Source organism: Paracoccus haematequi (assembly GCF_900631945.1).
Lineage (GTDB): Bacteria > Pseudomonadota > Alphaproteobacteria > Rhodobacterales > Rhodobacteraceae > Paracoccus > Paracoccus haematequi_A.
Genome location: NZ_UZWE01000019.1, coordinates 1 through 111,414, shown reverse-complemented (window position 1 = coordinate 111,414; position 111,414 = coordinate 1). Strand labels below are relative to the sequence as shown.

The window sequence follows — 111,414 nt, the reverse complement described above, 5'->3', positions numbered from 1 at the left end:
TGGCCAGCAGCAGCCGACGCCGCATCCCGCCCGACAGGTTGCGGGCATAGGCATTGGCCTGATCGGTCAGCCCCACCAGCTCCAGCAGTTCATCCGTCCAGCGTTCGCGCTTGGGCACGCCATAGAGGCCCGCCTGAACCTCGAGGCTGGCGCGGGGGGTGAAGAACGGATCCATGTTCAGTTCCTGCGGCATCACCCCGATGGCCGCGCGCGACTGGCGCGGGTTCACGTCCTGGTCGAAGCCCCAGATCGTCACCTTGCCCGCCGTCTTGTTGACCAGCCCGGCCAGGATGTTGATCAGCGTCGATTTCCCCGCCCCGTTCGGTCCCAGCAGCCCGAAGATGCTGCCCGCCGGAATGGCAAGGTCGATGCCCTTCAGCGCGTCCTTGGCGGGGGCGGTTCCCTGGGCGGCATAGGTCTTGCGCAGCCCGGCGATCTCGATGGCGTTCGGCATGATGGCATCCCTGGCAGGCTTGCGAAGGCAGGCGGCGCTGCGGTATCAGGGGTTAGACCAGATGACGCCCGCCGCCACAAGAAGGCCAGCCATGACGCAATACGTGATCCCGGAAAACTCGCTGTCCACCGAACAGACCAGCCTGGCCGAGTTGAAGCTGCCGGCGCCGGAAACCCAGATCGTCACCAGCTGGAAGATCGCCTGCGACGGAGACGATGCGGCGGGCTTGGGCCATCCGCGCGTCTGGCTGGCGATCTCGCCGATCACGGGCTTCGTCGATTGCGGCTATTGCGACAAGCGCTTCGTGATCGACCGCGACCACGCCCACGACGACCACTAGGCGCGCTTTCTCTTTCACCTTTGTCTAAATATCCTCTGCGGAGAAGGGGCCAGCAGGCCCAGCGGGGGGCGAAGCGCCCCCGGTCCTGACCGCCCCCTTTGCGCCCCCCGCCGCTTTCTGCCAGAACGGTCCCCGAGACTCGGAAAGGACCGCTTCATGGACAGCATCAGTGCGACATTCGGCAAGGGCCACCACCTGCACCTGATCGACGGATCGGCCTTCATCTTCCGGGCCTATCACGCCCTGCCGCCCTTGACGCGCAAATCCGACGGCTTGCCGGTCGGCGCGGTCGCGGGGTTCTGCAACATGCTGTGGAAATACGTCACCGACGAACGCGGCAGCGACGCGCCGACCCATGCGGCGGTGATCTTCGACCATTCGGCCAAGACCTTCCGCAACCAGATCTACAGCGCCTACAAGGCCAACCGCCCCGAACCGCCCGAGGATCTGCGCCCGCAATTCCCGCTGACCCGCGACGCGACCCGCGCCTTCAACATCGCCTGCATCGAGACCGAGGGATACGAGGCCGACGACATCATCGCCGCGCTGTCCTGCAAGGCGCGCGACGCGGGCGGGCGCGTGACCATCGTCAGCAGCGACAAGGATCTGATGCAGCTTGTCGGCGATGGCGTGCAGATGCTGGATCCGATCAAGGGCAAGCCCATCGACCGCGACGAGGTGTTCGAGAAATTCGGCGTCTGGCCCGATCGCGTGGTGGACGTGCAGGCGCTTGCGGGCGATGCGGTGGACAATGTGCCCGGCGCGCCCGGCATCGGCATCAAGACCGCCGCGCAGCTGATCACCGAATACGGCGACCTGGAAACCCTGCTGGCGCGGGCAGGCGAGATCAAGCAGCCCAAGCGCCGCCAGACCCTGATCGACCATGCCGACCAGATCCGCATTTCCAAGCGCCTGGTCGAACTGGATTGCAACACGCCGCTGGACTTCACCCTGGAAAGCCTGGAAGTGCGCGCCCCCGACGCCCCGGCCCTGCTGACCTTCCTGTCGGAAATGGAGTTCCGCACCCTTACCGCCCGCGTGGCCGAACGCCTGGGGGCCGAGGCGCCTGCCGTGGTGTCCGCCCCGCCGCGCGACGCGCCCGCCGCGCCGGATCTGCCGCCCATCGACCGCGCCGCCTACGAGACCGTGACCGACCGTGCCGCCCTGGACCGCTGGGTGCAGTCGATCCGCGACACCGGCCATGTCGCCATCGACACCGAAACCACCGGCCTGGACGAGATGCAGGCCGATCTGGCGGGCATCTGCTTGGCCGTGGCGCCGGGTGTGGCCTGCTATATCCCCGTGGGCCATGTCGCGGGCGGCGATGCAGGGGGGGGCGACGACCTGTTCGGCCAGTCCGCCCTGGTTGCGGGGCAACTGCCGCTGGCTCAGGTGCTGGCGGCGCTGAAGCCCGTCCTTGAAGACGACGCGATCCTGAAGATCGGCCAGAACCTGAAATACGATTGGAAGATCCTGGCCCGCCACGGCATCCGCATGGCGCCCCTGGCCGATACGATGCTGATGTCCTACGCGCTGAATGCGGGCACGCACAACCACGGCATGGACGAACTGGCCGAACGGTATCTGGCCCATAAATGCATTCCCATCAAGGATCTGATCGGCACCGGCAAGGCGCAGATCAATTTCGCCCAGGTGCCCATCGACAAGGCAGCCCCCTACGCGGCCGAGGATGCCGATGTGACGCTGCGCCTTTACCGGCATTTCGCGCCGCTTCTGCCGGTCGAGCGCGTCACCACCGTCTACGAGACGACCGAACGCCCCATCGTCCCCGTCCTGGCAGAGATGGAGATGGCGGGCATCCGCATCGACAGCGACGTGCTGCGCCGCATGTCGGGCAGCTTCGCGCAGTCCATGGCGGGTCTGGAGGATGAGATCTTCGCCCTTGCAGGCCAGCGGTTCAACGTCGGCAGCCCCAAGCAGTTGGGCGAAATCCTGTTCGACAAGATGGGCCTTGCGGGCGGCAAGACCGGCAAGACCGGCGCCTTTTCCACAAGCGCCGACGTGCTGGAGGATCTGGCGGCCGAAGGCCATGACCTGCCGTCGCGGATCCTCGACTGGCGGCAGATCGCCAAGCTGAAATCGACCTATACCGACGCCCTGCCGACCTTCGTGAACCCGGAAACGGGGCGCGTCCATACCAGCTATTCCATCGCGGGCGCGCAGACCGGGCGGCTGGCATCCACCGATCCGAACCTGCAAAACATCCCGGTGCGGACCGAGGAAGGCCGCCGCATCCGCGAAGCCTTCATCGCCGCCGAAGGGCACCGGCTGGTCAGCCTGGATTACAGCCAGATCGAGCTGCGCATCCTGGCCCATGTCGCCGACATCCCGGCGCTGAAACAGGCCTTCCGCGACGGCATCGACATCCACGCCATGACCGCCAGCCAGATGTTCGGCGTTCCGGTGGAAGGGATGGATCCGATGATCCGCCGCCGCGCCAAGGCGATCAATTTCGGGGTGATCTACGGCATCTCCAGCTTTGGCCTGTCGCGCAACCTCCGCATCCCGCGGGCCGAGGCGCAGGACTTCATCGACACCTATTTCCAGCGATTTCCGGAAATCCGCGCCTATATGGACCGCACCGTCGCGGATGCCAAATCCGACGGCAGCGTCCGCACGCTGTTCGGGCGGCGCATCAACACGCCCGGCATCAACGCCAGCGGCCCGGCTGCGGGCGGCGCCCGGCGCGCGGCGATCAACGCACCGATCCAGGGGGCGGCGGCCGACATCATCCGCCGCGCCATGGTCCGAATGCCTGCCGCCATCGCCGGCCTGCCCGCGCGGATGCTGTTGCAGGTCCATGACGAACTGGTCTTCGAGGTGCGCGAGGATGCCGTGGACGACCTGATCGCCGCCGCCCGCACGGTGATGGAGGGCGCCGCCGAACCCGCCGTGCGGCTGTCGGTGCCGCTGGTCGTCGACGCGGGCGTGGGCGCCAACTGGGCCGAGGCGCATTGATGGCACATTCTCATGCTCATGGGCACGGCCATCATCACCATCATGGCGGCGACGCGGCGATCGGCTGGGCGGTCGTCGTCAACCTGGCGCTGACCGCCGCGCAGATCGTGGGCGGCTATGCGGCCGATTCGACCGCGCTGATCGCCGACGGCATCCACAACCTGTCCGACGCCCTGGCCCTGGTGCTGGCCTTCGGGGCGCGGCGGCTGTCGCGACGGGCGGCGACGCCCGACTGGTCCTTTGGCTGGGGGCGGGCCGAAATCGTCGCGGCCTTCGTCAACTATCTGGCGCTGATCGCGGTGTCGCTGTGGCTGGCCATCGAGGCCCTGGGCCGCCTGGCCGATCCGCCGCAGGTCGCGGGCGGGCTGGTGATGGGGCTGGCGGGTTTTGCGCTGATCGTCGATCTGGCGACGGCGGCGCTTGTGTACCGCGCCTCGAAGGACAGCGCCAATATCCGCGCGGCCTTCCTGCACAATGTCGCGGATGCGGCGGTCTCGGTTGCGGTGATCCTGGGCGGGGCGCTGATCTGGGCCTTCGGCTGGAACCTGGCCGACCCGATCCTGACGCTGGCGATCTCGGTGGTGATCCTGTGGCATATCGGGACCGAGATCGGCCCGGTCTTTCGGATGCTGATGCTGGCCGCGCCGCCGGGCAGTGATCCGGGCGCGGTGTTGTCGGCCCTGCGCGGGATGCCGGGCGTGGCCGACGCCCATCACCTGCACCTTTGGCAGATCGACGAAAAGCGCAGCGCGGCCTCGGTGCATCTGGTCGTGGGCGGGGGCGATCACTTTGCCATCACCCGCGCGGCCAAAGAGATGCTGGCCCATGACCACGGCATCGCCCACGCCACGATCGAGATCGAGCCGCCCGAAGCCTGCGCCGACCACGCGGGGCATGACCACCCCTAGGCGCGCCCCCCGGTGGTCACACCGCCGATGAATGGCTGGTCGGGGCCGCCATATAGGCGTCCAGCGCATTGGCGACCATGCGCGCCAGCGGGCGCCCCTCGGGCGTGATGCGCAGGCCCCAGGGGCCGATTTTCACCATGCCGCCGAATTGCGCGATCACCGGGTCGAAGATCTGCTGCAACTGTGCGGGCGTCAGGCCGAACCGCGTCGTCATCTCGGCCGAGTCGACCCGGAAATCGCACATCACCTGTTCGATCATGCGGCCGCGCCAATGGTCCTCGGGGGTGAAGGCATGGCCCTTGGTGTAAGGCAGCCGCCCCTCTCGGACATGGCCGGTATAGGCGCCGGTCGCGGGCGCGTTCTGGGCGTAACCCTGCGGAAAGCGGGAAATCGAGGATGCGCCCAGACCCAGCAGAACCTCGGCCCGGTCGTCGGTATAGCCCTGGAAGTTGCGGCGCAACTGGCCCGCCTTCTGCGCCAGGGCCAGCCCGTCGCCGGGGCGCGCGAAATGGTCGATGCCGATTTCGGCATAGCCATCCGCCACGAACAGGTCGCGCGCGGTGTTGAACAGCGACAGCCGATCCTCGTTGCCGGGCAAGGCGTCCTCGGGGATCATCACCTGGCGCTTGGACATCCAGGGCACATGGGCATAGCCGTACAGCGCCACACGGTCGGGCGACAGGGCCAGCAGCTTCTGCACCGTTTCGGAAATGCGGTGCCGGTCCTGGTGCGGCAGGCCGTACAGGATGTCGGCATTCAGGCTGGCGATGCCATGGCCGCGGATCAGGTCCACCGCCTCGCCGGTCAGTTCGAACGACTGCTGGCGGCCGATCGCGTCCTGGATCTTGGGGTCGAAATCCTGCACCCCGATCGAGGCGCGGTTCATCCCCGCCGCCGCCAGCGCCGCCATCCGGGGCGCGTCGATTTCCGACGGGTCGATCTCGACCGAGAATTCGGCCCCCTCGGCCATCGGCACCACGGCGAAGATCGCGTCGGCCACGCGCCGCATCTGGTCGGGCGGCAGCAGGGTGGGGGTGCCCCCGCCCCAATGCAGCCGCGACAGCCGCACGCCGCGCGGCAGGTGGCGGCGCAAAAGGCTCAGTTCCGCCAGAACCGTGTCCACATAGGCGATGACCGGATCCAGCGTCTTGGTGCCCTGTGTGCGGCAGGCGCAGAACCAGCAGAGCCTGCGGCAAAACGGCACATGCAGATACAGCGAAATCGCCGCGCCCTCGGGGATGGAATCCAGCCAGCCCGCGACCATATTGGCGTTTACGCCGTTTTTGAATTGCGTTGCGGGGGGATAGCTCGTGTAGCGCGGAACGCGCGAATCGAACAAGCCCAGCCGCTTCAGTTGCGAAACATTGCTCATATGGGTAGAATTAGATGATAACGCGCGAGATTGCCTTGATCCAGATCAACCAAAAATCCGCCAGTCACGATGGCGGCGAACGCTGTGGCGACTGCCCGATCCGCTATCGCGCCGTCTGCGCCCATTGCGAAACGGACGAGCTGGCGCTGCTGGAAGACATGAAATTCTATCGCAGCTTCGACCCCGGTCAGCCGATCGTCTGGGAGGGTGATCGGATGGAATTCGTCGGATCGGTCGTGACCGGGGTGGCGGCGCTGACCCAGACGCTGGAGGACGGGCGCACGCAGATGGTGGGCCTGCTGCTGCCCAGCGATTTCCTGGGCCGCCCGAAGCGGGAAATCGCCGCCTATAACGCGGTGGCGGCGACCAAGGTCGTGCTGTGCTGCTTCCGCCGCAAGCCGTTCGAGGACATGATGCGCACCACGCCCCATGTCGCGCACCGGCTGCTGGAGATGACGCTGGACGAACTGGACGCGGCGCGCGAATGGATGCTGCTGCTGGGTCGCAAGACGGCGCGGGAAAAGATCGCGTCCTTCATCGCCATCATCGCCCGGCGCGAGGCTGCCTTGCAGAAGCGCGATCCCGGCGGACGGATGCGGATCGAGTTGCCCCTGACCCGAGAGGCGATGGCCGATTACCTGGGCCTGACGCTGGAAACCGTCAGCCGCCAGATCAGCGCGCTGAAGCGCGACGGGGTGATCGAACTGGTGGGCAAGCGCGCCATCAACCTGCCCGACTTCGCCCGCCTGGTCGAGGAATCGGGCGACGATTCCGATGGCGGCTATCTGAGCTAGGACCAGTCCGCCGGGATGCGCGGGATCGCCGCGACCAGGGCCTGCGTCCGGGCGTGGCCGGGGGCGTCGATGACGCGCCGTGTCGGACCTTCCTCGACGATGCGGCCTGCCTCCATCACCAGGATCCGGTCGGTGATGCCGCGCACCACGGACAGGTCGTGGCTGATGAACAGATAGGACAGCCCGTGCGTCTGTTGCAGTTGGGCCAGAAGGTCCAGAACCTGCGCGCGGACGCGGACATCCAGGGCGCTGACCGCCTCGTCCAGGACGATCAGGGCGGGGCGGACGATCAGGGCGCGGGCGATGGCAAGGCGCTGCCGCTGGCCGCCGGAGAATTCGTGGATGAACTTGCGGGCGTCCTGGGGATCCAGCCCCACCTCGGCCAGGGCGGCAGCCACGCGGTCGCGCCAGTCGGGCGGGCGGCCGGTCAGGTGGAACGGCTCGGCCAGCAGGCGCTCCACTCGCCAGCGGGGATCGAAGCTGCCGAAGGGATCCTGGAACACCGCCTGCATCCGTGCCCGCAGGTCACGCGGCATCCGCTGTCCGGCGGCGATGTCCCGGCCCTCCAGCGTGATGCGTCCTTGCTGCAACCGCTCCAACCCCAGGATCGCGCGGGCCAGCGTCGATTTCCCGCATCCCGATTCGCCCACCAGCCCGACGCTTTCGCCGCGCCCGATGGTCAGGCCGATGCGATCCAGGGCGCGCAGGCTGCCGTCCCCCAGGCGATAGTCGCGCACCGCCCCCGTCACCTGCACCAGCGGAACGGCGGCGGGGCGGGGGCTGCGTTCCGGCGCATGGCGGGATGCCGCGAAAAGCTGCCGGGTATAGGGGTGGCTGCGGCGGCGGAACACTGTTCGGGTCGGCCCGCTTTCGACGACCCGGCCCGCCTGCATCACCGCCACCCGGTCGGCCATGCCCGCCACCACGGCCAGATCGTGGGTGATCAGCAGCAGGGCCATGCCCTCGTCCCGGACCAGATCGGTCAGCAGCGACAGGATCCGCGCCTGCGTTGTCACATCCAGGGCGGTCGTCGGTTCGTCCGCGATCAGCAGGCCGGGGCGCAGCGCGATGGCCAGGGCGATGGCGACCCGCTGGCGCTGCCCGCCCGACAACTCGTGCGGATAGAGCGTCAGCGGAAAGCGCGCGGCGGGCAGGCCCACGCGGTCCAATCGCTCTTGCGCCTGCCGCAGCGCCGTGGGGCGGTCGAGGGCCTGGTGGATGCGCAGCACCTCGGCCACCTGGTCGCCGATGGTCATCAGCGGGTTCAGGGCGGTCATCGGTTCCTGGAAGATCATGCCGATGCGGCGGCCCCGGATCCGGCACAGGTCGCGTTCCGGCAGGGTCAGCAGGTTCTGGCCGTCCAGAACCACCCGGCCCGAGGCCCGCGCCCGGCCGGGCAGCAGACCCATGACGGCAAGCGCGGTCATCGACTTGCCGCTGCCGGATTCGCCGACCAGCCCCGTCACCGTTCCCGGCGCAAGATCGAACGAGACACCGGCCACGACCGGACGCCCGCCGATGGAGACCGACAGGTCTTCGGCCGCGATCACCGCAGCACCCGCAGGCGCGGGTCCAAGGCGTCGCGCAAGCCGTCGCCCAGCAGGTTCAGCCCCAGCACCGTCAGCACGATGCAGAGGCCCGGGATGATCGCCACATGCGGGGCCAGGGCGATCATGGTCTGCGCCTCGGCCAGCATCCGGCCCCAGCTTGGCGTCGGCGGCTGCGCGCCGAGGCCGACATAGGACAGCCCGGCCTCGGCCAGGATGCCCAGGCTGAACTGGATCGTCGCCTGCACGATCAGCAGGCTGGCGATGTTGGGCAGGACATGGTGCAGGCTGATCAGCGCGGCACCCTTTCCCGCCACCCGCGCCGCGCGGATATAATCCAGCACCCAGATCGGCAGGGCGGCCCCGCGCGTGACGCGGGCAAAGACCGGGATGTTGAAGATGCCGATGGCGACGATGGCATTCAGCGCCGACGGCCCGGCGACGACCGTGATCAGGATCGCGATCACCAGCGACGGAAAGGCGAAGATCAGGTCGTTGCCGCGCATCACGATCTCATCGACCCAGCCGCCGCGCCGCGCCGCCGCCAGCAGGCCCAGCGGCACGCCCAGCCCCATGCCGATCGCCACCGCGACCAGGGCCACCGCCATCGAGGTTCGCGCCCCCAGCATGACCATCGACAGGATGTCCCGCCCGAAATGATCGGTGCCGAACCAATGCGCCCCCGATGGCGGCTGCAACTTGTCCGCAATCGCCATCTGCGTCACCTCATGGGGCGTCCAGACCACCGACAGGGCGGCCAGGGCCAGCGCCAGCCCGGCCAGCGCACCGCCCAGGACCACCCCCACCCTCATCCGCGGCGCAGCCTGGGATCCACGGCGGCATAGGCCAGGTCGACCAGAAAGGTCACGGCGATCACGGCGGCGACCAGCACCAGCACCGCCGATTGCACCACGATCAGGTCGCGCTGCGTGATCGCCTGGAAGATCATCCGGCCCAGGCCCGGCAGAAAGAAGACATTCTCGATGATGATCGCGCCCGCCAGCAGGAACGAAAACTGCATCCCCAGAATTGTCAGCACCGGGATCAGCGCGTTGCGCAACCCGTGGCGGCGCAGCGCCTGCCCCTCTGTCAGGCCCTTGGCGCGGGCGGTGCGGATATAGTCCTGGCCCATCGTCTCGATCAGGGCAGAGCGCAGAACGCGCGCCAGGATCGCGGCCTGGGGCAGGGCCAGCGCCACGGCGGGCAGGATCAGCGACTTCAGCGCCGCGCCGGGGTCCGACCAGCCGGGAAAGCCTCCGGCAGGCAGCCAGCGCAGCCTGACGGCGAAGACCAGGACCAGAAGCATCGCCAGCCAGAAATTCGGCAGCGCGATCCCCACATGCGTGGCCCCCATCGCCAGCCCGCCGCCCGCGCGCGCCCGGCGCGCCGCCGCGTAAAGCCCGACCGGCAGCGCGATCGCCACCGCAAGGCACAGCGCCAGCACCGCCAGCGGCAGCGACACCTGCAAACGGTCCAGGATCATCCCGCCGATGGGCGTCTTGTAGGTGAAGCTGGTGCCGAAATCGCCGTGCAGCATCGCCCCCAGCCAGCCCGCGTAGCGCAGCGGCAGGGGCTGATCCAACCCCATCTGCTGGCGTAGCGCGGCCAGCGTTTCCGGCTGCGCCCCGGTGCCCAGCATGAAGCTGGCCGGATCGCCCGGCACCAGTTCCACGACCGAAAAGATCAGGGCCGAGGCCACAAGCAGGCTCAGCCCCATCACGGTCGTTTGGCGCAAGACGTATCGCAGCATGGCGGCATTGCTAGCGCGGCCTGCCGGATCGGTAAAGGCGCGTCAGTCCTGGCCGCCCGAATACCAGTTGGCGATCACGACCAGGCTGCCCGCGCCTGACGCCTCGACCAGGCGGGCGAATTCCCGCACGTCGCTGCCCCGGTGGTGATAGGGAAAAACCGTCACCGGCCGGAAATCCGCCACCGCCTCGGCCGCCTGCTGGACGGTCATCGTATAGGGCAGGTTCATCGGCAGGAAGGCGACCTCGATTTCCTCCAGGGCGCGCATCTCGGGCGTGTCCTCGGTGTCGCCGGCGATATAGAACCGCTTGCCGCCGATGGTCAGGACATAGCCGTTGTCGCGGCCCTGCGGATGATACTGCTGGCGATCGGGCGTGGTGTTATAGGCGGGCACGGCCTCGATGGTCAGGCCGATGGCCTGGGCGGCATCGCCATTCGCCATGGCGGTGGCGCGGGACTGCATCTGGGCGGGCAGCATCGCATGGACCGCCGGATTGGCGATGATCGCCACGGCGGGCAGGCCTTGCAGCGTCGGCAGGTCGAAATGGTCGCCATGTTCGTGGGTGATCAGGATCAGCGAAGGTTGCGGCAGTCCGCGATACGGCTCGGCCCCTCCGACCGGATCGACATAGATCACCCCGCCCGGCGTCTCGATCACCATCGAGGCGTGATCGACCGGGTGAAAGACGACCTGCCCGCCCTCGACCGGATACGAGAACGAGGTCGGCACGGCGGTCTGGGCCAAGGCGATGCGGGGCATGACGGTGGCGCTGACGGCGGTGCTGACGGTGGCAAGGCCAAGCATCAGGCTGGCGCGGCGGCTGAGGATCATCGCGGATTCTCCATGATAGGATCGTGGGGACGACAGGGAACACCCTTGCGCCGGACGGGTTCCCCGGCATGGATGGCGGCGGACAGCATAGGAGACGGCGATGACACATCTGTGGGTGCGGGCCGAAAGCCGCCCGAACGAGGATCGGGTGGGCATCACCCCCGAAGGCGTGGCCGACCTGATCGCGCGCGGCTTCACCGTCACGGTCGAGGACAGCCCGCGCCGCGTCCTGCCGACGGATGCCTATGCCCGCGCGGGCGCCGCCATCGCCCCCGAGGGAAGCTGGCCCGCCGCGCCCGACGACGCCATCGTCTTCGGCCTGAAGGAACTGCCTGACGACGGGACGCCGTTGCGCCACCGTCACGTCATGTTCGGCCATGCCTTCAAGGGCCAGCCCGCCGGGCAGGCGCTGCTGCGCCGCTTTGCCGCGGGGGGTGGGAGGCTGTACGACCTGGAATACCTGACGGACGAGGAGGGCCGCCGCCTGGCCGCCTTCGGCTATTGGGCGGGCTATGCCGGGGCGGCGGTCAGCCTGAAGGCCTGGGCGGCCCAGCAGCGCGGCGGCATCTGCGGGCCCATCCGTGCCTATGCCGACAAGGATCTGCTGCTGGACGAATTGCGCGCCCAGCTGGACGCCACGGGCCGCGCCCGCCCGCGCGCTTTGGTGATCGGCGCCAAGGGCCGCGTGGGCACGGGTGCCGCCGACCTGCTGGTGGCGATGGGTGCGCCCGTCACCCGCTGGGACATGGCCGAGACCGCGCATGGCGGCCCCTTCCCCGAGGTGCTGGCCCATGACATCTTCGTCAACGCGATCCTGGCACAGCCGGGCGCGCCGGTCTTCGTACCCGCCACGGCCGCCGCGCCGGGGCGGGCGCTGACCGTGATCGGCGATGTGGCCTGCGACCCGGCCAGCGACTTTTCCCCGATCAAGGTCTATGACCGCACGACCACCTGGGCCCGGCCGGTGCTGCGCGTGGCGGACAGGCCTCCGCTGGATGTCATGGCCATCGACAACCTGCCGTCGATGCTGCCGCGCGAAAGCTCGCTGGATTATGCAGGGCAGTTGCTGCCGGTTTTGGCGCGGCTTGACAGGATCGAGGATGGCCCCTGGGTCCGGGCCGGGGCGCTGTTCCAGGCGCATCGGGACCGCCTGACACAGACGTGAAGGCGCAAGGCGGAACGGCGCCGGTCCAGGCGTGTTCGGCCAGCACCGATCCATCCAGCAAAGAGGCTCCGATGATTCCGTTCCGTCCCGCCATCCGTCTGACCGCAGCCGCCGCCGCGCTGATCGCCGGGACCGCATCCGCGCAGGATTTCAACGCAGCGCCGCCCAACGCCCCCGACCAGCAGCCCGCCTTCGAGAGCCAGACCCGCGCCCCGGTGCTGGCGGACGATGTGGCCCTGGACCAGACCGTGATCGCCGATGGGCTGGATCATCCCTGGGGCCTGGCCGAACTGCCGGATGGAAGCTGGCTGCTGACGGAACGCGCGGGCAATCTGCGGCTGGTGGGCGCTGACGGCGCGCTGTCGGACCCCATCGGCGGCCTGCCTGATATCGACACCCGCGATCAGGGCGGCTTGCTGGACGTGGCCGTGGCCGATGACTTCGCCCGGACCCGCCGTGTCTGGATCAGCTTCGCCCAGCCGCGCGAAGGCGGCAAGACCGCCACCGCCGTCGCCACCGGCACCCTGTCGGCCGACGGCGCCACGCTGGAGGATACCAAGGTCATCTGGCAGCAGCAGCCCGCCTGGGATTCGACCAAGCATTACGGCTCGGTCCTGGTTTTCGACGGGGATGGCGGGCTGTTCGTCACCACCGGCGAACGCTCGGTCATCGATGCCCGGCCGTTGTCGCAGAACGCCACCACCACGCTGGGCAAGATCGTCCGCATCGACCCTCGGACCGGCGCGCCGATGGGCGATCCGGGCGTCGAGGGCGCGCTGCCCGAGATCTGGTCCTGGGGCCACCGCAATGTCCAAGGCGCCGCGATCGGCCCCGATGGCGCCCTGTGGACCATCGAGCACGGTCCCAAGGGCGGGGACGAGCTGAACCGCCCGCAGGCGGGGCGCAACTATGGCTGGCCCGTCGCCACCTATGGCATCGAATATGCGGGCGGCCCCATTGGTGAAGGCAATACCCAGGTCGAGGGCACCGAACAGCCGCTCTATTACTGGGATCCGGTGATCGCGCCGGGTCAGATGACGTTTTATGACGGCGATCTGTTCCCCGATTGGCGAGGCGACCTGCTGATCGGCGGGTTGCAGGCGGGCGCGCTTGTGCGGCTGGAACTGGACGGCGACCGCGTGACCGGCGAGGCGCGCCACCTGCAAGGCATCGGCCGCGTCCGCGAGGTCGAGGTGGCCCGCGACGGCGCGATCATGCTGCTGACGGACGAGGACGACGGGAAGCTGATCCGGGTCGCGCCCGCGCAGTAAGTCAGACGGACGGGTTCAGATCGTCCTCGGCATCCTCGGGCGAGATGCCGAGGGCTTCCAGCCCCGCCTCCAGCAGGTCCGCCAGGCGCGGTTCGCCCATCAGGTAATCCTCGGTCGGGGTGGTGCGTTCGATCCGGGCGGTCTGGATGGCTTCTTCCAGTTCCTCCGGCTCGAAGCTTTCGCGTCCGATCCACATGACGGCCACCAGCGACGCCTGTTCATCTTCGTTCAGGGTGGCGATGAAGTCGCGCAACTCGCTCTGCACCCCGTGCTGCGGCCGGCTGCCGGAATGCGCCCAGGGATTGACGCCGCTGTCATATTCGCGCGCGCGGATGATGATATGGGCGATCTTGTCGGGGCTGATTTGCAGCATGGCATGGCTCCTTGACTGGCGATGACTGTCGCGCCCTTTGACGCGCGGGTCAATCGGCTGTGGTCATCCGCTGCGGCCGAACAGCCGCTCGATATCCGACAGCCGCAGCTTGACCCAGGTCGGGCGGCCGTGGTTGCATTGGCCGGATTTGGGCGTGCGCTCCATGTCCCGCAGCAGGGCGTTCATTTCCTCGGCCGTCATGCGGCGGCCCGACCGGACCGATCCATGGCAGGCCATGCTGGACAGGACCGCGTCGATCCGCCCGCGCAGGCGGTCAGACGCGCCCTGGTCGGCCAGATCGTCCAGGATGTCGCGGATCAGCGCGGCGGTATCCAGCCTGGCCAGCATGGCGGGCGTTTCCCGCACGGCGACAGCGCCGCCGCCGAAGGGTTCGATCACCAGGCCCAATGCGGCCAGATCCTCCGCGATGGCCAGGATCCGCGCGGCGTCCGCGGGCGGCAGATCGACGATCTCGGGGATCAGCAGGGCCTGCCGGGCGATGCCGCCGGCCGCCTGAGCCTTCAGCCGTTCATAGACCAGCCGCTCATGCGCCGCGTGCTGATCGACGATGACCAGACCATCCTCGGTCTGGGCGATGATATAGTTTTCATGGATCTGCGCCCGCGCGGCGCCCAGCGGGGCATCGATGGGCACGGTCGGCGGTTCCTCGGCGCGGGCCGAAGGCGCCTCGGCAAAGCCTGGCGCAAGGTCGGTCACGGGGGCCTGCAAGTCCAGGCTGGCGCGGATCGCCGGGGCCGAGGGGCGGTAATCCATCTGATAGGCGCGCGGCGCCGCAGGTTCGACGGCAAAGGCCGCCAGCGTGGCGTCGCCCACCGTCGACGACGCCCGATGGCCCGCCCCCGCCAGCCCGTGCCGCAGCGCGCTGACCACCAGGCCGCGCGCGGCCTGCGGGTCGCGGAACCGGACCTCGGCCTTGGCGGGATGGACGTTCACATCGACAAGCTGCGGGTCGCAGGACAGATACAGCACAGCCGCCGGATGCCGGCCCGAGGCCAGCACGTCCATGTAACCCGCCCGCAAGGCCCCGCTCAGCAGCTTGTCGCGCACCGGGCGGCCGTTGACATAGACATGCTGCGCCACCGCCGCGCCGCGCGAATAGGTGGGAAGGGCGGCGAATCCTGTCAGGGACAGCCCGTCGCGTTCGGCATCCAGGGCGATCGCGTTGTCGATGAAGTCGCGGCCCATGACGCGCGACAGCCGGGCATGGAAGGCGTCGAACAGATCGCCCTGTTCGACATCGGCCCGGAAGACTTCTTTCCCATCGGCGGTCAAGCTGAAGCCGACATGCGGCTCGGCCATGGCCAGGCGGCGGACGCATTCGGCCACCGCCATGGTCTCGGCCCGGTCGCCGCGCAGGAATTTCAGCCGCGCCGGCGTGGCGAAGAACAGATCGCGCAGTTCCACGACCGTGCCGGGGTTGGCGGCGGCCGGGCGCGGCGGCGTCACCTTGCCGCCGCTGACCGCGATCACGGCGCCGTCGCCGCCCCGCGCGCGCGAGGTGATGGCCAGCCGCCCCACGGCGCCCAGCGAGGGCAGCGCCTCGCCCCGGAAGCCGAAGCTGCGGATCGCCAGCAGGTCGCTGCCGTCGATCTTGCTGGTGGCATGGCGCGCCAAGGCCAGCGGTAGATCCTCGGGCAGCATCCCGCAACCGTCGTCGCAGACCCGGATCAGCCGCTTGCCGCCGTCCTCGATGGCGATGTCGATGCGCGTGGCCCCGGCATCCAGCGCGTTCTCCACCAGTTCCTTGACGGCCGAGGCCGGACGCTCCACCACCTCGCCCGCCGCGATGCGGTTGGCGGTGGCCTCGTCCAGCTGCCGGATGACGGGGCGGATATGGGGGGCATGGCTGTTCATGCCCCCAAATCTAGCAGGGGCGGGATAGGGTGGGAAGCGATTCCATGGGGAACTGGACAGGCAGGAGGCGCGCTTTTTCACCTTTGTCCAAATATCCCGCGGGGGTCCGGGGGCGCGAAGCCCCCGGTGCAACAGCCAAGGTCAGTTCACCGCCTCGGCCGGTTCGGCTTGGTCCGTCGCGGCGATCCCTTCGGGGCGCCCCACCAGCACGAAGCGCAGCCCGTCCGCGTCCAGCAGCCGCCCAGCCACGCGCTTCACGTCCTCGGCCGTCACCGCCTCGACCTTGGCGTTGCGGGTGTTCACATAGTCGATGGGAAAGCCGATCAGCTGCATCCCGGCCAGGATGGTTGCGATCTTGCCGTTGCCGTCGAAGCGCAGCGGATATTCGCCGGTCAGATAGGTCTTGGCGTCGTTCAGTTCCTTGTCGGTCACGCCTTCGGCCAGCCGGTCCCATTCCTGCCGGATCAGATCGACCGCCTGTCCGGTGGTGGCGTTCGACCCCGCCATGCCGCCCTGCCAGGTCTGGCCATAAAGGCCCGTCGCCAGCGCGGTTCCGACGCCATAGGTCAGGCCGCGCTTTTCGCGGATCTCTTCCATCAGACGGGAGCTGAAGCCGCCGCCGCCCAGAATGTGATTGGCGACATAGGCCGCGAAATAATCGGGATCGTCGATGGGCAGGCCCGGCCCGGCGAAGCTGACCACGGTCTGCGGGCTGTCCCAGTCGATCACCGTGACGCCGCCGGTCAACTGCAACTGCGCGGGTTCCGGCAGCGGCGCGGTGCCCTGTTCCGGCAGGCCCCCCAGCACCGTGTCCAGCAGCAGGCCCAATTCCTCGGGGCTGATGTCGCCCGCCGCGCCCACCACCACGCGGTCGCGGGCCAGCACGCGGTTCTTGGCCGCGACCAGATCCTGCCGGGTCAGCCCGGCCACCGACTCCGCCGTGCCGTTGATCGAAGTCGCATAAGGATGCTCACCCCAGGCCTGGCGGGCCATTTCCTTGGCGGCGATGGATTGCGGATCGGTCGCCTCGGACCGGATGATGGATTGCACCTGCGCGCGGACGCGTTCCACCGCGGCATCGTCGAAACGCGGCCGGGTCAGCGCCTCGGCCAGCAGGGCGGCGGCTTCGTCGCGGTTTTCCGTCAGCGCGCGCATCCCGACCGACAGCGCGTCGTCGCTGACATCAAAGGAAAACCGCGCGCCCAGACCCTCGACCGCCTGGGCGAAGGCCACGGCATCGCGGCTGCCCGCGCCTTCCTCCAGCGTGGCGGTCATCAGGTTGATGGCGCCGCGCTTGTCGGGCGCGTCCAGGCTGGCGCCGCCCTTGAAGTCGAGTTCGACGGCGACAAAGGGGATGCTGTCGTCCTGGACCAGCCAGGCCTTGATCCCACCGGGCGAGGTGACTTCCTGAATGTCGATGGCGTGGGCGGGAATCGCCAGGACGGCGACGAACAAGGCGATGGCGGCGCGGATCATTCTTGCACCTCGGGCTTGGGGGTGGCGGCGGTCGGGGCGGGGGCGTCCCCGGCCTCTGGCGGCGGCAGCAGCCAGCCGGTCACGGTGGCCTCGCTGCCCAGCACCTGCCGGGCGGCGTCCATCACGTCCTGGGCCGTGACGGCGGCCAGGATGTCGGGCCAGTCGTTCACGTCCTGGACCGTCAGCCCGGTCGCCAGCCCTTGGCCATAGTCATAGGCGCGGCCATGCGCGGAATCGAGCGCATAGACCCGCGCGGCCTCGATCTGGGTCTTCACCCGGTCCAGATCGGCCGGGTCCGGGCCTTTTTCCAGGAAGGCCGCCAGAACCCGGTCCAGTTCGGCCTCGGCCTTCTCGGGGGGCACGCCGTCGGCCGGAACCAGAGAGATGCCGAAGCTGGTCGGATCGACCGAAAACCCGTCATAACCCGCATTCACCCACAGCGCCTTGCCCTTCATCGCCAGTTCGCGCCCCAGGACCGAGGTCTGGGCCGACCCGCCCAGCAGTTCCGCCAGCACCGTCAGCGCGGCGGCGTCCTTCTGGTCGCCGGGATTGCGTTCGGGGGCCAGATAGCTGCGCGTCATCACCGGCTGCGGCACGCGGGGATCGGTCATCTCCATCCGCCGGGGCGAACGCTGGGTCGGTTCCTGCGGGCGGATGCGGGGTTCGGCCTCGCCCTTGGCGGGGATCGGGCCATAGTATTTTTCCGCAAGCTCCCGGGCCGTTTCGGGCGTCACGTCGCCCGCCAGGATCAGCACCGCCTCGTTCGGGGAATAATGGTCGTCATACCAGGCCAGCGCGTCGTCGCGGGTCAGCCCCTCCATCTCGGCGCGCCAGCCGATCACCGGGCGGCCATAGGGATGGTTATAGAACAGCGTCGCGTTGCGTTCCTCGGCGAACAGCGAACCGGGGTCGCTGTCCACCCGCTGCGCCCGTTCCTCCAGCACGACCTGGCGTTCGGCCTGCCAGTCGTCCTCGCCGATGCGCAGGTTGGCCATGCGGTCGGCCTCCATCTGCATCACCAGGGGCAGGCGGTCGGCGGCGATGCGCTGGAAATAGGCGGTGTAGTCATAGCTGGTGAAGGCGTTGTCCATGCCGCCATTGGCGGTGACGGTCTTGGAGAGTTCGCCCGGCTCCAGCGTGTCGGTGCCCTTGAACATCAGGTGTTCCAGGTAATGCGCGATCCCGGACTTGCCGGGCTGTTCGTCGGCGGACCCGATCCTGTACCAGACCATCTGCACCACAACCGGGGCGCGGTGATCCTCGATCACCACGGTTTCCAGGCCGTTGGGCAGGGTGAAATGGGTGATGCCGTTGGTTTCGGGGGCGGGCCTGTCCGCAAGGGCGGGCAGGGCGCTGACGGTCAGGGCCAGCAGGGCAGGCAGCGTCGGTCGCAGCATGGGGGCGGAACCTCCTTGGTCTCGCGCGGAAATCTGACCAAAGGCGGCCGGGCGCGCAACCGGCAACACGCTAATGTGTCGTGACAGAGACAGGCAGCGACAGGGGGCCATGCGCCTGTAGGCCGGTCTTCCAGACGGCGGTCCCGGCAGGTACGATCCGCTTGGCGCGGGCCAGAAGGCGCGCGAACAGGATCTCCATGTTCAGCCGCGCCAGGGTGTTGCCAAGGCAGACATGCGGCCCCGCCCCGAAGGCCAGGTGCAGGTTGGGCCTGCGCGCGACATCGAAACGGTCGGGGTCCGGGAAGGCGCCGGGATCGCGGTTGGCGCTGGCGTAAAGCAGCCCGACAGCCGTCCCCTTGGGCCAGTCCTGCCCGCAGATCGACAGATCCTCGGCCGCATAGCGGTGGAAGAAGATCAGCGGTGGGGCAAAGCGGAACATCTCCTGCACCGCCGTCGGCATCAGGCCGGGATCGTCGCGCAGCCGGGCCATCTGGTCGGGATGGACCAGCAGCGCGTGCAGGCCGCTGCCCATCGCGTCGATGGTCGATCCGTGTCCGGCATGGAGGATCTGCATGACGGTCGCGATCAGCTCGTCATGGGTCAGCAGGCCCGCATCCTCGGCCCCGATCATCGCGGTCATCAGGTCGTCGCGGGGGCGGGCCTTGCGGTCCGCATGAAGATCTTGCAGGGCGTCGTGGAACAGGACCACCGCCCGTTCGGCCTGCCCCTTGCGGTCTGCCGTGCGGCGGCTCATGTCGAAATAGCTGACGGTGTCCTCGGACCATTGCGTCATCTGCGGGGCAAGCGCGGGGTCGGCGCCGATCAGATGGCCGATGACCTGCCCCGGCAGATCGGCGGCCAGATCGGCGATGAAGTCAAAGCGGCCCTGCGGAATCAGCCGGTCCAGCGCGGCATCGACCCAGCGGGTGACGAAGGGGCGCAGACTGTCCAGCCGGGTCTTGGTGAAGAAGGGAAACACCGCGCGGCGCAGCCGGTCATGGTCCGGCCCGTCCAGTTCCAGCATCGAGGTCTGCACGAAGCGTTCGTGGAACGGCATGTCGTGGAAATTCTGGGCCACCTGCCTGCGGCGGCGTTCGGCAGGGCCGAAGATCGCGGTGCCGCGCACCATCCGCCGGTCCGAGGCGATGGCGCGCACATCGTCAGCGCGGGATGCCAGGCGGAAGCCTTGCCACAGCGGCAGGCCCGGCATGGCCCGCAGCCGGGCATAGGCAGGCCAGGGGTTTTCACCGAAGCCGGGATGGGCGGGGTCGAAGCCCGCCGTCATTCCTCGGCGGGCGGGGGCGAGGTCTGGGTGATGGCGCCCGCGCGCTGCCAGCGTTGCTGTTCGGTCCGCGAATCAAGCGCCATGGGGCGATAGGCGCGCTGATAGACGGTGGTGCCGAACAGCGCCTCCAGCGGGCGCCGCTTGTTGCGCGACCGCCAATCGGCGTCGGATTGGGCCAGTTTCTCGCGGATGGCGGGGTCGGTGCCGCGCCGGTTGGCATGGGCGATCAGCGCGCCGTCGGCGGCGGCGATGCCCTGGTCGGCCAGCCGCGCGGGGTTGCCGCCAAGCGCGGCCACCGCATCGGCGTTCGGATTGGGGTCGGTGATGTTGGCCCCGCCCGGCGTCGGCGCGGGCAGCAGCGCCAGGTCGGGCGGCATGGACAGGGGCCGGGTCGGCAGGATCGCGAATTCGTCCGGGCTGTTCTGGCCGGTCTCGATATTCATCAACTGGTTGCTGCCGCAGGCCGACAGCCCGATCACGGCCGCGACGGCGATGCCCCTGACGAAAGCCTGCATGTTCTGCCCCTTCATTCGTTCCGCCCGTTCTAGCCGGATTTGCCCGTGCCGTCACGGGTCTTGTCGCGCGCGCCGTCACCGCCTTTGGCGCGCGGCTGGCGGGCGGGTTTGGGCGGTTCCTTCTTCTGCGGCACCAGCACCAGCCCGATGGCCCCGGCGAAGATCGCGATGTCGGCCACGTTGAAGCTGTAGGGGTTCTGCCAGCCCGGCAGCGACATGTTCAGGAAATCCGCCACCGCGCCGTAAAGCAGCCGGTCGATGACATTGCCCAGGGCGCCGCCGATCAGCAGCCCCGCCGCGACACGGGCAAAGCGCCCGGCATCGGCGCGCCAGATCCAGACCCAGACCCAGGCGACGATGGCCAGGGCCACCGCGATCAGGATCCATTTCGTGACATCGGTATCCGACGCCATCAGCCCGAAATTCACCCCCTGGTTCCAGGCCATGCGCAAGTTCAGCCAGGGCGGCAGCACGTCGATTTCCCGCAGCCGGTCCAGTTGCAGGACATGGACGACCCAGTATTTCAGCACCTGATCGACCACGAAAATCGTCGTCGCGATCCAGATCACCAGCCGCATGTCGGTGCGGACCGGGCCCTTGGGCTTTTTCGGCGTGCGCGGACGCCGGGGCTTGGGCGCGGATTGGGGCGCCGGTTGGGACGCTGCGGGGGGCGTCGGTTCCAGGGGCAGTTCCTGCTGCATCAGTGCCGGAAATGCCGCTGGCCGGTAAAGACCATCGCCAGCCCCAGGCGGTTGGCCGCCGCGATCACCTCGTCGTCGCGCATCGATCCGCCGGGCTGGATCACCGCCTTGGCGCCGGCTTCCGCCAGGGCCTCGATCCCGTCGGCAAAGGGGAAGAACGCGTCCGAGGCCACCACCGCGCCGATCGTCAGCGGTTGAGCAAGGCCCAGGGCCTCGGCCATGTCCTCGGACTTGCGGCGGCCGATGCGGGTGCTGTCCACGCGGCTCATCTGGCCCGCGCCGATACCGACGGTGGCAAGGTCGCGCGCATAGACGATGGCGTTCGATTTCACATGCTTGGCGACGGTCCAGGCGAACAGCATGTCACCCAGTTCGCTGTCCGAAGGCTGGCGGTCGCTGACCACCTTCAAGTCCGAAAGGGCCACATGGCCGTTGTCGCGGCCTTGGACCAGGAAGCCGCCCGCGACCTGCCGGAAGGCAAGCCCCGCCGCCTGCGGATCGGGCAGCCCGCCGGTGGTCAACAGACGCAGATTCTTCTTGGCGGCGAAGATGCGCTTCGCGTCCTCATCCGCATCGGGGGCGATCACCACCTCGGTGAAGATCTTCGCGATCTCCTCGGCGGTCGCCCCGTCCAGCGTCTGGTTCAGCGCGATGATCCCGCCGAAGGCCGAGGTCCGGTCGCAGTCGAAGGCGCGCTTATAGGCCTCCACCGCCGTCTCGCCCCGCGCCACGCCGCAGGGGTTGGCATGCTTGATGATCGCGCAGGCCGGGCCTTGGGCGGGATCGAATTCCGCCACCAGTTCAAAGGCCGCGTCGGTGTCGTTGATGTTGTTGTAGGACAGTTCCTTGCCCTGCCACTGCCGCGCCGTGGCGACGCCGGGGCGGTCGTCGCCGGTGACATAGAAGGCGGCCGACTGGTGCGGGTTCTCGCCATAGCGCAAGGGCTGGGCCAGCGTGCCCGCAAAGGCGCGGCGGCGGGGCGTTTCATCCCCGATGGCGGCGGCCAGCCAGGTGCTGACGGCGGCGTCATAGGCGGCGGTGCGGGCATAGGCGATCTGCGCCTGCCGCTGACGGAAGGCCAGGGTGGTGCGGTCGTCGTTGGCGTCCAGTTCCGCCAGCAGCGCGTCGTAATCCTGCACGTCAACGATCACGGTGACGAAGGCGTGGTTCTTGGCCGCCGCCCGGATCATCGCCGGGCCGCCGATGTCGATGTTCTCGATGCAGTCGTCATGGCCCCCGCCCTTGGCGACGGTTTCCTCGAACGGATAGAGGTTCACCACCAGCAGGTCGATCGGACCGATGCCATGGGCCTCCATCGCCGCCAGGTGTTCGGGGTTGTCGCGCAGCGCCAGCAGCCCGCCATGCACCGCCGGATGCAGCGTCTTGACGCGGCCGTCCATCATTTCCGGGAAACCCGTCACATCGGCCACGTCCACCACGGTCAGCCCGGCCTCGCGCAGCGTCTTGGCGCTGCCGCCGGTGGACAGGATCTCGATCCCGCGCGCGTCCAGCTTGCGGGCGAAGTCGATCAGCCCGGTCTTGTCGGAAACGGAAATCAACGCGCGTCGGATCGGCACGGGATGGGACATGGTGGCCTCGCATCTGGATTCGGCGCCCAACTATCCCCCCCGCCGCCCGAGGTCCAGCACTCCAGTCACGGAAACGGGGATTTCTTCTTTGCCCAAATACCCATTTCCCTCATCCCGCCTTGCGCAGCCGCGCCATGAAGAAGCCGTCCATGCCGCCGCGATCCGGCCAGTAGTCGGGCCGGGTGCGCAACCCGCCTTCGGGCGTGATCCAGTCCGCCGGAACGCCGGGCAGGGCGGGCGTGTCCACCCTCAGCCCCGGATGGCGCGACAGGGCAGCGGCGACCTGCGCCTCGCCTTCATCCGGCAGCAGCGAGCAGACGGCATAGACCATCCGCGCGCCCGGCGGGATCAGCGACAGGGCATGGTCGATCAGCCGGGCTTGCAGGTCGATCAGCGCAGGGATCCCGGAACCGTCGCGCAGGAAGGGCAGGTCGGGATGGCGGCGGATGGTGCCGGTGGCCGAACAGGGCGCGTCCAGCAGGATCGCGTCCAGGGGACTGTCGGCCCGCCATTCGAGCGCGTCGGCCGCGATCAGATCGGCGGTCAGGGCGCAGCGTTTCAGGTTTTCGGCCACGCGCCGCAGCCGGGCGGGACTGATGTCCACCGCCGTGACCTGCGCCCCTGCGGCGGCCAGTTGCAGGGTCTTGCCGCCCGGCGCGGCGCAAAGATCGGCGATTCGTTCGCCGGGACGCGGATCCAGCAGCCGCGCGGGCAGGGCGGCGGCGGCGTCCTGAACCCACCAGTCGCCCTCGGCATAGCCGGGCAGGGCGCTGACCTGTGCCGGGCCGTGGAGGCGCAGGGATCCGGTCGGCAGGGGTTCCGCGCCTTCGACGGCGACGCCGGGTTTGGTCGTCAGATCCAGCGGCGCCCCCGCCTGATGCGCGGCCTCGATGGCAAGGGCGGCGTCCTCGCCATAGGCGGCGGCGACGGGATCGCGCAGCCACGCGGGCATGGGCTGCGGCGGCAGGTCCGCCCAGCCCGGATGGGCCGACACCTTGCGCAGAACCGCGTTGACCATGCCCGACGCGGCCTGGCCCTTTTGCCCCAGGCCGCGCGTCAGGGTCACGGCGGCATCGACCACGCCATGCGCGGCGCCGTCCAGGTCCAGCATCTCGACCACGGCAAGGCGCAGGATGTCGGCGACCTGCGGGCTGGGCTTGCGCCCGACATAGGCCGCGATCACCCCATCCGCGCGGGACTGGTGGCGCAGCACCGCCGCCGCAAGGCGCGCGGCGCGGGCCTGGTCCGCCGGCGGCAGCGCCTTCAGGGCGCCCGCCTGATCCGACAGCGACAGCCCCTCGCGCACGCCCGCCAGCAGGCGCAATGCCCCCGAACGCGCCATATCCACGCCACGCTTTGCCAAATCGCTTTCCTTTGCCTAAATCCGCTGAAAGACTGAACCGACCCTTACGTTCATTCGGGGACTGTTGCCATGACCGATCTGCCACAGGACGACCGCGACGACCTGCCGCCCGCCGCCCGCCGCGCCCTGGCCGAGGCCGCCGAGCGCCGCAAGGCCGCCGCCGCCGCGCAGCCCCTGCCCAAGGAATACGGCGGGCGCGACGGGCCGGAACCCGTGCGCTTCGGGGATTACGAAAAGAACGGCCTCGCGGTGGATTTCTGAGGATGGACTGGCTGCGCGCGCCCGCCGCCCAGCAGGGCCGTGCGATCATGGCGGGGTTGCTGGATCCGCTGGACCAGACCGAAGCCTATCTGGCCGCCATCAAGGCCCATCCCGACGCCCGGCGCATCTATGCCCGCGTCACCGATGTCCGCGCCCGGTCCGAATCCGTGGCCGCCCATGACCGCGCCAAGCTGGAACTGGGGCGCGGGCTGCTGGACGGCGTGGCGATCAGTTGGAAGGACAATATCGACAGCGGCGGCACCGTGACCGAGGCCGGGTCGAAGCTGCTGGAAGGCCGCGTCCCGCGCAAGGATGCCATCGTGCTGGCCCGCGCGGCGCGGCAGGGCACGATCTGCCTGGGCAAGACGCATATGACCGAGCTGGCCTTTTCCGGCCTGGGGCTGAACCCGAACACGGCGACGCCGCCGAACGCGCTGGATCCCGACCTGGCGCCGGGCGGGTCGTCGTCGGGCGCGGCGGTGTCGGTGGCCCTGGGGCTGGCGGCGGCGGCGATCGGATCGGACACCGGCGGGTCGCTGCGGGTGCCCGCCGCCTGGAACGATCTGGTGGGGTTCAAGCCCAGCCACGATTCGCTGCCGGAAAAGGGCGTGGTTCCCCTGTGCCGCAAGTTCGACATCACCGGCCCCATCGCCCGCACGGTCGAGGATTGCGCCGAACTGTTCGCGCTGATGGCGGGGACGAAGCCGGCCGACCTGACCGGCGCCTCGGTCGCGGGGCGCCGGCTGATGGTGCTGGACGGCGTGCCCTTCGAGGATGCCGAGGAAGGTCCGGTCGCCGCCTTCGAGGATGCCGTGGACCGGCTGGCCCGCGCGGGCGCGCAGATCGACCGCGTGTCGAGCGATTGGGTGGCGAAGGCCATGCCCCTGTCGGCATCGCTGTTCGCCCCCGAGGCCTATGGCATCTGGCGCGCCCAGATCGAGGATGCGCCGGAACTGATGTGGAAGCCGATCCTGGACCGATTCCGCGGCGGCGCCGATGTCAGCGCCCCCGCCTATGTCTCGGCCTGGGAAAGCCTGGTGCGCATCCGCCGCAAGTGGATCAAGGAGGTCGCGTCGCGCCATGACGCGATTCTGCTGCCGACCGTGCCGATCCTGCCTCCGGTCGCCGCACGGCTGATGGCGGACGAGGCCGAATTCGTGCGCGCGAACCTGTTGACGCTGCGCAACACCCGGATCGGCAACCTGCTGGGCCTGCCGGTCTGCACCCTGCCCACCGGCCACCCCGCCTGCGGGATTTCGGTGATGGGCCATGCCGGGCGCGACACGCATCTGCTGTATCTGGCCGCGGGGGTCGAGGCGGCCCTGGCCGTGGGGTAGCGCAAGGGGGCGCTCGCGCCCCCTCTTGGCCTGCGGCCAATTCACCCCCGAGGATATTTGCGCACAGAAGATGATCGCCTCGGGGCGGGCTTTCGCTGGACGCAAGGGCGCGATCACGCTAATGTTTCTTGTGATAAACGGGGCCGAAGACCCCGAAAGCGAGGCAGAATGGCGATCCCCGAGCGGTTCTCGAACCTGCCGGACTATGCGTTTCCGCGGCTGCGGGCGCTGTTGTCCGGCATCGAGCCGGGTCTGAAGAACGGCGAAACCCCGACGGTCCTGACCATCGGAGAGCCGCGCCATGCCATGCCGGATTTCGTGGCCGGGGTGATAGCCGCCAATATCGGCGGTTTCGGAAAATATCCGCCGAACGACGGCACGCCCGGCCTGCTGTCCGCCATCGGCGGCTGGCTGGGCGCGCGATACGGCCTGGACGTGGCGCCGGATCGGATCATGGCGCTGAACGGCACGCGCGAGGGGCTGTTCAACGCGGCGCTGGCGCTGTGCCCGGAACGGAAGAACGGTGCGCGGCCGGCGATCCTGATCCCCAATCCCTTCTATCAGGTCTATGCCGTGGCCGCCGCCGCCGTGCAGGCCGATCCGGTTTTCGTGCCCGCCACGCCCGAGACCGGCAACCTGCCCGATTACGCCGCCCTGCCGTCCGCCGTGCTGGACCGCGCGGCCATCGCCTATCTGTGTTCGCCCGCCAATCCGCAGGGCGCGATCGCAGACCGCGATTACCTGGAGACGCTGCTGGCCCTGGCCGAGCGGCATGATTTCCTGGTCTTCGCCGACGAATGCTATTCCGAGATCTGGCGCGAGGCGCCTCCGCCCGGCGCTTTGGCGGTGGCGGCCGAGATGGGGCTGGCCGACCGGGTGGTGATCTTCAATTCGCTGTCCAAGCGGTCGAACCTGCCCGGCCTGCGGTCGGGCTTCGTGGCGGGTTCGGCGGCCAATATCGCCCAGATCCGCCGGTTGCGCGCCTATGCCGGCGCGCCCCTGTCGCTGCCCGCGCAGGCCGTCAGCGAGGCCGTCTGGCGGGACGAGGCGCATGTCGCGGCCAGCCGCGCGCTGTATCAGCAGAAATACGCCATCGCCGACCGGGTGCTGGGCAACGTCCCCGGATACCGTCCGGTCCAGGGCGGGTTCTTCCTGTGGCTGCCGGTGACGGATGGCGAAGACGCGGCCAGGACGCTGTGGGCGCAGGCGGGGATCCAGGTGCTGCCAGGGGCCTATCTGTCCCGAGAGGTGGACGGTTGCAATCCCGGCAAGGGCTTCATCCGCGTGGCGCTGGTGGCCGATGCGGAACAGACCGAACCGGCGCTGCAACGGCTGCGCGCGGTGCTTTACGACGGAACGACGGGCGGGGAAGGCTGAGGGACCATGGCAAGCTGGCAGGCAAAACACCGCGATCCGCTGTTCGACCAGTCCACCCAGGCGGCGCTGGAACGGCGCGGCAAGGAACTGCTGGGCACCGGGCTGGTCCTGGCGGGCATCCTGATGGCGATCATGCTGGGCACCTGGTCGTCCGAGGATCCCAGCTTCCTGTCGGCCACCGACGAACCCGCGCAGAACATGCTGGGCAGCTTCGGCGCCTATGTCGCCTCGCCCCTGATGATGATCGCGGGATACGGATCCTGGATGCTGGTGATCGCCGCGCTTGTCTGGGGGCTGCGCTTCATGCTGCACCGGGGCGAGGACCGCTTCATGCGCGCGCTGTTCACGCCCATCGCGGTGGCGCTTGCCTCGGTTTATTGCAGCACGCTGCTGCCGGGGGCCGAGTGGGAACAGTCCTATGGCCTGGGCGGGCATTTCGGCGACATGATCATGGGCGCCATGCTGAACCTGCTGCCGGTCAAGGCGCAGATCGGCATCCGGCTGGCCGGGCTGGCGGCGGCCGTCGCGGTGCTGGCGATGACCGCCTTTTCGCTGGGCTTCGCGCGGGCCGAACTGCTGGGGCTGTGGCGCCGCTTCGTGTTCGGGCTGCTGACCGCCCTGGATCTGGCGATGCGCGCCCTGGGGCGGGGGGCTGCGGCCTCGGCCGGGATGCGGCAGCGGTTGCAGGCGCGGCGCGAGGCGAAGGCCGCGCCCGCCGCGTCCGCGACGCGTGCCCCGGTCGTGGCCCGGCGCAAGCCCGCCGCCCCCGAATATCTGGAGCTTGACGAAGACCTGCCAGAACCCGAACTGATCGAGCGCGATTCCGATTACAACGGCGACGCCCCCTCGGCCGAGGAGGTCAGCGGGCGCATCAGCGACGCGATCCGGTCGCGTTCGGCCAAGCCCTCGGTCCTGGCCGTCGTGGCCGCCCGCCTGTCGCGCGAGGCCGGAAAGGACGGCCGCGCCGATCCGCCTGCGCCCGAGGCCCCCGCCGCCGCGGCGGACCTGCCGCGCCCGGACGTCCCGCCGTTGAGGAAGCCTGCCGCCCCCCAGGCGCCGCGACCGCAATCCGCGCCGGATCTGCAATTCGAGGACGTGCTGAACACCTATGAACGCCCGCCGCTGGCCCTGCTGAGCGCGCCTCAGGCGGGCGATCAGCCGACCGTGTCCGAAGAAACGCTGATGGAAAACGCCCGGATGCTGGAGGCCGTGCTGGACGATTACGGCGTCAAGGGCCAGATCACCGAGGTCCGTCCCGGCCCGGTCGTGACGCTGTACGAACTGGAACCCGCGCCGGGGCTGAAGGCGTCCCGCGTGATCGGGCTGTCGGACGACATTGCGCGGTCCATGTCGGCGCTGTCGGCGCGTGTCAGCACCGTGCCGGGCCGCACCGTGATCGGGATCGAACTGCCGAACGCGCGCCGCGAAAAGGTGCTGCTGCGCGAGATCCTGGCATCCCGCGCCTTCGGCGACGGCACCCAGCCGCTGCCGCTGGCTCTTGGCAAGGACATCGGCGGCGATCCGGTCGTGGCGAACCTGGCGAAGATGCCCCACCTGCTGATCGCCGGGACCACCGGATCCGGGAAATCGGTCGCCATCAACACCATGATCCTGTCGCTGCTGTATAAACTGACGCCCGACGAATGCCGGCTGATCATGATCGACCCGAAGATGCTGGAACTGTCGGTCTATGACGGCATCCCGCATCTGCTGTCGCCGGTCGTCACCGATCCGAAAAAGGCCGTCGTCGCGCTGAAATGGGTCGTCTCCGAGATGGAGGAGCGGTATCGCAAGATGTCCAAGATGGGCGTCAGGAACATCGAGGGCTATAACGGCCGCGTCCGCGAGGCGCTGTCGAAGAACGAGATGTTCAAGCGCACCGTCCAGACCGGCTTCGACGAGGATACCGGAGAGCCGGTCTTCGAGACCGAGGAATTCAAGCCCGAGACCTTCCCCTATATCGTCGTGATCGTGGACGAGATGGCCGACCTGATGATGGTCGCCGGCAAGGAGATCGAGGCCTGCATCCAGCGGCTGGCGCAGATGGCCCGCGCGTCCGGCATCCACCTGATCATGGCGACGCAGCGGCCGTCCGTCGATGTCATCACCGGCACGATCAAGGCGAACTTCCCGACCCGGATTTCCTTCCAGGTCACCTCCAAGATCGACAGCCGCACCATCCTGGGCGAACAGGGGGCCGAACAGCTTCTGGGCCAGGGCGACATGCTGTACATGGGCAACGGCGCGCGGATCACCCGGATCCACGGCCCCTTCGTCAGCGACGAAGAGGTCGAAGAGGTCGTGACGCATCTGAAATCCTTCGGCCCGCCGTCCTACAAGTCGGGCGTGGTCGAGGGCCCCGAGGACGAGGTGGCATCCGATATCGACGCCGTGCTGGGCCTGGGCGGCGATGGCGGGGACGACGCGCTGTACGACCAGGCGGTGATGATCGTGGCCAAGGACCGCAAGTGTTCCACCAGCTATATCCAGCGGAAACTGGCCATCGGCTATAACAAGGCCGCCCGGCTGGTCGAGCAGATGGAGGAGCAGGGGGTGGTCTCGGCGGCGAACCATGTCGGCAAGCGCGAGGTGCTGGTGCCCGAGGTCTGAGGGCGCCGATCCGGCACGGGCGACGGATCCGGGGGCGTTCCGGCGGGCGGCCGGTTACGCCGCCAGTTCTCCGCGCAGCGAATTCGACGCGCTTTCCACGATCCGCACCTGCACCAGGTCGCCGACCTGCGCATCGGGCGCCTCGACAAAGACCGAATGCAGGTAATCCGACTTGCCGATCATCTGGCCTGCCTGCCTGCCCGGCTTCTCGAACAGCACGCCCAGTCTGCGCCCGACCATGCCTTCCTGCGCGGCCTTCTGCTGTTTTGTCAGCAGGGCCTGCAATTCCTGCAACCGCTGATCGGCCACCGCGCCGTCCACCTCGGGACGGTCATAGGCGGGGGTTCCGGGACGGGGGGAATACTTGAAGCTGAAGGCTGTGCCGAAGCCGACCTCGGCCACCAGGCGCAGGGTGTCGGCATGGTCCTGGTCCGTCTCGCCCGGAAAGCCCACGATGAAGTCGCTGGTCAGCAGGATGTCCGGCCGCGCGGCGCGGATCCGGTCGATCAGGCGCAGGTATTCCGCCGCCGTGTGCTTGCGGTTCATCGCGCGCAGGATCCGGTCGCTGCCCGACTGAACCGGCAGGTGCAGATAGGGCATCAGCTGCGGAATGTCGCGATGCGCGTCGATCAGGTCGTCCGACATGTCGTTGGGGTGGCTGGTGGTATAGCGGATCCGGTCCAGCCCAGGGATCCGGGCCAAGGCGCGGATCAGGCGACCGAAGCCCCAGTCCCCGTCCGTGCCCGCGCCGTGCCAGCCATTCACGTTCTGGCCCAGCAGGGTGATCTCGCGCACGCCGCGTTCGACCAGATCGCGCGCCTCGCGCAGGATGCGGTCCACGGGGCGGCTGACCTCGGCCCCGCGGGTATAGGGGACCACGCAGAAGGCGCAGAACTTGTCGCAGCCCTCCTGCACGGTCAGGAAGGCGGCGGGCGCGCGGCGGGTGGCGCGGCGTTGGGGCAGGTGGTCGAACTTGTCCTCGCTTGGGAAGTCGGTAAGGATCGCGGGCGCCTCGCCGCGCACCATCGCGGGCAGGCGGTGATAGGTCTGCGGGCCGACCACCAGATCGACCAGAGGCATCCGGCGCACGATCTCCTCGCCCTCGGCCTGGGCCACGCAGCCCGCCACGCCGATCTTCAGGTCGGGACGTTCGGCCTTCAGCGGTTTCAGCCGGCCCAGATCGGAATAAAGCTTCTCGGCCGCCTTCTCGCGGATATGGCAGGTGTTCAGCAGCACCATGTCGGCCTGCGCTTGATCCTCGGTCAGGACATAGCCTTCGGCGCCCATGGCCTCGGCCATGCGCTGGCTGTCATAGACGTTCATCTGGCAGCCATAGGTCTTGATGAAAAGCTTTTTCACTGCCGGGGGATTGGCTTGGTCGGTCATGCCGTGCTGTCCTAAGGGATCTTGCGCTGATACAGGAAGAACGGGGATTTGGAAAGGCGGCCATGGACAGCGACCTGACGGCGATCACCAATATCGGCCCGGCGACGGCCAGGGCGCTGATCGCGGCGGGCGTGCCCGATGCCGCAGCCCTGCGCCGGATCGGCGCGCACGAGGCCTATCGCGCGCTTCTGGCGGCGGGCGAGCGGCCGCATTTCATCGGCTATTACGTCCTGGTCATGGCCTTGCAGGGGCGGCCCTGGAACGACTGCCGGGGGGCGGAAAAGACCGCGCTGCGCGAACGGTTCGATTCGCTGGTGGCCGAGACGCACGGCGCCCCCCTGTCGGGGATCGAGGCGGAACTGGACCTGATCGGCCTGCGCCGCCCCTGATCCGGCCGGTCAGTCCGGTTGGATGTCGCGGGCCAGAAAGCGGGCCGCCCGGCGCCAGGAATCGTCGTTGTCGCCGCGAAAATTCAGGTTGCGGCTGAGAATCGGCGCGCCGGTCTGAACATCCACAAGGTTCGCGAACATCTGCAGGATCAGCGTGCTGGTCTTTTGCGTCACGATGAACAGGGCCTGATCGGCGCCCTTGTCGCGGGCCAGGGCCAGCAGGCATTCGGTGGTTTCGGGCTGGCAGGTGGCCACATCCTCGGGGGTGATCGCGACCGTATCGCCCAGTTCGGCCGCGATCACCTCGGCCATCAGCGCCAGCCGCCGGTCGTGATCGGCGCGTTGGTCGCGCGCCTCGTGCGAGGTGTCCAGCAGCTTCACGGGCAGGATCGCCACCGGCTGGGCGGCGGCCTCCAGCGGCATCAGCGTCAGCAGCAGCGCAAGAAAAAGGCGCATGGCATTCCCCTTCGCAGGCCAGGATAGACGGCTGTCGGCGGCCCCGGCAATCACACCTTGGTTGGACCCGGCCCCCCGGCGGGCATTGATCGCCCGCGGCGGCCCGGCTAGCCTGCGGGCAAACCGATGGAGGCCCCGATGACCAAACCGCAAAGCTGGGAAGCCCGCGCCGACGAATATTCGCTCTATGGCTTTACCGACCTGCCCAGCGTCCATAAGCGCGGCGCCGTGGTGCTGACCCATGGCGAGGGGCCTTATGTCGTCGATGTGAACGGCCGCCGCTATCTGGACGCCAATTCCGGTCTGTGGAACATGGTCGCGGGCTTCGACCACAAGGGCCTGGCCGAGGCGGCGAAGGCGCAATACGACCGCTTTCCCGGATACCACGCGTTTTTCGGGCGGCTGTCGGACCAGACCGTGATGCTGTCCGAAAAGCTGGTCGAGGTGTCGCCCTTCGAACGCGGCAAGGTGTTCTATACCAATTCGGGGTCCGAGGCGAACGACACCATGGTCAAGATGCTGTGGTTCCTGCACGCCAGCGAAGGCAACCCGCAGCGGCGCAAGATCCTGACCCGCTGGAACGCCTATCACGGCGTCACGGTGGTTTCGGCCTCGATGACCGGCAAGCCCTATAACGAGGTCTTCGGCCTGCCGCTGCCCGGCTTCATCCACCTGACCTGCCCGCATTACTGGCGCTATGGCCAGGAGGGCGAGACCGAAGACCAGTTCACCGCCCGCCTTGCGCGCGAGTTGGAGGACACGATCCAGCGCGAAGGCGCCGACACCATCGCCGGGTTCTTCGCCGAACCCGTGATGGGCGCGGGCGGGGTGATTCCGCCGTCGCAGGGATATTTCCAGGCGGTGCTGCCGATCCTGCGGAAATACGACATCCCGATGATCTCGGACGAGGTGATCTGCGGCTTCGGGCGCACCGGCAATACCTGGGGCTGCCAGACCTATGGCTTCACGCCCGACGCGATCATTTCGTCCAAGAACCTGACGGCGGGCCTGTTCCCGATGGGCGCGGTGATCCTGGGCGGCGATCTGTCCGACCGCGTTCAGGCGGCGGTCGAAAGGATCGAGGAATTTCCCCACGGCTTCACCGCATCCGGCCACCCGGTCGGCTGCGCCATCGCGCTGAAGGCCATCGACGTGGTGATGAACGAAGGTCTGGCCGACAACGTGCGTCGCCTTGCCCCCCGGCTGGAGGCCGGGCTGCGCGCCATCATGGAACGCAGCGACAATATCGGCGAGTTGCGCGGCGTGGGCTTCATGTGGGCCTTGGAGGCGGTGCGCGACAAGGCCACCAAGACGCCCTTCGACGCGCATCTGTCCGTCAGCGAGCGCATCGCCAACACCTGTACCGATCTGGGCCTGATCTGCCGCCCGCTGGGCCAGTCCATCGTGCTGTGCCCGCCCTTCATCCTGACCGAATCGCAGATGGACGAGATTTTCGACAAGCTGGAACAGGCGTTGCGGAAGGTCTTCGCCGAGGTGGCGTGACCTGCCGCGCGGCAATGTCGGGGGAAATGACGATGGAAGCCACTCAACTGCATCGCGGTCGGCTGCTTGACCATATCCAGCTTGTCGTGCGGGATCTGCAGGCCAGTCGGGACTTTTACACGGCGATTCTGGCCGTGCTGGGGATTCCCGTCGTCACCACGGATGAGGGCTATTTCTGGGCTGACGAATTGGTCGTGTCGTCGGCCGACAGCCCGGCGGCGGTGGGGGAATTGACGGGGCGCCAGCATCTGGCGTTCCAGGCCGAAGACCGCGCGACCGTGGACGCCTTCTATCGTGCCGCGCTGAACCATGGGGGGCGCGACAACGGCGCACCCGGAGAGCGCGCCGCCTATCATTCTGATTATTACGCGGCCTTCGTTCTGGACCCCGACGGCAACAATATCGAGGCGGTCTACCATGGCGAGGCGCGGCGCAGCGCGGCCTCGGTGGTCATCGACTTCTAGGGGCGGGGGCCGCGTCGCGGTCCCCGCCGTCAGCGCCGCGCCAGCTTGCGTTCGATATAATCGCGCAATTCCTCGATCTCGGTGCGGCTTTCGCGCAGGCCCTCCAATGCGGCATCCAGTTCCCCCTGGGTCGCCGCCAAGGTCGCCTCGCGGTCCTTCAGTAGGGAAATCGCCATGTCGCGTTCGCGTTCGGTGTTGCGCAGCCGCCGGGTCAGGTCGCGGATATCCGCCTGGGACGGCCGGGTCAGGCGGCCGATCAGCCAGCTTGCGAACCAGCCCAGCACGAAGACGCCGAACAGGATGATCGTGGTGATGGTGACGAATTCCGTGCGGTTCATGACGGTGCCTGGCTTGCGGTCAATCGGCGGGGGCTGACGCTTCGTCCGGCCGGGGCGAGGGGCGGGGCGTGTCCGGCGTCGGCGTCTGGACCGGCAGCCTAATGTTTTCCTCGCGTTCGTCCAGCGTCTGGAAGACCTCGCTGGCGCCGACCGTGGCGGGGGCGGTGGGACCGGCGGTGACGCGCCGCATCTGCGGGCCGAACATCTGCGGCGGGGCGGGCGGCTGCATGGGACCGATCGGATCCGCCTGGGGCTGGTCGGCGGGCGCGGGTTCGGCGGTCACGCCCGCCAGCGTGACGGGCGGGGGCAGCGGCGCGGAGCGCACCGGGTAATCCGACAGCAGGCGGAATTCGATGCGGCGGTTTTCCTCGCGGCCTTCCTCGGTCTCGTTGGTGGCGATGGGCTGGCTTTCGCCATAGCCGCGCGCGGTCATGTTGGCCACGTCGATCCCCGCGCCCGCCATGGCGGCGACCAGGGCCTGCGCCCGACCGCGCGACAAGTCGGCGTTGAAGCCCTCGGACCCCTGGGAATCGGTGTGGCCCCCGGCCTCGATCTGGAAATCGGCGCATTCGGCCATGACCGAGGCCAGCCGGTCCAGGGTGGGCGCCGGATCGCCGGCGATGGCGGATTTCGACGGCTCGAAGCCGATCTCGGATTCCGACATGACGATGTTCAACTGGCGCACGCATTCCGCCCCGTCGGGCAGGTTCAGCGAGGCGTCCAGCCTGCGATCGTAGCGGATCGACAATTCATAGGCCGCCCCCGGTCCCAGCCGTTCGGACAGCCGCGCGGCCGCCGATTCCGCCGCCCCCGGATCGCCCGAGGTGCCGGTCACGCGGATCAGGTCGGGCGTGACCTGCACGCTGCCGGTTTGCAGGATATCCAGGGCCTCGATGGCGCCGATGACGCGCACCGTCCAGCCCGGCGGCACCTGGGAATTGTCGGTCAGGTCGGCCTGAACCGACGGGAAGCGCGCGCGGGCCAGGCTGTCCACGGTCTCGGCCATCCGGGAATCGCTGATGGCGCCGCGCATGGCCAGCACCTGCGCCTCCGACAGGGTGGCGGTGAACTCGGCCGGGCCGGGGGTCGTGGCGTCGGGCGCCTGTTCCAGCGTGGCTTGCAGCGAAAAGACCGGCGGCAGGGCCTGCTGCAAACGGGCCACGGCGGCATCGAAGGCGGGCTGTTCCACCGAAGGCGGCGCGGTCAGCGCCACATCCGCATCCGACAGCGTGACCGCGCCCCGGCCCAGTTCGGCCACCGCGCCGATGGCTGCCACCGCCGCGTCGGACCAGTCGGGCGAGGGCGATCCCAGGCCCAGCGTGCAGGCGGGCACCTGGGCCACGCCTGCTGCCTGCGCCGCCGCCACGATCCTGTCGCGCCCCTCGTCGGTATCGGCGGCGCAGGCTTCGAACCGCGCGCCGTCCTTGTCCCGGACGAAGCGCAGGGTGAAGGGCGCGATCACCGGGCGGGGGGCCGAGATATCCGTGACCAGCGTCACTCCGGGGGGCAGGCCGCGCCGCAGCGCCGCCTCCAGCCGTCCCTTGTCGTCGCGGCTGTCGGCCAAGGCGGAAACCGACACGCTGCCCGGCTGGATCGAGATCTTGGCACGGGGCGCCATCTGCACGGCGCGCAACCCGTATCGCAGCGCGTCGTCCCATCCCTGGGGCACCGCATAGTCGGCGGTTTCCAGCAGATCGGTCACCGACGGGGCGGCGGTTTCGCTGCGAAGCCCCCGCAGAAGGCCAGCCCGGTCGGTCGAGGCCGGAACCAGCCCGATCAGCGAGATGCCTTGGTCGTTGCGCAGCAGCTCCACCTTGAACTCGGGCGGCGTTCTGGCCTCTGCCGAGGCGACCGTCATGTGATCCAGGATGCGGGACGGATCGACGGCCCCGCCCGCCTGGGTCACGGCGCGAAAGCGGTCGACCTCGGTCGGGGCGGTGCCGGTCAGGCGGACCTGCAAGCCGTCGGTGGCGACCGTCACCCAATCCTGGCCCGATGCGGCAAGCGCCTGTTCCACATCCTGCCGCGACCGATCCTCAAGATAACGGGCGGCGGCGTCGGCGCCCAGCCAGCACAGCCCGCCTGCGGCGGACAGGGCAAGAATCGTGGCGACCGGCGGCAGAATCCGCCTGCGGGATGACGCCATGGGGCATGACCTTGGGCTGTTTCCTGAACGCGCGGTGTAGCGTCAGGCCGGGCGTCGCGCAATCAGACCAGCCCGGCCAAGGCAAGAAACAGCGCAAGGATCAGCCCGGCGTCGCGGTTCGACCGGAACAGCCGCAGGCAGACAGCTCCCTGATCCGGCTGGAAATTCCGCAACTGCCAGGCCAGATGCAGGGCGAACCCGGCAAGCCCCGCATAGGCCATCAACAGATTGCGACCCGTCAGCAAGATCGCGACCGCCAGCAGCACGACCGTCAGCACCGCAAATCCCGCCAGGATGCGCGGGCTGTTGTCGCCGAACAGCCGGGCGGTGGATTTCACCCCGATCAGGGCGTCGTCTTCCACGTCCTGATGGGCATAGATCGTGTCATAGAAGATCGTCCAGGCGATCCCGGCCAGCCAGGCCACCACCGGCGTCAGATCGACCCGGCCCATATGCGCGGCATAGGCCAGCATCACGCCCCAGTTGAAGGCCAGCCCCAAGAAAACCTGCGGCCACCAGGTGAACCGCTTGGCGAAGGGATAGATCGCGACAAGCGCAAGCGAGGCCACCCCCATCCAGATCGCCGCCCGGTCCAGCGTCAGCAGGATCGCCAGCCCCACCAGCCCCTGCGCCGCCAGCCACAGATAGGCCCCGCGCAGCGTCACCTGCCCCGATGGCAGGGGCCGCGACCGGGTGCGCGCCACCTTGTCGTCGATGTCGCGGTCGGTGATGTCGTTCCAGGTGCAGCCCGCGCCGCGCATCACCAAGGCGCCGACGCCGCAGGCGACCGCGATCCACAGATCCGCCCAGCGGGGCGCGTCGGCCATCATCGCCAGCCCGATGCCCCACCAGCAGGGCAGCAGCAGCAGCCATGTCCCGATGGGCCGGTCGGCGCGGGACAGGCGCAGCCAGGGCCTCCAGGCCGGGCGGGCGATGGTGTCGACCCAGTTTCCCTTCGGCGCGTCGACGACGGCGTCTGGCCTTTCGGTCCGGCTTTGCATAGCGTCTGTCCCCATGGCAAGGATCAGGCTGTTCATAGATCACCCGCTGGGCACGGGACAACCCGTTCCGCTGGACGCCGCCCAGGCGCATTATCTGGGGGGTGTCATGCGCCTGTCGCCCGGCGCCGTGATCGAGGTGTTCAACGGCCGCGACGGCGCCTGGTCGGCGCGGATCGCGTCGGCGGGCAAGCGCGGCGGGTCGCTGGACGTTCTGGAACAGACCGCGCCGCAGCGGAACCCGCCCGATCTGTGGCTGGTCTTCGCGCCGATCAAGAAGGCGCGTACCGATTTCATCGTCGAGAAAGCTGCCGAGATGGGCGCCGCGCGGATCCTGCCCGTGCAGACCGAGTTCACCAATTCCGAACGCATCCGGCAGGACCGCCTGCAAGCCCATGCGGTCGAGGCGGCCGAGCAATGCGGCGGCACCTTCGTGCCCGCCATCGCCGACCTGGCGCCGCTGCCGCGCCTGCTGGACGGCTGGGACGCGTCCCGCCGCATCCTGTGGGCGGACGAGGCGATGGCCGGTCCGGCGGATACCCTGGCGGGCCTGCCGCGCGGTCCCTGGGCGATCCTGATCGGTCCCGAGGGCGGGTTTTCCGATGCCGAACGCGCCCGGCTGAGGGCCTTGCCCTTCGTGAATCGCATCAGCCTGGGACCGCGAATCCTGCGCGCCGATACGGCTGCCGTAGCGGCACTTGCGTTGTGGCAGGCGGCGTTAGGGGATTGGTAAGAAACGATTGCTGCAATGCGGCATTCCACGGCGCAAAAGCGACATTCCTGTCGTTTTGAGGCTTTTCCAATCTGCAATCCGCGCATAGCCGCCTTGCCCGGTCTGCGGCTACTCTTAACGAGGTGCCCAATCTATATCCTGCTGCATGAAGCGAATGCCCGATGGTCGGGCACTTCTGAAACAGGTGATGAAAATGTCGACGATGGAACTGAACCGCAGCCATGCTGTTGGGGGCGTTGGCAAAGTCGCTGCGAACTTCTTCTCGATGCTGAGCGCGTGGAACGATGCCCGCGTGACCCGTCGTGAACTGAACCGCCTGTCGGATCGCGAGCTGGACGATATCGGTCTGTGCCGCGGCGACATCGAGCGGATTGCGCGCGGCTTCTAAGCCAGCACCACCGGCCAAGACGAACGAACCCCCAATGCGGATGCAGAGGGGGTTTTTTCTTGTCCGGCAATCCCTGCCGGGATCAGTGCGGCTTGGCGACGGCCAGGAACCCCGCCGACCGGGCGGCATGGGCAAAGGCTTCGCGCGCGGTTCCGACCGGGGTCATGCAATGGGCGGCCGCATCCAGCATCTGCGCGGCATGGCGGCGCTGAACGTCGTCGACCGGCCATTTGCGGTCCAGCCAATAAGCGGCGGTTTCAAGGGTGGAAAAGGTCTTCACTTCGCCCTCGGGCGAAATGACAAAGGACAGGGGCTTGCCCCAGTTGATTTCTATCAAAACGGATCTTTCATGGAATTCATCCGATCCCGCGCCGCAGCGTCCGGTGATCGGGAAGGGAGGCAGCCAATGCTGCCGCCCGATTTTTCAGTGCAGAGGCGACTTAGGCCAGTGCCAGGTTCGTCGCCGATTCGCGGCCGTCGCGGCCACGTTCCACGTCGAAGGTCACGGCCTGGCCGTCCTTGATCTGCTGAAGGCCGGCGCGCTCCACTGCGGAAATGTGCAGAAACACGTCTTTCGTGCCATGTTCCGGCTGGATGAAGCCGAAGCCTTTGGTGGCGTTGAACCATTTCACGGTGCCATTGGCCATCGTGATATCTCCTGTCATGTATGCCACCCGCGAGATTGCGGTGGCGCGGCCCAGTCGTCGCAAGAACATCTGAAGCCGTGAAGCAGACAGAAGGTCGTAGGAAGAACATCAGCCACCGTTACATAGCCGATTGCCGCCGGTTTTTCAAGCCCGCCCAGGGCGGTCAGGATCGCCGCGCCAGCGTCAGCGCCGACCAGTCGCCCAGGTCGTCGCGCCGGTCCAGGGAAAAGCCTTGCGCGCCATAGACCTCGGCCACCTCGTCTGCCTGGGTGGTCAGGATGCCAGACAGGATGATCTGCCCGTTCGGCGCGACCATCTGGACCATCTGCGGGGCCAGATCGATCAGCGGCTGCTTCAGGATATTGGCCAGAACCAGGTCGTAGGGCGCGTTGTCCTCGAGCATCTGATGGCCGAAGCCCGCGGCTTCAAGGCAGATCACCCGCCCGTCCAAGCCGTTGGCGATGACATTGGCGGCCGCCGTATCGACCGCCACCGCGTCGATGTCGCTGGCCAGAACCGTGACCGGCCACAACCGAGCGGCGGCCATCGCCAGGACGGCGGTGCCGCAGCCGATATCGACGATGCGATGCGGCTGGAACCCCTGCACGGCCAGACGGTCCAGGGCCTCGAGGCAGCCCTTGGTGGTGTCGTGATGGCCGGTGCCGAAGGCCATCGCGGCCTCGATCCACAGGGCCTCGACGCCTTCGGGCACCTTGTCGGCGTCGTGGCTGCCATGGACGAAGAACCGCCCCGCGCGCACCGGGGTCAGTTCGCGCCGCACATGGGCCACCCAGTCCACCTCGGGCAGTTCGGACACGGCGAAGGGGTTGGCGCCGTGGACCGCCGCCAGCAGCGCAAGCGCGATCTCGTCGGGGCGTTCGGTGAAATAGACGCCGACTTCCCAGCGGTCCGAGCCGTCCTCGATCTCGAAGACGCCGGTGCCGACGGGTTCGGGATCCAGATCCTCGCAAGCCTCGGCCAGGGCTTCGGCGGCCTGGCGGCCCTGGACATGGGTCAGCGCGGTAAAAGTGGTCATCAGATCGGATCCGGGTTGGGCAGGCTCGCCTCTACTCCGGTGCCCTTCAGGCCGCAATAACCGTCGGGGTTCTTTTCCAGATACTGCTGATGCGCGTCATGGGCGGGCCAGAAGGGGGCGGGGCCGACGATCCGGGTGGTGATCTTGCCGAAACCCGCCACGGCCAGGCGGTTGTCATAGTCGATCTTCGACGCCTCGGCCGCCGCGCGCTGGCTGTCGGTAAAGACCATGATCAGGCTGCGGTACTGGTCGCCCACGTCGTTGCCCTGGCGGTCGCCCTGGGTCGGGTCGTGGTTTTCCCAGAACAGTTGCAGCAGGTGATCATAGCTGATCTTCGAGCTGTCATAGATCACGCGCACGACCTCGGCATGGCCGGTGGTGCCGGACTTGACCTGCTCATAGGTCGGGTTCTCGGTCGTGCCGCCGGCGAAGCCCACCTGGGTCAGCCAGACCCCGTTCTGTTTCCAGAACAGCCGCTCGGGGCCCCAATAGCAGCCCATGCCGAAGATCGCCTGGTCAAAGCCCGGCGGGATCGGCGCGTCCATCGGCCGGTTGAAGATCGCATGTGTGGTCATCGTGACATCCTTCTGATCCTGCGCGCTAAACGCGGAAACGGGCGGCGGGGTTCTGCTGCCTGTCAGCCCAGGCCGTGATCCGACAGCCAGGCCTGGCAATCTTCGGCCAGCCAGGGCCCCAGGGCGTAATACCAATGCGTATGCCCGGCGATCCCGATCATCTGGGCGGGATGGCCCGCCGCCGCCAGGGCATCCGTCGTCACGCGCGCCTGGCGGGGCGGAAACAGGTGGTCGCCCGCGCCGATGTAGAGCCGCATCGGAACCGGAGAGACGGCGGGCGACCGGATCGCATCGGCGGGCAGCGCCGCGCCGTGGGTTGCGACGGCGCGCCACGGTCCTTGGACCTGGTTGGCGTAAAGCTGCGCCAGCATCCCGCCCGAGGAATGGCCGAACATCGCGACCCCGTCCGGGGCCAGCGGCACCCGCGCTGCGGCGGCGTTCAGCGCGGCGACCAGCAGGTCGGGCGGATCGGCATCGGGCGACCAGCCCTGGGCCAGCGCGTCGGGGGCGATCAGCACCACGCCGCTGCGATCCGCCGCCGCCTGCCACATGTCCAGCATCGACCGCCCGGTCCGCTGCGCCCCGTGCAGCAGCAGCATCGACCGGCGCGGCCCGTCGCCGCCCTGCGGCACATAGAGGTGAACCCGCCGTTCCTGACCGGCATGGTCGACGGTCAGCGTCTCGCCGATGGTCGCGGGTTCATCATAGGCGGGGTTGGCCCCTGCGCGGGGCGCCTCGCGCGGATAGGGGATGTAATCGACGCGCGCGGATTCTGCTGCGCCGGGACCGGCAAGGGCCGCAAGCGCGAGGGCGCTGCTGAGGAACTGTCTGCGATCTGGGGTCATGAAAATCTCGGGACGGGGTGACGCGGCGATCCTGTGCCATCGCCGGGTTCCCGTCCAGAGGCGTCATCCCCGCGGATGCGCCGAATGATAGACCGCCATCAGATGCGCGTCGTCCACGCCGGTATAGACCTGCGTGGTGGACAGGCTGGCATGGCCCAGAAGCTCCTGGATGGTGCGCAGGTCGCCCCCTGCCGCCAGCAGATGCGTCGCGAAGGAGTGGCGCAGCGCATGGGGGGTCGCGGTGGGCGGCAGGCCCAGCGATGCTCGGACCTTCTGCATCGTCCCCTCGACCGCGCCGGGCGACAGCCGCCCGCCGCGCACGCCGCGAAACAGCGGCTGGTCCGGCGCCAGCCGCCAGGGGCATTGGCGCAGGTAATCGGCCACCGCGTCGCGGGCCACCGGCAGGACGGGGACATGCCGCTGCCGCCCGCCCTTGCCGGTGATGGTCAGGCTGTCGCGGAACGGCCAGTCGGCGCCGTCCAGGTTCAGGGCCTCGGAGATGCGCAGCCCGCAGCCCCACAGCAGCGTCATCACCGCAGTATCGCGGGCGGCGACCCAGGGGGTGTCGTGCTGGACGGCCACCATGTCCAGCGTGTCCCGCGCCTGGTCGGGGGTCAGCGGGCGGGGCAGGGACCGGGTGTATTTCGGGCTGCGGGTGGACAGCGCGGCGGACAGGTCGTGGCCCTCGCGGTCCGAGATCCAGCGCAGGAAGCTGCGCACCGCCGATTGCCGCCGGGCCAGCGACCGCGCGCCCAGGCCCCGCGCGCGCTCGGCGGCGGCGAAGGCGCGCATGTCGGTCTGGCGCAGATCCCCCAGCGATTTCGGCGTCGCGGGCTGGCCGTGATGAGCGCCCAGGAAGGCCAGAAAGGCCAGCAGGTCGCCGCGATAGGCGGTGACTGTATGATTCGACCTGTCGCGGGTCGCGGCCTCGACCTCCAGCCAGCGGGACAGGGCGTCGGCCATGGCGGGGGCCAGGGCCAGCGGCGCGGTCATCCGCGCAGCCGCGACAGCAGCACCAGCCGGAACACCTGGGCGAAGAAGCGCAGCAGGTCGGTGCCGTGGGCGGGCATGAAGCGGGACGCGTCGCCGCTGCCCATCAGCAGCATGGCGCGCGGGCGCCGGGCGCCCAGGTCGATGGGCAGCATCGCCTCGGACGCGACCTGGCGGCCGTGCAGCGGCTGGGTGATGGGCGAGGCAGGGCGCAGCACGATGTCGTCGCCGCGCGGCGTGCGCCGTCCGGCGGCGATGATCCTGCCGATGGCGCCGTCGGGGACGGTCACGGCATCCTCGGGCAGGCCGGGGATGGCGGGGGCGGGTTCGACCACCAGCCGCAGGGTTTCAATCCGCAGCAGGGGGGCGATGTCGGATTGCAGGCTGTCCACCAGTTCGGCCAGATCGGCCGATTCCAGCAGCCCGATCACCGCCCGGTGGACGACCGCAGTGCCCGACTGGTTGTCATAGGCGGCGGCGATCACGCTTTCATGCTGGCTTTCCAGCCGGTCGAGGCGCGATTCCAGCACCTCCATCGCGCGGCCGCGGATGTCGATGACATTGTCGCCGACCTCGGCCTCGCGGGCGGCGACAAGCGCCCGCATCAGGTCGCGGTCGGCCAGGATGACGCCGGGATCGGCCAGAAGCCTGTCGCGCGTTTCCGAATCCAGAACCGCCTGCTGTTCCGCCGTCATGCCTGTCCCGCCTTATACCTGTTTCCGTGCGTTATCCGCCGATCTTCTGACCGGTCTTGGCCCAGTCGGCAGTGAACTGCTCAAGCCCCTTGTCCGTCAAGACATGCTTTGCCATCGACTTGATGACGGCGGGGGGCGCGGTGATCACGTCGGCGCCGATCTTGCCTACCTCGACGATGTGGTTCACCGACCGGATCGAGGCCGCGAGGATCTGGGTCTCGTACCCATAGTTGTCATAGATCTCGCGGATGTCGGCGATCAGATCCACGCCGTCCAGACCGATATCGTCCAGCCGCCCGACGAAGGGGCTGATGAAGGTGGCGCCCGCCTTGGCGGCCAGGATCGCCTGGGCGGCGGTGAAGCACAGCGTCACGTTGACCATGTGGCCTTCGTCGGCGAAGGTCCGGCAGGCCTTCAGCCCGTCCCAGGTCAGCGGCACCTTGATGGCGATGTTCTTGGCGATCTTCGCCAGGTGGCGGCCCTCGCGGATCATGTCCTCGGCTTTGTCGGCGACGACCTCGGCGCTGACGGGGCCGTCGACCAGGGCGCAGATCTCGGCCGTCACCTCCTCGATGTTGCGGCCGGCTTTCAGGATCAGCGACGGGTTGGTGGTCACGCCGTCGACCATGCCCAGGTCGTTCAGTTCGCGGATGGCATCCACATCGGCGGTATCAAGGAAGAATTTCATGGTCAGGCTCCCCAAGGCGGTTCGCGGGGGTGATAGCGCAAAACCCCGCCCGCCGAAAGGGGCAGGGCGGGCTTGCAACGGGCGCGGGGCGGGGTTTTATCAGGGCGATGAAAAGCCCCCACGCCTTTTTCGCCGCGCGCGACCGCATCGCCGTCCTGACGGTCGAACCCGTGGGCGTATTGGATTACCTGGCGCCCGAAGGCGGGGTGGCGCAGGGGCAGTTGGTCCTGGTGCCGCTGGGGCCGCGCCGGGTGCTGGGCCTGGTGATGGGGCCGGGGACGGGCGATTTCGACCTCGCCAAGCTGCGCCCGGTCGCGCGGGTGCTGGATGCCGATCCCTTCGATGCGCGGTTCCTGGAATTTCTGGCCCGCGCCGCCGAATACACGCTGACGCCGCTGCCGCTGATGCTGCGCATGGCGACCCGCGCGCCGGATCTGGACCAGCCGCCCGCCGCGCGCCGCGTAATCGTGCCGGGCGGCGCCGCGCCGTCGCGCATGACCGAGGCGCGCGAGCGCGTGATGCAGGTCGTGGCCGACCACGGCGGCGCAAGCTTTGCAGCGTCGGAACTGGCGCACCTGGCCGGGGTCGGCACGGCGGTGGTCAAGGGCCTGGTCGCGGCGGGCACCCTGGCCGAGATTCAGGCGCCGCGCGATCTGCCCTATCCGCGTCTTGATCCGGCGCGTCCCGGCAAGCCGCTGGACGCTGACCAGAAGGCGGCGGCGGACGCCTTGCGCGCCGCCCTTTGCTCGGGCGGTTACGGCACCACTTTGCTGCGCGGCGTCACCGGGTCGGGCAAGACCGAGGTCTATCTGGAAGCCGTCGCCGAATGCCTGCGCGCGGGCCGTCAGGCGTTGGTCCTGCTGCCCGAAATCGCCCTGTCGGCCGAGTTTCTGGACCGGGTCGAGGCCCGCTTCGGCGCCCGTCCCGGCGAATGGCACAGCGGCATCACCCGCACCGAACGTCGCCGCTTGTGGCACATGGCCGGTCGCGGAGAGGTCGGTCTGGTCGTCGGCGCAAGATCAGCGCTGTTCCTGCCCTTCCGCGACCTGGGCCTGATCGTCGTGGATGAGGAACACGATTCCAGCTATAAACAAGAGGATGTCGTCTATTACAGCGCCCGCGACATGGCGGTGCTGCGGGCCTCGATCAACGGGGCGCAGGTGGTGCTCGCATCCGCCACGCCCAGCCTGGAAAGCTGGGTGAACGCGGCCAGCGGCAAATACCGGCGGCTGGATCTGCGGTCGCGCTATGGCGCCGCCGAACTGCCCGACATGGCCGCCATCGACCTGCGAGCCGAGGAGATGGCCTCGGGGCGCTGGATCTCGCCCACGCTGGCGGGTGCGGTCGAATCGCGGATCGCGCGCGGCGAACAGTCGCTGCTGTTCCTCAACCGGCGCGGCTTCGCCCCGGTGACGGTCTGCCGGGCCTGCGGCGAACAGATCGCCTGCCACCAATGCGACGCGCGGATGGTGGAACACCGCTTCCAGAACCGCCTGGTCTGCCACCAATGCGGCGAAACCCGGCCCATCCCGACCGCCTGCCCGTCCTGCAAGGTCGAGGGCAAGCTGGCCCCTATCGGCCCCGGCGTCGAACGCATCGCCGAGGAGGTCGCGGCCCGGTTCCCCGATGCCAAAGCCACGGTGCTGTCGTCGGACCTGTTCCAGTCCGCCCGCGCGCTGAAGGACACCATCGCCGAGATCGCGAATGGCGACACGCAGATCATCATCGGCACGCAGATCGTCGCCAAGGGCCACAACTTCCCGCGCCTGACGCTGGTGGGCGTGGTCGACGCCGACCTGGGCCTGCAAGGCGCCGACCTGCGCGCGGCGGAACGCAGCTTTCAGTTGATGCGCCAGGTCGCGGGCCGGGCCGGGCGGGTGTCGGGCGCGGCGCCGGGCGTGGCGCTGCTGCAAACCCACCAGCCCGACCATCCGGTGATCCGCGCGATCCTGTCGGGCGAGGACGAAGCCTTCTGGAACGCCGAGGCCGCCGGGCGCCAGGCCACCGGAATGCCCCCGTTCGGCCGTCTGGCGGGGATCATCCTGTCCCATCCCGACCTGGGCGTGGTCAGCGACTTCGCCCGCCACCTGGCCGCCCATGCCGCGCCGCTGGACGAGGCGGGCGCGCAACTGTGGGGACCGGCGCCCGCGCCCATCGCGCGGATCCGGGGTCGCCACCGGATGCGGATGCTGGTCCACGCCCCCCGGCAGGCCCCGGTGCAGGCCGCCATCGCCGCATGGCTGGCCCCGCACAAGCCGCCCGCGAATTTGCGGCTGTCGGTGGACATTGATCCGCAGAGTTTTTTGTGAATTGGGGCGCTTGCAGTATTCATGCAAACTATAGGATCAATTAAAATAGTGATAATCTAGTAATGCGAATCATGTCTGATTGCGCTGTTAATTGGTTCGGAGATTAAGATGCGCATGTCCAGGTTATCTGCCTTAATCGTTCCCCTGGTTCTTGTCTTGGCCCCCGCCGCTTATGCGGATTGTAATGGCGGATTGGGTCGCGGCTGGGCAAGCGGAAAGGGGAACGGTCAATTCGAAATGCGTATGGGCGAGTCGTCTTGCGTCATCGACTATCCTGCCTTTATCGACGATGCGAACGGTACCCGAACCTTTGCGACCGAACTTGCGCTTACCCGCGCCCCTGCGAATGGGAAAATCGGCGTTTCGCCGCAAGGGATCGTCTATATGCCGTCCGCAGGCTTTGCAGGGCAGGACAAGTTCTGCATTCGGAACACGACGCCAGAGGTGCGTGGCAAAACCTTGTCCGGCTGCGTGACCGTCACTGTAAGATAAGCGTTGCTGCCTCTGGCAAGACTCAGACGACAGCTATCTGTCGCCCGAGGAGATAAACCGTCTGCCGAATGTCCAAGAAACGATAGGGTAGTGGCCTTGGGGCCGGACCACGCCGACCTTAATTCCGCAGCACGATGCAGCGCCCGCCCAACTGCTTGAAGCGATTGCAGAACGCCGCGGCCTCGCGTCGGCTGTCCCAGCCGATCTGGGCGGTATAGACGGCGCGCGGCATTCCGGTGATGCGTTTCCTGACATAGCCCACCTGCTTGTCGCCCAGGATCGGGCGGAGGCTGCGGTTCAGGCGGGCGACCTGTTGGATGGCGCCCGACTGGCTGGGATGGCTGGCCACGATCACGCCCCAAGGAAAGACCTTGGGCTGGATCAGGAATTCGCGCAGCTTGCGGTCGCCCGCCAATTTCTCGCAGGCGGGGCGGAAGGCCATGTCGGGGTTCAGGGCCAGCTTCAGGTCGCTGGCCGGGGGCGGGTTGTCGCGCCAGCGCAGCGCCTCGAATCCGGTGATCGAGGCGACGTAATCCTGGGTCTCATAGGGCAGGCCGCCGGTCTTGCCGATGAAGCGCGCGGCGCGGTTTTCCCCGCCGTTATAGGCGACGGCGGCCAAGCCGATATTGCCGAACATGTCGGTCAGGTGGCGCAGATACCAGGCGGATTTGTGGATCGCCTGGGCGGGGTTGAACGGGTCGTGCAGGTCATACAGATCGGCCGTGCCGGGCATGAACTGCGCAATGCCAAGCGCGCCCACGGGGCTGATCGCGCCGGGTTCGAACCGGCTTTCCTTCCACAGCAGCCGCGCCAGGAAATTCGGATCCAGCCCGCGCTCCGCCGCGTTCCGTTCGATCAGCTTGCAGACATCGGCGGCATAGTGGTCCAGCCGCACGCAGTCGCGCCCGTCATCGGTGCAGCGCAGCGAATCCGACTGGCGGACGGGCGGGCGTCCGGCCAGGGCGTCCACGGCGGGAAAGGCCTGCGCGGGCAGGGCCAGCACTGCCAAGGCGGCTGCGGCCCGTCCCATCCGGCCGACCGCGCGGCGGCAAAGGGCGATCGGTCCCCCCATCCCCGGATCGGGATCAGGCGGCGTCCAGGGGATCGGCGGCACGCGACTTGCCCGCCTTGCCCTTCTTGGGCTTGTCCTTCTTCCCCTTGGTCTTCTTGGTTTTGGCTGGATCGGCCTTCGCGGCCTTCGCAACGGCTTTTTCGGCCTTTCTTTCAGCCTTCTGGGCGGCCTTGGCCGCATCCTTTTCCGCCTTGCGGGCCGCCTTGCGGGCCTCCTTCTCGGCCTCTTTTGCGGCTTTCCGGGCGGCCTTGTCCTGGTGCTTCCGATCCGCGTCTGCCTTGTCCGCTAAGGCCGGTTTCGTCACGGCAGGGGCGGCCGATTTGGCCGGAGCGGGCGCAACCGTGGGGACGACAGAGGGCTGCGGCGCCGGTTCGGCCAGAGCTGCGGTCGCGGGCTTCGCCTTGGCGATGCGGCGCGATCCGGTGCGCAGGTCGGCCTTGCGCACCTCGGCCTTTTCGCGGCCCGCAGGCTTCCGCGCCGGAGAGGCAGGCTTGCGCCGGGCGGGTTTGGCGGCAGGTTTGGCGGCGGGTTTGGGGGCGGCGGGCTTCGGCGTCTCGGCGGCAGCTTCCGCCGCAGTGCCCTGGCCCCCCTGTGCGGCCTGACCGCGCTTGCGCCGCTCTGCCTTGGCCCGCCGCAGGGCTGCCGCCAGGACATCCGCCGCCGCGACCTGGCCGTCCGCGCCCCTGGGTCCGGCCTGGCCGACAGCCTTGTCCAGATCGGCGATCAGCCGGGACAATCCGGGATCGTCCAGCGTCCCGAAGGCCGCGCCGCGGCTGTTTTCCGTCAGGGCGCGCTGTTCGGCGGTCAGCAGTTCCTGTTCCAGCTTGCTATAGTTGGGCATCGCTTCATCCTTGGCGCGGGCCTGATTTCGCGCGGATTTTGCGGAAGATTTCCACGATTTGCAAACGGAAAGGCCCCGGCGCGAACCGGGGCCTTCGGCAGGATGGGGCGGCGCGGCGTTACTGGACGGCGCTTTCCACCGGCGAAACGGTCGTGACCGGCGCGCTGTAGGGCGTGGCGACGGTCGTCACCGCATAGGGATCGGTCACCTGCGCGGTGGCCGGGGCCAGAGAGGCCGTGGCCATCGGCGCCTGCCCGGCGGGCACCACATAGCCCTCGGGCGTTTCGGTCATCGGTCCTTCATAGCGGATGCTTTCCGCCTGGGTGCGGACATGGACCGTGGTGCCGGTGCTGACTTCCGAAAACAGGTCGATGATGTCCTGGTTGAACAGCCGGATGCACCCGGCCGAGGTCGCCTTGCCGATCGAGGACGGATCCATCGTGCCATGGATGCGGTAATAGGTGTCGCGCCCGCCTTCGTAGAGATACAGCGCCCGCGACCCCAACGGGTTGTGCATCCCGCCCGACAGCCCGCCCGCGAACTGCGCGTAAAGGTCGGGCTGGGTGCGGATCATGTTGTCGGTCGGCCGCCAGCTTGGCCAGGCCGCCTTGCGCGCGATGGTCGCGGTGCCCGCATAGCCCGTGCCCGCCCGGCCCACGGCCACGCCATAGCGCATCGCCTGACCGCCCGGCTGGACGTGATACAGCACGCGGGCATAGGGATCGACGACGATGGTGCCCGGCGCTTCCGGCCCGTTATAGGCGACCTGCTGGCGCTGGTTGCGCTCGTTCAGATAGGCGGCGCGGACGGCGGGGATCTGGATCGGCTCTCCGTTCGGGCCGGTATCGGTCCGGGCCTGATAGATCGGCGGCACCGTGGGAGTGGCCAGCGTGACCGGCTGGCTGCTTCCACATGCGGCAAGCCCCAGGGCGACCGCCGTGAACAGGGTCACAAGACGCATCATCATGTTCCTTCATGGCATCCGGCGACCTGTCGCGGGCGCCGGCAGCATCCAATATTTCGTGTGAATCGCCCGTGCCGTCGGGGCAGGGGGTGATTCGCGCTGGGGTTCATCAGCCCGTCACGGACAGTGGTCGTCAAGCCTTGCGCCCCAGCCCGGATCGAAGCGGGGCGCGGGTTGTGGCGAAAGGGCGGCAGTCTCATCAAGATCGGCTGACGGCGGAACAAATTCGCGTTTGTTTTGGTTTCATCGCCATGGAAAGAAGCGCGTCTGCCCTTGTCGTCCTGCCCTGCATTGCCCCCTTGCGCGCCGCTGGCTAGGGTGACGAAAAGCCCGAAGCGACCGTATCCGTGACCCAGCAGCCGCCGCCACCCCGTCCCTCTGCCCTTGCCCCGTTCCGCCACCGCGACTTCCGCCTGTTGTGGAGCGCGACGCTGGTCTCGAACTTCGGCGGCCTGGTCCAGGCGGTGGGCGCGGCCTGGCTGATGACGCAGCTGACCGACAGCGCCACGCTGATCGCCCTGGTGCAGGCGTCCAACACGCTGCCGATCATGCTGCTGGCGCTGGCCTCGGGCGCGCTGGCCGACATCTTCGACCGCAAGACGATCCTGCTGTTCGCGCAATGCTTCATGGGCATCGTGTCGCTGGTCCTGGCCGTCGTCGCCTGGCAGGGCTGGCTGACGCCCTGGCTGCTGCTGGCCTTCACTTTCCTGATCGGGGCGGGGCAGGCGCTCTATAACCCGCCCTGGCAGGCCAGCATGGGCGATCTGGTGCCGCGCGCCGACTTGCCCGCCGCCGTCACACTGAACTCGGTCGGCTTCAACCTGATGCGCAGCGTCGGGCCTGCCGCCGGGGGCTTCATCGTCGCGGCTTTCGGCGCGGCTGCGGCCTTTGCGGTCAATGCGCTGTCCTATATCCCGCTTCTGGGCGCGCTGCTGCGCTGGCGTCCCAACATCGCCCCTCGAACCGCGCCGCCCGAGGCGTTCCTGCCCGCTGTCGCCGCCGGGCTGCGCTATGTCTTCCTGTCGCCGAACCTGATGAAGGTGATCGGCCGGGGCGCGCTGTTCGGTTTCGCCGCCGTGTCGGTGCTGGCGCTGCTGCCGCTGATCGCCAAGGCCCACCCCGAGGGGGGATCCATGCTGTTCGGCGGATTGCTGGGCTGCTATGGTCTGGGCGCCATCGTCGGCGCGGCGCTGAACCCGCGCATCCGGGCACGCTTCGACAACGAAAACATCGTGCGCATGGCCTTTGCGGGTTTTGCCCTGTCTGCCGTCGTACTGGGCCAGACCCAGAACGTCTGGCTGCACGCCCTGGCGCTGCTGCCTGCCGGGGCGTCCTGGGTGCTGGCCCTGTCGCTGTTCAACGTGACGGTGCAGCTTTCGACGCCTCGCTGGGTCGTGGCCCGCGCCCTGGCGCTGTATCAGACGGCGACCTTCGGCGGCATGGCGGCGGGATCCTGGATCTGGGGCGCCGTTGCGGGCGCGCATGGCCTGGGCGATGCGCTGACGGCGGCCGGCATCGTGCTGCTGGCGGGGGCGGTGATCGGCTTCTGGTTCAAGGCGCCCGATTTCGGCACCGCCGATCTGGAGCCGCTCAACCGCTTCCGCGAACCGGCGCTGCGGCTGGATCTGCGGGGTCGATCGGGGCCGATCATGGTGATGGTCGATTACCGGATCGCGCAGAAGGACACGGCCGAATTCCTGCGCCTGATGCAGCTGCGCCGGGGCGTGCGCCGCCGCGACGGCGCGCGCAACTGGGCGCTGCTGCGCGATCTGGAACATCCCGATCTGTGGTCGGAAAGCTATCACATCGCCACCTGGGACGAATACGTCCGCCACAACCTGCGCCGCACCAAGTCGGATGCCGAAATCACCGTCGCCCTGCGCGCCCTGCATCAGGGCGAGGGCGATCCGCTGGTCCACCGCATGATCGAACGCCACAGCGTCGGACCCGAGGACGACCTGCCCCTGATCGGCAAGATGGAGGTCTGATGACCACGGCCCTGTTCACCCATTCCGACGCCGAGCGCCACATCACCCCGCCCGGCCATCCCGAACAGGTGGCCCGCCACGCCGCCGTTCTGGACGCGCTTGCCGACCTGCCCCTGGACCGGCGCGAGGCGCCGCGCGCCGACGAGGCCGAGATCCTGCGCTGCCACCCGCAATCCTATCTGGACCGCATCCGCGCCGCCGTGCCGGACGAAGGCTGGCGGATGCTGGACGCGGACACCCATCTGTCGCCCGGCAGCCTGGATGCCGCCCTGCGCGCGGTGGGCGGCGCGGTTGCCGCCGTGGATGCCGTGCTGGTGGGTGAGGCCGCGAATGCTTTCGTCGCCATGCGCCCGCCCGGCCATCACGCCGAACGTGAAAAGCCGATGGGTTTCTGCATCTTCGGCAATGCCGCCATCGCGGCCAGGCGCGCCCTGGACCATCACGGGCTGGACCGGGTGGCGGTGCTGGATTTCGACGTGCATCACGGCAACGGCACACAGGATCTGCTGTGGGACGAATCCCAGGCCTTCTTTGCGTCCACCCACCAGATGCCCCTCTATCCCGGCACGGGGGCGGCCACGGAACGCGGCGCGCATGGGCAGGTGGTGAACGTGCCGCTGCGGCCCGGATCGGACGGCGCGGCGGGGCAGGCGGCCTGGCGCGACATCCTGGCCCGCTGTCGCGCGTTTGGTCCGCAACTGGTGATCGTCTCGGCGGGCTTCGACGCCCATGCGGCGGACCCCCTGGCGCAACTGAACTGGGATGACAGCGATTTCGCCGCCGTCACCCGGATGATCTGCGGCATGGCGGCGGATCTGTCGGCCCCGGTGGTATCCTGCCTGGAAGGTGGCTATGATCTGGTCGCTTTGGGCCGGTCCGTCCGCGCCCATGTCGAAGTGCTGCTGGAGGCCGGAACATGAACGACATCGCGACCATGAGCTTCGAGGAAGCCATGAAAGAGCTGGAGGCCACGGTCGGCAAGCTGGAAACCGGCGACGCGACGCTGGACGAATCCATCCGCCTGTACGAACGCGGCGCCTTGCTGCGCCAGCATTGCGAGAAACGCCTGCGCGAGGCCGAGGACCGGGTGGAAAAGATCACCCTGGCCGCCAATGGCCAGCCCACGGGAACGGAACCGGCCGAGGGGCTGTGATGCAGGACCGGCTGGACGGGGTAAAGGCGCAGGTCCAGGCCGCGCTGGACCGTGCCGTCGGCGCCCTGCCGCCCGGCGAATTGCAAGACGCGATGGCTTATGCCTGCGCGGGCGGCAAGCGGATCCGGGCCTTTCTGGTGATGGAATCCGCCCGCCTGCACGGCGTTTCCGACGATGCCGCCCTGCCGGTCGCCGCGGCGGTCGAGGCGCTGCACGCCTATTCCCTGGTCCATGACGACCTGCCCGCGATGGACGACGACGACCTGCGGCGCGGCTTGCCAACGGTGCATGTGAAATGGTCCCAGGCCACCGCGATCCTGGCGGGCGACGCGCTGCAATCGCTGGCCTTCGGGCTGCTGGCCGATCCCGCCATCGGCGATGCGGCCACCCGCCGCCTGGTCGCGGCTTTCGCGCAGGCGGTCGGAGGGGCGGGGATGGTGTGGGGGCAGGCCTTGGACATCGCCGCCGAAACCGCCGCCACGCCGCTGACGCTGGACCAGATCACCGAATTGCAGGGCGGCAAGACCGGCGCGCTGATCCGCTTTGCCGCCATCGCCGGGCCGCTGATCGCCGATGCCGATCCGGCGCCGCTGGCGGCTTATGCCGATGCGGTGGGGCTTGCCTTCCAGATCGCCGACGACATCCTGGACGTGACCGGCAACGAAGATGTGACCGGCAAGCGCGTCGGCAAGGACGCCCAGGCGGGAAAGGCCACCTTCGTGTCGCTGCTGGGCCTGGACGGCGCGCGGGCAACGGCGGCGCGGCTGGCCGCGGATGCCGATGCCGCCCTGGCGCCCTATGGCGAGGCCGCCGGAAACTTGCGCCGCCTGGCGCGTTTCGTTATCGAACGCGACACCTGATCGCCCGCCCCTGATGCCTGAGAGGGCCAGCCCATGACCGACCTGACCAAGACGCCGATCCTCGACCGGGTCAAGCTGCCCTCGGATATGAAGACGCTCAGCGATCGGGAACTGCGCCAGCTTGCCGACGAGTTGAGATCCGAGACGATCAGCGCGGTCAGCGTCACCGGGGGTCATCTGGGCGCGGGCCTTGGCGTCGTGGAACTGACCGTGGCGTTGCATGCGGTGTTCGACACGCCGCGCGACAAGATCATCTGGGACGTGGGCCACCAATGCTATCCCCACAAGATCCTGACCGGACGGCGCGACCGGATCCGCACCCTGCGCATGGGCGGCGGTCTGGCGGGCTTCACCAAGCGCGCGGAAAGCCCTTATGATCCGTTCGGGGCGGGCCATTCCAGCACCTCGATCAGCGCGGCACTGGGCTTTGCCGTCGCGCGCGACCTGGGCGGCGATCCGGGCGATGCGGTCGCGGTGATCGGCGACGGCGCCATGAGCGCGGGCATGGCCTTCGAGGCGCTGAACAACGCGGGCCATCTGGGCAAGCGGCTGTTCGTGATCCTGAACGACAACGAGATGTCCATCGCCCCGCCGGTGGGCGCGCTGTCGTCATACCTGACCAGCCTTTACAGCCGCGCGCCCTTCCAGGATCTGAAGGCCGCCGCCAAGGGCGCCGTGGGCCTGCTGCCGCCGCCCTTCCAGGAAGGCGCGCGCCGGGCCAAGGAAATGCTGAAGGGCATGACCATCGGCGGCACGCTGTTCGAGGAACTGGGCTTTTCCTATATCGGCCCGGTCGACGGGCACGATCTGGACCAGCTTCTGCCGCTGCTGCGCACGGTGAAATCGCGCGCCACCGGGCCGGTGCTGATCCATGCCGTGACGAAAAAGGGCAAGGGCTATGCCCCGGCCGAAAACGCCGCCGACCGCGGCCATGCCACGGCCAAGTTCGACATGGTGACGGGCGTCCAGGCCAAGGCGAAATCGAACGCTCCCAGCTATACCGCCGTCTTTGCGCGGGCGCTGATCGACGAGGCCGGGCGCGACGACCGGATCGTCGGCATCACCGCCGCCATGCCGGACGGCACCGGGTTGAAGCAGTTCGCCGAGCGTTTCCCGCGCCGGACCTTCGACGTGGGCATCGCCGAACAGCACGCCGTGACCTTCGCGGCGGGGCTGGCGGCGGGCGGGATGAAGCCCTTCTGCGCGATCTATTCGACCTTTTTGCAGCGCGGCTATGATCAGGTGGTGCATGACGTGGCGGTCCAGAACCTGCCGGTGCGCTTCGCCATCGACCGCGCCGGGCTGGTGGGCCAGGACGGCCCGACCCATGCCGGGGCCTATGACATCGCCTTTCTGGCGAACCTGCCCGGCATGGTGGTGATGGCCGCCGCCGACGAGGCCGAACTGATGCACATGGTCGCCACCGCCGCCGCCCATGACAGCGGTCCCATCGCGTTCCGCTTTCCGCGCGGCGAGGGCACCGGGGTCGAGATGCCGGAACGCGGCCAGGTGCTGGAGATCGGCAAGGGCCGCATCGTCCAGCAGGGCAAGGGTGTCGCCATCCTGTCCTTCGGCACCCGCCTGTCCGAGGCGTTGAAGGCCTCTGAATCCCTGGCGGCGCGCGGGATCACCCCGACCGTCGCGGATGCCCGCTTCGCCAAGCCGCTGGACCGCGACCTGATCCTGCGGCTGGCGGCGGGCCATGACGCGCTGATCACAGTGGAAGAAGGCGCGGTGGGCGGCTTCGGCAGCCATGTCGCGCAGTTGCTGGCGGATGAGGGGGTCTTTGACAGCGGATTGCGCTTCCGGTCGATGGTGCTGCCGGATCGGTTCGTCGATCACGACGCGCCCTATGCGATGTATGACACCTCGGCCCTGAACGCCGCCCATATCGAGGCGAAGGTGCTGGAGGTGATGGGCGTCGCGCAACTGGCGGGCAGGACCGCCTGAACGCCGCGCCCCCGGATGGGGGCGCGACCTGTCTGATGTCAGCGGGTCTTGCGGCGGCGCAGCGCGCCCATCCCGACGACGCCAGCGGCCAGCAGCGGCAGCGTCGCGGGCAGGGGAACCGGCGCCGGGGCGGGCATGTCGGTCAGCACGAAGGACGCGTTGTCGATATAGCCGTCATTGTTGGTGCCGCCGCCGACCCGCACCGAATCGATGGCGAAGCGCAGCAGGGTGGTGCCGGTGGGCAGGAAGCCGGTCAGCTCCTGATAGTATTTCCCGCCCGCATAGATGAACAGATCCCAGGGCATCCCGGTGTCGGGATAGATGTCGCGGGTATCCAGCGCGGCAAAGCCCATCAGCGTGTTCGCGCTGTCGAAGAAGGACACCGACAGGATCGAATAGTCTCGCTGCCCGTGCCAGCCGAACATGTCGGCCGAGAAGGCATAGCCCAGCCGTCCGGTCTGGGTCTTGGCGCGCTCCTCGGTGCTCAGGGCATAGTCCTGAGAGATGGAATGGGTCGGACCCGCGCCGGGAAAGTAATAGCTGCCGGTGTCGATCCAGGGATCGGCGATCCGGGTGGAATAGCTGCCGGTCCAGCCGGTCGTGTTGTTGTCGAAGGTGCCGTTGACGATGACGCTGGCGGCGGAAACGGGGGCCGACAGGACGGCCAGGGCAAGCAGCGGCGCGGCGGCGCGCAGGATCGGGTTGAACATGGTATCCTCGTGAAATCGGGAAAGGGCGGCGGCGAACCGCCCCGATGGGGGTCAGGCCCGGCGGCGGCGGATGCGCAGCGCGGTCAGCGCGCCAAGGCCCGCGGCCATCAGCGGCAGGCCCGCAGGCAGCGGCACCGGCGCCAGGTCAAGCGAATCGACCACCGCGCGGGCATAGTCGGGGTTGTCGGTGATGATGCCGTCCAGGCCCCAGTCCAGCAGATCCTTCAGTTGCGCGAAGGCCATGTCCTGATCAGCGGGGCGGAATGTCCAGCCATAGACGCTGAGGCCCAGGCCATGCGCATAGTCGATCAGTTCCTTGGTGATCGAGCCATAGCTGGCCGCCAGCGTGTCGATATGGCCGGCAACCTGGCTGACCAGCACGCCGTCGATGGTCCACTGGCCGCCCGCCTTGCCGATGCCGCCCAACTGGGCCACGCCCATGTCCACACCGTATTCGCGCAGCAGGTTGCTGTAGGCGAAGACATTGCCGAAATCGAAGGACTGGACCATCGACTTTTCGCGGGTGGTATAGCCCTTGTCGATCAGCGTTTCGATCACCGCACGGCTGGTCGCCTCGTCATAGGCGTATTTGCCTTCGGTCAGCATCCCGACATTGGTGCCGTTCTTGTCGTTATAGGCGGTCAGCGCGTCCAGCATGTCCGCGAAGCTGGGGATGCGATAGGGATTCGGATCCTGGGGCGCGAAATCGGGATAGGTCCACCGGCCCGAGCCGGTCGGCTCGACCGTGAGGGCCTGCAATTCCTCATAGGTGAAATCCTTGACCGCATAGCCGCCGTTGCGCGGGGCATAGACCGATTCGACATTGGTGGTGCGCGCCAGGCTGGAATCGTGCATCGCCACCAGAACGCCGTCACGGGTCATCATCACGTCGGTCTCGATATAGTCCGCGCCCATCTTGGCCGACAGTTCGTTCCCGCCGATGGTGTTCTCGGGCAGATAGGCCGGAGCGCCGCGATGGGCGATCACGATCGGGGCCTGGCCGTTCAGCGTGGCATAGGGACTGTCGACCGAAGCCGCCGCGACCGGCAGGGCGAAAAGGGCCGAGGCGCAGACGGCTGCGGCGGCAAACTCTGCAATTCTTTGCATGATCTTGATCCTGAACAACGATTTCGCGCTTTTTCGCGATGCGGTCTGGTATCAGGGCAAGATCACGGAAACGTGGACAGGTCGTGACGGGTTTGTGACTGTTGCATGAAAAGGCCCCGGCGATGCGGGGCCTTTTCGGATCAGTGGACGGTCAGGTCGGGCTTCGGCCCTTCGCCGACCGCGCCCAGTTTGTGGCCAGCGCGGCCGACGCGGTTGCCGACGATCAGCCCGTCCGGCCCGGCGGTGACATGGACGGTCTGGCCGTCCAGAACCTCGCCCGACAGCAGCAGCTCGGCCAGCGGATCCTGCAAGGCGCGCTGGATCACCCGTTTCAGCGGACGCGCGCCGAAGATCGGGTCATAACCCTGGTCGGCCAGCCATTTGCGCGCCCCGTCGTCCAGATCCAGCGTGATCTTGCGCTGAGCAAGCCGTTTTTCCAGGCGCCGCAGCTGGATCTTGACGATGGCGTCCATATTGGCCCGCGTCAGGCGGCGGAAGATGATGATCTCGTCCAGCCGGTTCAGGAACTCGGGCCGGAAATGCGCCCGGACCGCCTCCATCACCTGGCTGCGCGCATCGCTGGAATCGGCGCCCTCGGGCAGATGCGACAGCGCCTGAGACCCAAGGTTCGAGGTCAGGATGATCAGCGTCTGCTTGAAGTCCACCGTCCGGCCCTGTCCGTCGGTCAACTGCCCGTCGTCCAGCACCTGCAACAGCACGTTGAACACGTCCGGGTGCGCCTTTTCGACCTCGTCGAACAGGATCACCTGATAGGGCCTGCGCCGCACCGCCTCGGTCAGGACGCCGCCCTCGTCATAGCCGACATAGCCCGGAGGGGCGCCGATCAGACGGGCGACCGAGTGCTTTTCCATGAACTCGGACATGTCGATGCGGACCATCGCGCTGTCGTCGTCGAACATGTATTCGGCAAGCGCCTTGGTCAGTTCGGTCTTGCCGACGCCGGTCGGGCCCAGGAACAGGAAGCTGCCCAGCGGACGGTTCTCGTCGTTCAGGCCGGCCCGCGCCCGGCGCACGGCGTTGCTGACGGCGATCACGGCCTCTTGCTGGCCGATCACGCGGGCGCCGATTTCCTCTTCCATCTTCAACAGCTTCTCGCGCTCGCCCTCCAGCATCTTGCTGGTGGGGATGCCGGTCCAGCGCTCGACCACCTCGGCGATCTGTTCGGGGCGGACGGCCTCTTCCACCATCAGCCCGTCGGCGCCGCCGTTCTCGGCCTCGGCCAGCTTCTTCTCCAGGCCGGGGATGATGCCATAGGACAGCTCGCCCGCCCGGGCCAGGTTACCCTCGCGCTTGGCCTGGTCCAGTTCGGCGCGGGCGCGGTCAAGCTGTTCCTTGAGGTTGCGGGAACTTTCCAGCTTGTCGCGTTCGGCCTGCCAGCGGGCGGTCATCTCGGCGCTGCGCTGTTGCAGGTCGGACAGATCCTTTTCCAGCCGTTCCAGACGGTCCTTGCTGGCCGCGTCGTCTTCCTTCTTCAGCGCCTCGGCCTCGATCTGCATTTGCAGGATCTGGCGGTCGAGCTGGTCCAGTTCCTCGGGCTTGCTGTCGACCTCCATGCGCAGGCGGCTGGCGGCTTCGTCCACAAGGTCGATGGCCTTGTCGGGCAGGAAGCGGTCGGTGATGTAGCGGTGACTCAGCGTCGCCGCCGCGACCAGGGCCGCGTCCGAGATGCGGACACCGTGGTGAAGCTCGTACTTCTCCTTGATGCCGCGCAGGATGGAAATCGTATCCTCGACCGTCGGCTCCTCGACCATGACGGGCTGGAACCGCCGGGCCAGGGCCGCGTCCTTTTCGATATACTTGCGGTATTCGTCCAGCGTGGTGGCACCGACGCAATGCAGCTCTCCCCGTGCAAGCGCGGGCTTGATGAGGTTCGCGGCATCCATGGCGCCATCGGTCTTGCCCGCGCCGACCAGCACGTGCAATTCGTCGATAAACAGGATGATCTCTCCGGCGGCGTTCTCGATTTCCTTCAGGATGGCCTTCAGGCGTTCCTCGAACTCGCCGCGATACTTGGCTCCGGCGATCAGCGCACCCATGTCCAGCGCCATCAGCCGCTTGTCGCGCAGGCTTTCGGGCACGTCGCCGTCGACGATGCGCAGGGCCAGCCCCTCGGCGATGGCGGTCTTGCCCACACCGGGTTCACCGATCAGCACCGGGTTGTTCTTGGTGCGGCGGGACAGAACCTGCATGGCGCGGCGGATTTCCTCGTCCCGACCGATGATCGGGTCGATCTTGCCGTCGCGCGCCGCCTGGGTCAGGTCGCGGGCGTATTTCTCCAACGCCTCATAGCTGTCCTCGGCGCTGGCGCTGTCCGCGGTGCGGCCCTTGCGGATGTCGTTGATCGCGGCATTCAGCTTTTGCGCGGTGACGCCGCCTGCGGTCAGCGCGTCGCGGGCATTGGTGTTGACCATCGCCAGCGCCATCAGGATCCGCTCGGCCGGGACGAAGCTGTCACCCGCCTTCTTGGCGACCTGCTCGGCCTCGTCCAGCACACGCACCAGCGACGGATCCACATAGACCTGGTTGTTGCCGCCCTTGACCTTGGGCAGCTTGGCAACGGCCTGATCGACCGCCTGCCTGACGGCGCGCGCGTCGCCGCCGGCCCGCGTGATCAGGTTGGCCGACAGCCCCTGATCGTCATCCATCAATGCCTTCAGCAGATGTTCCGGCACGACCCGCTGGTTTTCCTCGCGGATCGCGATGGTCTGGGCGGCCTGCATGAAGCCGCGCGACCGCTCGGTGAACTTTTCCATGTTCATCGGCAAATTCCCCTTTCAATAGCCCCCGTTGCGCGGACGCCCCGAAGGCACGCCCGATCCGGGTCTTCGGATCAAGATTTGGGAAGTTTCGCCGCGCTTTCAAGCGGCTCTGGCCTGTGCCATAACGCCGCGATTTTCCTGCGGATGGGGGCTGTAATGGATGACCGGCTGATCGTGGCACTGGATGTGCCGAACGCCGTGGCGGGGCTGGAGCTTGCCGAACGGCTGGGCGATGCCGTGGGCTTCTACAAAATCGGCCTGGGGATGCTGACCGGCGGCGGGCTGGCGCTGGCGCAGGAACTGAAGGCGGACCACGGCAAGCGCATCTTCCTGGACATGAAGCTGTTCGACATCGGCGCCACGGTGGAAGCCGCCGTGCGCGGGCTGGCGCGGTTCGACCTGGATTTCCTGACCGTGCATGGCGACCCGCATGTGGTCCGCGCCGCCAAGGAGGGCGCGGCGGGATCGGCGCTGAAAATCCTGGGCGTGACGATCCTGACCTCGTTGGAGCGCGCGGATCTGGACGCGGGCATGATCCAGCCGGGCGAGCTGCACGAGATCACCGTGGAACGCGCCGCCCGCGCCTTCGAGGCCGGGGCCGACGGCATCATCTGTTCCCCGCGCGAAGCGGCGGCGATCCGCGCCCTGCCGAACGCGCGGCTGATCGTGACGCCCGGCGTGCGTCCTGCGGGCGCGGCCCTGGGCGACCAGAAGCGGGTAGAGACCCCGGCCAGCGCCATCGGCGCGGGGGCCGATCATATCGTGGTCGGCCGCCCGATCTGGCAGGCCGCCGATCCCCGCGCGGCGGCGCAGGCGATTCTGGCGGAACTGCGGGGCTGATTGACCGCCTGCGTCCCCCGCGCCAATCTGGCGGAAAACGGGGAACGGGATGGCGGACGAAAGCGGCATTTCCCAAAAGGCGCATAACGACCTGGTGCTGTCCTTCCTGGCCGTGCGCCGGGCCATCGGGGCGCTTGGCTTCTTCTTGCCGGTCGCGCTGCTGGCCTATGGGATGTGGAAGGGCGATCTGCTGACCAGCATTTCCGCCGCCTATCACAGCCCGATGCGAGAGGTCTTCGTGGGCACCCTGATCGCCCAGGCGGTGTTTTTGTGGAGCTATGAGGGTTTCCGCCCCAACGCGGGCGACCTGGTCACGGACAAGGGCACGGCGCGGGTGGCGGCAGTCGCCGTCGCCCTGGTGGCCCTGGTGCCGACCAGTCCCGACGACAAGGCGCCCGAGATGCCCGTCGATCCGCTTTGCACGCTGCTGGAATGCCTGCTGAACCAGGGGGAACGGGACTGGTCGTCGCTGGTCCACCTGGGGGCTGCGGCGGTGTTCTTCGGCGCGCTTGCCGTCTATTGCCTGGTGCTGTTCACCAAGGGCGCGGTGGACGGGCCGGAAAAACACGCCTCGAACCGGATCTATCGCCTGTGCGGCTGGACGATCATCGCCAGCATCGGCCTGGTGGGGGTGCTGTTCGCGACCGGCCTGGACGACAGGCTGGAAGCCCTGCGCCCGGTCTTCTGGCTGGAAACAATCGCCACCTTCGCCTTTGCCACAAGCTGGATGGTCAAGGGCGACGCGCTGCGCCCGCTGGTGCGGGGCGTGGCGGCGCTGCGATAAAGGCGCGGACCAGCTCGCGGAACTGCGGGACCGCGCGGGGATGGGCGGCGAAGTCCGCCAGCGGCATCATCCGCCAGTCCTGCCCCTCGTCGCCGAAACGGATCGCCGCGACTTCGGCCGGGCTCAACTGCCCGGTGAACAGCCAGGACCGCCAGCCGGGATGCTGGATCGACGCGAAGGACCGCCCCTCCAGCCGCGATGGCGGCAGTGCCAAGCCGAATTCCTCGCGCAGTTCGCGCAGCGCGCAATCCATGGGCGATTCGTCGCCCTCGCGCCCGCCGCCGGGCAGATCCCAGCAGGCCGGAAACGGCAGCCCCGCCCTGTCGTCGCGCAGATAGGTCAGCAACCGCCCGTCATGGACCAGGATCAGCTTGGCGCCGTGAAAGGGCGCTTCTTCTTTGCCCAAATACCCGGCTGCATCATCCGTCGGCGCCGTCATTCGTTGATGTCGCGGTCCCAGATCCGCTTGTCGCCCCGGCTGGTCGGCCACAACCGCCGGAACAGCAGCCAGGCCGCCGCCGACAGCAGGGCGGTGACGACCAGCGTCGCGGGCAGGCCCGCCGTCCACAGGCCGGTCAGCAGCAGCACCCCCATCAGCCCGACCGAGGCCGCAAGGCCCATGAAGGCCCAGCCCGGCACCAGCAGCTCGATTCCCGCCAGCACGAAGGCGGCGATCAGCCACAGCCAGCCGTTCACGACGACGACCGCGCGCGCAGCAGGCTGAAGGCGTCGCCAAAGGCATCCAGCGCGGCGGCGGGCAGCAGCACGACCTGCTTGCCGTCGCCCCGGCCGACCTCGGCCAGCGCCTCGACCTGTTTCAGCGCCACCTGATACTGCGCGGCCTCAAGCCCGTTTTTCTGGATCGCCTCGGCGATGGCGGCGGTGGCATAAGCCTCGGCGTCGGCCAGGACGCGCTTGGCCTTGGCAAGCTGCTCGGCGGCATACAGATCGCCGTCGGCGGCCAGTTCGACCGCGCGGCGCTTGCCCTCGGCCTCGGTCACCAACGCCCGCCGCGCGCGCTCGGCGTTCAACTGTTGCAGCATGGCGGCGCGGGTCGCCTGGTCCAGGTTCACGTCCAGGATCTCGGCCCGCGTCACCTCGATCCCCCAGTCGTCGACGACATTGGCCAGCGATTCGCGGATCCGGGTGATCAGCGAGGCGCGGTTCGACTGCACCTGGTCCAGCTCCATCGTGCCGATTTCCGACCGCACGATGCCCGCGACGGTGGTGGCGATGGCCGCGTCGATGTCGCGGATGCGGTAGACGGTCTTTTCGGGTTCGATGATGCGATAGAAGACGCTCGTTTCCACCTGCACCAGCACGTTGTCGGCGGTGATGGCGTCCTGGCTGTTGGTCGGCAGCTGCCGTTCCAGGACAGAAATCCTGTGCGCCACGCGGTCCAGGAAGGGCACCGTCAGGTTGATCCCCGGTCCCAGCACCGAATGCAGGCGGCCGAACCGCTCGACCACGTATTTTTCCGACTGCGGCACGATCCTGACCGCCGACATGACGGCCAGCAGGATCAGGACCGCAAGCACGATCAGGGCCATGTTGCGGCCCAGGGCATCGCCGATCAGGCTTGGCAGGTCGTCCATCCGTTCACTCCTGTCATTCGGCGGCGATGGCCGGGTCCGAGCGGGCGTCGCCTTCCAGGGCGGCCAGCTTGCGAATCACCCGCGCCATCCTGGCGGCGACATCGTCGAACCCGTCATGCGGGGCGATGGTCTTTTCGTCCATATACAGCGCCCTGTCGATTTCCAGCTGCACCACATGGATGTTCTGGCCCGGCCTGCCATAGGCTGAACAGATATAGGCCCCCGCGAAGGGCGAGTTGCGCCGGATCCGCCAGCCCTCGGCCTCGACGGCGGCGACGATGGCGTCGGACACGCGCGCGGCGGCGGACAGGCCGTGGCGGTTGCCCAGCACCATGTCGGGGCGCGGCCCGTGCAGATGGGCCAGGGCGTCGTGCGGCATCGAATGCATGTCGATCAGGATCGCCTGCCCGAACCGCGCCCGCGCCTCGGCGATCAGGGCGGTCAGGGCTTGGTGATAGGGCCGCCAATAGGCGTCGATGCGGCGTTCCGCCTCGGCTCGGTCCAAGGGGCGTTCCAGGATGGCGCGGCCCTGCGACACGACCCGAGGGATCACGCCCAGGCCCGCCAGGGTCCGCTGGTTCAGGGGATGGCGTGGGACGCCGCGCACCACCAGGGGGTCGATCTCGTCCGGGGCGCGGTTCAGGTCGACGATGGCGCGGGGCACCTGCGCCCGAATCGTCACCGCGCCCAAGGCGGGCGCGCAGGCGATCAGCCGGTCCACGAAGGCATCCTCGGACGACCGCAGGGTTTCCGGCGGCAGTCGGGTGCCTTCCAGGAACCAGTCGGGGTAGACGCGGCCGGAATGAGGCGACCCGAAAATGACGCCGCTGGCCCATCGGTCGGGCCGGTCGATCAGGACAGGCAGGTCGGTTTCGGTCACGTCAGACCCCGGCGGGCGGTTTCTTCCCGAACCTTTATAGACGATAAGTTTCTTGCTGCGATAGGGCTTGAAACCCCCAGGGCCGGCCTATATAGACACGCGGACCAAAGGCGGTTCGGAACGTTTCCCGAAGGGAAGCGGACGGGATGGCCCAAGGACGGGCGGTTAGCTCAGCGGTAGAGCACTACGTTGACATCGTAGTGGCCACTGGTTCGATCCCAGTACCGCCCACCATGTTTTCGCCGCCCCCGGCAACCGTCGGGGGTCTTTCGTTTTCCTTGCGGCTGCGAGCCGCGTGATGGAGAAAAACCGATGAAGGTTCGCAATTCGCTCCGCTCGCTGAAAAGCCGGCACCGCGACTGCCAGGTGGTCCGCCGCAAGGGCCGCATCTATGTGATCAACAAGACCAACCGCCGCTTCAAGGCCCGCCAGGGCTGATCGACGCGATCACCGCGAAAAACGAAACGAACCCGCCCGTTCCGGCGGGTTTTTTCTTGCCGCGTGATCTATTTGTCGCGTGGCTAACCCTTTCTAAACAAACCATTTGGTTAATGCCGCCTCAAGGTTGTATTATTGGATTGTAACGATCTTTAAGGTGGTGTCATGTTCGTGCTTGCCGGTCTGATGGCACTTGCAGCGGCCGGGGCGGCCCTGGATCTGTCCGGCAGCCGCGACGGGGACGATGACGACACCGACGATCTGGCTCCAAGGCTTGGTCCCGTCGATCCGGGAGAGGTCGGGAATGTCGGTTCGGACCGGACCGAACAGGGCGGCGACGGCTTCATATGGCCGATCCCTGCGGATCCCGCGGAACCCTTGCCGGAACCCGAGCCGGCCTTGCCCGAGTCCGAACCCATTGCGCCGTCGCCGGGCGCGCCGCTGGGCGACGATCTGATCGACGGCAGCGATGGCGACGACGACCTCCAGGGCGGCTTCGGCAACGACACGATCCATGCCGGTGCGGGGAACGACTGGGTCCAGGGCGACGGTGACTTCGGTGCGGCGGGCGCGGATGAGATCCGGGGCGGCGCGGGTCATGATTCGCTGGCAGGGCAGGGCGGTGACGACATCGTCTGGGGGGATGAGGGCGACGACACCCTGTTGGGGGGCGAAGGCGGCGACACGCTGTTCGGGGGCGCGGGCAACGACTGGCTGTCGGGCAATGACGGCGACGATGTGCTGGTCTCGGGCGGTGGCGGCGACGATCTGGACGGTGGGCGGGGCGATGACCTGCTGACCGGCGACGACGATCCCCAGGTCACTTGGCTGCATGGCGGCGAAGGCGACGACACGCTGATGCCCGGTTCTGGCGATTTCGCCGAGGGCAACCAGGGCGCGGATGATTTCGTTGTCAGGCACGGCAGCACCGATCTGCCGGTGATCGCCGATTTCGACGGGCGCGAGGATCAGATCATCCTGCATCTGCCCGAAAGCCTGGCGCGGGATGCCAGGGTCGATCTGACCGAAGACCCGGACGGCACGGTCCTGGTGACGGTGAACGGCGCTCCGATCGCCCGGATGCTGCATGGCGGTGGCCTGGCCGTCGCGGATATCGTGATCGTCAGGCTTCCGGGGTAACTTGCCCCTTTCCTTGGCCGCGCTTTCCCTGTATGGGCGCGCATCCGGCCCGATGCTTCGGGCGGACCCTCCACGGGCCAGTGCTGGACGACATCCCGGCCTGCGCCATAACCCTGTTCCGAAAAGGAGACCCCGATGTCGATCACCGTTGAAGAAAAAGCCCGCGTCATCAAGGAATTCGGCACCGCCGCCGGCGACACCGGCTCGCCCGAGGTGCAGGTCGCGATCCTGTCCTCGCGCATTGCCACCCTGACCGAGCATTTCAAGACCCACAAGAAAGACAACCACTCGCGCCGTGGTCTGCTGATGATGGTCGCGCAGCGCCGCAAGCTGCTGGACTATCTGAAGAAGAAGGACGAAGCCCGCTATACCGACCTGATCGGCAAGCTGGGCCTGCGCCGCTGATCGCAGCCCGACCGGACAAGCAGGCGCCCGCGATCCCGTCGCGGGCGTCTTGCATTTCAGGGCCCCGCGAACTGGCTAACGTTTCGTTAAAATTCAAAGGGCTATTTCGTGGATTCCCGGTCGTCCGCCTCTAAAATCGGGGCGTTATCAACGAGGAACCGCGGACATGGTACTTGGTATTCTGAACCCGATCTTGAAGCCCCTTCTGAACCTGGCGATCCCAGCGGCAACGCCTGCGCCCGCCTCGACGCCGACCCCCGCCACAACGACATCGACCGTGGCCGTGGTCCAGGCCGCCGCCGCGTCCCAGCAGGCGGTCCAGCAGGCCGCAGAAACGCCGCCGGTGGCGTCGGCCTCGCAGTCAAGCCCCGCCGTGGCGCAGACCGAGGGCGTCAAGTTCGACCTTTCTGACAAGGCGTTGCAACTGGTCGAGGCTTCCGCCGCGACCCAATCCACGGCCCCGCAGGCCCCAGCGGCCCAAGCCTCGGCCGCTGCGACGGCACCGGCACCTGGGTCGGGCTGGGCGTTCCGCCCGGCGGCGGCTTCGGTTCCTGCAACGACCGAACCCCTGGCGTCCGTGTCTGAAACAGCCGCCGACCAACCCGCCGAGACCGCCGACCCGACCGAGGAGGATCGCGCCCGCGCCTGGGCCATTCGCGGGATGGAGCGCGAACAGCTGCTGAACCTGGTCGATACCCTGAAGGTCACGCCCAAGGCCGACCCGGCCCAGAAGGAAGTGGCCGAACATGCCGCCGCGCAGCCCAGCGTCCAGGCCGCTCCGGCAAGCCAGCGGGGGGCCGCGTAACGCTTGGTCCGCACGGAACGCGCCCGCGGCCCCGGCTGCGGGCGCTGTCTTCGGCGACCGGCCTGTGCCGCGCCCCGCGCCTGGGCGGGCATCCGGCGCCGGGCCGGTCTGGCCACTTCCCAAACCCCCTGTTTTCCTGTAAGGCCCCGCCATCTGTGACGTGACGCCCATGCCCTGGGGCACATGCAAAGGATAGGGGCGGCGGCAATGGGGCCGCCATATGACACGGGCGCGAACCAGAGGGCTGGCGCGGCCCAGAGGAAATCAGATGTTTGATGAAGTGAAGAAATCCATTCAGTGGGGCCAGGAAACGCTCACGCTGGAAACGGGCAAGGTTGCCCGTCAGGCCGACGGCACGGTCATCGCCACCCTGGGCGAGACCAGCGTCATGGCCAACGTGACCTTCGCGAAAGAACCGAAGCCCGGGCAGGATTTCTTCCCGCTGACGGTTCACTATCAGGAAAAATACTATGCCGCGGGCAAGATCCCCGGCGGCTTCTTCAAGCGCGAGGCGCGCCCCTCGGAAAAGGAAACGCTGACCGCGCGCCTGATCGACCGGCCCTGCCGCCCGCTGTTCGCGCCGGGCTTCAAGAACGAAGTCTTGGTGATGTGCACGGTCCTGTCGCACGACCTGGTGAACGATCCCGACATCGTGGCGATGATCGCGGCCTCGGCGGCGCTGACCCTGTCGGGCGTGCCCTTCATGGGTCCGATCGGCGCCGCCCGCGTCGGTTTCGCCAATGGCCAGTATGTGCTGAACCCCGAGGTTCAGGACATGGACAACCTGCGCGCCAACCCGGAACAGCGGCTGGATCTGGTCGTCGCCGGGACCAAGGACGCCGTGATGATGGTCGAGTCCGAGGCCTATGAGCTGTCGGAAGAGGAAATGCTGGGCGCCGTGAAGTTCGGCCACGAGCAGATGCAGCCGGTGATCGACCTGATCATCGATCTGGCCGAGGCTGCCGCGAAAGAGCCCTTCAACTTCCAGTCGCCCGATTACAGCGCGCTGTATGCCCGCGTGAAATCGCTGGGCGAAGCCGGGATGCGCGCCGCCTATGCCATCCGCGACAAGGGCGAGCGTCACGACGCCATCGAAGCCGCGAAAGCCGCCGTCAAGGCCGGTCTGTCCGAGGAGGAACTGGCCGACCCGAACCTGGGTTCGGCGCTGAAGAAGCTGGAATCGGGCATCCTGCGCGGCGACGTGATCAATGGCGGCGCCCGCATCGACGGCCGCGACAACCGCACCGTGCGCGCCATCGACAGCGAAGTCGGCATCCTGCCGCGCACCCACGGCTCGGCCCTGTTCACCCGTGGCGAAACGCAGGCCCTGGTGGTGACCACGCTGGGCACCGGCGACGACGAGCAGATCATCGACGCGCTGCACGGCAACAGCCGCAGCAACTTCCTGCTGCACTACAACTTCCCGCCCTATTCGGTGGGCGAGGTCGGCCGCGTCGGTTCCCCCGGCCGCCGCGAGATCGGCCACGGCAAGCTGGCCTGGCGCGCGCTGCAAGCCGTGCTGCCCGCGCCGACCGACTTCCCCTATACCATCCGCGTCGTGTCCGAGATCACCGAATCGAACGGCTCGTCCTCGATGGCGTCGGTCTGCGGCGGGTCGCTGGCGATGATGGACGCGGGCGTGCCGCTGAAGGCGCCGGTCGCCGGGGTGGCGATGGGCCTGATCCTGGAAGACGACGGCCGCTATGCGGTCCTGACCGACATCCTGGGGGATGAGGATCACCTGGGCGACATGGACTTCAAGGTCGCCGGCACCGCCGAGGGCATTACCTCGTTGCAGATGGACATCAAGGTCGCGGGCATCACGCCTGCCATCATGGAACAGGCCCTGGCGCAGGCCAAGGAAGGGCGTCTGCACATCCTGGGCGAAATGGCCAAGGCCCTGACCGAAGGCCGCCGCGAATTTTCGGCCCACGCCCCCCGGATCGAGACGATGCAGATCCCGACCGACAAGATCCGCGAAGTGATCGGGTCCGGCGGCAAGGTCATCCGCGAGATCGTCGAGGTTTCGGGTGCCAAGGTCGACATCAACGACGACGGCACCATCAAGATCGCCTCGGCCAATGCCGATTCGATCAAGAAGGCCTATGACATGATCTATTCGATCGTGGCCGAACCCGAAGAAGGCCGGATCTATACCGGCAAGGTCGTCAAGCTGGTCGATTTCGGCGCCTTCGTGAACTTCTTCGGCAAGCGCGACGGCCTGGTCCATGTGTCCCAGATCGCGAACAAGCGCCTGAACCACCCGAACGAGCTGCTGAAGGAAGGCCAGGAGGTCAAGGTAAAGCTGTTGGGCTTCGACGACCGCGGCAAGGTCCGGCTGGGCATGAAGATGGTCGACCAGGAAACCGGGCAGGAGATCACCGAGACCAAGGAAGAACCGGCCGAGGGCTGATAGTTCGACGACATCGGAAGGCCCCGGCATGTTCGGGGCCTTTTCATGCTTGCCGCGACGGGGTGTCATGGTGCAGACGGACTGGCCGATCCTCATTCTGACGCTGGAGGGCGACGAGGCGCGCCGCCGGCCCCTGCTGGACCGTCTTGCGGAACTGGGCCTGCTGTGGCGCCTGGTTTTCGGCGTCGATGGGCGGCGGGGTCTGCCTGCCGAATATCTGCCGTTGATAGACCGGGACGCCGCCCGGAACCGGCTGAAGCGCCCGATGACGGATGCGGAATTCGCCTGCGCCCTGTCGCACCGGCAAATCTACAAGACCATTGTTGACGAGGGACTTGCCGGGGCAATCGTGCTTGAGGATGATGCGATCCTGACAGGGGATTTCCCTGACTTTCTTCGGGCGGGTCATTACAGGACGGATACCCTGACCTTGCTGTATCATTACTCGGGGCGCGCCTTGCCCTGGCAGCGAAAAAAGGCGGGGCGGTGGATGATGTATCGTCCGACGCGGCGGGCATCGGGGTGCACCGGTTATTCGGTGTCCCGGAATGCGGCGCATGACCTCTTGCGCGCGACAACCCCGGTCACCTGTGTTTCCGACTGGCCAGTGGATTTGTATGACCTGCGCGCTTGGCTGGTATCGCCGCGCGTCGTGCATCATGCCGCTCCGGGGCAGGGGCCTTCGCATCTTGAACAGGATCGGGCCTTTGCCGAGATGCAGCAGACACGCGAAAGAAAGAACCCCGCACGGTTTTTCAAGGCGAGTTATTACCGCGGGCTTGTTCGGCGCAGGCTGGCGCGGCGTGTGGATTCTTGAAATGACTCCTTCAGACTATATCGCCCGGGCGGGCCTGTCCTTCCGCCCGCCGCCCCAGGCCCTGGCCGATCCGCAGGGCAGGATCGTCGCGCATCTGCGCCGCCCCGGCGCCGTCGATCTGGCCTGCACGGCCGATCTGCGCGGCGAAATCGCGCTTTACGAAACCCCGCAGGGCGAACCGCCGCTGTTCGTGTCCTACTACACCACCGACACGCCTTACGAAGGACTGGCCGCCGACCTGCGCGCCTCGCTGGACCACCACCATCTGCCGCACCGGATCCAGCCGGTGGCCTCTCGCGGGTCATGGGTCGCCAATACCGGGCTGAAGGCGCGGGTGATCCAGGCGGCCTGGCAGGACAGCGGGCGTCCAGTCTGCTGGATCGACGCCGATGCCGCGATCCTGCGCCCGCCCGCCTTCCTGATGGGCAATCCCTTCGACGTGGCCTTTGTGCGCCGCCAAGGCTGGGAAGACATTTCCTATTTGATTTATCTCAATACATCCCCGGCGGTGGGCAGGCTGCTGGCCGAATGGGTGCGGCTTTGCGACGAATACCCGCATGTCTGGGACCAGGTGCTGTTCAGCCTGGCCTGGTTCCGCACCGCCCGCGACACGGACCTGGCAAGCCAGTGGCTGAACAGCGGCATATCCCGGACGCCGCGTCCCTGGATCCGCGACCTGCGGGACCGGATCCTCCATTACCCGTCGGGCCGCAAGATCCGGCCTTTCATCGACCAGAAGCAGGCCTCGCGCCAGCTCAAGGCCTATGTGAACGCCTCAGCCCGGCACAGGGACGAGATCGGCACCGACGATCTGAGCGCGGGCTATCGCGCCGCGCTTAAGGGCTATGATTTCAGCTTCGATCCGCGCCTGGAAGCGGTCGTGGCGCGGCGGGCCTGACATGGTCAGGCGCAAGAAATCCAGGATCGAGCGGTTCTTCTCGCTCAATCAACACCGCAAACGCTGGGGCGCGCGGCGGCATGTCGTTGCCGATCCCGATCTGGCCGCGATGCGGGACCGGATCGTCGCGGCGGGCGAGGCGGTGCAGACGCGCGGTTCGGACAAGTCGCTGGACCGGCATCTGGCGAATTTGCGGTTCGAGTTTTCCGGCCAATCCGAACTGCTGCTGCACCACGCCACCCTGATCGTCCTGATCCGGCGCGAGGTGCGGCTGCCGGAAAGCCTGGCCAGGTTCCATGCGCTGTGGGCGCAAGAGGCGGAGTTCCTGTGCGGTCACCTGAACCTGCGCTGGCTGATTTCGGCAGCCGACACCTTCGCGGAACACGACCCGGATCCGCAGGATCGCGCGATCGGGATGATGGCGTCCCTGCTGGGCAATACCGTGAAGATCGGCGAATCCGATCGCTATATCCATGGTGCCGAATCGCTGAAGCCCTTACCCGACAGGATCGAAAGGCTGCAAACCGAACTGGTTCCGCTGTTCGAAGGAACCTCGGTCTTTACCGTCGGCACGGATGACACGTTGCGCAACCTGTATTGGCGGCTGGAACCTTTCTTCGCCGCCGGGTCCGCAGGGATGATCCTGAGGACGGTTTATGACCGGATGCAGGTGAACGATACCGCCTTTGCCCGGCTGCGCGCGCTGCACCATCGCGACCGCACGGGCTGGTGGAACGACGACCCGGACGCGTCTTGACACCCCCCTCATCACCTTTTCAGAAACAGGCTGCGAGGCCATCGATGCAGCATCCCGTCTATCTCATCAACCTGGACGGTTCGGACGACCGGCTTCGGTCGGCCAAGCGCCAACTGGACGATGCGGGCATACCCTTTGAGCGCGTCCCCGCATTCGACGGCAGGGCGCTGCGGGTGGAGGAGTTCCCCGAATACGATGCCGCCGGTGCGATGGCTTATATGGGCCGTCCGCTGCGCGGGGGCGAGATCGGTTGCTATCTCAGCCATCTCGACTGCGCGCGCCGCTTTCTGGAGAGCGGCGCCCCCTGCGGGCTGGTGTTCGAGGACGATATGCAACTGAACCCCGGCTTTGCCGAGGGGCTGCGCATCGTTCTGGACTGGCTGGACGAACATCGGAACTGGGATCTGGTGAACCTCGGTTCCCCCCAGCACAAGATCTATACGCCGATTATGGAGTTCAGCGCAGCCGGGCGCCGTTACGACCTGACCCGTGCCCATTACTTTCCCATGACCGCCACCGCGCTGATCTGGTCGCGGCAGGGGGCGGAAAGCTTTGTGCAAACGCATGACCGCATCACGCGCGGCGTGGACAACCATTTCCGGCACTGGCTGACGCGCAGCGATCGGGGCCTGTCAGTCTGGCCCCCGCTGGTCACGACGACGGGCGCGGAAAGCGTCATCGAAGGCGGGTCTGGCAAGCGATCCGCCCAGGGTCGCCACCCGCTTTACGGGTTGATCAAGCAGCGCCGCCAGATCGTGAACAAGTGGATCGCTTGGCGGCACAAGCGCGATCTGGCGCGGCGGGGGAAGGCCGCGGGCGACGCCGCGCCCCCCCGGTCCTGATCAGGCAGGATCCTTGGCAAAGCGCAGATAGGGCAGCTTGATGTCCAGCGGGCCGTATTTCTCCTCGGCCGCTTTGTCGTCCAGCGACAGGGCCACGATCACGTCCTGACCCGGCTGCCAGTCGGCGGGGGTCGCGATGGGCACGCCGTCGGTCTTGCGCACCGCGTCCAGCGCGCGCAGGATCTCGGCGAAGTTGCGGCCGATGGACATCGGATAGGTCAGCGTCAGGCGGATCTTCTTGTCGGGACCGATGATGAACACGCTGCGCACGGTAGCCGAATGGGCCGGGGTGCGGCCTTCGTTCGGCAGATAATATTCGGCCGGCAGCATGTCATAGGCCTTGGCGACGGTCAGGTCGCGGTCGTCGATGATCGCGAAATTCGCCGGGACACCCGCAACCTGTTCGATGTCGCGCTTCCATTTGCCGTGATCCTCGACCGAATCGACCGAGACGCCCAGAACCTTGGTGCCGCGCTTTTCGAATTCCGGGACCAGCCGGGCCACGGCGCCGAATTCGGTCGTGCAGACCGGCGTGAAATCACGCGGATGGCTGAAGAGGATCGCATAGCTTCCGTCCAGCCAGTCGTGAAAGCGGATCTCGCCCTCGGTCGAGGGGGCGGTGAAATCGGGGGCGATGTCGTTGATACGCAGGGACATGAGGGGCCTTTCGAGAGGGAACGTTCCGGCAGAATAGGGGAAACGAACCGGAATGCCAGTCTTTTATCTACTTCATTGGTCGAGATTAACAAGGCTTGCACAGGGCCGCCCGTCGTTTCACCTTGTGCGGGAAATCCGAACGGGGAAGGGATCGCCATGACCGGGCTGCTGGACAAGCGCAAGTTCTATATCGACGGGCAATGGGTCGATCCCGTCCGCGCCAACGACCTCGAGGTGATCGACCCTTCGACCGAGGAGGCCGTGGCGGTCATCAGCCTGGGCGACCGGGCCGATACCGACCGGGCGGTCGCCGCCGCCAAGGCGGCGTTCGCCGACTGGTCGCTCACCGAGCCCGCAGAACGGCTGCGCCATGTCGAACGGATCCTGGAAATCTACAATCGCCGGGCGCCGGACATGGCCTGGGCGATCAGTCACGAAATGGGCGCGCCGCAGGACATGTCGCTGGGCGACCAGGTTGCCGCGGGCACCTATCACATCCAGAATTTCATCAACGCCTTCAAGGAATTCGACTTCATCCGCCCGTTGGGGGATCACGCCCCGACCTCGATGGTGGCATGGGAGCCGGTGGGCGTTGTCGGGCTGATCACGCCCTGGAACTGGCCCATGAACCAGGTCACGCTGAAGGTCATCCCGGCGATCCTGGCGGGCGATACCTGCGTGCTGAAACCGTCCGAGATCGCGCCCCTGTCCTCGATGGTCTTTGCCGAGATCGTGGACGAAGCCGGCCTGCCCAAGGGCGTCTTCAACCTGGTTAACGGCGACGGGCCGGGGGTCGGCACGCAGCTTTCGACCCACAAGGACGTGGACATGATCAGCTTCACCGGATCGACCCGCGCCGGGATCGCGATCACCAAGGCGGCGGCGGACACGCTGAAGAAGGTCGTGCTGGAACTGGGCGGCAAGGGGGCCAACATCGTCTTCGCCGATGCCGACGACAAGGCCGTGGTGCGCGGCGCGCGGCATTGCTTCTACAACAGCGGCCAGTCCTGCAACGCGCCGACCCGGATGCTGGTCGAACGCTCGATCTATGACCAGGCGGTCGAAACGGCGGCCAGGGTCGCCCAGGAAACGCAGGTGGCCAGCGCGCATCAGCCCGGAAAGCATATCGGCCCTGTGGTCAGCAAGCTGCAATGGGACCGGATCCAGGATATGATCCAGAAGGGCATCGACGAGGGTGCGCGCCTGGTCGCCGGCGGCACCGGCCTGCCCGAGGGCGTGAACCGCGGCTATTTCGTCCGTCCGACCGTCTTTGCCGATGTCAGCAACGACATGACCATCGCCCAGCAGGAAATCTTCGGTCCGGTCCTGTCGATCATCCCCTTCGATTCCGAGGAACAGGCCATCGAGATCGCCAACGACACGCCCTACGGGCTGACCAACTATGTCCAGTCCCAGGACGGCGCCCGCCGCAACCGCGTGGCGCGGCGCCTGAGGTCGGGGATGGTCGAGATGAATGGCCAGTCGCGCGGGGCGGGGTCGGCCTTCGGCGGCGTCAAGATGTCGGGCCGCGCCCGCGAGGGCGGCGTCATGGGGCTGGAGGAGTTCATGGATTCCAAGGCCATCAGCGGCTGGCACAACGACTGATCGGGTCGTTCCGTCTGCGGATAATGCCTAGCATTTGAGGGGTCGGCTTGTTCCAAAGCCGACTTGCCGCGACATTGCGCCTGAACAGCGATGGCGGAATGGCGATGGCACGGCAGAAGGCGGCGACGGGTCCGACGATCCTGATCAAGCGGGTGACCGCTTCCGGCGAAGCCGGCCACCATGGCGGCGCCTGGAAGGTCGCCTATGCGGATTTCGTGACCGCCATGATGGCGTTCTTTCTGCTGATGTGGCTTCTGAACGCCACCACAGAACAGCAGCGCGCGGGCCTGGCCGAGTATTTCAATCCGACCATCGTGCGGACCCCCGGCGCCTCGGGCGAGGGGGTGGAACAGCTGGGCAAGGACGCCTCGGACGCGACCCTGGACCAGGTGGCCGAGGAGATCGGCCGCCAGCTTCACGCCACCGGCGGCGAATCGCAGCAGCTGACCAATCTTCTGCGCCATGTCGTCACACGCATGACCGACGAGGGGCTGGTCATTGAACTGGGCGATCTGACCGACCAAGCGCTGTTCGTGGAAGACAGCGCCCAGCCTCAGCCGGTCCTGTCCGAACTGACCCGAATCATCGCCCGCGTTATCGCCAAAACCCGCAACCAGATCGCCGTTTCCGGCCATGTCCGGGCCTATCCCGAGATGCTGGTGAATTCTCCGGTCTGGGCGCTGTCGGACGCCCGCGCCCATGCGGTCCGCAACCTGCTGGAGGGATCCAGCCTGGACGCCAAGCGAATCCAGCGGGTTACAGGATATGCCGACCGCAAGAGCAAGACCGGAAACCCCATGCATCCGGCCAACAACCGGATCGAAGTGATTTTACTCAGATAGGCCGGCGCGATTAGGCGAATCTTAAGCCCTGCGTCGGATGATCAAGACGAACTGAAAAAGGTGATGCCATGTCAATGTCTTCCGCGATGAGCGCCGGCGTTTCCGGGCTGGCGGCAAACTCCACCCGACTTGCAACGATTTCCGACAACATCGCGAACTCGGGCACCTATGGCTACAAACGGATGGAAACGGACTTCAATTCCTTCGTGCTGAACCAGCATCGCATCGCCGGGCTGTATTCTGCGGGCGGCGTCACGGCGACGACGCAGCGCCTGATCGAGGACGACGGGGGGGTGTCCACCACCTCTCACCCGCTGGACATCGCGGTGTCCGGGCGCGGAATGCTGCCGGTGACATCGGCGGTGGATCTGGACAACGGCTTTACCGACCTGCCCTTCATGATGACACGGACCGGATCGTTCCGCCCCGATGCCGAGGGTATCCTGCGCACGGAATCGGGCCTTGTCCTGATGGGCTGGCCCGCCCAAGCGGATGGCAGCATCCCGGTGATGTCGCGCGATACCATGACCGGGCTGGTGCCCGTCCAGATCAGCGCCAACCAGACCGCCGGCGATCCGACCACCCAGATATCCCTTGGCGTCAACCTGCCCGCGACCGAAACGCTGCCCACGGCGTCAGGCGCCTCGATCCCTTACAAGGTGGAATATTTCGGCAACCTGGGCACGTCGGAATCCTTGAATATCACTTTCACCCCCAACACCTCGGACGCCACGGGCATGTCCAGCACCTGGGTGATGGAGGTCCGCGATTCGGCGTCGAATCCGGCGTCCAATCTGGTCGGATCGTACCGGATCGTTTTCGATGAAAGTCAGGCGAACGGCGGCAGCATCGCCAGCGTGACCACGCTTAGCGGCGGGGCTTACGACCCGGCCACGGGGGCGATCGGTCTGGCCGTGGCGGGCGGGTCCATGGACCTGGTCATCGGTACGCCGGGCGGGACGACCGGAATGCGCCAGCTTTCGGCCAATTTCTCGCCCATCAACGTCACCAAGAACGGCTCGCCGGTCGGCAACCTGACCACGGTCGAGGTGGATGCGGACGGTTTCCTGAAAGCCAGCTATGACACCGGCTTCGTCAAGACGCTGTATCAGATCCCGCTGGTGGACGTGCCCAACCCCAACGGCCTGGTCTCGGTCGATTCGCAGGCCTTCACGATCTCACCCACCTCGGGCAGCTTCTTCCTGTGGGACGCGGGCGACGGCCCGACGGGTTCCGTCCAGGGCTATGCGCTGGAAGAATCGACCACCGACGTGGCCGAGGAGCTGACCCATCTGATCATGACGCAGCGCGCCTATTCGTCGAACGCCAAGATCATCCAGACCGTCGACGAGATGCTGCAAGAAACCACCAATATCAAGCGCTGAGGGGTAAGTTGGGATGAGCATCGCGCGCGCCCTTGGAAATGCCGTGTCTGGCTTGACGGCCACGGCGCGGGGCACCGAAACCGTGGCGGCGAACCTGGCCAATGCCGCGACCCCCGGCTATGCCCGGCGGGAACTGGCGGTCAGCGCCCAGACCGCGGGCGGCAATGCCGGGGGCGTGCGCGTCGATGGCGTCACCCGCGCCGTGAATGCCAGCGTGCTGTCCGAGTCCCGCTTGGCCGAGGCCGCGAGGGCCGAGGCTTCCACTCGGCTGGCCTTCGCCACCACGATCGAGGATCAGATCGGCATCGCCGGCAATGCCGGCAGCCTGGGGGCGGCGCTGACCGATTTCCAGACCGCATTGTCATCGGCCGCCAGCCGCCCCGACGACGAAATCCGCCTGACGCAGGCCGTGGACAAGGCGCAGGCTCTGGCCTCGCGGCTGAATGCGGCCTCCGACCAGGTTCAGGCCGCCCGTAGCGCGGCGGATCAGGCGATCGCCACCAATGTCGCCACGCTGAACAAGTCCCTGGCCGAGGTCGCGCATCTCAATCGCCGGATCACGGTGATGGAAGCCGACGGGTCAGACCCCTCGTCTTTGATCGACCAGCGGCAGGGGATCATCAGCGAGATCTCCAAGATCGTCCCGGTGCAAGAGGTGACGCGCGCCGCCGGTGCCGTGGCCCTGTTCACGACCGGAGGTGCCGTGCTTCTGGACGGCACTACGCCGACCGCCTTCGGCTTCGACGCGGCAGGTCAGGTGACGGTTGGCCAGACGGTCGGATCCGGGCTGGCGCTGCTGACGCAGAACGGCATCGACCTGACGCAGGCCCAGATGCGGCTTTACGCGGGCGGGTCGCTGGCGGCGAATTTCGCCATCCGCGACGAACTGGCCCCTGCGGTTCAGGCGTCGCTGGACGATCTTGCCTATGACCTGCATGAACGGCTGGCCGATCCTGCGGTCGACGGCACCCTGACCGCCACCTCGGCGGGATTGTTCACCGACGACGGCGTCCGCGCCAGCCTGGCGGACAAGACGGGGCTGGCAGGGCGGATCAGCCTGAATACCGCCGTCATCGAGTCCGAGGGCGGCGATGTGTGGCGCCTGCGGTCCGGGCTGGCAGCCAGTGCGGAAGGTGCCGTTGGCGACGCCACCCTGCTGGTCGCGATGTCGGATGCCCTGAACCAGGCGACCGCAGCCTTGGCGGGCACCGGATTCAGCGGCAAGGCCTCATTGGCCGACCGCCTGGGCACGGTGGAATCGCAGGTCTCGACCGCGCGGGTGAATGCCCAATCCGACGCCGCGATCCGCAACGGGCAGGCCGATACGATCTGGTCGCGGCTGGCGGCGGATGGGGTGGACAGCGATGCCGAAATGCAGCGGCTGCTGCAATATGAACAGGCGTATGCCGCCAATGCGCGGGTCATTCAGGCCATCCAGACCATGATGGATCAGATACTGGGGATATGACGATGACGGTGCAACCCATCGGGGATCAGGCGCGCGCCTTTGCCATGCAGGCCGCGACGAACCGGATCAAGACCACCATGGCAACCTTGACTGCCGAATTGGCCAGCGGCGAAGTCGCCGACCTGGGCGGCAGGCTGCAAGGCAACACCCAGAACCTCGCCGGGATCGAAGCGCGGATTGCTGCGCTGGCGCAGTTCGGGCGCAACGCCGCCGAGGCCGCCGCCCATACCAAGGGAATGCAGGACGCGCTGACCTCGGTCCAGACGACGGCCACCAGGATAGGGCAGAGCCTTTACCTGGATCCCCAGGCTGCGACGGATGCGCTTGTGGCCACCCGCTCGGCGGAAGCGGCTTCGTCCTTGCAGGCGGTGATCGGCCAGTTGAACGGCTCGGTCGGGCAGCGTTTTCTGTTTTCCGGCATGCAGAGCGACACCCAGCCCCTTGCCTCGGCGGAAACCATCCTGACCGCCTTGACGACCCAGGTCGCAGGGCTGACCACGGCGGCAGATGTGGCCCAGGCGGTGTCGGATTGGTTCGATGCGCCCCCCGGCGCGGGCGGTTTTGCCGATGTTGCCTATCATGGCGGAACCGGCGGGCAGCTGGCCCCCATCGGTGAAAGCATGACGATCACCCTGACCACGACCGCCCTGTCGCCCGCCATCCGCGACAGCCTCAAGGGCTTGGCGGCGGCGGCGATGGTCGATCGCGGCGCCCTGGCCGGAAACGGGGCCGAACAACGGATGCTGTTGCAGGCGGCAGGCAAGTCGTTGCTGGACAACTCGCCGCCCTTGATCGCCGAGATGGCACGCGTGGGCTATGCTCAGCAGCTTATCGCCACGGCTCAGACCGAGGGGTCCGCTGCGACAGCCACGCTGCAAACTGCCCGCAACACCTTGCGAGAGGCCGATCCGCTGGCGACCTCAACCGCGCTCAGCGATGCGGAAACCAAGTTGGATACGCTTTACTCCGTGATCGGGCGGCTATCGCAGCTGAAGCTGGTGGATTATCTGTGATGCGGCGTCTTCTTGCGATGATCGTCATGGCATTGCTGCCTGTGATCGCGGCAGCCGCCCCGGTTCGCATCAAGGATCTGGCCGATTTCGACGGCGTACGCGGCAACGACCTGGTGGGCTATGGCTTGGTCGTCGGCCTGGACGGCACCGGCGACGGCTTTCGCAACGCCCCCTTCACCGAGGAACTGCTGGCGGGGCTGCTGGAGCGGCTGGGCGTCAACGTCACGGACGAAGCGCTGCGATCCCGCAACGTCGCGGCTGTGGTCGTCACCGCGACCCTGCCGCCCTTCGCGCGTTCGGGCAGCCGCATCGACGTCAGCGTGTCGACCATCGGGGACGCCAAGAGCCTGCTGGGCGGGACCCTGGTGATGACGCCGTTGAAGGCGGCGGACGGCAATATCTATGCGGTGGCCCAGGGCTCGATCATCGCCAGCGGCGCGGCGGTCGAAGGCGAGGCCGCCCGCGTGGTCGAAGGTGTGCCGACCTCGGGCAAGATCCCGGTCGGCGCGCGGGTCGAGCGGGAGGTCGAATTCGATTTCGCCGGCATCCAGAATATCCGCGTCGCCCTGCGGAACGCCGATTTCACGACCGCGACCCGGATCGAGGATGCGATCAACAGCGACTTTGATCGCCGCGTTGCGACGACCCAGGACAGCGGCACGGTTCTTGTCGAATTCCGCCAGCTCGGCGCCGTCAATCCGGCGCGCGTTCTGGGGCGGATCGAGAACCTGACCGTCGAACCCGAGGACCGGGCCAAGGTGGTCATCGACCACAAATCGGGCACCATCGTGATTGGGGAAAGGGTGCGCATCTCGCGGGTGGCAGTGTCGCAGGGTGCCTTGACGCTGAGCGTGAGCGAGGCACCCATGGTGTCGCAGCCCAACCCCTTTGCGCGGGGCGAAACCGTGACTGTGCCCAGGACGGTTGCCGAATTGCGCAACGAACCCGGCATCGGCTTTGCCGAGGTGGCGGGCGAGACCTCGCTTAGTGATCTGGTCGAAGGGCTGAATGCCCTTGGTGTCCGGCCGCGGGAAATGATCGACATCCTGAAGTCGATCCATGCGGCAGGGGCGCTTCATGCCGATCTGGTGATTGAGTGAAGGACGGGATTTTTTCGCCTGACAAGTGACAGGCCCTGCCTTGTCGCATAGAGGGTAGGCGATGTTTCCAGTCCTTGGGTTGATCTGATGAAGATAGAAGCCACCGCCTTGCCCGATGTCCTGATCCTGACCCCCGCGCGGTTTGGCGACGAACGGGGTTTCTTTTCGGAAAGCTGGAATCGCAAGGCCTTGGCGGAAGCCGGACTGGACCTGCCCGATTTCGTGCAGGACAACCATTCAATGTCGCGCCGCGCGGGAACGGTGCGCGGGTTGCACTATCAGGCCCCGCCCTTTGCGCAGGGCAAGCTGGTGCGCTGCGGACGGGGCGCGCTTCTGGACGTGGCGGTCGATGCCCGGCGGGGCAGCCCCACCTATGGCCGATGGGTCGCAGTCCAGCTCAGCCATGATAACGGCCGCCAGCTCTGGATACCAACCGGGTTTCTGCATGGTTTCGTAACCCAGGAACCGGATACCGAAATCATCTACAAATGCACCGCCCATTACGACCGGGCGAGCGATGGGGCTGTCCGATGGGACAGCCTTGGCATCGATTGGGGGGTGGACGATCCGCTGCTGTCCAACAAGGACCGCGACGCCCCCGCCTTTGCCGAATGGACATCTCCTTTTGAATACGGGGCCGCAGCATGAAGATCCTTGTGACCGGCGGCGCCGGCTTCATCGGCTCGGCCGTGGTGCGCCTGGCCGTTTCGCGTGGACACGATGTGGTCAATGTCGATGCCCTGACCTATGCCGCCAATCCCGCGAATGTGGCCGAGGCCGCAGACAGCCCGCGCTATCGCTTCGAACATGTAGACATCCGCGACAGGGCTGCGTTGGACCGAGTTTTCGCGTCCCATCGGCCTGACGTGGTGATGCATCTGGCCGCCGAAAGCCATGTGGACCGATCCATCGACGGACCCGCCGCCTTCATCGAAACCAATGTGATCGGCACCTTCAACATGCTGGAGGCCGCGCGGGCTTACTGGATCGCGCAGGGCAGGCCAGGGGAATTCCGGTTCCACCATATCTCGACCGATGAGGTTTTCGGATCGTTGGGCGACACCGGCCAGTTCACCGAAACCACCCCCTATGATCCGCGCAGCCCCTATTCCGCCAGCAAGGCCGGGTCCGATCACCTGGTGCGCGCCTGGCACGAGACCTATGGCCTGCCGGTGGTTCTGACCAATTGTTCGAACAATTACGGGCCGTATCATTTCCCCGAAAAGCTGGTGCCGGTCGTGATCCTGAAAGCCCTGGCGGGAGAGCCGATCCCCGTCTATGGCGACGGCGGCAACGTCCGCGACTGGCTTTATGTCGAGGATCACGCCGATGCGCTGCTGCTGGTCGTCGAAAAGGGCCGGGTCGGCAGCAGCTACAACATCGGTGGCGAAAACGAGGCCAAGAACATCGACCTGGTGCGCACCATCTGCGCGCATATGGACGATCTTCATCCCGAAGGCGCGCCGCATGCGGACCTGATCACCTTCGTCTCCGACCGCCCCGGGCATGACCGCCGCTATGCGATCGATCCTTCGCGGATCCGCACCGAACTGGGCTGGCGGCCATCCGTCACGGTCGAGGAGGGCCTGCGCAGGACCGTCGAATGGTATCTGACCCATCGCGACTGGTGGCAACCGCTCTTGTCGCGCGACGGGGTCGGGAAGCGCCTGGGGCAGGCCGGATGACAGGGCTGCTGGTTCTTGGAAGGTCGGGGCAGCTTGGGCAGGCCCTGGCGCGCCTGGCGCCGGAGGCGACCGTCTGGGGCCGCGCTGAGGCCGATCTGTCCGAACCCCAGGCCGTCGCCGCGCGGATTCAGGCGCTGCGGCCGCAGGTAATCATCAACGCCTCTGCCTACACCGCCGTGGACCGAGCCGAATCCGAGCCCGAGGCGGCGGCGATGCTGAACGCCACCGCGCCCGGCCTGCTGGCCGGGGCGGCGGCCGATCTGGGGATCCCGTTTCTGCATGTCTCGACCGATTATGTCTTTGACGGGACGGGCGACAACGCGCGCGACGAGGATGCGCCGACGGGGCCTCTGGGCGTCTATGGGCAAACCAAGCTGGAGGGCGAGGGCCGGGTTGCGGCGTGCGGCGGGCAATGGGCGGTGATGCGGACATCCTGGGTGTTTTCGCCGGATGGCGCGAATTTCGTCAAGACGATGCTGCGCCTGGGGGCCGAGCGGGACCGGATCAACGTGGTCGCCGATCAGGTCGGCGGTCCGACGGCCGCCCACCGGATCGCCGCCGCCCTGCTGGAGATGGCGCGGCAGATGCAGGCGGACCGCGGCAAGGGCGGGCTTTATCATTTCAGCGGCGCGCCCGATGTCAGCTGGGCGGATTTCGCGCGCCGCATTTTCGCGCGTGCGGGGCTGGATTGCGCGGTCCAGGACATCCCCGGAAGCGATTATCCGACGCCTGCGCGGCGTCCGGCCAATTCGCGGCTGGACTGTTCGCGCATCGCGCGCGATTTCGGTATTGCCCGCCCGGATTGGCAGGCTGACCTCGACCAGGTTTTGACGCAATTGGGATATGCAAGATGACGGGACGCAAGGGCATCATTCTGGCGGGCGGATCGGGAACGCGCCTTTATCCGATCACGATCGGCGTGTCGAAACAGCTTCTGCCGCTGTATGACAAGCCGATGATCTATTATCCGATCAGCGTGCTGATGCTGGCCGGCATTCGCGAGATCGCGATCATCACCACGCCCGAGGATCAGGGACAGTTCCAGCGACTGCTTGGAACGGGCGAGCAATGGGGTCTGCGCTTCGAATGGATCGTCCAGCCCTCGCCCGACGGGCTGGCCCAGGCCTATATCCTGGCCGAGGATTTCCTGGCCGGCGCATCCTCGGCCATGGTGCTGGGCGACAACATCTTTTTCGGCCACGGCCTGCCCGAACTGCTGAAGGCGGCGGACGGGCGGACCGGCGGGGGCACGGTCTTCGGCTATCGCGTGTCGGATCCCGAACGCTATGGCGTGGTGGACTTCCAGACCGACGGCCGGGTCCGTGCGATTATCGAAAAGCCGGAACTGCCGCCGTCGAATTTTGCCGTAACCGGGCTTTATTTCCTGGACGGCACGGCCTCGGAACGCGCCAGGCAGGTCATCCCGTCCGAGCGGGGCGAGCTTGAGATCACCACGCTTCTGGAAAGCTATCTGCGCGATGGCAGCCTGACGGTGGAGAAGATGGGCCGCGGCTTTGCCTGGCTGGATACCGGCACCCATGGCAGCCTGCTGGATGCGGGCAATTTCGTGCGCACCCTGGAAAAGCGGCAGGGATTGCAGACCGGCTGCCCCGAGGAAATCGCCTTCGAGGCAGGCTGGATCACCGAAGACGCCCTGCGCGAACAGGCGCAGCGGTTTTCCAAGAACTCCTATGGCCGTTATCTGATGGCGCTGCTGGGGCCGCGCTGACGCAGCCTGCCCAACAGGGCCGCCGCGAACAGGGCGGCGGTCCCGGGCGCGGTCTGGCGATAGAGGCCGATCCGCGCCATCCGGGCTGCCGCCATCGGGCCCGGCTGATACAGGGCCGCGCCGAAGCGGTCCAGAATCCGGCGGTTTTCGGGCAAAAGCTCCGATCGGACGGCCTCCAGGGCGGCGTGATTGGCTGCCAGCCAGCCGCCATAGTCGCCCGCCAGCAACTTGCCGATGCGCTGCGACATGGCCGGAACCGTATCGTTGCGGCCCATCACGCTGTAAGCGTGCTGACGATAGAACAGGGCGGGACGGGGATCGTGGATCAGTGCCGCCCCCGCCCCCGAAGTGACCTGATAAGCCCACCAGTCATGCGATTCGATGTTTCGTGCCCGGGCCGCGGCGGCGCAGCGGCGCAGCAGCGCGGCGGCCTCGGCGTTGAAGACCGACGTATTGCCCGCCATGATCGCCTGTACCAGAGCGTTCCGGAAGCCCAAGGGGCGGTGGAAATGCCGCGACTGGGCGATCGGGACCAGGGCGGCGTCGGTGATGATCGTGCGGGCGGCGTAATGGACGGGGCCGTCCCGCCGGGATAGCGCCGCGGCGGCGCGGGCCAGCTTGTCGGGAAACCAGACATCGTCCTGGTCGCAAAAGGCGATGGCCCCTTCGGGCGCGGCGGTCAGAAGGTGCAGGAAATTCTGCGTGGCGCCTCGGCGTGGCCCGTCGATCATCTGCACCTGTCCGGCCGGACGCGAGGCCGCGAACGCCGCGACGATGCCGGGGGTTCCGTCGTCCGATCCGTCGTCGGACAGGATCAGGCGCCAGTTCCGGTGGGTCTGCGCCGCGATGCTGTCCAGTTGCGCACGGATGAAGCCCGCGCCACGATAGCTGGCAAGCAGGATCGTGATGCAATCGCTTTCCGGAAAGGCTTGGTCCACCGGCATGTCCTTGATCGGGCAGGGCCGGTTTCTGCCCTGCCGGCCTTGCCGATGCAACCGTCAGCTTGCCTGGCGGGCGATATCCTCGATCAGGACCGCCTTGACAGGCAGGTCGGTGCTGGCCTGCGCGGCCTTTTGCAGGCGCTCGCGCAACGGCGCCAGCCGCGCCTCGGAGGTGAAGTTGCCGTCGAAGCCGCCGGTATTGGCGTGGATCAGCAATTCGCGCAACAGGGCGTCGCGCAGGCGGTGTTCCTGCTGTTCCATCGCGGGCAGCTCGGCGCCGCCGGTTTCGATAGTCAGTGTCAGGATCATCACCGCGCCCATGTCGCCGTTGCGCATCAGCGGCACGAAGAACTGGGACGGGAAGGTGAACCAGGCCTCGGCGGGAACGGCGGTCTCGTCCCCGTGGCCGCCGCCGTGATCGGCAGCGGCGGCATGGCCGTTGGCCGCGGTAGGGTGGTCGGGGGCTTGCGCGGCGGCGTGTTCGTCAGCGGCGGGTTTTGCATCGCCATGATCGCCCTCGGCAGCGGCCTGTTCGGTTCCCTCGGGCGCGGGCCGCAGGATGTCGCCGGCGGCGACGCCCGCGACAAGGGCCAGGATGGGGATCAGCAGGGTCAGGATCTTCTTCATGGGCCACCCTCAATACGGCAGGATCACGTCGGCGATCTGCTGGCCGAAGCGGGGTTGCTGCACGTCGGTGATCTGCCCGCGTCCGCCATAGCTGATGCGCGCGCCCGCGATGCGGTCATAGGCGATCTCGTTGCTGCGGTCGATGTCGGCGGGACGCACGAAGCCGCTGACGGTCAGTTCGCGCAGTTCATAGTTCACCCGGACCTCCTGCGTCCCCTCGATCTGCAAGGTGCCGTTGGGCAGCGTGTCGATCACGGTCGCGGCGACGCGCAGGGTCAGCTTGTCGCGCCGGGTGATGTTGCCGCTGCCCTTGTAGGTCGAGGAGGATTCCGCTTCGGCCAGGTTGTCGAAGCTGGCGCCTTCGGGCAGTTTCTTGTTCAGGCGCTGCGGAATGCCGATCATCTGCGGAACGCTGACGCTTTCCCCCGAGGAGCGGCTGCGGCCCGAGGTGTTGGTCATCTGCGCCTCGTCGTCGATCTCGATCACCACGGTCAGGATATCGCCGCGCGTGGCCGCCCGCCGGTCGCTGATCAGCGACGAGGTGGTCCCCGCCCACAACGAGGCCGCGGCCTCGGGGCGGCCGGAATCGACGGGGATTTCCAGCGGCGGGTTGGTCATGGCAATGAATTCCTCGCTGTTGCGGGGCGAGGTGAGGGTGGGCGGCTTGCCCAGATGGTCGGCCCGCGCGCAGGCGGTCACGGCAAGGGCAAGGCAGATCAGGGCGGTCGGTTTCATCGGATGTCCTTGATTATTGCGTGGCCAGCAGGCTGCCGTCGGGCTGGACGACCGCGCTGATCGTGTTGCGGGATTCGAGGTTCATGACGCGGATCACGTCGCCCGCCGCGCCATCGGACAGGGTCCGCGCCTGGGCGACGATCCGCAGCCCGCCGCGCTGGAAGACCAGCGGATGGACCTGGTTTCGCCCTATCAGCTTGGGCGCCTGCAAGAGCGAGGCTTGCAGCGGCCGGCCTTCGTGGATGGTGATGCGGGTCTGCAAGCCGATGGCTTCGGACGGATCGGACAGTCCAGGCCGGTCGCCATCGACCGCGCGCAGGTCGGCAGCCGTGATGACCGTGCCCGCAGGCAGCGTGCGCGCCGCCGCCAGCACCGCCGCCGAGGCGGGCAGGGGGGCAAGCGCCAGAAGAAAGGCCAGCCACCGCATCAGCGCACCTGCGTCGTGGCCGCCAGCATCTGGTCCGCGGCGGTGATGACCTTGGCGTTCAGTTCGTATCCGCGCTGCGCCTTGATCAGTTCGGTGATCTCACGGACGGGATCGACCGAACTGTCCTCCAGATAGCCCTGGCGAAGAATGCCCAGCCCGTCGACGCCTGGCGTCGTCACCTGGGGCGTGCCGGAGGCGGCGGTTTCCAGGAACAGGTTCGAGCCGATCGCTTCGAGGCCCTTTTCGTTGGAAAAGCCCGCCATCGTCAGCTGGCCCAGCAGCTCCGGTTCGACCTCATCGTTGAAATCGGCGTAAACCTCGCCCGCGGCATTGATCGAGATCGAGCGCGCGTCGTCCGGGATGGTGATGTTCGGAACCACCGGATAGCCGTCCGAGGTGACGACCAGGCCGTCCGGGGACCGTTTCAGCCCGCCGTCGCGCGTATAGGCCGAAATGCCCGAGGGCAGCGTCACCTCCAGATAGCCGTTGCCGTCGATGGCCAGATCCAGGTCGCCCCCGGTCTGGATCGGCGACCCCTGTTGCAGGTTGATGCTGACCGCCGTGGGCCGCACCCCCAGGCCCAGCTGCACGCCCGCCGGGATGACGGTGCCGTCGGCGGCCGTCACGGTGCCGGGGCGCGTCGCCTGCTGATAGGTCAGGTCGGCGAATTCGGCACGCCGGGCGTTGTAGCCGGTGGTCGACATGTTGGCGAGGTTGTTCGAGATGACCTCGACACGGGTTTGCTGCGCGCTCATGCCGGTCGCGGCGATTTGCAAGGCTCTCATCGGTGGTCCTTTCAGCGGCTCATGCCGGCGATCGCGCTGCGGATGCGCTGATCTTCACGGTCGAGGAAGGATTGGCCCAGTTCATAGGCGCGCTGGACTTCGATCATGCGGGTGATTTCGAATACGGAATCGACGTTGGATTCCTCCAGGAAGCCCTGGCGGATGCGAACGTCGTCGACGGGTTCGGGCTGTCCGTCGATGGTGAAGGAGGTGCCGCCCTGATGGGTCAGTTGCGCCTCCTCGGGTGCGGTGAAGACGCCGATCTTGCCGAAGGCCACGCCGTTCGCGGACAGCGTGCCGTCCGCGCCCACCGCCACACCGCTGGCGCCCGCCGGGACGATGATCGGGGCCATCCCCTCGTCCAGCAGGCGGAAGCCTTCGGCGGTCATCAACTCGCCCTCGGCCGAGGGCAGGAAGGCCCCGGCGCGGGTCAGGCGGTTGCCCTCGGGCGTCTCGACCAGGAAGAAGCCGTCGCCCTCGATGGCCAGGTCGTAATTGCCGTTGGTCTGGGTCAGCACGCCCTGGCCCAGGTCGATCATCCGGCCCCGCGCATGGGCCATGGACAGGGTGTCGCCGTGCCGGTCCAGCGCGGACAGGTGTTCGGCGAAGATCACGCCTTCCCGCCGGAAGCCGGTGGTGTTGGCGTTGGCGATGTTGTTGGCCACCACCCGCATTTCCGCCATCAGCCCGGATTGCCTAGTCAGCGTCGCATAGATCGCGTTGTCCATCGCTCAACTTCCCGCGATCAGGGGGATGATCTGCCCGAGGTAGAAATCGGACAGCGCGGTGGTCATGAAGCTCATCGTGACCCAGAAGACGCCCAGCATAAGCCCGACCTTGGGCACGAAGGTCAGCGTCATTTCCTGGACCGAGGTCAGCGCCTGGAACAGGCCGATCACCACCCCGGCGATCAGCGCCACCGCCAGCATCGGGGCCGAGATGCGGACCGCGATCAGCAGGGCCTGGCGCAGCATGTCGAACAGCAGCGTCTCATCCATGGTTCACACCGGCATCCGCAGGATTTCCTGATAGGCCTCGACCACCTTGTCGCGGATGGCGACCACGGTCTCCATCGCCATCTCGGCCTCGGCCAGGGTCTGGACCAGGCGGTGGGTTTCCACCTGGCCGGTCATGGCGCCGGTGGCGACCTGGTCGACCTGGCCCATCTGGGCTGCGAAATCTTCGGCCGCATTGGACAGGGCCTGGACGGCGGGGGCGGGCTGGCCCGGCGCCACGGCGGTGCGGGCGGCGGAATAGGCGCTTGCTGCATTCAAACTGGTAAACATGGGTCGACCTTTCTAGCGGCGCAGAAGTTCCAGAAGCGACGCGCCCATCTGGCGCGTCTGCTCGAACATTTTCAGATTGGCCTCGTAGGCGCGGCCCGCCTCGCGCGAATCGGCGATCTCGATCACCAGGTCGACGTTCGACCCCAGGTAATAGCCGTCCTTGTCCGCCATCGGGTGCGAGGGGTCGTAGATGCGGGGCAAGTCCGATCGGTCCAGCCGCAGCTTCGAGGCCTCGACCTCTCCGGTGGGGCGGCCGAAACGGGTCGCCTCCTCGAAGGTGACCAGCTTGCGGCGATAGCCGGGCGTATCGATATTGGCGATGTTTTCGGCGGTATGGCGCAGGCGTTCGCTTTGCGCGCGCATCCCGGACGCGGCCAGGTGCAGGGCGGATACGGGCTTGTCCATCACGTTCTCCTTCCGATGCTGGTCCGCATCAGATCCAGGGCCGAGCTGTAGATGCCCAGCGACAGGTCGTGGCTGCGCTTGACCTCGGCCGCCTTCAGCATCTCCTCCTCCAGCGAGACGGAGTTGCCGTTGGGCGACACGCCGGTTTCATCCACCGTCTGGCGCGTCACGGGCGACCACTCGGGCGTGGCAAGGTGGCGCGGGTCGGTGGCCCGCATCGGGACCAGGCCCGTGCGATAGCTGTCGGCAAAGGACGCCGTATCGGCGGCCTTGAAGCCGGGGGTATCGGCATTGGCGATATTGCGCGCAACGACAAGGTGCCGCTGGCTGGCATGGGCGCCCAAGGCACGGGCCATGCGCATCATCTCGATCTTTTCAAACATGAGGCTTCTCCCTCATTGGCGATAACCCGGTCTTAACCCCGATTCGTTTAGAAACCGTTTGCAGGCTGGAAAAAACGGATGGCGGACATGGATCACCTGACCTCGATCGCGACACGGATCGCGGATTTGCGCATGACGCGGCACTTTGGCCGGGTGCATTCGATGCAGGCCGGCCTGATCCGGGTCGAGGGGTTGAACGGCCATGCCTCGGTCGGGGACAGGGTGCTGATTTCGCTTCAGAAAGGCCATGTCGCGGGGGAAATCGTGGGGCTTGCGCCGCGCCATGCCGATGTGCTGCCCGAGGGCGATTCCGAAGGGTTGTCTGTGGGGGCCCAGGTCGAGCTGCTGTTTGCCCCCTCGATTGCGCCCTGCGACGCCTGGGTGGGGCGAATCATCGACCCGCTGGGCCAGCCCCTGGACGGCCGTCCCCTGACACCGGGCCGCGAACCCCGTCCCTATCGCCGCGAGGCCCCGCCCGCCGTGCGCCGCAAACGGCTGGGCGCGCGCCTGCCCACGGGATTTGCCGTCTTCGACACGCTGCTGCCCCTGGTCACCGGCCAACGGATCGGACTGTTCGCGGGATCGGGCGTCGGCAAGTCCACGCTGCTGTCGGGGCTTGCCAAGGGCGTGCAGGCCGATGTGGTGGTCATCGCCATGATCGGCGAGCGCGGGCGCGAATTGCGCGAATTCGTCGAAAGGACCCTGGGACCGGAAGGGATGGCGCGGGCGGTGATCGTCGCCGCGACCTCGGACCGTTCGCCGCTGATCCGGCGGCGCTGCGCCTGGGCCGCGATGGCGGTGGCCGAACATTTCCGCGACCAGGGCCGGCATGTGCTGTTCCTGGCCGATTCGATCACCCGATTCGCCGAGGCGCATCGCGAGATCGCCCTGGCCGCGGGCGAGCCGCCCAGCTATCGCGGCTTTCCGCCATCCGTGTCGAACCTGATCATGGCCCTGGCCGAGCGGTCCGGGCCGGGGCTGGAGGGGACGGGCGACATCACCGGCATCTTCAGCGTCCTGGTCGCCGGGTCCGACATGGAGGAGCCGGTGGCCGACATCCTGCGGGGCACGCTGGACGGGCATGTGGTCCTGGATCGCACGATTGCGGAACGCGGGCGCTTTCCGGCGATCGATGTGGTAAAGTCGGTGTCGCGGTCCTTGCCCGACGCCGCCACCCCCGACGAAAACAGGATGATCGGCAAGGCCAGGGCCGCCTTGGGCGCCTATTCGGAATCGGAACTGATGATTCGCGCCGGTCTTTACGCTCCAGGGGCCGATCCCCGGCTGGACGAGGCCGTGAAGCTGTTTCCCCAGCTTGATGACCTGATCACCGTCAGGACGCCGGGCATCGCCGAGAGTTTCGCGGCCCTGGGCAGCGCCCTGCGGGTTCCGGCGCATGGGCGGCAGGCCGCGCGCGGCTGAACATAAGGTGAAACCAACAGCCAAGCATTTGAGTTGGCTTAATGAATGTTAGATGAAACCTGATCCCATTGCGCCGGTCCGGGCGATTTGCCACACCACGGGAAAGGATGGGGAACGAATTGGCGATCACCGAGTATTTTGTCCGCTATCTTCAAAGGCGTGACAGTCTCAGCACGAAAGACTTGGAACGCCTGCGGACGTTGAAGACCGAACATGCGAGCTATGCCCCTGGGGAGGTGATCGTCCCCGCGGGCAGCAGCCCCGATCGCAGTTGCATGATGCTGCGCGGGTTGTCGGCGCGGTCCCATCCGCTTGTCGGGCGGCCCGACGACCGGGTGATCACGGCGCTGCATGTGCCGGGGGATTTCGTGGATCTGCACGCCCTGGTGATGGCCAAGCTGGATCATTCGATCATCGCCGTCGGCCCGGCCGAGGTGGAATTCGTCGACCATACGGAACTGACCGAGATCACCGAGAATTTTCCCCACCTGACCCGGCTTCTGTGGATGGCCACGGTGCTGGACGCGGCGATCCATCGGCAGTGGCTGGTGGCGGCGGCGTCCCTGCGCTCCAGCGCGCATCTGGCCCATCTGCTGTGCGAAATCTATACGCGGCTGAACGCCGTGGGCGCCGCGTCCGAGCATCAGTTCCACCTGCCGCTGCTGCAACGCGAACTGGCCGATATCCTGGGCTATTCGCCGATCCATGTAAACCGCGCGGTGCGGGATCTGCGCGACCGCGGGCTGATCCGCTGGCTGGGCGCGGAGATCACCATCACCGACTGGAAGGGGCTGACGCTGCTGGCGCGGTTCGATCCGTCCTATCTGGATCTTGAACGCAGCAGGCGCTGAGGGCGGGGGTCACTGGCACAGGCGCCAGCCGCCGCGCCGTGCCGCCATGTCCAGATGCAGGTGGTCGTCATGCGCCTCGTTCGATCCCGGACCAAGCACCGTCGTGAAGAACAGGCAGCCCGCCGCGCGGACGGTGCGCTGGAACGCCTCGGCCATGTCGCCGGTATCGGCGCGCGGCTGCACGGCCAGCGGCTCCGCGCCGTCGAGGACGAAGGCGGCGATGTCGACGGCATTGCCAAGCGCATGTTCGGACAGCTTCGGCTGGTCCGCGCCAGTGCCGACACGCGGGCGGCACTCATAGGTCGTGCCCAGTTGCAAGCCCATGACCCGAGGCGCGCCGGGCAGCATCAGCGAGGCTGGCCGCAGGAAATCGCGCGCCCAGAAGCCCAGAGATCGGGCCGTGTCGCAGCGCATCACCGCCCCGCCCTCCAGCGTCAGGTCGGGCAGGATGCGGTCGACCCGGATCGGGCGGGCGATGCCGCAATCGGGATCGTCCGGGTCGGTGATCGCCGCTTCCTCGGAATAGACGGTGCCCAGAAAGGACAGGGCCAGCTTGCAGGCGGCGTATTCCTGGTCGGTTTCGCGCAGGCCGAACCAGCGGGGCGGCGCGGGGGGGCCGAAGACCGGCGCAGGATCGGGCTGTGGATCCGCGGCGGCGGGCTGTTCGGCCGGGGCGGGTCGTTCGGGCGGGCGGTCCTGCGCGGCGGCGGGTGCGGCCTGGCTCAGGGTCAGGGCCAGCAGGATCGCGCCCGGCCGGATCACGGCTGCTCGTCCAGCGGCGGCGCCACGAAGCCGTCGGGCAGCGCGCCCGTCAGGGCGTCGGTCAGCGCATCGGCTGCCGGGGCCAGGGCGTCGGCCTCTTCCTCGGAAGTGTTCTCATAGACAGGCTCGGACGGCGCGCGCTTGGCCGCCAGCGGGTCGGCCGGGAAACCCAGCGGTGCGGCGGGCGCCGTCTGCGCGGGTTCCGTCACGGGCGTGGCCACGGTTTCGGCAGGCCCGGCAGGCTCTGCCGCCGGGGCGGGGGCCGCGCCAGTCGCGTCGGCGATGGTCACGCCCTGGGGCAGGAATTCCACCGCCGTGGTTTCAGGCGTGACCATCCGGGCCAGTTCCTCGGCGTCCCAGTTGGTCAGCCGGACGCAGCCCATGGACTGGTTGCGGAACAGCTGCGAGGGCGTCGGTGTGCCGTGAATGCCGTAGGTGGGTTTCGACAGGCCGATCCAGACCGTGCCGACCGGCCCGTTCGGCCCCGGCGGCACCACCAGCACCTCGTCGTTGTCGCCCTGCTGGAAGTTCTTCTGCGGGTTGTAGGTATAGTTCGGATTCAGCGCGACCGTCTTCACATGATGGCTTCCCGAAGGCGAGGGCGTGGCCGAAGACCCGATGGTCGCCGGGTAATCGACCAGAAGCCTGCCATTCGCGTCGAACCCTGCCACCCGGCGCGTGTTCACATCGACCAGGATCCGCGCCACGCTGCCGCGCATCCGGCTGCCGGTGTCGACGACCTTGATGGTGGAGCCCGGCACCAGGTCCACGCCGGGATTCAGGAAGGCGATGAACTTCTCGTCCATGTGGAACCGCTCGCCCAGGCGTTCGGCGACGCTGGTATGGGCCATCGCGGGCATCTTCGCCTTTTCGGCGTAATCGGTGGGGATCGCATCGGCAAGGCCCTGCGCGTCCTCGGCCGTGATGGTGTAATCCTTGGTCGCGGGCAGGGCGGCGAAGGATTGCAGCAGGTTCCAGACATGCGGATCCATCACCCCGTCGATGGGCAGGCCCGACCGGCGTTCAAAGGCCATGATCGCGCTCTGGCTCATGCCGCCCTTGAAGCCGTCGATCACGCCCGGAGAGATCCCGGAACGGTCCAGCAGCACCTGCACCTTGGTCGTCAGCGCCGACCGCCCCGAGGGCAGGTCGCCGCCGTCATAGGCCGCCGCCTCGATATCGGCGGCGGTGAAGGGCAGGTCGGTCTGGGCCGCCGCAGGCAGGCCCGACAGCGCCGCCAGGATCAGGGCAAGCGGGATTCGCAGGGGGAATCGCGGCATCAATCTCTCCGTCGGGGTGGGCGCAGCATTCAATGTCTTGCGCGAAATCGCCAGATAGACCGCCGGTCACATTCCGGTCAATTCCAGTTTGAGTTTGCCGGGCCGCCGCACTAGCGTTCCCCGACGGCAACGGATCCGGGGACGCGGTGAGACAGGACGGAACGGATCGGCGATGGAGATGATCGGCTTTGCCGCCATGGCGGCGGTGATCGCCTTTCTGGTCCTGCGGATGCCCGTCGCGCTTTCGCTGCTGCTGGCGGGCGGCGTCGGGACGGCGCTTCTGGGGGCGGGGGACCGGGCCTGGGACCAGGTGGCGGCCCTGCTGGCGGCGCCCGATCTGGCGGCGGTGCCGCTGGTGGTCCTGCTGGGCAACCTGGCCTTCTATGCGGGTTTCGCGACGCGGGTCCATGACGCGGCGGCGGTGCTGTTGCAGGACAGGCGCGGCGGGCTGGCCGGGGCGGCGATCCTGGGCTGCGCGGGCTTCGCGGCGACCTGCGGATCGTCCGTCGCCTGCGCCGCCACCATGTCGCGTATCGCCGTGCCCGAGATGCTGCGCGCGGGCTATGACCCGCGCCTGGCGGGGGCCTCGGTCGCCATCGGCAGCACGCTGGGGGCGCTGCTGCCGCCGTCGATGCTGCTGATCCTGTGGGCGCTGCTGACCGGAACCCCGGTCGCCGCGATGTTCCTGGGCGCGTTGCTGCCTGCGGCCCTGTCGCTGGCCGGAATGATCGCGGTGCTGTCCTGGTGGGTCCGCAGCGATCCCCAGGCCGCGCCGCCGTCGCGGGCCGTGCCGATGCGGCGCGGCACGGCGCTGCGGGCGGTCTGGCCCGCGCCGGTGCTGTTCGGGATCATCCTGGGCGGCATCTGGACGGGTCGGCTGTCGGCGGTCGCCGCCCTGGCGGTCTGCGTGGCCGTGACCCTGGCTGCCGCCGTCCTCCAGCATCGTCTGACGGCCGAGACGCTGTGGGCCGCGCTGCGCGACAGCGCGATGCAGGCGGCGTCGATCCTGCTGATCCTGATCGGCGCGCGGCTGTTCCTGACCGTCCTGGATCTGAGCGCGCTTTCGTCGTTGCTCGTCCGGGACGCAGGGATCCTGCCGCATCTGGCCGCCGTCGCGTTGCTCACCTTGGCCTGCGCGGTGCTGGGCCTGCTGGCCGAGCCGGCGGCGATCCTGGTCCTGGCCCTGCCATTCGCCCTGGGCATCGGCGGGGCGCATGGCCTGGATCCGGTGTGGTCCGGCATCCTGCTGGTCAAGATGGTCGAGATCGCGCTGATCCTGCCGCCGCTGGGCCTGAACGCCGTGGTGGTCGCCGCTGCTGTCCGCGACATTCCGACCGGCACGGTTCTTGCGGGACTTGGCCGCTTCCTGTTCCTGGACCTTCTGGTCCTGGCCGCTCTGGCGCTGTTTCCGGCGCTGGCCTAGTCCTCGGACACCAGGCGGTGCTGAGGGGGATAGAACTGGCGGGCAAAGGACACCGGATGGGTGTCCGCCCAATTCGTGCGCTCGATGGTCAGGACCGCCGTGCCTTCGGGAATGTTCAGGTGAAAGGCGCAATCGCCCTTGGCGGCAGCGGCCAGGATCGAGAACCGCCCATGCGTCAGGGCCACATGGCTGGTCAGCCATTCATGCGCCGATTGCTGTTCGACATCCTCGCGCGTCAGGGGCGGCAGCAGGTCGGGGTTCAGCCAGACCGCCTCGCAGCAATGCGGCTGGCCGTCGGCGGTGTATTTCGCGTGGATCAGCAGCAGTTCCTGGGACAGGGGCACTTGCAGCGCCCGCGCCGCGAAAGGGGTGGGGTGGCGGGTCGTGAAGCGCGCCAGCTCATAGGAATAGGCGGCGCCCATGTTCTCGATCTCGGTGCGGATGGCGGGCATGTCCAGCACCGTGCGCCGGGCCACGGTCGCGGCCACGCGGGTACCGACCTTGCGGCGGCGTTCCAGGATGCCGCTGTCGGCCAGTTCGCGCAACGCCCGGTTGACAGTCGCCCGCGCGCACCCCAATGTGGCGGCCAGTTCCTGTTCGGTGGGAATCAGTTCCCCCGGCGGCCATTCGCGCGACCGTATTCGTTCCAGCACGTCGGCGCGCACGGATTGCCAGGTATTCATACGCCGCCCGCCGCCCGCCGCGCCGGATGCGCGCAGCGACCTGACAAGGTTGCCGGGAATTTTTGCCATTGTTTTAACTTTGTTACTCGAAACACATACCGCGCCAGTGTCGGCCCCGGGCGACGTTTAGGGAAGCTGTCCAAATCGTCAGTGGGCCGGGATCGGCCAAGACCCGCGCAGGCTAGGGCCGACCGGCGGCAACAGCCCGCTTGCGCCCGCCCGAGGGGCTGGTATTGCAGGATATGCAGGTAAGCGTGGGGGAACGATGCGCGCCGACATCCCGACATCCGGCCCGATGGCAGCCACCGGCACGGCCTGGGGCATCCTGACCGCCATCAGCCTGTGCCACATGATCAACGACGTGATGCAGTCGATGCTGGCGGCGATCTATCCGCTGCTGCAGGTCGAGTTCTCGCTGACCTACGCGCAGATCGGGGTGATGACCTTTGCCTTCCAGGTCACGGCATCGCTGCTGCAACCGCTGATCGGCATGGCCACGGACAAGCATCCGCAGCCCCGGTCGCTGCCCTTCGGCATGGCCGCGACCTTCTGCGGGGTGCTGCTGCTGGCCTTCGCCCATCGCTACGAGATGCTGCTGACGGGGGCGATGCTGATCGGGGTCGGCTCGGCCGTGTTCCATCCCGAAAGCTCGCGCGTGGCGCGGCTGGCCTCGGGCGGGCGGTTCGGGACGGCGCAGTCGCTGTTCCAGATGGGCGGCAATTTCGGGCAGTCGCTGGGTCCGCTGCTGGCGGCCTTCATCGTCGTGCCGCTGGGCCGCCCGGCGGTGGCCTGGTTCGCCGTCGCCGCCGCCTTGGGATCGGCGATGCTGTGGCATGTCGGCGGCTGGGCCGAGGGCCGACGCCGCGCCGCCACCGCCCGCGCCGACACCATGCTGCGCTATCCGCGCGACCTGGTGATCCGGTCGATCGCCGTGCTGGCGGTGCTGACCTTCACCAAGAACATCTACACCGCCTCGATGAGCAGCTATTTTACCTTCTTCACCATCGAGAAGTTCGGCCTCGGTCCGCAGGGCGCGCAGATGATGCTGTTCCTGTTCCTGGGCGGCATGGCGGCCGGGGTGATCCTGGGCGGCATCGTCGGCGACCGGATCGGGCCGTTGCGGGTAATCTGGTTTTCGATCCTGGGGGTGCTGCCTTTCACGCTGTTGCTGCCGCATGTCGGACTGGTCGCGACGGGGGTGCTGGCGGTGATCGTCGGGCTGATCCTGGCCTCGGCCTTCCCGGCCATCGTGGTCTTCGCGCAGGAGCTGGTGCCGGGCCGCACCGGCACCATCGCCGGGCTGTTCTTCGGCTTCAGCTTCGGCATGGGCGGCATCGCCGCCGCCGCCTTGGGCGTGCTGGCCGACGCGCAGGGGATCGAGACGGTGTTCCTGCTGTGCTCGTTCCTGCCGATCCTGGGAATCCTGACGATCTTCCTGCCACGGCCGGGGCGGCTGATCGGCGGGTGATGGCCCGATGACGGGCGCGCCGCCGCTGTTCTTCCACATCAGCCCGGACGGCTGTGGAGAGGCGCGGCTGGCCCGGATGTTCCGCCGCAACGGCCATGCCGCCGTCTGCCACGACCAGGGTCGCCTGGCCGAGGATATCCTGTTCGCGCGGGCCACCGGCGGCGATCCGCTGCGCCTCTGGCCGGGCGCGGTGCTGTTTTCGGGCCTTTACCGCGACGCTCCGCATTGGCGCCCCTTGTTGGAGGCGTGGCGGCAGTTCGGCTGGCTGGCCGACCGCTTTCCGCAGGCCCGCTTCATCCTGACCATCCGCGCGCCCCAGGACTGGATCCGGGACCGCCTGACCCGCGACGGGGGCGCCGCAGCGCGTTGCCATGCCCATCACCGTGGCTGCGCCCCCGCCGACCTGCCCCGGATATGGGATGCCGACTGGCACGCCCATCTGGCGGCGGTGGATACCGCCTTCGGCACCGATCCCCGGCTGATCCGCGTCGATCTGGACCGCGATTCGCCCCGCGACCTGGCGGAGAGGCTGGCACCGATCCTGCCCATGCCGGATCCCGGAGGGCCGCAGGGCTGGTTCCCGGCGGATGGCCCGCCCGCCGATCCCGCCGTGCCCCGCGCCGCCTCGGCGGCGGAACGGGTCGATCACGCCTATGTTCAGGAGGTGGCTGATTTCTGCCTTGGCCACCGCGCGCCGGGCACCGGCCAGGAGGGCGGGTTTTCGGAATATTTTTCCATCTGGGGTGGCGGCGGTTCCGTCATCGACAGGAACGGCAATCCCCGGCGCATCGCCGTGCCGGACGGCGGCCTCGCCCTCGCCGCCCCTGGCCGGCATTTCAAGCTGATCCGGGCCGAAGGCGTCATCAACGACGCCCTGCGCCTGGGCCGCCCGATGCCCCTGCGCATCGACATGGAGGATTCGCGGTGGTTCGGATCGCCGCAGGGCCAGCCGCTGGCCGCCCCCGTCCTGTGCCACAACCGCCGCACGGGCGCACGGAACGCGGTCCTGTGGCCCTTGCCCGACCAGCACGCCATCGGCCTGCCCGGCTTCGATCCCGATGCCGCGCCCGATCCGATCCCGTGGGAGGACAAGCTGGACCGGGTGGTCTGGCGGGGCATGATCTCGGGCAGCGAACGCACGGGCGGCGTCAAGCCCGGCCCGGCCTCCCACGTCTTTCTGCGCGACCTGGCGGCGGCGGGGGAAGACCCGGCCCGGCGGCAGGCGGCCTGGGACCGGCTGTGCAACACCAACCGGCTGGCTTTCCTGCGGCAATGGTTCGGCCATCCCGATTTCGACCTGGGGGTGGTGATGGCTTGGGGGTTTCGCGACTTCGCCCGCGATCCGCTGCTGGCCCCCTATTGCGCGCCGCGCGAGGGGCGCGGATTCTTCCATCGCTTCCGCTATCAGCTGTGCATGACCGGCTATGACCACGGTTCGAACTTCATCCAGGCCATCGACGGGCAATCGGTCCTGCTGGCCGAGGAGGACGGGTGGGAGGTGTTCTATTCCGGCCGCTTTCAGGCATGGAAACACTATATCCCGCTGGAGCGCTATTGCGGCGACATCGCCGAAAAACTGGCCTGGGCACGGGAAAACCCAAGCGAATGCAAGGCCATGGCCGCCGCCGCGCGGGCCGAGGCCGCGCTGCTGCGCAGGCCCGCCACGCGGCGCGCGATCCTGGCGCGGATCCTCGACGGGCTGGCCCCGGCAGGGTAAGCCAAGGCGCAAGGAGAAACCCATGACCAGCATCCGCATCGAACCGATCACCGCCGAAGCCTTCGCCCCCTTCGGGGATGTCCTGACCCCGCGCGCGACCCCCGACCGCATGATCAACGCGGGCCGCTGCGAACGCCATCACGCGCTTGCCACCGTCGAGACCGGCGGGGGCGATGCGATCATCTCGATCTTCCGGTCGCAGGCGGTCAGCCTGCCCTATGACTGCACGCTGCTGGAACGCCATCCGCTGGGCAGCCAGGCCTTCATGCCGCTGGGGCAGGGGGCCTGGCTGTCTGTGGTGGCCCCCGACGATGGCGGCAAGCCCGGCCAGCCGCGCGCCTTCCTGGTGCCCGCGGGCACCGGCGTCAACCTGCGCGCGGGCGTCTGGCACGGGGTGCTGACGCCGCTGGACAGCCCGGCGGATTTCCTGGTGGTGGACCGGGAAGGCGCGGGCGTGAACCTTGAAGAGGTGACCATTCCCCCTGTAACCGTCACCGCATGAGCCTGCCCGATTTCAGCTTCGAACGAACCGCCCTGGCCCGAGGCGCCCGCCATGTCGCGGGCGTGGACGAGGTCGGGCGCGGCCCGCTGGCCGGACCCGTCACCGCCGCCGCCGTGATCCTGGATCCCGCCAACATCCCCGACGGGCTGAACGATTCCAAGAAGCTGACCGCGAAACGCCGCGAAACCCTGGCCGCGTGGCTGGCCGCCAACTGCGATCACTGCATCGTCCATGTCGGTGTCGAAGATATCGACCGCCTGAACATCTATCACGCGGCCCATCTGGCGATGTGCATGGCGGTCGCGGGCCTGCGCCAGCGTCCCTGCCTTGTGCTGGTGGACGGCAACCGCATCCCCCGCGACCTGTCCTGCCCCGGAGAGGCGATCGTCCAGGGCGACGCGCGCTGCGTGACGATCGCCGCCGCGTCGATCCTGGCCAAGGTCGCGCGCGACCGGCTGATGGTGGATTTGGCGCAACAACATCCCGGCTATGGCTGGGAGGCGAATGCCGGTTACGCCACGCCCGCCCATAAACGCGCGCTGCTAGATCTGGGCGTCACCCCCTTTCATAGGCGTTCGTTCCAGCCGGTCCACAACATCTTGTGTAAAGACCTTCAATCAACCCTTTGATTCAAAAAAGAAATTGACGCCGATTCGGGTCTGAATCATGTTAACGGGACACAGACCGGCCCAAGCCGGCACCACTCCCGAGGCAGAGATGATAAAGACCAAGGATCAGCGCATGGCAGCCGCGCGACCGTTACCCCTGAATCAGATCTTGGCAGGCGACTGCATCCAGGCGATGAACGCGCTTCCCGAAGCCAGCGTGGATCTGATCTTTGCCGATCCGCCCTACAACCTGCAACTGCGCGGCGACCTGCACCGACCCGACAATTCCAAGGTCGATGCCGTCGACGATCACTGGGACCAGTTCTCCAGCTTCGCCAGCTATGACGCCTTCACCCGCGACTGGCTGGCCGCCGCGCGCCGCCTTCTGAAACCGGACGGCGCGATCTGGGTCATCGGCAGCTATCACAACATCTTCCGCGTCGGCGCCGAGATCCAGAACCAGGGCTTCTGGATCATGAACGACGTGATCTGGCGCAAGTCGAACCCGATGCCGAATTTCCGGGGCAAGCGGCTGACCAACGCGCATGAAACGCTGATCTGGGCGGCGAAATCGGAATCGTCGAAATACACCTTCAACTACGAGGCGCTGAAATCGCTGAACGAAGGCGTCCAGATGCGGTCCGACTGGGTGCTGCCGATCTGCAACGGCGGCGAACGGCTGAAGGACGCGGCGGGCGACAAGGCCCATCCGACGCAGAAACCGGAATCGCTGCTGCACCGGGTCATCATCGGCACGACCAATCCCGGCGACGTGGTGCTGGATCCGTTCTTCGGCACCGGCACGACCGGCGCGGTCGCCAAGATGCTGGGCCGCGACTTCATCGGGATCGAGCGCGAGGAGGCCTATCGCGCGGTCGCCGAACGGCGGCTGTCCCGCATCCGCCGTCTGGATGCCGAGGCGCTGGCCACGACCCGCGCCAAACGCGCCGAACCGCGCATTCCCTTCGGCCAGGTGGTCGAACGCGGGATGCTGCGACCGGGCGAGGAATTGTATTCCATGAACAACCGCCACAAGGCCAAGGTCCGCGCCGACGGGTCAGTGATCGGCAATGACGTGAAAGGGTCGATCCACCAGGTCGGCGCCGCACTGGAGGGCGCGCCCAGCTGCAACGGCTGGACCTATTGGTGCTACAAGCGCGAGGGCAAGATGATCCCCATCGACATCCTGCGCCAGCAGATCCGCGCCGAGATGGAAGGCGAGGTTTCCCGCCCCAACTGAGGCCACGGTTCGCCAGGTTCCCCCCAGGCTGCCGCCATCGAGGGGAACCCCCTTGCCCCGCCATCCACGCATGGCGGGGCCTTTTCAGGCCCTCGGCTCAGACCCAGGGCCGGGCCTGCGCCATCTGCGTTTCATAGCTTTCGATGCGGGGCGCCTTTTCCATGGTCAGCCCGATATCGTCCAGCCCGTTCAGCAGGCAATGCTTGCGGAACGGATCGACATCGAACTGGAACGCCACCCCGTCCGATGTGGTGACGGTCTGGTTTTCCAGATCCACGGTCATCCGGGCATTGGCGCCCTTCTGCGCATCCTCCATCAGCACGTCCACGGCGTCCTGGGGCAGGACGATGGGCAGGATGCCGTTCTTGAAGCAGTTGTTGAAGAAGATGTCGGCGAAGCTGGTCGAGATCACGCAGCGGATCCCGAAATCCAGCAGCGCCCAGGGCGCGTGTTCGCGCGACGATCCGCAGCCGAAATTGTCCCCGGCCACGATGATCTCGGCCTGCCGGTAGGCCGGCTGGTTCAGCACGAAATCCGGCAGCTCGTTGCCCTCGCGGTCATAGCGCAGTTCGTCGAACAGATTGACCCCCAGGCCCGACCGCTGGATCGTCTTGAGGAACTGTTTCGGGATGATCATGTCGGTGTCGATATTGACCAGCGGCATCGGCGCCGCGATCCCGGTCAGGGTGGTGAACTTGTCCATGATCGGGTTCCTTATGCGGGTTGGGCGGCGAATTCGCGGATGTCGACCAGATGGCCCGCCACCCCCGCCGCCGCCGCCATGGCGGGCGACATCAGATGGGTGCGGCCCTTGTAGCCCTGGCGCCCCTCGAAATTGCGGTTGCTGGTCGCGGCGCAGCGTTCGCCGGGGGCAAGCTGGTCGGGGTTCATGCCCAGGCACATCGAACAGCCCGCCAGGCGCCATTCGAAACCGGCCTCCTTGAACACCTGGTCAAGCCCTTCTTCCTCGGCCTGGGCGCGGACCAGGCCCGAACCCGGCACCACCATGCCGCGCACGCCGGGCGCCAGCCTGCGGCCGCGCAGCACCTCGGCCGCGGCACGCAGATCCTCGATCCGGCCGTTGGTGCAGGATCCGATGAACACCGCGTCGATGGCGATGTCGGTCAGCCGGGTGCCGGGGGTCAGGCCCATGTAATCCAGTGACCGCCGCGCGGCCTCGACCTTGCCGCCGGTGAAATCCGACGGATCGGGAACGGTCGCGGTGATCGGCAGCGCGTCCTCGGGGCTGGTGCCCCAGGTCACGGTCGGGGCGATATCCTCGCCGCGCAGGGTGACGATCTTGTCCCAATGCGCGTCCTCGTCGCTGAACAGCGTCTTCCACCAGGCGACGGCGGCTTCCCATTGCGCGCCCTTCGGCGCGTGGGGACGGCCCTTGACGTAATCGAAGGTGGTCTGGTCCGGGGCGATCAGGCCCGCGCGGGCGCCGCCCTCGATGGCCATGTTGCAGATCGTCATGCGGCCTTCCATGGACAGGGCGCGGATCGCCTCGCCGCAATATTCGATGACATGGCCGGTGCCGCCCGCCGTGCCGGTCTGGCCGATGATCGCCAGCACCACGTCCTTGGCGGTGACGCCGGGGGCCAGGCGGCCCGTCACCTCGACCTTCATGTTCTTCGACTTCTTCTGGATCAGCGTCTGGGTGGCCAGCACATGCTCCACCTCGCTGGTGCCGATGCCGTGGGCCAGCGCGCCGAAGGCGCCATGCGTGGCGGTATGGCTGTCGCCGCAGACCACCGTCATGCCGGGCAGGGTCCAGCCCTGTTCGGGGCCGACGATATGGACGATCCCCTGGCGGATGTCGTTGACCGGGTAATAGACGACGCCGAATTCGCGGGCATTGCGGTCAAGCGCGTCGACCTGGATGCGCGATTCCTCGTTGTCGATGCCCTGTTCGCGGTCCCAGGTGGTCGGCACATTGTGGTCGGGCACGGCGATGGTGCGTTCGGGGGCGCGGACGCTGCGGCCGGTCATGCGCAGCCCTTCGAAGGCCTGCGGGCTGGTCACCTCGTGGACCAGGTGGCGGTCGATATACAGAAGGCAGGTGCCGTCGTCCTGGCGGTCGACGACATGGGCATCCCAGATCTTGTCGTAAAGCGTCCGCGCGGCGGCGGATTGGGGTTCGGTGATCATGGCTGTTTGGCTTTCGGCTGTGATGAGATCATGACGGACAGGCGGCTGCGGCAGGACCGCAGCCCGTCACAGTCGCGCCGTCACGCAGTTTGCTTCGCCGAAGAATCGCGAGGGCAGGCGGGCGCGGTCATGGATGTCGAAATAGATGAACCCGGACATGCGCCTGTTCTAATCTTGTTTGCCCCTTGACGCAATATTGCCGACAAGCCCTGCTACAAGGACGGGAATCGGACCGGGAACATTGAGATGGCCTGAAAAGTTGCTATCTTTGATCCATCCCCTGCGCCGGGGGCGATCGGCGCGCTGACCGGAGGATTGAACCCTGTCACAAGACGTCTCGCCGGCCACGGGGCCGGCAGCGATCCCCGCGGCGCAGGATCTGACCAGCGACCAGATTCTTGACCGCATCCTGTCCTCGCTCGACGACGACAAGGCCGAGGACATCGTCACGATCGACCTGCGCGGCCGGTCGGCCATGGCGGATCACATGGTGATCGCATCGGGCCGCAGCGCGCGCCAGGTCGGCGCCATCGCCGAAAAGCTGGCCGAGCGGATGAAGCAGATCACCGGCCGCACCCCCCGGATCGAGGGCAAGGATACCGGCGACTGGGTGCTGATCGACACCGATGATGTCATCGTCCATGTCTTCCGCCCCGAAGTGCGCGAATTCTACCAGCTCGAGAAGATGTGGATGCCCGCAGACGCGCTCAGCCGCGGGCGCGACCAGGCCCGCCCCGCGCATTAGGCCGGGCGGGACGCCATGCGGATCGACATCGCCGCGGTCGGACGGCTGCGCAAAGGCCCCGAGGCGGCGATGGTGGCGGATTACCTCGACCGTTTCGCCAGGACCGGCCGCAGCCTTGGCCTGCCCCCCGTCGCCCTCCACGAGGTCGAGGACAAGCGCGGCGGCGGCATGTCCGCCGAGGCCGAGCTTCTGTCCCGCGCCATCCCTCCGGGCGCGGCGCTTGTGGTGATGGACGAACGCGGCGAGCAGCCCACGTCGCCGGACTTCGCGGGGCGGCTGGCGGGATACCGCGATCAGGCCCGCGATCTCTGTTTCGTGATCGGCGGCGCGGACGGGCTGGATCCGTCGCTGCGCGCCCGCGCCGACTGGCAGATCAGCCTGGGCCGGATGGTCTGGCCGCACATGCTGGTCCGCGTGATGCTGGCGGAACAGCTCTATCGCGCCGCCACCATCCTGGCCGGATCGCCCTATCACCGCGAATGATCTTCTTCTTTGCCCAAATATCCTCGGGGGGTCCGGGGGGCGAAGCGCCCCCGGCCTTGCGGTTGCCGCAAGCGCCGCACAGGCGTAACAAGGCGCAAACCATCCCCGAGGGACGATATGACGAAACCTGTGGTCCTGTGCATCCTTGACGGCTGGGGCATCTCCGACCGGCCCGAACAAAGCGCGCCCGACCAGGCCGCGACGCCGAATTTCGACCGGCTGATGCGCAGCTGCCCCCATGCCACGCTGACGACCTTCGGCCCCGACGTGGGCCTGCCGCGCGGCCAGATGGGCAATTCCGAGGTCGGCCACACCAATATCGGCGCGGGCCGGGTCGTCGCCATGGATCTGGGCCAGATCGACCTGGCGATCGAGGACGGCAGCTTCGTGGGCAACGAAGGGCTGGTCCGATTCGTGGAACGGCTGCGCGCGACCGGCGGCACGGCGCATCTGATGGGCATCGTCTCGGACGGCGGCGTGCATGGCCATGTGGTCCATGTCCAGGCCGCCGTCCGCGCCATCGCCGCCGCCGGGGTGCCGGTGGTGCTGCACGCCATCACCGACGGCCGCGACGTGCCGCCGCAATCGGCCATGGGCTTCGTCACCGAATTGCAGGGCAGCCTGCCCGAGGGGGCGCGGATCGGCACGGTGATCGGGCGCTATTACGCGATGGATCGCGACAACCGCTGGGAACGGATCGAGCGCGCCTATCGCGCCATCGTCGCGGGCCAGGGGGAACCCGCACTGTCGGCCGATCTGGCTGTCACCATGGCCTATGCGCGCGGCGAGACCGACGAATTCATCCAGCCCTTCATCATCGACGGCTATAACGGCGCGATGGACGGGGACGGGTTCTTCTGCCTCAATTTCCGGGCCGACCGGGCGCGGGAGATCCTGACCGCCCTGGCCGATCCCGCCTTCGACCAGTTCGACACCGGAGACCGTCCCGAATGGGCGGCGCTGCTGGGCATGGTCGATTACAGCACCCGCCACGACGAATATATGGCCGCCGCCTATCCCAAGCGGCAGGTGGTCAATACGCTGGGCGCCTGGGTCGCGGCCAAGGGCCTGCGCCAGTTCCGCCTGGCCGAGACCGAGAAATACCCCCATGTCACCTTCTTCCTGAACGGCGGCAAGGAAGCCCCCGAACCGGGCGAGGATCGTTTCATGCCCGCCAGCCCCAAGGTGGCGACCTATGACCTGGCACCCGAGATGGCCGCCGATCAGGTGGCCGACAAGCTGGTTCAGGTGATCGGCGCGGGCTATGACCTGATCGTGGTGAACTTCGCCAATCCCGACATGGTGGGCCATACCGGCAGCCTGCCCGCCGCCATGCTGGCCTGCGAGGCGGTGGATCGCGGCCTGGGCCGGATGCTGGAGGCGCTGGATCGCGTCGGCGGCGCGGCGGTGGTCTGCGCGGATCACGGCAATTGCGAAACCATGATCGACCCGGTGACCGGCGGACCGCATACCGCGCACACCACCAACCCGGTGCCGGTGATCGTCTATGGCGGTCCGGCAGGCGCGCGCCTGCGCAGCGGGCGGCTGGCCGATCTGGCGCCCACCGTCCTGGACCTGATGGGCCTGGGCAAGCCCGCCGAGATGACCGGCGAAAGCCTGATCGAGACCGCATGAAGCTTCTCCGCTCTCTGGCGCTTGCCGCGCTGATCGCCGCGCCCGGATCGGCCCAGGAACCCCAGCCCTCGGTCACGGCCGCCGTGGCCGAGGCGCAGGACGCCGCCGCCCAGTTGCGCGCCGCCGTGGCCAAGCTGGCCGATGCCGTGTCCGCCGACGACCAGGTGACGGCCCTGACCGAGGTGATCCGGGGCTATGAACTGGGGCTGTCCGCGCTGCGCGACGGGTTGCGCCAGGCCAGCGCGCGCGAGGCCGATCTGCGCGCCCGCTTCGAATCGCAGCGCGGGCGGCTGGCCTCGGTCCTGGGGGCGATGACGGCGCTGCAACAGGCGCCCGAAACCACCCTGCTGCTGCATCCGGCGGGGGCGCTGGCCAATGCGCGCTCTGGCATGGTCCTGGCCGATGTCACCCCCGGCCTGCGGGCCGAGGCCGAACGGTTGCAGGACGACCTGGCCGAAATCGCCACCGTGCGCGACTTGCAGGCCGGCGCGGCACAGATGCTGGGCGCGGGGCTGGCATCCGTGCAAGAGGCGCGCCGGCTGCTGGCAAGCGCGGTCACCGACCGCTCCAGCCTGCCGGTGCGCTTCGCCGATGCGCCCGCCGAGTTGCAGAAGCTGCGCGACGCGGCGCAGTCGCTGGACGAATTCGCCGCCGGGGTCGCCAAGGTCCAGATGGATGTCGGCCCGCCGATGGAGGATTTCGAAGGCGCGCGCGGCGCCCTGCCGCTGCCGGTGGTGGGGACCATCCTGCGCCTTTACGACCAGCCCGATGCCGCCGGGGTCGAACGGCCCGGCTGGGTGATCGCCACGCCGCCCGCCGCCCTTGTCACCACCCCCTGGCCCGCCACCATCCGCTATCGCGGGCCGTTGCTGGATTACGGCAATGTGATGATCGTCGAACCCGCGCGCGGGTATCTTCTGGTCTTCGCGGGCATGTCGCAGGTGTTCGGAGAGGTGGGCGACGTGCTGCAAGCGGGCGATCCCCTGGGCCTGATGGGCGGGACCGAGGCGCCGGCGCAGGAATTCGGCGCGCAATTCGTGACCGATGCCGCCATCGGCGGCAATGCAGGGCGGACCGAATCCCTGTATCTGGAATTGCGCAAGGGACAGGAAACTCTGGACCCGGCGGACTGGTTCGTGCTGAATCCCGTCGTGGAGCCTGAACAGGATTGAAGGCAGGAAAGGCCGTCATGAAACATTATCTGATCGCAGGGGTGGGCGGCGTTCTGGCCGGCGCGCTGTTGACCACCCAGATCGCAGGGCCGCTGGTGGCCCAGGAAACCGGCTCCAACGCCTCGATCTATGAACAGCTTGAACTGTTCGGCAACGTCTTCGAGCGGGTCCGCGCCGATTACGTCGAGGCGCCCGACGACAAGGAACTGATCGAGGCCGCGATCAACGGGATGCTGACCTCGCTGGACCCGCATTCCAGCTTTCTGGCCGCCAGCGATTACGAGGACATGCAGACCCAAACCCGCGGAAGCTTCGGCGGCCTGGGGATCGAGGTCAGCCAGGAGGAGGGGCTGGTCAAGGTCGTCAGCCCCATCGACGACACCCCCGCCGCCCAGGCGGGCGTCAAGTCCGGGGACTTCATCACCCATGTGAACGGGGAATCGCTGATGGGCCTGACGCTGGATCAGGCCGTGGACATGATGCGCGGCCCCATCGGATCCGAGATCACCGTCACCATCCTGCGCGAGGGCGAGACCGAGCCGTTCGACCTGACCATGACCCGCGACACGATCAAGCTGACGGTCGTCAAGACCCGGATCGAGGGGAAATCGGTCGTCCTGCGCGTCTCGACCTTCAACGACGAGACCTATGAGACGCTGAAATCCGAACTGGACAAGGCGGTCAAAGAGGCGGGCGGCATCGACAAGGTGACCGGCTTCGTCCTGGATCTGCGCAACAATCCCGGCGGTTTGCTGAACCAGGCGATCAGCGTGTCCGACGCTTTCCTGGACGCGGGCGAAATCGTCAGCACCCGCGGCCGCAACCCTGAGGAAAGCGAACGCTGGAACGCCGAGCCGGGCGACTTGGCCCAAGGCAAGCCGATGGTCGTCCTGACCAATGGCGGTTCGGCCAGCGCGTCGGAAATCGTCGCGGGCGCCTTGCAGGACCACCGCCGCGCCATCGTGGTGGGGGAAAAGACCTTCGGCAAGGGGTCGGTCCAGACGGTGATGCCGGTCACGGCCGACAGCGCGATCCGGCTGACCACCGCGCGCTATTACACGCCGTCCGGCCGGTCGATCCAGTCGCTGGGCATCCAGCCCGACATCCTGGTGGCCCAGCCCTCGCCCCCGCCCGCCTCGGAAGAGGACGAGGAAGCGCCCCGCAGCCAGTCGAATTTCGGCCGCTCCGAGGCCGACCTGCGCGGCGCGCTGAACAACGATTCGGTCAGCGACGACGAAAAGCAGCAGATCGAACAGGAAGCCGCCGAGGTCGAGGCCACCGCCAAGCTGCGGCAAGAGGATTACCAGCTGGCCTATGCCGTGGACATCCTCAAGGGGCTCGCGGCGGTCGACTTCAAGGCGGGCCAGGTGCCCGCCGAGGCGACCCCCGCCGTGACCGGCGAGGGTTCGGGAACCGAAGGGACCGGGGCCTCGAACACGAATGGCTGACAGGCGCGCGGGACCGGGCGGGCTGCCCTATCGGCCCTGCGCGGGGGTGGTGCTGATCAACCCCGAGGGGCTGGTCTTCGCGGGCCAGCGCATCGACATGCCCGGCGCTTGGCAGATGCCCCAGGGCGGCATCGACAAGGGCGAGGATCCCCGCCAGGCCGCCCTTCGCGAACTGGCCGAGGAAACCGGCCTTCCCGCCGACAAGGTCGAGGTTCTGGGCGAAACCCCGGACTGGGTCTATTACGACCTGCCGCCGGAACTGCTGGGCAAGGTCTGGAAGGGCCGGTATGGCGGGCAGCGCCAGAAATGGGTGCTGATGCGGTTTCTGGGCGCGGACTCCGACATCCGCATCGACACGGATCACCCCGAATTCCAGGAATGGCGCTGGATGCCCGCGGCGGCGCTGCTGGAAAACATCGTGCCCTTCAAGCGCGGGGTGTACGAGGAGGTGCTGGCGGCGTTCGAGGGGTGGTTGCGGTAGAGAAGCCAGACCGTGTCAAAACGCCTGTAGGATTCCCTGACATCGATGCGGGTGATATGCTCAGCCATAGCACATATCTCAGGTAGTGACCGATCTCAGCTTTTGCTTTTGCCCCGAGTCGGTGGACGACTATGTAGGGCCGGACATCCTGTTCGGTTCATCGAAGCATTCGTCGATAGTCTGGATCTGGAGGCGTGCGGTTTGCACGGGTCCGCGGCAAGGCCACGGGTAAGCCAGGCTATAATCCCGCTGACCTGCTCAAACTCTACATCTACGGGTATCTCAACAAGGTGCGGTCCAGCCGGCGCCTGTAAATTGAAACACGGCGCAACATCGAGGTCATCTGGCTGATGCGCCTGCTCTCTCCCGATTCAAGACGTTCGCTGACTTTTGGCGTGACAACCGGGCCGCATTCCGACCGATCTTCAGGGCCTTCGTTGTTCTCTTCAGGGAACTCGATCTGTACGGTCGCGAGTTGGTTGAACCTAACTGTTCAGTCCCCGCCTCTGGTGGATCGGGTTAAGGATGAATCTGTCAGGCTCTGATGTCTGCAGATGTATTCGTATGTGGTGAGGCCGCCGAGGGTCTTCAGCCTTCGAGCGAAGTTGTAGGCTGCCATGAAGTCCGCCAGATGTGCTCGCAGTTGGTCATGGCTGTCGTAATGGAAGCGTTTGACGTTCAGCGGGGAAACCCTCCCCCGGAGGGTTTCCTGGTCCGCCTCACCCTCCTTGATCGTGCGGTTCATCCGTTCGACCTGACCGTTGGTCCAAGGGTGATTGGGCTTGGTCAGCCGATGATCAGTTCGACGTAAGCGCTGTTCCGCCCCCACCTTCCTGCTGAATCGGTAAGCTGCGATGCGCTATCGTGTGGAGATTTGCACGGGAGGTGTCAGTGGGAGTCCATCGGGAGCGCAGTATGGAGGCCGTCGGGTTTGTGGAGCTTCTGGCTGCTCCGGCGGCCAAGCGGCGATGGTCTGACGAAGCGAAGGGTCGGATGGTGGCGGAGACGCTGGTGCCCGGTGTCACGATGAACGAGGTGGCGCGTCGGCATGCCGACCGAAACGACGGTGGTGCATGTGCTGGTCAGCAAATACGCTGACCATCTGCCGCTCTATCGGCAGGCCCAGATCTACAGCCGTCAGGGCGTCGATCTCGACCGCTCCACCCTTGCCGATTGGGTCGGACGCGCCGCCTTCGAACTGCGCCCCGTCCATGACGCGCTGATAGCCAACCTGAAGCGGTCAACCGAACTGTTCATGGGCAAGACCCGCGCCCCGGTCCTCGACCCTGGGTCGAGAAAGACCAAACCGGATACTTCTGGGCGCTGGCCCGCGATGACTGCCCTTGGGGCGGCACGGCACCACCGGCGTGGCCTTCACCTATGCGCCCGGTCGGGGCGGGCATCATGCCGAGCGGATCTTGCAGGGCTTCGGCGGCATCCTGCAGGGTGAGGAGGGTCAGAAAACAGTCCTGAGGACTGTTTGCCCGGGGAGTGTCCTGAACTTTGTGTATCTGACCGGCTCCATGCGGTTTCAGATACTCAAGCGTCGAAGCGCTCGCCGAACATTATGGCGAACTGGTTGC

Annotated in this window: 113 protein-coding genes, 1 tRNA gene and 2 pseudogenes (1 of these 116 only partly in view); 61 read left to right on the top strand and 55 right to left on the bottom strand. The window is 67.6% G+C overall.

Annotated elements, in window-relative coordinates:
- Positions 1-454, bottom strand: partial view of an ABC transporter ATP-binding protein gene (locus PARHAE_RS02950; RefSeq protein ID WP_126153107.1) — the 5' end (the start) only. Its footprint begins 470 nt before the window's first position; the window shows 454 of its 924 coding nt (coding positions 1-454); its start codon is at positions 452-454; its stop codon lies off the left edge, out of view.
- A gap of 151 nt (positions 455-605) precedes the next feature.
- On the opposite strand from PARHAE_RS02950, the gene PARHAE_RS02945 reads away from it, so the two are divergent.
- The 3 genes from PARHAE_RS02945 (at position 606) to PARHAE_RS02935 (ending at position 4,681) form a co-directional block, all read left to right on the top strand.
- Complete coding sequence (locus PARHAE_RS02945; protein WP_126153123.1) at positions 606-794, top strand: zinc-finger domain-containing protein; 189 nt, start codon at positions 606-608, stop codon at positions 792-794.
- 156 nt (positions 795-950) lie between these two features.
- A complete protein-coding gene (gene polA / locus PARHAE_RS02940; protein WP_126153106.1) occupies positions 951-3,773 on the top strand; it encodes a DNA polymerase I in 2,823 nt (940 codons plus the stop codon).
- On the top strand, positions 3,773-4,681 hold the full coding sequence (locus PARHAE_RS02935) for a cation diffusion facilitator family transporter (protein WP_126153105.1): 909 nt from the start codon (positions 3,773-3,775) through the stop codon (positions 4,679-4,681). Before polA ends, PARHAE_RS02935 begins: the two co-directional genes overlap by 1 nt.
- A 16-nt stretch (positions 4,682-4,697) precedes the next feature.
- Here PARHAE_RS02935 and hemN read toward each other — a convergent pair whose 3' ends face one another.
- The gene (gene hemN, locus PARHAE_RS02930) at positions 4,698-6,053 is read right to left on the bottom strand and encodes an oxygen-independent coproporphyrinogen III oxidase (protein ID WP_126153104.1); all 1,356 of its coding nucleotides are present in this window, start codon (positions 6,051-6,053) and stop codon (positions 4,698-4,700) included.
- A 35-nt stretch (positions 6,054-6,088) separates the two neighbouring features.
- Between hemN and fnrL the strand changes: the two genes are divergently transcribed.
- A complete protein-coding gene (fnrL, locus tag PARHAE_RS02925) occupies positions 6,089-6,847 on the top strand; it encodes a transcriptional regulator FnrL (RefSeq protein WP_277600634.1) in 759 nt (252 codons plus the stop codon).
- On the opposite strand, the gene PARHAE_RS02920 is transcribed toward fnrL, so the two are convergent.
- The 4 genes from PARHAE_RS02920 to PARHAE_RS21855 are packed head-to-tail and all read right to left on the bottom strand — an operon-like array spanning position 6,844 to position 10,975.
- A complete protein-coding gene (locus tag PARHAE_RS02920) occupies positions 6,844-8,397 on the bottom strand; it encodes an ABC transporter ATP-binding protein (protein WP_126153102.1) in 1,554 nt (517 codons plus the stop codon). The genes fnrL and PARHAE_RS02920 overlap by 4 nt on opposite strands.
- Entirely contained in the window at positions 8,394-9,206 is an 813-nt protein-coding gene (locus PARHAE_RS02915) for an ABC transporter permease (RefSeq protein ID WP_126153101.1), read from the bottom strand. Before PARHAE_RS02915 ends, PARHAE_RS02920 begins: the two co-directional genes overlap by 4 nt.
- A complete protein-coding gene (locus PARHAE_RS02910) occupies positions 9,203-10,144 on the bottom strand; it encodes an ABC transporter permease (RefSeq protein WP_126153100.1) in 942 nt (313 codons plus the stop codon). The genes PARHAE_RS02915 and PARHAE_RS02910 overlap by 4 nt, the downstream gene beginning before the upstream one ends.
- Positions 10,145-10,186: 42 nt before the next feature.
- Positions 10,187-10,975 carry an MBL fold metallo-hydrolase gene (locus tag PARHAE_RS21855; RefSeq protein WP_126153099.1) on the bottom strand — a complete coding sequence of 263 codons (789 nt, stop codon included), beginning with the start codon at positions 10,973-10,975 and terminating at the stop codon, positions 10,187-10,189.
- 100 nt (positions 10,976-11,075) lie between these two features.
- Here PARHAE_RS21855 and PARHAE_RS02900 point away from each other — a divergent pair, with 100 nt between their 5' ends.
- Both PARHAE_RS02900 and PARHAE_RS02895 read left to right on the top strand, forming a co-directional pair.
- The gene (locus PARHAE_RS02900; protein WP_126153098.1) at positions 11,076-12,140 is read left to right on the top strand and encodes a saccharopine dehydrogenase; all 1,065 of its coding nucleotides are present in this window, start codon (positions 11,076-11,078) and stop codon (positions 12,138-12,140) included.
- Positions 12,141-12,211: 71 nt separating this feature from the next.
- Complete coding sequence (locus PARHAE_RS02895; protein ID WP_126153097.1) at positions 12,212-13,411, top strand: PQQ-dependent sugar dehydrogenase; 1,200 nt, start codon at positions 12,212-12,214, stop codon at positions 13,409-13,411.
- Position 13,412: 1 nt separating this feature from the next.
- Here PARHAE_RS02895 and PARHAE_RS02890 read toward each other — a convergent pair whose 3' ends face one another.
- The 9 genes from PARHAE_RS02890 to PARHAE_RS02850 all read right to left on the bottom strand — a co-directional run bounded on the left by PARHAE_RS02890 (position 13,413) and on the right by PARHAE_RS02850 (position 23,964).
- Positions 13,413-13,784, bottom strand: coding sequence for a DUF3775 domain-containing protein (locus tag PARHAE_RS02890; RefSeq protein WP_126153096.1), 372 nt, complete (start codon positions 13,782-13,784; stop codon positions 13,413-13,415).
- 63 nt (positions 13,785-13,847) lie between these two features.
- Positions 13,848-15,659 carry a DNA mismatch repair endonuclease MutL gene (gene mutL, locus PARHAE_RS02885; RefSeq protein WP_126153095.1) on the bottom strand — a complete coding sequence of 604 codons (1,812 nt, stop codon included), beginning with the start codon at positions 15,657-15,659 and terminating at the stop codon, positions 13,848-13,850.
- Positions 15,660-15,800: 141 nt separating this feature from the next.
- Positions 15,801-17,135 carry a M16 family metallopeptidase gene (locus PARHAE_RS02880; RefSeq protein ID WP_206436845.1) on the bottom strand — a complete coding sequence of 445 codons (1,335 nt, stop codon included), beginning with the start codon at positions 17,133-17,135 and terminating at the stop codon, positions 15,801-15,803.
- The gene (locus tag PARHAE_RS02875; protein ID WP_126153094.1) at positions 17,132-18,532 is read right to left on the bottom strand and encodes a M16 family metallopeptidase; all 1,401 of its coding nucleotides are present in this window, start codon (positions 18,530-18,532) and stop codon (positions 17,132-17,134) included. Before PARHAE_RS02875 ends, PARHAE_RS02880 begins: the two co-directional genes overlap by 4 nt.
- A 70-nt stretch (positions 18,533-18,602) precedes the next feature.
- Entirely contained in the window at positions 18,603-19,817 is a 1,215-nt protein-coding gene (locus tag PARHAE_RS02870) for a cytochrome P450 (protein WP_126153093.1), read from the bottom strand.
- Positions 19,814-20,332: a DUF3035 domain-containing protein gene (locus PARHAE_RS02865; RefSeq protein ID WP_126153092.1), complete on the bottom strand. Its 519-nt coding sequence runs from the start codon at positions 20,330-20,332 to the stop codon at positions 19,814-19,816. Before PARHAE_RS02865 ends, PARHAE_RS02870 begins: the two co-directional genes overlap by 4 nt.
- A gap of 29 nt (positions 20,333-20,361) precedes the next feature.
- Positions 20,362-21,033: a signal peptidase II gene (gene lspA / locus PARHAE_RS02860; RefSeq protein ID WP_241232646.1), complete on the bottom strand. Its 672-nt coding sequence runs from the start codon at positions 21,031-21,033 to the stop codon at positions 20,362-20,364.
- On the bottom strand, positions 21,033-22,622 hold the full coding sequence (gene purH / locus PARHAE_RS02855; protein WP_126153091.1) for a bifunctional phosphoribosylaminoimidazolecarboxamide formyltransferase/IMP cyclohydrolase: 1,590 nt from the start codon (positions 22,620-22,622) through the stop codon (positions 21,033-21,035). The genes lspA and purH overlap by 1 nt, the downstream gene beginning before the upstream one ends.
- A gap of 109 nt (positions 22,623-22,731) precedes the next feature.
- The gene (locus tag PARHAE_RS02850) at positions 22,732-23,964 is read right to left on the bottom strand and encodes an RsmB/NOP family class I SAM-dependent RNA methyltransferase (RefSeq protein ID WP_126153120.1); all 1,233 of its coding nucleotides are present in this window, start codon (positions 23,962-23,964) and stop codon (positions 22,732-22,734) included.
- Between the two features lie 90 nt (positions 23,965-24,054).
- On the opposite strand from PARHAE_RS02850, the gene PARHAE_RS02845 reads away from it, so the two are divergent.
- The 4 genes from PARHAE_RS02845 to PARHAE_RS02830 all read left to right on the top strand — a co-directional run bounded on the left by PARHAE_RS02845 (position 24,055) and on the right by PARHAE_RS02830 (position 29,570).
- On the top strand, positions 24,055-24,246 hold the full coding sequence (locus PARHAE_RS02845) for a DUF1674 domain-containing protein (RefSeq protein WP_126153090.1): 192 nt from the start codon (positions 24,055-24,057) through the stop codon (positions 24,244-24,246).
- A gap of 2 nt (positions 24,247-24,248) precedes the next feature.
- The gene (locus PARHAE_RS02840; RefSeq protein ID WP_126153089.1) at positions 24,249-25,583 is read left to right on the top strand and encodes an amidase; all 1,335 of its coding nucleotides are present in this window, start codon (positions 24,249-24,251) and stop codon (positions 25,581-25,583) included.
- Positions 25,584-25,751: 168 nt separating this feature from the next.
- A complete protein-coding gene (locus tag PARHAE_RS02835) occupies positions 25,752-26,960 on the top strand; it encodes an aminotransferase class I/II-fold pyridoxal phosphate-dependent enzyme (RefSeq protein ID WP_126153088.1) in 1,209 nt (402 codons plus the stop codon).
- A gap of 6 nt (positions 26,961-26,966) precedes the next feature.
- Positions 26,967-29,570 (top strand): DNA translocase FtsK, encoded by a 2,604-nt coding sequence (locus tag PARHAE_RS02830; protein WP_126153087.1) that lies wholly within the window; start codon positions 26,967-26,969, stop codon positions 29,568-29,570.
- Between the two features lie 54 nt (positions 29,571-29,624).
- Here PARHAE_RS02830 and miaB read toward each other — a convergent pair whose 3' ends face one another.
- Positions 29,625-30,956, bottom strand: a complete 1,332-nt coding sequence (miaB, locus tag PARHAE_RS02825) for a tRNA (N6-isopentenyl adenosine(37)-C2)-methylthiotransferase MiaB (RefSeq protein WP_126153086.1) — start codon at positions 30,954-30,956, stop codon at positions 29,625-29,627.
- A gap of 62 nt (positions 30,957-31,018) precedes the next feature.
- On the opposite strand from miaB, the gene PARHAE_RS02820 reads away from it, so the two are divergent.
- Positions 31,019-31,345, top strand: coding sequence for a TfoX/Sxy family protein (locus PARHAE_RS02820; protein ID WP_126153085.1), 327 nt, complete (start codon positions 31,019-31,021; stop codon positions 31,343-31,345).
- 9 nt (positions 31,346-31,354) lie between these two features.
- On the opposite strand, the gene PARHAE_RS02815 is transcribed toward PARHAE_RS02820, so the two are convergent.
- Positions 31,355-31,801, bottom strand: coding sequence for a DUF2380 domain-containing protein (locus PARHAE_RS02815; RefSeq protein ID WP_206436844.1), 447 nt, complete (start codon positions 31,799-31,801; stop codon positions 31,355-31,357).
- Between the two features lie 138 nt (positions 31,802-31,939).
- Here PARHAE_RS02815 and PARHAE_RS02810 point away from each other — a divergent pair, with 138 nt between their 5' ends.
- Together PARHAE_RS02810 and PARHAE_RS02805 are read left to right on the top strand one after the other, a co-directional pair.
- The gene (locus tag PARHAE_RS02810) at positions 31,940-33,304 is read left to right on the top strand and encodes an aminotransferase (protein ID WP_126153084.1); all 1,365 of its coding nucleotides are present in this window, start codon (positions 31,940-31,942) and stop codon (positions 33,302-33,304) included.
- 32 nt (positions 33,305-33,336) lie between these two features.
- Positions 33,337-33,768 carry a VOC family protein gene (locus tag PARHAE_RS02805; RefSeq protein WP_126153083.1) on the top strand — a complete coding sequence of 144 codons (432 nt, stop codon included), beginning with the start codon at positions 33,337-33,339 and terminating at the stop codon, positions 33,766-33,768.
- Positions 33,769-33,797: 29 nt separating this feature from the next.
- On the opposite strand, the gene PARHAE_RS02800 is transcribed toward PARHAE_RS02805, so the two are convergent.
- From PARHAE_RS02800 to ubiA, 3 genes are all read right to left on the bottom strand, one after another.
- The gene (locus tag PARHAE_RS02800; protein ID WP_126153082.1) at positions 33,798-34,106 is read right to left on the bottom strand and encodes a hypothetical protein; all 309 of its coding nucleotides are present in this window, start codon (positions 34,104-34,106) and stop codon (positions 33,798-33,800) included.
- Positions 34,107-34,125: 19 nt separating this feature from the next.
- On the bottom strand, positions 34,126-36,252 hold the full coding sequence (locus PARHAE_RS02795) for an OmpA family protein (protein WP_126153081.1): 2,127 nt from the start codon (positions 36,250-36,252) through the stop codon (positions 34,126-34,128).
- A gap of 62 nt (positions 36,253-36,314) precedes the next feature.
- Positions 36,315-37,253: a 4-hydroxybenzoate octaprenyltransferase gene (ubiA, locus tag PARHAE_RS02790; protein ID WP_126153080.1), complete on the bottom strand. Its 939-nt coding sequence runs from the start codon at positions 37,251-37,253 to the stop codon at positions 36,315-36,317.
- Positions 37,254-37,266: 13 nt separating this feature from the next.
- On the opposite strand from ubiA, the gene PARHAE_RS02785 reads away from it, so the two are divergent.
- On the top strand, positions 37,267-37,983 hold the full coding sequence (locus tag PARHAE_RS02785) for a 16S rRNA (uracil(1498)-N(3))-methyltransferase (RefSeq protein WP_126153079.1): 717 nt from the start codon (positions 37,267-37,269) through the stop codon (positions 37,981-37,983).
- Positions 37,984-38,176: 193 nt separating this feature from the next.
- Positions 38,177-38,371 (top strand): DUF1127 domain-containing protein, encoded by a 195-nt coding sequence (locus tag PARHAE_RS02780; RefSeq protein ID WP_126153078.1) that lies wholly within the window; start codon positions 38,177-38,179, stop codon positions 38,369-38,371.
- 82 nt (positions 38,372-38,453) lie between these two features.
- Here the strand turns inward: PARHAE_RS02780 and PARHAE_RS02775 are convergent, their stop codons facing one another.
- The 8 genes from PARHAE_RS02775 to fsa all read right to left on the bottom strand — a co-directional run bounded on the left by PARHAE_RS02775 (position 38,454) and on the right by fsa (position 43,847).
- Positions 38,454-38,708, bottom strand: a complete 255-nt coding sequence (locus tag PARHAE_RS02775; protein WP_241232645.1) for a DUF982 domain-containing protein — start codon at positions 38,706-38,708, stop codon at positions 38,454-38,456.
- A gap of 103 nt (positions 38,709-38,811) precedes the next feature.
- Complete coding sequence (locus PARHAE_RS02770; RefSeq protein WP_126153077.1) at positions 38,812-39,018, bottom strand: cold-shock protein; 207 nt, start codon at positions 39,016-39,018, stop codon at positions 38,812-38,814.
- Positions 39,019-39,181: 163 nt separating this feature from the next.
- Positions 39,182-40,054 (bottom strand): 50S ribosomal protein L11 methyltransferase, encoded by an 873-nt coding sequence (locus tag PARHAE_RS02765; protein ID WP_126153076.1) that lies wholly within the window; start codon positions 40,052-40,054, stop codon positions 39,182-39,184.
- On the bottom strand, positions 40,054-40,629 hold the full coding sequence (msrA, locus tag PARHAE_RS02760; protein WP_126153075.1) for a peptide-methionine (S)-S-oxide reductase MsrA: 576 nt from the start codon (positions 40,627-40,629) through the stop codon (positions 40,054-40,056). The genes PARHAE_RS02765 and msrA overlap by 1 nt, the downstream gene beginning before the upstream one ends.
- A gap of 62 nt (positions 40,630-40,691) precedes the next feature.
- Positions 40,692-41,474 (bottom strand): dienelactone hydrolase family protein, encoded by a 783-nt coding sequence (locus PARHAE_RS02755; RefSeq protein ID WP_126153074.1) that lies wholly within the window; start codon positions 41,472-41,474, stop codon positions 40,692-40,694.
- 63 nt (positions 41,475-41,537) lie between these two features.
- The gene (locus PARHAE_RS02750) at positions 41,538-42,467 is read right to left on the bottom strand and encodes a tyrosine recombinase XerC (RefSeq protein WP_126153073.1); all 930 of its coding nucleotides are present in this window, start codon (positions 42,465-42,467) and stop codon (positions 41,538-41,540) included.
- Positions 42,464-43,159, bottom strand: a complete 696-nt coding sequence (locus tag PARHAE_RS02745; RefSeq protein ID WP_126153072.1) for a DUF484 family protein — start codon at positions 43,157-43,159, stop codon at positions 42,464-42,466. The genes PARHAE_RS02750 and PARHAE_RS02745 overlap by 4 nt, the downstream gene beginning before the upstream one ends.
- Before the next feature lie 31 nt (positions 43,160-43,190).
- Entirely contained in the window at positions 43,191-43,847 is a 657-nt protein-coding gene (gene fsa / locus PARHAE_RS02740) for a fructose-6-phosphate aldolase (protein WP_126153071.1), read from the bottom strand.
- Positions 43,848-43,954: 107 nt separating this feature from the next.
- Here fsa and PARHAE_RS02735 point away from each other — a divergent pair, with 107 nt between their 5' ends.
- Both PARHAE_RS02735 and PARHAE_RS02730 read left to right on the top strand, forming a co-directional pair.
- Positions 43,955-46,156: a primosomal protein N' gene (locus PARHAE_RS02735; protein WP_126153070.1), complete on the top strand. Its 2,202-nt coding sequence runs from the start codon at positions 43,955-43,957 to the stop codon at positions 46,154-46,156.
- A gap of 237 nt (positions 46,157-46,393) precedes the next feature.
- Complete coding sequence (locus PARHAE_RS02730; RefSeq protein WP_126153069.1) at positions 46,394-46,648, top strand: hypothetical protein; 255 nt, start codon at positions 46,394-46,396, stop codon at positions 46,646-46,648.
- Between the two features lie 118 nt (positions 46,649-46,766).
- Here PARHAE_RS02730 and PARHAE_RS02725 read toward each other — a convergent pair whose 3' ends face one another.
- From PARHAE_RS02725 to PARHAE_RS02715, 3 genes are all read right to left on the bottom strand, one after another.
- Positions 46,767-47,762 (bottom strand): lytic transglycosylase domain-containing protein, encoded by a 996-nt coding sequence (locus tag PARHAE_RS02725; RefSeq protein WP_241232644.1) that lies wholly within the window; start codon positions 47,760-47,762, stop codon positions 46,767-46,769.
- Entirely contained in the window at positions 47,734-48,561 is an 828-nt protein-coding gene (locus PARHAE_RS02720; RefSeq protein WP_126153068.1) for a hypothetical protein, read from the bottom strand. Before PARHAE_RS02720 ends, PARHAE_RS02725 begins: the two co-directional genes overlap by 29 nt.
- A 118-nt stretch (positions 48,562-48,679) precedes the next feature.
- Positions 48,680-49,522 (bottom strand): L,D-transpeptidase family protein, encoded by an 843-nt coding sequence (locus PARHAE_RS02715; RefSeq protein WP_126153116.1) that lies wholly within the window; start codon positions 49,520-49,522, stop codon positions 48,680-48,682.
- Between the two features lie 350 nt (positions 49,523-49,872).
- Between PARHAE_RS02715 and PARHAE_RS02710 the strand changes: the two genes are divergently transcribed.
- From PARHAE_RS02710 to dxs, 5 genes are read left to right on the top strand one after another with little or no spacing between them, the layout of a single operon-like run.
- Positions 49,873-51,513: an MFS transporter gene (locus PARHAE_RS02710; RefSeq protein ID WP_126153067.1), complete on the top strand. Its 1,641-nt coding sequence runs from the start codon at positions 49,873-49,875 to the stop codon at positions 51,511-51,513.
- Positions 51,513-52,433, top strand: a complete 921-nt coding sequence (locus tag PARHAE_RS02705; protein ID WP_126153066.1) for a histone deacetylase family protein — start codon at positions 51,513-51,515, stop codon at positions 52,431-52,433. The genes PARHAE_RS02710 and PARHAE_RS02705 overlap by 1 nt, the downstream gene beginning before the upstream one ends.
- On the top strand, positions 52,430-52,666 hold the full coding sequence (locus PARHAE_RS02700) for an exodeoxyribonuclease VII small subunit (RefSeq protein WP_126153065.1): 237 nt from the start codon (positions 52,430-52,432) through the stop codon (positions 52,664-52,666). The genes PARHAE_RS02705 and PARHAE_RS02700 overlap by 4 nt, the downstream gene beginning before the upstream one ends.
- Complete coding sequence (locus tag PARHAE_RS02695) at positions 52,666-53,526, top strand: polyprenyl synthetase family protein (protein WP_126153064.1); 861 nt, start codon at positions 52,666-52,668, stop codon at positions 53,524-53,526. Before PARHAE_RS02700 ends, PARHAE_RS02695 begins: the two co-directional genes overlap by 1 nt.
- A gap of 33 nt (positions 53,527-53,559) precedes the next feature.
- Positions 53,560-55,476: a 1-deoxy-D-xylulose-5-phosphate synthase gene (gene dxs, locus PARHAE_RS02690; RefSeq protein WP_126153063.1), complete on the top strand. Its 1,917-nt coding sequence runs from the start codon at positions 53,560-53,562 to the stop codon at positions 55,474-55,476.
- Positions 55,477-55,514: 38 nt separating this feature from the next.
- On the opposite strand, the gene PARHAE_RS02685 is transcribed toward dxs, so the two are convergent.
- The 3 genes from PARHAE_RS02685 to clpB all read right to left on the bottom strand — a co-directional run bounded on the left by PARHAE_RS02685 (position 55,515) and on the right by clpB (position 60,073).
- A complete protein-coding gene (locus PARHAE_RS02685; RefSeq protein ID WP_126153062.1) occupies positions 55,515-56,186 on the bottom strand; it encodes a hypothetical protein in 672 nt (223 codons plus the stop codon).
- Positions 56,187-56,237: 51 nt separating this feature from the next.
- Positions 56,238-57,293, bottom strand: coding sequence for a glycerophosphodiester phosphodiesterase family protein (locus tag PARHAE_RS02680; protein WP_126153061.1), 1,056 nt, complete (start codon positions 57,291-57,293; stop codon positions 56,238-56,240).
- A 140-nt stretch (positions 57,294-57,433) separates the two neighbouring features.
- A complete protein-coding gene (gene clpB / locus PARHAE_RS02675; RefSeq protein ID WP_241232643.1) occupies positions 57,434-60,073 on the bottom strand; it encodes an ATP-dependent chaperone ClpB in 2,640 nt (879 codons plus the stop codon).
- Between the two features lie 156 nt (positions 60,074-60,229).
- Here clpB and pyrF point away from each other — a divergent pair, with 156 nt between their 5' ends.
- Together pyrF and PARHAE_RS02665 are read left to right on the top strand one after the other, a co-directional pair.
- A complete protein-coding gene (gene pyrF / locus PARHAE_RS02670; RefSeq protein ID WP_164555119.1) occupies positions 60,230-60,913 on the top strand; it encodes an orotidine-5'-phosphate decarboxylase in 684 nt (227 codons plus the stop codon).
- Positions 60,914-60,962: 49 nt separating this feature from the next.
- Positions 60,963-61,697 (top strand): DUF998 domain-containing protein, encoded by a 735-nt coding sequence (locus PARHAE_RS02665; protein ID WP_126153059.1) that lies wholly within the window; start codon positions 60,963-60,965, stop codon positions 61,695-61,697.
- Here PARHAE_RS02665 and PARHAE_RS02660 read toward each other — a convergent pair.
- From PARHAE_RS02660 to PARHAE_RS02645, 4 genes are read right to left on the bottom strand one after another with little or no spacing between them, the layout of a single operon-like run.
- Entirely contained in the window at positions 61,645-62,103 is a 459-nt protein-coding gene (locus PARHAE_RS02660; protein ID WP_241232642.1) for an NUDIX hydrolase, read from the bottom strand. The two genes, PARHAE_RS02665 and PARHAE_RS02660, sit on opposite strands and share 53 nt — an antisense overlap.
- A 29-nt stretch (positions 62,104-62,132) precedes the next feature.
- The gene (locus PARHAE_RS02655) at positions 62,133-62,393 is read right to left on the bottom strand and encodes a hypothetical protein (protein ID WP_126153057.1); all 261 of its coding nucleotides are present in this window, start codon (positions 62,391-62,393) and stop codon (positions 62,133-62,135) included.
- Complete coding sequence (locus PARHAE_RS02650) at positions 62,390-63,247, bottom strand: SPFH domain-containing protein (protein WP_420899381.1); 858 nt, start codon at positions 63,245-63,247, stop codon at positions 62,390-62,392. Before PARHAE_RS02650 ends, PARHAE_RS02655 begins: the two co-directional genes overlap by 4 nt.
- A 58-nt stretch (positions 63,248-63,305) precedes the next feature.
- Positions 63,306-64,172, bottom strand: a complete 867-nt coding sequence (locus tag PARHAE_RS02645) for an N-formylglutamate amidohydrolase (RefSeq protein WP_126153055.1) — start codon at positions 64,170-64,172, stop codon at positions 63,306-63,308.
- 159 nt (positions 64,173-64,331) lie between these two features.
- Between PARHAE_RS02645 and PARHAE_RS02640 the strand changes: the two genes are divergently transcribed.
- The 10 genes from PARHAE_RS02640 (at position 64,332) to PARHAE_RS02595 (ending at position 72,687) form a co-directional block, all read left to right on the top strand.
- Positions 64,332-64,406 (top strand) — tRNA-Val (locus PARHAE_RS02640).
- 78 nt (positions 64,407-64,484) lie between these two features.
- Positions 64,485-64,610: a type B 50S ribosomal protein L36 gene (gene ykgO, locus PARHAE_RS02635; RefSeq protein WP_042245282.1), complete on the top strand. Its 126-nt coding sequence runs from the start codon at positions 64,485-64,487 to the stop codon at positions 64,608-64,610.
- Between the two features lie 165 nt (positions 64,611-64,775).
- The gene (locus tag PARHAE_RS02630; protein WP_126153054.1) at positions 64,776-65,750 is read left to right on the top strand and encodes a calcium-binding protein; all 975 of its coding nucleotides are present in this window, start codon (positions 64,776-64,778) and stop codon (positions 65,748-65,750) included.
- Between the two features lie 135 nt (positions 65,751-65,885).
- Entirely contained in the window at positions 65,886-66,155 is a 270-nt protein-coding gene (rpsO, locus tag PARHAE_RS02625) for a 30S ribosomal protein S15 (RefSeq protein WP_103172335.1), read from the top strand.
- A gap of 166 nt (positions 66,156-66,321) precedes the next feature.
- Positions 66,322-66,960 (top strand): hypothetical protein, encoded by a 639-nt coding sequence (locus PARHAE_RS02620; RefSeq protein WP_126153053.1) that lies wholly within the window; start codon positions 66,322-66,324, stop codon positions 66,958-66,960.
- Positions 66,961-67,228: 268 nt separating this feature from the next.
- The gene (gene pnp, locus PARHAE_RS02615; protein ID WP_126153052.1) at positions 67,229-69,373 is read left to right on the top strand and encodes a polyribonucleotide nucleotidyltransferase; all 2,145 of its coding nucleotides are present in this window, start codon (positions 67,229-67,231) and stop codon (positions 69,371-69,373) included.
- A 28-nt stretch (positions 69,374-69,401) separates the two neighbouring features.
- Positions 69,402-70,190 carry a glycosyltransferase family 25 protein gene (locus PARHAE_RS02610; protein ID WP_126153051.1) on the top strand — a complete coding sequence of 263 codons (789 nt, stop codon included), beginning with the start codon at positions 69,402-69,404 and terminating at the stop codon, positions 70,188-70,190.
- A 1-nt stretch (position 70,191) separates the two neighbouring features.
- The gene (locus tag PARHAE_RS02605; protein ID WP_126153050.1) at positions 70,192-71,088 is read left to right on the top strand and encodes a hypothetical protein; all 897 of its coding nucleotides are present in this window, start codon (positions 70,192-70,194) and stop codon (positions 71,086-71,088) included.
- Between the two features lies 1 nt (position 71,089).
- The gene (locus PARHAE_RS02600; protein ID WP_241232641.1) at positions 71,090-71,845 is read left to right on the top strand and encodes a hypothetical protein; all 756 of its coding nucleotides are present in this window, start codon (positions 71,090-71,092) and stop codon (positions 71,843-71,845) included.
- Between the two features lie 44 nt (positions 71,846-71,889).
- Entirely contained in the window at positions 71,890-72,687 is a 798-nt protein-coding gene (locus PARHAE_RS02595; RefSeq protein ID WP_126153048.1) for a glycosyltransferase family 25 protein, read from the top strand.
- Here PARHAE_RS02595 and PARHAE_RS02590 read toward each other — a convergent pair whose 3' ends face one another.
- Positions 72,688-73,344, bottom strand: coding sequence for a peroxiredoxin (locus PARHAE_RS02590; RefSeq protein WP_126153047.1), 657 nt, complete (start codon positions 73,342-73,344; stop codon positions 72,688-72,690). It lies immediately after the preceding gene.
- Positions 73,345-73,509: 165 nt separating this feature from the next.
- On the opposite strand from PARHAE_RS02590, the gene PARHAE_RS02585 reads away from it, so the two are divergent.
- The 10 genes from PARHAE_RS02585 to rfbA all read left to right on the top strand — a co-directional run bounded on the left by PARHAE_RS02585 (position 73,510) and on the right by rfbA (position 84,171).
- On the top strand, positions 73,510-74,949 hold the full coding sequence (locus PARHAE_RS02585; protein ID WP_206436846.1) for an aldehyde dehydrogenase family protein: 1,440 nt from the start codon (positions 73,510-73,512) through the stop codon (positions 74,947-74,949).
- A 104-nt stretch (positions 74,950-75,053) separates the two neighbouring features.
- Complete coding sequence (locus PARHAE_RS02580) at positions 75,054-75,791, top strand: flagellar motor protein MotB (protein ID WP_126153045.1); 738 nt, start codon at positions 75,054-75,056, stop codon at positions 75,789-75,791.
- 68 nt (positions 75,792-75,859) lie between these two features.
- Positions 75,860-77,176, top strand: a complete 1,317-nt coding sequence (locus tag PARHAE_RS02575; protein WP_126153044.1) for a flagellar hook protein FlgE — start codon at positions 75,860-75,862, stop codon at positions 77,174-77,176.
- 43 nt (positions 77,177-77,219) lie between these two features.
- Positions 77,220-78,644, top strand: a complete 1,425-nt coding sequence (gene flgK / locus PARHAE_RS02570) for a flagellar hook-associated protein FlgK (protein ID WP_164555116.1) — start codon at positions 77,220-77,222, stop codon at positions 78,642-78,644.
- Positions 78,645-78,646: 2 nt separating this feature from the next.
- Positions 78,647-79,657, top strand: a complete 1,011-nt coding sequence (locus PARHAE_RS02565) for a hypothetical protein (protein WP_164555115.1) — start codon at positions 78,647-78,649, stop codon at positions 79,655-79,657.
- A gap of 17 nt (positions 79,658-79,674) precedes the next feature.
- A complete protein-coding gene (locus tag PARHAE_RS02560; RefSeq protein ID WP_126153115.1) occupies positions 79,675-80,757 on the top strand; it encodes a flagellar basal body P-ring protein FlgI in 1,083 nt (360 codons plus the stop codon).
- 87 nt (positions 80,758-80,844) lie between these two features.
- Positions 80,845-81,405: a dTDP-4-dehydrorhamnose 3,5-epimerase gene (gene rfbC, locus PARHAE_RS02555; RefSeq protein ID WP_126153041.1), complete on the top strand. Its 561-nt coding sequence runs from the start codon at positions 80,845-80,847 to the stop codon at positions 81,403-81,405.
- Positions 81,402-82,442 carry a dTDP-glucose 4,6-dehydratase gene (gene rfbB, locus PARHAE_RS02550; protein WP_126153040.1) on the top strand — a complete coding sequence of 347 codons (1,041 nt, stop codon included), beginning with the start codon at positions 81,402-81,404 and terminating at the stop codon, positions 82,440-82,442. Before rfbC ends, rfbB begins: the two co-directional genes overlap by 4 nt.
- The gene (gene rfbD, locus PARHAE_RS02545; RefSeq protein ID WP_126153039.1) at positions 82,439-83,296 is read left to right on the top strand and encodes a dTDP-4-dehydrorhamnose reductase; all 858 of its coding nucleotides are present in this window, start codon (positions 82,439-82,441) and stop codon (positions 83,294-83,296) included. Before rfbB ends, rfbD begins: the two co-directional genes overlap by 4 nt.
- Complete coding sequence (gene rfbA / locus PARHAE_RS02540; protein ID WP_126153038.1) at positions 83,293-84,171, top strand: glucose-1-phosphate thymidylyltransferase RfbA; 879 nt, start codon at positions 83,293-83,295, stop codon at positions 84,169-84,171. The genes rfbD and rfbA overlap by 4 nt, the downstream gene beginning before the upstream one ends.
- Here rfbA and PARHAE_RS02535 read toward each other — a convergent pair.
- Genes PARHAE_RS02535 through PARHAE_RS02490 form a run of 10 tightly spaced genes read right to left on the bottom strand, consistent with a single transcriptional unit; the run spans position 84,141 to position 89,760 of the window.
- Positions 84,141-85,109 (bottom strand): glycosyltransferase, encoded by a 969-nt coding sequence (locus tag PARHAE_RS02535; protein WP_164555114.1) that lies wholly within the window; start codon positions 85,107-85,109, stop codon positions 84,141-84,143. The two genes, rfbA and PARHAE_RS02535, sit on opposite strands and share 31 nt — an antisense overlap.
- 60 nt (positions 85,110-85,169) lie before the next feature.
- Entirely contained in the window at positions 85,170-85,739 is a 570-nt protein-coding gene (locus tag PARHAE_RS02530) for a hypothetical protein (RefSeq protein ID WP_126153036.1), read from the bottom strand.
- Between the two features lie 9 nt (positions 85,740-85,748).
- Positions 85,749-86,474, bottom strand: a complete 726-nt coding sequence (flgH, locus tag PARHAE_RS02525; RefSeq protein ID WP_126153035.1) for a flagellar basal body L-ring protein FlgH — start codon at positions 86,472-86,474, stop codon at positions 85,749-85,751.
- Positions 86,475-86,487: 13 nt separating this feature from the next.
- The gene (flgA, locus tag PARHAE_RS02520; RefSeq protein ID WP_126153034.1) at positions 86,488-86,901 is read right to left on the bottom strand and encodes a flagellar basal body P-ring formation chaperone FlgA; all 414 of its coding nucleotides are present in this window, start codon (positions 86,899-86,901) and stop codon (positions 86,488-86,490) included.
- Positions 86,901-87,686: a flagellar basal-body rod protein FlgG gene (gene flgG / locus PARHAE_RS02515; protein ID WP_126153033.1), complete on the bottom strand. Its 786-nt coding sequence runs from the start codon at positions 87,684-87,686 to the stop codon at positions 86,901-86,903. Before flgG ends, flgA begins: the two co-directional genes overlap by 1 nt.
- A gap of 11 nt (positions 87,687-87,697) precedes the next feature.
- Positions 87,698-88,414 (bottom strand): flagellar hook-basal body complex protein, encoded by a 717-nt coding sequence (locus PARHAE_RS02510; RefSeq protein ID WP_126153032.1) that lies wholly within the window; start codon positions 88,412-88,414, stop codon positions 87,698-87,700.
- A 3-nt stretch (positions 88,415-88,417) separates the two neighbouring features.
- Entirely contained in the window at positions 88,418-88,684 is a 267-nt protein-coding gene (locus tag PARHAE_RS02505) for a flagellar biosynthetic protein FliQ (protein ID WP_126153031.1), read from the bottom strand.
- Between the two features lie 3 nt (positions 88,685-88,687).
- Positions 88,688-88,972 (bottom strand): flagellar hook-basal body complex protein FliE, encoded by a 285-nt coding sequence (gene fliE, locus PARHAE_RS02500; protein ID WP_126153030.1) that lies wholly within the window; start codon positions 88,970-88,972, stop codon positions 88,688-88,690.
- A gap of 12 nt (positions 88,973-88,984) precedes the next feature.
- Positions 88,985-89,377 (bottom strand): flagellar basal body rod protein FlgC, encoded by a 393-nt coding sequence (gene flgC / locus PARHAE_RS02495; protein ID WP_126153029.1) that lies wholly within the window; start codon positions 89,375-89,377, stop codon positions 88,985-88,987.
- The gene (locus PARHAE_RS02490) at positions 89,377-89,760 is read right to left on the bottom strand and encodes a FlgB family protein (protein ID WP_126153028.1); all 384 of its coding nucleotides are present in this window, start codon (positions 89,758-89,760) and stop codon (positions 89,377-89,379) included. The genes flgC and PARHAE_RS02490 overlap by 1 nt, the downstream gene beginning before the upstream one ends.
- Positions 89,761-89,838: 78 nt before the next feature.
- Here PARHAE_RS02490 and PARHAE_RS02485 point away from each other — a divergent pair, with 78 nt between their 5' ends.
- Together PARHAE_RS02485 and PARHAE_RS02480 are read left to right on the top strand one after the other, a co-directional pair.
- Complete coding sequence (locus PARHAE_RS02485) at positions 89,839-91,182, top strand: FliI/YscN family ATPase (protein ID WP_126153027.1); 1,344 nt, start codon at positions 89,839-89,841, stop codon at positions 91,180-91,182.
- Between the two features lie 107 nt (positions 91,183-91,289).
- Complete coding sequence (locus PARHAE_RS02480) at positions 91,290-92,033, top strand: Crp/Fnr family transcriptional regulator (RefSeq protein ID WP_241232640.1); 744 nt, start codon at positions 91,290-91,292, stop codon at positions 92,031-92,033.
- 9 nt (positions 92,034-92,042) lie between these two features.
- Here PARHAE_RS02480 and PARHAE_RS02475 read toward each other — a convergent pair whose 3' ends face one another.
- On the bottom strand, positions 92,043-92,795 hold the full coding sequence (locus tag PARHAE_RS02475) for an extensin-like domain-containing protein (protein ID WP_126153026.1): 753 nt from the start codon (positions 92,793-92,795) through the stop codon (positions 92,043-92,045).
- On the bottom strand, positions 92,792-94,075 hold the full coding sequence (locus PARHAE_RS02470) for a L,D-transpeptidase family protein (protein WP_126153025.1): 1,284 nt from the start codon (positions 94,073-94,075) through the stop codon (positions 92,792-92,794). The genes PARHAE_RS02475 and PARHAE_RS02470 overlap by 4 nt, the downstream gene beginning before the upstream one ends.
- A gap of 172 nt (positions 94,076-94,247) precedes the next feature.
- Between PARHAE_RS02470 and PARHAE_RS02465 the strand changes: the two genes are divergently transcribed.
- On the top strand, positions 94,248-95,498 hold the full coding sequence (locus PARHAE_RS02465) for a TRAP transporter large permease subunit (protein WP_126153024.1): 1,251 nt from the start codon (positions 94,248-94,250) through the stop codon (positions 95,496-95,498).
- On the opposite strand, the gene PARHAE_RS02460 is transcribed toward PARHAE_RS02465, so the two are convergent.
- On the bottom strand, positions 95,495-96,250 hold the full coding sequence (locus PARHAE_RS02460; protein WP_126153023.1) for a GntR family transcriptional regulator: 756 nt from the start codon (positions 96,248-96,250) through the stop codon (positions 95,495-95,497). The genes PARHAE_RS02465 and PARHAE_RS02460 overlap by 4 nt on opposite strands.
- Positions 96,251-96,446: 196 nt before the next feature.
- On the opposite strand from PARHAE_RS02460, the gene PARHAE_RS02455 reads away from it, so the two are divergent.
- From PARHAE_RS02455 to PARHAE_RS02435, 5 genes are all read left to right on the top strand, one after another.
- Positions 96,447-97,649, top strand: coding sequence for an MFS transporter (locus PARHAE_RS02455; RefSeq protein WP_126153022.1), 1,203 nt, complete (start codon positions 96,447-96,449; stop codon positions 97,647-97,649).
- A gap of 7 nt (positions 97,650-97,656) precedes the next feature.
- Positions 97,657-99,366: a glycosyl transferase family 90 gene (locus PARHAE_RS02450; protein WP_126153021.1), complete on the top strand. Its 1,710-nt coding sequence runs from the start codon at positions 97,657-97,659 to the stop codon at positions 99,364-99,366.
- A 22-nt stretch (positions 99,367-99,388) separates the two neighbouring features.
- Positions 99,389-99,868 (top strand): ureidoglycolate lyase, encoded by a 480-nt coding sequence (locus PARHAE_RS02445; protein ID WP_126153020.1) that lies wholly within the window; start codon positions 99,389-99,391, stop codon positions 99,866-99,868.
- The gene (locus tag PARHAE_RS02440; RefSeq protein ID WP_126153019.1) at positions 99,865-100,497 is read left to right on the top strand and encodes a ribonuclease HII; all 633 of its coding nucleotides are present in this window, start codon (positions 99,865-99,867) and stop codon (positions 100,495-100,497) included. Before PARHAE_RS02445 ends, PARHAE_RS02440 begins: the two co-directional genes overlap by 4 nt.
- A 112-nt stretch (positions 100,498-100,609) precedes the next feature.
- A complete protein-coding gene (locus PARHAE_RS02435; protein ID WP_126153018.1) occupies positions 100,610-101,716 on the top strand; it encodes a site-specific DNA-methyltransferase in 1,107 nt (368 codons plus the stop codon).
- 97 nt (positions 101,717-101,813) lie between these two features.
- On the opposite strand, the gene leuD is transcribed toward PARHAE_RS02435, so the two are convergent.
- Positions 101,814-102,419, bottom strand: a complete 606-nt coding sequence (gene leuD / locus PARHAE_RS02430) for a 3-isopropylmalate dehydratase small subunit (RefSeq protein WP_126153017.1) — start codon at positions 102,417-102,419, stop codon at positions 101,814-101,816.
- Between the two features lie 11 nt (positions 102,420-102,430).
- Positions 102,431-103,867, bottom strand: a complete 1,437-nt coding sequence (leuC, locus tag PARHAE_RS02425) for a 3-isopropylmalate dehydratase large subunit (protein WP_126153016.1) — start codon at positions 103,865-103,867, stop codon at positions 102,431-102,433.
- 361 nt (positions 103,868-104,228) lie between these two features.
- Here leuC and rsfS point away from each other — a divergent pair, with 361 nt between their 5' ends.
- The 7 genes from rsfS to PARHAE_RS22050 all read left to right on the top strand — a co-directional run bounded on the left by rsfS (position 104,229) and on the right by PARHAE_RS22050 (position 110,145).
- A complete protein-coding gene (gene rsfS / locus PARHAE_RS02420) occupies positions 104,229-104,612 on the top strand; it encodes a ribosome silencing factor (RefSeq protein ID WP_126153015.1) in 384 nt (127 codons plus the stop codon).
- 15 nt (positions 104,613-104,627) lie between these two features.
- Complete coding sequence (rlmH, locus tag PARHAE_RS02415; protein WP_126153014.1) at positions 104,628-105,095, top strand: 23S rRNA (pseudouridine(1915)-N(3))-methyltransferase RlmH; 468 nt, start codon at positions 104,628-104,630, stop codon at positions 105,093-105,095.
- A gap of 117 nt (positions 105,096-105,212) precedes the next feature.
- A complete protein-coding gene (gpmI, locus tag PARHAE_RS02410; RefSeq protein WP_126153013.1) occupies positions 105,213-106,730 on the top strand; it encodes a 2,3-bisphosphoglycerate-independent phosphoglycerate mutase in 1,518 nt (505 codons plus the stop codon).
- The gene (locus PARHAE_RS02405; RefSeq protein WP_126153012.1) at positions 106,727-107,902 is read left to right on the top strand and encodes a murein hydrolase activator EnvC family protein; all 1,176 of its coding nucleotides are present in this window, start codon (positions 106,727-106,729) and stop codon (positions 107,900-107,902) included. Before gpmI ends, PARHAE_RS02405 begins: the two co-directional genes overlap by 4 nt.
- 17 nt (positions 107,903-107,919) lie before the next feature.
- Positions 107,920-109,350 carry a S41 family peptidase gene (locus PARHAE_RS02400; RefSeq protein WP_126153011.1) on the top strand — a complete coding sequence of 477 codons (1,431 nt, stop codon included), beginning with the start codon at positions 107,920-107,922 and terminating at the stop codon, positions 109,348-109,350.
- The gene (locus PARHAE_RS02395; RefSeq protein WP_126153010.1) at positions 109,343-109,831 is read left to right on the top strand and encodes an RNA pyrophosphohydrolase; all 489 of its coding nucleotides are present in this window, start codon (positions 109,343-109,345) and stop codon (positions 109,829-109,831) included. Before PARHAE_RS02400 ends, PARHAE_RS02395 begins: the two co-directional genes overlap by 8 nt.
- 194 nt (positions 109,832-110,025) lie before the next feature.
- Positions 110,026-110,145: a transposase gene (locus PARHAE_RS22050; protein WP_420899380.1), complete on the top strand. Its 120-nt coding sequence runs from the start codon at positions 110,026-110,028 to the stop codon at positions 110,143-110,145.
- A 171-nt stretch (positions 110,146-110,316) separates the two neighbouring features.
- Here the strand turns inward: PARHAE_RS22050 and PARHAE_RS02385 are convergent.
- A pseudogene (locus PARHAE_RS02385) lies at positions 110,317-110,630 on the bottom strand (integrase core domain-containing protein); the annotation flags it as partial.
- A 116-nt stretch (positions 110,631-110,746) separates the two neighbouring features.
- Here PARHAE_RS02385 and PARHAE_RS22045 point away from each other — a divergent pair.
- Positions 110,747-110,929 (top strand): transposase, encoded by a 183-nt coding sequence (locus tag PARHAE_RS22045; protein ID WP_126153009.1) that lies wholly within the window; start codon positions 110,747-110,749, stop codon positions 110,927-110,929.
- A pseudogene (locus PARHAE_RS02375) lies at positions 110,877-111,300 on the top strand (IS66 family transposase); the annotation flags it as partial. The gene PARHAE_RS22045 and the pseudogene PARHAE_RS02375, both read left to right, overlap by 53 nt.
- Positions 111,301-111,414 lie beyond the last annotated feature (114 nt).

Coding starts and splice junctions, on each gene's coding strand:
- PARHAE_RS02435 (WP_126153018.1), top strand. CDS start 100,610: ATGGCAGCCGCGCGACCGTTACCCCTGAATCAGATCTTGGCAGGCGAC.
- PARHAE_RS02610 (WP_126153051.1), top strand. CDS start 69,402: ATGTTCGGGGCCTTTTCATGCTTGCCGCGACGGGGTGTCATGGTGCAG.
- ykgO (WP_042245282.1), top strand. CDS start 64,485: ATGAAGGTTCGCAATTCGCTCCGCTCGCTGAAAAGCCGGCACCGCGAC.
- rfbB (WP_126153040.1), top strand. CDS start 81,402: ATGAAGATCCTTGTGACCGGCGGCGCCGGCTTCATCGGCTCGGCCGTG.
- PARHAE_RS02565 (WP_164555115.1), top strand. CDS start 78,647: ATGACGGTGCAACCCATCGGGGATCAGGCGCGCGCCTTTGCCATGCAG.
- PARHAE_RS02600 (WP_241232641.1), top strand. CDS start 71,090: ATGGTCAGGCGCAAGAAATCCAGGATCGAGCGGTTCTTCTCGCTCAAT.
- leuD (WP_126153017.1), bottom strand. CDS start 102,419: ATGGACAAGTTCACCACCCTGACCGGGATCGCGGCGCCGATGCCGCTG.
- rfbC (WP_126153041.1), top strand. CDS start 80,845: ATGAAGATAGAAGCCACCGCCTTGCCCGATGTCCTGATCCTGACCCCC.
- PARHAE_RS02845 (WP_126153090.1), top strand. CDS start 24,055: ATGACCGATCTGCCACAGGACGACCGCGACGACCTGCCGCCCGCCGCC.
- PARHAE_RS02895 (WP_126153097.1), top strand. CDS start 12,212: ATGATTCCGTTCCGTCCCGCCATCCGTCTGACCGCAGCCGCCGCCGCG.
- PARHAE_RS02730 (WP_126153069.1), top strand. CDS start 46,394: ATGCGTATGGGCGAGTCGTCTTGCGTCATCGACTATCCTGCCTTTATC.
- fliE (WP_126153030.1), bottom strand. CDS start 88,972: ATGTTTACCAGTTTGAATGCAGCAAGCGCCTATTCCGCCGCCCGCACC.
- PARHAE_RS02590 (WP_126153047.1), bottom strand. CDS start 73,344: ATGTCCCTGCGTATCAACGACATCGCCCCCGATTTCACCGCCCCCTCG.
- PARHAE_RS02820 (WP_126153085.1), top strand. CDS start 31,019: ATGGACAGCGACCTGACGGCGATCACCAATATCGGCCCGGCGACGGCC.
- PARHAE_RS02695 (WP_126153064.1), top strand. CDS start 52,666: ATGCAGGACCGGCTGGACGGGGTAAAGGCGCAGGTCCAGGCCGCGCTG.
- PARHAE_RS02805 (WP_126153083.1), top strand. CDS start 33,337: ATGGAAGCCACTCAACTGCATCGCGGTCGGCTGCTTGACCATATCCAG.
- lspA (WP_241232646.1), bottom strand. CDS start 21,033: ATGCAGCAGGAACTGCCCCTGGAACCGACGCCCCCCGCAGCGTCCCAA.
- PARHAE_RS02505 (WP_126153031.1), bottom strand. CDS start 88,684: ATGGATGAGACGCTGCTGTTCGACATGCTGCGCCAGGCCCTGCTGATC.
- PARHAE_RS02455 (WP_126153022.1), top strand. CDS start 96,447: ATGCGCGCCGACATCCCGACATCCGGCCCGATGGCAGCCACCGGCACG.
- hemN (WP_126153104.1), bottom strand. CDS start 6,053: ATGAGCAATGTTTCGCAACTGAAGCGGCTGGGCTTGTTCGATTCGCGC.
- PARHAE_RS02795 (WP_126153081.1), bottom strand. CDS start 36,252: ATGGCGTCATCCCGCAGGCGGATTCTGCCGCCGGTCGCCACGATTCTT.
- pnp (WP_126153052.1), top strand. CDS start 67,229: ATGTTTGATGAAGTGAAGAAATCCATTCAGTGGGGCCAGGAAACGCTC.
- flgA (WP_126153034.1), bottom strand. CDS start 86,901: ATGCGGTGGCTGGCCTTTCTTCTGGCGCTTGCCCCCCTGCCCGCCTCG.
- PARHAE_RS02835 (WP_126153088.1), top strand. CDS start 25,752: ATGGCGATCCCCGAGCGGTTCTCGAACCTGCCGGACTATGCGTTTCCG.
- PARHAE_RS02765 (WP_126153076.1), bottom strand. CDS start 40,054: ATGACCACTTTTACCGCGCTGACCCATGTCCAGGGCCGCCAGGCCGCC.
- PARHAE_RS02870 (WP_126153093.1), bottom strand. CDS start 19,817: ATGACGGCGGGCTTCGACCCCGCCCATCCCGGCTTCGGTGAAAACCCC.
- PARHAE_RS02840 (WP_126153089.1), top strand. CDS start 24,249: ATGGACTGGCTGCGCGCGCCCGCCGCCCAGCAGGGCCGTGCGATCATG.
- PARHAE_RS02665 (WP_126153059.1), top strand. CDS start 60,963: ATGGCGGACGAAAGCGGCATTTCCCAAAAGGCGCATAACGACCTGGTG.
- PARHAE_RS02935 (WP_126153105.1), top strand. CDS start 3,773: ATGGCACATTCTCATGCTCATGGGCACGGCCATCATCACCATCATGGC.
- leuC (WP_126153016.1), bottom strand. CDS start 103,867: ATGATCACCGAACCCCAATCCGCCGCCGCGCGGACGCTTTACGACAAG.
- PARHAE_RS02595 (WP_126153048.1), top strand. CDS start 71,890: ATGCAGCATCCCGTCTATCTCATCAACCTGGACGGTTCGGACGACCGG.
- PARHAE_RS02685 (WP_126153062.1), bottom strand. CDS start 56,186: ATGTTCAACCCGATCCTGCGCGCCGCCGCGCCGCTGCTTGCCCTGGCC.
- PARHAE_RS02910 (WP_126153100.1), bottom strand. CDS start 10,144: ATGCTGCGATACGTCTTGCGCCAAACGACCGTGATGGGGCTGAGCCTG.
- fsa (WP_126153071.1), bottom strand. CDS start 43,847: ATGAAATTCTTCCTTGATACCGCCGATGTGGATGCCATCCGCGAACTG.
- PARHAE_RS02405 (WP_126153012.1), top strand. CDS start 106,727: ATGAAGCTTCTCCGCTCTCTGGCGCTTGCCGCGCTGATCGCCGCGCCC.
- PARHAE_RS02785 (WP_126153079.1), top strand. CDS start 37,267: ATGGCAAGGATCAGGCTGTTCATAGATCACCCGCTGGGCACGGGACAA.
- PARHAE_RS02485 (WP_126153027.1), top strand. CDS start 89,839: ATGGCGGACATGGATCACCTGACCTCGATCGCGACACGGATCGCGGAT.
- polA (WP_126153106.1), top strand. CDS start 951: ATGGACAGCATCAGTGCGACATTCGGCAAGGGCCACCACCTGCACCTG.
- clpB (WP_241232643.1), bottom strand. CDS start 60,073: ATGAACATGGAAAAGTTCACCGAGCGGTCGCGCGGCTTCATGCAGGCC.
- flgC (WP_126153029.1), bottom strand. CDS start 89,377: ATGGACAAGCCCGTATCCGCCCTGCACCTGGCCGCGTCCGGGATGCGC.
- PARHAE_RS02700 (WP_126153065.1), top strand. CDS start 52,430: ATGAACGACATCGCGACCATGAGCTTCGAGGAAGCCATGAAAGAGCTG.
- PARHAE_RS02575 (WP_126153044.1), top strand. CDS start 75,860: ATGTCAATGTCTTCCGCGATGAGCGCCGGCGTTTCCGGGCTGGCGGCA.
- PARHAE_RS02470 (WP_126153025.1), bottom strand. CDS start 94,075: ATGCCGCGATTCCCCCTGCGAATCCCGCTTGCCCTGATCCTGGCGGCG.
- PARHAE_RS02560 (WP_126153115.1), top strand. CDS start 79,675: ATGATCGTCATGGCATTGCTGCCTGTGATCGCGGCAGCCGCCCCGGTT.
- mutL (WP_126153095.1), bottom strand. CDS start 15,659: ATGAACAGCCATGCCCCCCATATCCGCCCCGTCATCCGGCAGCTGGAC.
- PARHAE_RS02900 (WP_126153098.1), top strand. CDS start 11,076: ATGACACATCTGTGGGTGCGGGCCGAAAGCCGCCCGAACGAGGATCGG.
- PARHAE_RS02735 (WP_126153070.1), top strand. CDS start 43,955: ATGAAAAGCCCCCACGCCTTTTTCGCCGCGCGCGACCGCATCGCCGTC.
- PARHAE_RS02450 (WP_126153021.1), top strand. CDS start 97,657: ATGACGGGCGCGCCGCCGCTGTTCTTCCACATCAGCCCGGACGGCTGT.
- PARHAE_RS02850 (WP_126153120.1), bottom strand. CDS start 23,964: ATGGCGCGTTCGGGGGCATTGCGCCTGCTGGCGGGCGTGCGCGAGGGG.
- PARHAE_RS22045 (WP_126153009.1), top strand. CDS start 110,747: ATGGAGGCCGTCGGGTTTGTGGAGCTTCTGGCTGCTCCGGCGGCCAAG.
- gpmI (WP_126153013.1), top strand. CDS start 105,213: ATGACGAAACCTGTGGTCCTGTGCATCCTTGACGGCTGGGGCATCTCC.
- dxs (WP_126153063.1), top strand. CDS start 53,560: ATGACCGACCTGACCAAGACGCCGATCCTCGACCGGGTCAAGCTGCCC.
- PARHAE_RS02440 (WP_126153019.1), top strand. CDS start 99,865: ATGAGCCTGCCCGATTTCAGCTTCGAACGAACCGCCCTGGCCCGAGGC.
- PARHAE_RS02890 (WP_126153096.1), bottom strand. CDS start 13,784: ATGCTGCAAATCAGCCCCGACAAGATCGCCCATATCATCATCCGCGCG.
- PARHAE_RS02620 (WP_126153053.1), top strand. CDS start 66,322: ATGGTACTTGGTATTCTGAACCCGATCTTGAAGCCCCTTCTGAACCTG.
- PARHAE_RS02915 (WP_126153101.1), bottom strand. CDS start 9,206: ATGAGGGTGGGGGTGGTCCTGGGCGGTGCGCTGGCCGGGCTGGCGCTG.
- flgH (WP_126153035.1), bottom strand. CDS start 86,474: ATGAAACCGACCGCCCTGATCTGCCTTGCCCTTGCCGTGACCGCCTGC.
- flgG (WP_126153033.1), bottom strand. CDS start 87,686: ATGAGAGCCTTGCAAATCGCCGCGACCGGCATGAGCGCGCAGCAAACC.
- PARHAE_RS02810 (WP_126153084.1), top strand. CDS start 31,940: ATGACCAAACCGCAAAGCTGGGAAGCCCGCGCCGACGAATATTCGCTC.
- PARHAE_RS02445 (WP_126153020.1), top strand. CDS start 99,389: ATGACCAGCATCCGCATCGAACCGATCACCGCCGAAGCCTTCGCCCCC.
- PARHAE_RS02580 (WP_126153045.1), top strand. CDS start 75,054: ATGGCACGGCAGAAGGCGGCGACGGGTCCGACGATCCTGATCAAGCGG.
- PARHAE_RS02480 (WP_241232640.1), top strand. CDS start 91,290: ATGGGGAACGAATTGGCGATCACCGAGTATTTTGTCCGCTATCTTCAA.
- msrA (WP_126153075.1), bottom strand. CDS start 40,629: ATGACCACACATGCGATCTTCAACCGGCCGATGGACGCGCCGATCCCG.
- PARHAE_RS02680 (WP_126153061.1), bottom strand. CDS start 57,293: ATGCAAAGAATTGCAGAGTTTGCCGCCGCAGCCGTCTGCGCCTCGGCC.
- rpsO (WP_103172335.1), top strand. CDS start 65,886: ATGTCGATCACCGTTGAAGAAAAAGCCCGCGTCATCAAGGAATTCGGC.
- PARHAE_RS02630 (WP_126153054.1), top strand. CDS start 64,776: ATGTTCGTGCTTGCCGGTCTGATGGCACTTGCAGCGGCCGGGGCGGCC.
- rfbD (WP_126153039.1), top strand. CDS start 82,439: ATGACAGGGCTGCTGGTTCTTGGAAGGTCGGGGCAGCTTGGGCAGGCC.
- PARHAE_RS02875 (WP_126153094.1), bottom strand. CDS start 18,532: ATGCTGCGACCGACGCTGCCTGCCCTGCTGGCCCTGACCGTCAGCGCC.
- PARHAE_RS02830 (WP_126153087.1), top strand. CDS start 26,967: ATGGCAAGCTGGCAGGCAAAACACCGCGATCCGCTGTTCGACCAGTCC.
- PARHAE_RS02510 (WP_126153032.1), bottom strand. CDS start 88,414: ATGGACAACGCGATCTATGCGACGCTGACTAGGCAATCCGGGCTGATG.
- PARHAE_RS02530 (WP_126153036.1), bottom strand. CDS start 85,739: ATGAAGAAGATCCTGACCCTGCTGATCCCCATCCTGGCCCTTGTCGCG.
- PARHAE_RS02650 (WP_420899381.1), bottom strand. CDS start 63,247: ATGGCCCTGATCGTGCTTGCGGTCCTGATCCTGCTGGCCGTCATGTCG.
- PARHAE_RS02490 (WP_126153028.1), bottom strand. CDS start 89,760: ATGTTTGAAAAGATCGAGATGATGCGCATGGCCCGTGCCTTGGGCGCC.
- PARHAE_RS02745 (WP_126153072.1), bottom strand. CDS start 43,159: ATGACGGCGGAACAGCAGGCGGTTCTGGATTCGGAAACGCGCGACAGG.
- PARHAE_RS02715 (WP_126153116.1), bottom strand. CDS start 49,522: ATGCGTCTTGTGACCCTGTTCACGGCGGTCGCCCTGGGGCTTGCCGCA.
- purH (WP_126153091.1), bottom strand. CDS start 22,622: ATGTCCCATCCCGTGCCGATCCGACGCGCGTTGATTTCCGTTTCCGAC.
- PARHAE_RS02705 (WP_126153066.1), top strand. CDS start 51,513: ATGACCACGGCCCTGTTCACCCATTCCGACGCCGAGCGCCACATCACC.
- PARHAE_RS02400 (WP_126153011.1), top strand. CDS start 107,920: ATGAAACATTATCTGATCGCAGGGGTGGGCGGCGTTCTGGCCGGCGCG.
- PARHAE_RS02460 (WP_126153023.1), bottom strand. CDS start 96,250: ATGGCAAAAATTCCCGGCAACCTTGTCAGGTCGCTGCGCGCATCCGGC.
- PARHAE_RS02395 (WP_126153010.1), top strand. CDS start 109,343: ATGGCTGACAGGCGCGCGGGACCGGGCGGGCTGCCCTATCGGCCCTGC.
- rlmH (WP_126153014.1), top strand. CDS start 104,628: ATGCGGATCGACATCGCCGCGGTCGGACGGCTGCGCAAAGGCCCCGAG.
- PARHAE_RS02880 (WP_206436845.1), bottom strand. CDS start 17,135: ATGATCCGCGCCGCCATCGCCTTGTTCGTCGCCGTCCTGGCGATTCCC.
- PARHAE_RS02720 (WP_126153068.1), bottom strand. CDS start 48,561: ATGCCCAACTATAGCAAGCTGGAACAGGAACTGCTGACCGCCGAACAG.
- PARHAE_RS21855 (WP_126153099.1), bottom strand. CDS start 10,975: ATGATCCTCAGCCGCCGCGCCAGCCTGATGCTTGGCCTTGCCACCGTC.
- PARHAE_RS02755 (WP_126153074.1), bottom strand. CDS start 41,474: ATGACCCCAGATCGCAGACAGTTCCTCAGCAGCGCCCTCGCGCTTGCG.
- pyrF (WP_164555119.1), top strand. CDS start 60,230: ATGGATGACCGGCTGATCGTGGCACTGGATGTGCCGAACGCCGTGGCG.
- ubiA (WP_126153080.1), bottom strand. CDS start 37,253: ATGCAAAGCCGGACCGAAAGGCCAGACGCCGTCGTCGACGCGCCGAAG.
- PARHAE_RS02465 (WP_126153024.1), top strand. CDS start 94,248: ATGGAGATGATCGGCTTTGCCGCCATGGCGGCGGTGATCGCCTTTCTG.
- PARHAE_RS02800 (WP_126153082.1), bottom strand. CDS start 34,106: ATGAACCGCACGGAATTCGTCACCATCACCACGATCATCCTGTTCGGC.
- miaB (WP_126153086.1), bottom strand. CDS start 30,956: ATGACCGACCAAGCCAATCCCCCGGCAGTGAAAAAGCTTTTCATCAAG.
- PARHAE_RS02780 (WP_126153078.1), top strand. CDS start 38,177: ATGTCGACGATGGAACTGAACCGCAGCCATGCTGTTGGGGGCGTTGGC.
- PARHAE_RS02815 (WP_206436844.1), bottom strand. CDS start 31,801: ATGCGCCTTTTTCTTGCGCTGCTGCTGACGCTGATGCCGCTGGAGGCC.
- PARHAE_RS02750 (WP_126153073.1), bottom strand. CDS start 42,467: ATGACCGCGCCGCTGGCCCTGGCCCCCGCCATGGCCGACGCCCTGTCC.
- PARHAE_RS02865 (WP_126153092.1), bottom strand. CDS start 20,332: ATGCAGGCTTTCGTCAGGGGCATCGCCGTCGCGGCCGTGATCGGGCTG.
- PARHAE_RS02770 (WP_126153077.1), bottom strand. CDS start 39,018: ATGGCCAATGGCACCGTGAAATGGTTCAACGCCACCAAAGGCTTCGGC.
- rfbA (WP_126153038.1), top strand. CDS start 83,293: ATGACGGGACGCAAGGGCATCATTCTGGCGGGCGGATCGGGAACGCGC.
- PARHAE_RS02605 (WP_126153050.1), top strand. CDS start 70,192: ATGACTCCTTCAGACTATATCGCCCGGGCGGGCCTGTCCTTCCGCCCG.